General features: G+C 33.8%; 96 protein-coding genes (1 of these 96 running past the window's edge). 60 read left to right on the plus strand and 36 right to left on the minus strand.

The genetic code is table 11. From position 1 onward, the window contains the following. Window positions 1-171 precede the first annotated feature (171 nt). The gene (locus Q1A01_RS13945) at window positions 172-585 is read left to right on the plus strand and encodes a hypothetical protein (protein ID WP_299681969.1); all 414 of its coding nucleotides are present in this window, start codon (window positions 172-174) and stop codon (window positions 583-585) included. Window positions 586-792: 207 nt separating this feature from the next. Beyond that, on the plus strand, window positions 793-1,269 hold the full coding sequence (locus tag Q1A01_RS13950; protein WP_299681971.1) for a hypothetical protein: 477 nt from the start codon (window positions 793-795) through the stop codon (window positions 1,267-1,269). A gap of 63 nt (window positions 1,270-1,332) precedes the next feature. Here Q1A01_RS13950 and Q1A01_RS13955 read toward each other — a convergent pair whose 3' ends face one another. Next, complete coding sequence (locus Q1A01_RS13955) at window positions 1,333-1,488, minus strand: hypothetical protein (protein WP_299681973.1); 156 nt, start codon at window positions 1,486-1,488, stop codon at window positions 1,333-1,335. 69 nt (window positions 1,489-1,557) lie between these two features. Between Q1A01_RS13955 and Q1A01_RS13960 the strand changes: the two genes are divergently transcribed. Then, window positions 1,558-1,947 carry a group III truncated hemoglobin gene (locus Q1A01_RS13960; protein ID WP_299681975.1) on the plus strand — a complete coding sequence of 130 codons (390 nt, stop codon included), beginning with the start codon at window positions 1,558-1,560 and terminating at the stop codon, window positions 1,945-1,947. Between the two features lie 2 nt (window positions 1,948-1,949). On the opposite strand, the gene Q1A01_RS13965 is transcribed toward Q1A01_RS13960, so the two are convergent. Then, window positions 1,950-4,085 carry an ATP-binding protein gene (locus Q1A01_RS13965; RefSeq protein ID WP_299681977.1) on the minus strand — a complete coding sequence of 712 codons (2,136 nt, stop codon included), beginning with the start codon at window positions 4,083-4,085 and terminating at the stop codon, window positions 1,950-1,952. A 184-nt stretch (window positions 4,086-4,269) separates the two neighbouring features. Here Q1A01_RS13965 and Q1A01_RS13970 point away from each other — a divergent pair, with 184 nt between their 5' ends. Further along, complete coding sequence (locus Q1A01_RS13970; protein WP_299681979.1) at window positions 4,270-5,430, plus strand: aspartyl protease family protein; 1,161 nt, start codon at window positions 4,270-4,272, stop codon at window positions 5,428-5,430. Between the two features lie 124 nt (window positions 5,431-5,554). Here the strand turns inward: Q1A01_RS13970 and Q1A01_RS13975 are convergent, their stop codons facing one another. Beyond that, window positions 5,555-6,877, minus strand: coding sequence for an amidohydrolase family protein (locus Q1A01_RS13975; RefSeq protein ID WP_299681982.1), 1,323 nt, complete (start codon window positions 6,875-6,877; stop codon window positions 5,555-5,557). 369 nt (window positions 6,878-7,246) lie between these two features. After that, complete coding sequence (locus Q1A01_RS13980; RefSeq protein ID WP_299681985.1) at window positions 7,247-7,780, minus strand: hypothetical protein; 534 nt, start codon at window positions 7,778-7,780, stop codon at window positions 7,247-7,249. Between the two features lie 946 nt (window positions 7,781-8,726). Here Q1A01_RS13980 and Q1A01_RS13985 point away from each other — a divergent pair. The 9 genes from Q1A01_RS13985 (at window position 8,727) to Q1A01_RS14025 (ending at window position 24,545) form a co-directional block, all read left to right on the plus strand. Continuing rightward, a complete protein-coding gene (locus tag Q1A01_RS13985) occupies window positions 8,727-11,927 on the plus strand; it encodes an AsmA-like C-terminal region-containing protein (RefSeq protein WP_299681988.1) in 3,201 nt (1,066 codons plus the stop codon). A 495-nt stretch (window positions 11,928-12,422) separates the two neighbouring features. Next, window positions 12,423-13,241, plus strand: coding sequence for a Dam family site-specific DNA-(adenine-N6)-methyltransferase (locus Q1A01_RS13990; protein ID WP_299681991.1), 819 nt, complete (start codon window positions 12,423-12,425; stop codon window positions 13,239-13,241). A 3-nt stretch (window positions 13,242-13,244) separates the two neighbouring features. Further along, window positions 13,245-15,596, plus strand: coding sequence for a DGQHR domain-containing protein (locus Q1A01_RS13995; protein ID WP_299681994.1), 2,352 nt, complete (start codon window positions 13,245-13,247; stop codon window positions 15,594-15,596). A gap of 292 nt (window positions 15,597-15,888) precedes the next feature. Then, the gene (locus Q1A01_RS14000) at window positions 15,889-16,425 is read left to right on the plus strand and encodes an RNA polymerase sigma factor (protein ID WP_299681997.1); all 537 of its coding nucleotides are present in this window, start codon (window positions 15,889-15,891) and stop codon (window positions 16,423-16,425) included. Continuing rightward, window positions 16,422-17,048 carry a HEAT repeat domain-containing protein gene (locus Q1A01_RS14005; protein WP_299682000.1) on the plus strand — a complete coding sequence of 209 codons (627 nt, stop codon included), beginning with the start codon at window positions 16,422-16,424 and terminating at the stop codon, window positions 17,046-17,048. Before Q1A01_RS14000 ends, Q1A01_RS14005 begins: the two co-directional genes overlap by 4 nt. A 10-nt stretch (window positions 17,049-17,058) precedes the next feature. Next, the gene (locus Q1A01_RS14010) at window positions 17,059-17,985 is read left to right on the plus strand and encodes a DUF4097 family beta strand repeat-containing protein (protein ID WP_299682003.1); all 927 of its coding nucleotides are present in this window, start codon (window positions 17,059-17,061) and stop codon (window positions 17,983-17,985) included. 342 nt (window positions 17,986-18,327) lie between these two features. After that, entirely contained in the window at window positions 18,328-18,762 is a 435-nt protein-coding gene (locus Q1A01_RS14015; protein ID WP_299682005.1) for a hypothetical protein, read from the plus strand. Window positions 18,763-19,112: 350 nt separating this feature from the next. Next, entirely contained in the window at window positions 19,113-22,343 is a 3,231-nt protein-coding gene (locus Q1A01_RS14020; RefSeq protein WP_299682009.1) for a glycosyl hydrolase, read from the plus strand. Window positions 22,344-22,568: 225 nt separating this feature from the next. Next, window positions 22,569-24,545 carry a DUF4870 domain-containing protein gene (locus Q1A01_RS14025; RefSeq protein ID WP_299682012.1) on the plus strand — a complete coding sequence of 659 codons (1,977 nt, stop codon included), beginning with the start codon at window positions 22,569-22,571 and terminating at the stop codon, window positions 24,543-24,545. An 85-nt stretch (window positions 24,546-24,630) separates the two neighbouring features. On the opposite strand, the gene Q1A01_RS14030 is transcribed toward Q1A01_RS14025, so the two are convergent. Continuing rightward, a complete protein-coding gene (locus tag Q1A01_RS14030; protein WP_299682015.1) occupies window positions 24,631-24,984 on the minus strand; it encodes a 4Fe-4S dicluster domain-containing protein in 354 nt (117 codons plus the stop codon). A gap of 62 nt (window positions 24,985-25,046) precedes the next feature. Between Q1A01_RS14030 and Q1A01_RS14035 the strand changes: the two genes are divergently transcribed. The 10 genes from Q1A01_RS14035 (at window position 25,047) to Q1A01_RS14080 (ending at window position 34,176) form a co-directional block, all read left to right on the plus strand. Then, a complete protein-coding gene (locus tag Q1A01_RS14035; RefSeq protein ID WP_299682018.1) occupies window positions 25,047-26,159 on the plus strand; it encodes an acyl-CoA reductase in 1,113 nt (370 codons plus the stop codon). Between the two features lie 79 nt (window positions 26,160-26,238). Next, window positions 26,239-27,303: a 3-phosphoserine/phosphohydroxythreonine transaminase gene (gene serC, locus Q1A01_RS14040; RefSeq protein WP_299682021.1), complete on the plus strand. Its 1,065-nt coding sequence runs from the start codon at window positions 26,239-26,241 to the stop codon at window positions 27,301-27,303. Between the two features lie 76 nt (window positions 27,304-27,379). Further along, a complete protein-coding gene (locus Q1A01_RS14045; protein WP_299682024.1) occupies window positions 27,380-28,330 on the plus strand; it encodes a D-2-hydroxyacid dehydrogenase in 951 nt (316 codons plus the stop codon). Between the two features lie 346 nt (window positions 28,331-28,676). Next, the gene (locus Q1A01_RS14050; protein WP_299682027.1) at window positions 28,677-29,309 is read left to right on the plus strand and encodes a DUF937 domain-containing protein; all 633 of its coding nucleotides are present in this window, start codon (window positions 28,677-28,679) and stop codon (window positions 29,307-29,309) included. 113 nt (window positions 29,310-29,422) lie between these two features. Further along, window positions 29,423-29,602: a hypothetical protein gene (locus tag Q1A01_RS14055; protein WP_299682030.1), complete on the plus strand. Its 180-nt coding sequence runs from the start codon at window positions 29,423-29,425 to the stop codon at window positions 29,600-29,602. Window positions 29,603-29,854: 252 nt separating this feature from the next. Further along, window positions 29,855-30,262 (plus strand): DUF6146 family protein, encoded by a 408-nt coding sequence (locus Q1A01_RS14060; protein WP_299682033.1) that lies wholly within the window; start codon window positions 29,855-29,857, stop codon window positions 30,260-30,262. A 15-nt stretch (window positions 30,263-30,277) separates the two neighbouring features. Then, window positions 30,278-30,799: a DUF6787 family protein gene (locus Q1A01_RS14065; protein WP_299682036.1), complete on the plus strand. Its 522-nt coding sequence runs from the start codon at window positions 30,278-30,280 to the stop codon at window positions 30,797-30,799. 80 nt (window positions 30,800-30,879) lie between these two features. Next, complete coding sequence (locus Q1A01_RS14070) at window positions 30,880-31,134, plus strand: hypothetical protein (RefSeq protein WP_299682039.1); 255 nt, start codon at window positions 30,880-30,882, stop codon at window positions 31,132-31,134. Between the two features lie 42 nt (window positions 31,135-31,176). Continuing rightward, complete coding sequence (locus Q1A01_RS14075; RefSeq protein WP_299682042.1) at window positions 31,177-33,576, plus strand: TonB-dependent receptor; 2,400 nt, start codon at window positions 31,177-31,179, stop codon at window positions 33,574-33,576. A 33-nt stretch (window positions 33,577-33,609) separates the two neighbouring features. After that, complete coding sequence (locus tag Q1A01_RS14080; protein ID WP_299682045.1) at window positions 33,610-34,176, plus strand: type 1 periplasmic binding fold superfamily protein; 567 nt, start codon at window positions 33,610-33,612, stop codon at window positions 34,174-34,176. 337 nt (window positions 34,177-34,513) lie between these two features. Here the strand turns inward: Q1A01_RS14080 and Q1A01_RS14085 are convergent, their stop codons facing one another. The 3 genes from Q1A01_RS14085 to Q1A01_RS14095 form a co-directional block, all read right to left on the minus strand. Beyond that, entirely contained in the window at window positions 34,514-35,344 is an 831-nt protein-coding gene (locus Q1A01_RS14085; protein ID WP_299682048.1) for a peroxiredoxin family protein, read from the minus strand. Between the two features lie 42 nt (window positions 35,345-35,386). Then, complete coding sequence (locus Q1A01_RS14090; protein ID WP_299682051.1) at window positions 35,387-35,923, minus strand: DUF2199 domain-containing protein; 537 nt, start codon at window positions 35,921-35,923, stop codon at window positions 35,387-35,389. 65 nt (window positions 35,924-35,988) lie between these two features. After that, the gene (locus Q1A01_RS14095; protein ID WP_299682053.1) at window positions 35,989-37,533 is read right to left on the minus strand and encodes an NAD(P)H-hydrate dehydratase; all 1,545 of its coding nucleotides are present in this window, start codon (window positions 37,531-37,533) and stop codon (window positions 35,989-35,991) included. 359 nt (window positions 37,534-37,892) lie between these two features. Here Q1A01_RS14095 and Q1A01_RS14100 point away from each other — a divergent pair, with 359 nt between their 5' ends. The 8 genes from Q1A01_RS14100 to Q1A01_RS14135 all read left to right on the plus strand — a co-directional run bounded on the left by Q1A01_RS14100 (window position 37,893) and on the right by Q1A01_RS14135 (window position 46,495). Further along, entirely contained in the window at window positions 37,893-38,081 is a 189-nt protein-coding gene (locus Q1A01_RS14100) for a hypothetical protein (protein WP_299682056.1), read from the plus strand. A gap of 156 nt (window positions 38,082-38,237) precedes the next feature. After that, window positions 38,238-39,401 carry a hypothetical protein gene (locus Q1A01_RS14105; RefSeq protein ID WP_299682059.1) on the plus strand — a complete coding sequence of 388 codons (1,164 nt, stop codon included), beginning with the start codon at window positions 38,238-38,240 and terminating at the stop codon, window positions 39,399-39,401. Between the two features lie 299 nt (window positions 39,402-39,700). Next, complete coding sequence (locus Q1A01_RS14110; protein WP_366520101.1) at window positions 39,701-40,294, plus strand: RluA family pseudouridine synthase; 594 nt, start codon at window positions 39,701-39,703, stop codon at window positions 40,292-40,294. A gap of 346 nt (window positions 40,295-40,640) precedes the next feature. Then, entirely contained in the window at window positions 40,641-42,134 is a 1,494-nt protein-coding gene (locus Q1A01_RS14115; RefSeq protein WP_299682062.1) for a tyrosinase family protein, read from the plus strand. A 146-nt stretch (window positions 42,135-42,280) separates the two neighbouring features. Further along, window positions 42,281-42,754, plus strand: a complete 474-nt coding sequence (locus Q1A01_RS14120) for a hypothetical protein (protein ID WP_299682065.1) — start codon at window positions 42,281-42,283, stop codon at window positions 42,752-42,754. Next, the gene (locus Q1A01_RS14125) at window positions 42,751-43,512 is read left to right on the plus strand and encodes a DUF2182 domain-containing protein (protein WP_299682068.1); all 762 of its coding nucleotides are present in this window, start codon (window positions 42,751-42,753) and stop codon (window positions 43,510-43,512) included. The genes Q1A01_RS14120 and Q1A01_RS14125 overlap by 4 nt, the downstream gene beginning before the upstream one ends. A gap of 267 nt (window positions 43,513-43,779) precedes the next feature. Next, window positions 43,780-45,684 carry an FAD-dependent oxidoreductase gene (locus Q1A01_RS14130; protein ID WP_299682071.1) on the plus strand — a complete coding sequence of 635 codons (1,905 nt, stop codon included), beginning with the start codon at window positions 43,780-43,782 and terminating at the stop codon, window positions 45,682-45,684. Between the two features lie 175 nt (window positions 45,685-45,859). Then, window positions 45,860-46,495, plus strand: a complete 636-nt coding sequence (locus Q1A01_RS14135) for a CPBP family glutamic-type intramembrane protease (RefSeq protein ID WP_299682074.1) — start codon at window positions 45,860-45,862, stop codon at window positions 46,493-46,495. 122 nt (window positions 46,496-46,617) lie between these two features. Here Q1A01_RS14135 and Q1A01_RS14140 read toward each other — a convergent pair whose 3' ends face one another. Continuing rightward, window positions 46,618-47,292: a class I SAM-dependent methyltransferase gene (locus tag Q1A01_RS14140; protein WP_299682077.1), complete on the minus strand. Its 675-nt coding sequence runs from the start codon at window positions 47,290-47,292 to the stop codon at window positions 46,618-46,620. A 128-nt stretch (window positions 47,293-47,420) separates the two neighbouring features. On the opposite strand from Q1A01_RS14140, the gene Q1A01_RS14145 reads away from it, so the two are divergent. Together Q1A01_RS14145 and Q1A01_RS14150 are read left to right on the plus strand one after the other, a co-directional pair. After that, window positions 47,421-47,888: a DUF1572 domain-containing protein gene (locus tag Q1A01_RS14145; RefSeq protein ID WP_299682080.1), complete on the plus strand. Its 468-nt coding sequence runs from the start codon at window positions 47,421-47,423 to the stop codon at window positions 47,886-47,888. Window positions 47,889-47,949: 61 nt separating this feature from the next. Continuing rightward, window positions 47,950-48,297: a hypothetical protein gene (locus Q1A01_RS14150; RefSeq protein ID WP_299682083.1), complete on the plus strand. Its 348-nt coding sequence runs from the start codon at window positions 47,950-47,952 to the stop codon at window positions 48,295-48,297. Window positions 48,298-48,322: 25 nt separating this feature from the next. Here the strand turns inward: Q1A01_RS14150 and Q1A01_RS14155 are convergent, their stop codons facing one another. The 3 genes from Q1A01_RS14155 to smpB all read right to left on the minus strand — a co-directional run bounded on the left by Q1A01_RS14155 (window position 48,323) and on the right by smpB (window position 52,089). After that, window positions 48,323-50,818: a DUF5686 and carboxypeptidase regulatory-like domain-containing protein gene (locus tag Q1A01_RS14155; RefSeq protein WP_299682086.1), complete on the minus strand. Its 2,496-nt coding sequence runs from the start codon at window positions 50,816-50,818 to the stop codon at window positions 48,323-48,325. Between the two features lie 198 nt (window positions 50,819-51,016). Continuing rightward, complete coding sequence (locus tag Q1A01_RS14160) at window positions 51,017-51,604, minus strand: DUF1877 family protein (protein WP_299682089.1); 588 nt, start codon at window positions 51,602-51,604, stop codon at window positions 51,017-51,019. A 17-nt stretch (window positions 51,605-51,621) separates the two neighbouring features. Further along, window positions 51,622-52,089, minus strand: coding sequence for an SsrA-binding protein SmpB (gene smpB, locus Q1A01_RS14165; RefSeq protein WP_299682092.1), 468 nt, complete (start codon window positions 52,087-52,089; stop codon window positions 51,622-51,624). Window positions 52,090-52,179: 90 nt separating this feature from the next. On the opposite strand from smpB, the gene Q1A01_RS14170 reads away from it, so the two are divergent. Further along, a complete protein-coding gene (locus Q1A01_RS14170; RefSeq protein ID WP_299682095.1) occupies window positions 52,180-52,971 on the plus strand; it encodes a DUF6503 family protein in 792 nt (263 codons plus the stop codon). Window positions 52,972-53,017: 46 nt separating this feature from the next. Here the strand turns inward: Q1A01_RS14170 and Q1A01_RS14175 are convergent, their stop codons facing one another. The 8 genes from Q1A01_RS14175 to Q1A01_RS14210 form a co-directional block, all read right to left on the minus strand. After that, entirely contained in the window at window positions 53,018-53,554 is a 537-nt protein-coding gene (locus Q1A01_RS14175) for a phosphoglycerate mutase family protein (protein ID WP_299682098.1), read from the minus strand. 390 nt (window positions 53,555-53,944) lie between these two features. Then, the gene (locus Q1A01_RS14180; RefSeq protein WP_299682100.1) at window positions 53,945-54,079 is read right to left on the minus strand and encodes a hypothetical protein; all 135 of its coding nucleotides are present in this window, start codon (window positions 54,077-54,079) and stop codon (window positions 53,945-53,947) included. A gap of 150 nt (window positions 54,080-54,229) precedes the next feature. Beyond that, the gene (locus tag Q1A01_RS14185) at window positions 54,230-54,928 is read right to left on the minus strand and encodes a metallophosphoesterase family protein (RefSeq protein ID WP_299682102.1); all 699 of its coding nucleotides are present in this window, start codon (window positions 54,926-54,928) and stop codon (window positions 54,230-54,232) included. A 165-nt stretch (window positions 54,929-55,093) separates the two neighbouring features. Further along, complete coding sequence (locus Q1A01_RS14190) at window positions 55,094-55,807, minus strand: class I SAM-dependent methyltransferase (RefSeq protein ID WP_299682104.1); 714 nt, start codon at window positions 55,805-55,807, stop codon at window positions 55,094-55,096. Between the two features lie 76 nt (window positions 55,808-55,883). After that, window positions 55,884-56,519 (minus strand): DUF6796 family protein, encoded by a 636-nt coding sequence (locus tag Q1A01_RS14195; RefSeq protein WP_299682106.1) that lies wholly within the window; start codon window positions 56,517-56,519, stop codon window positions 55,884-55,886. Between the two features lie 162 nt (window positions 56,520-56,681). After that, entirely contained in the window at window positions 56,682-57,230 is a 549-nt protein-coding gene (locus Q1A01_RS14200; RefSeq protein WP_299682110.1) for a Crp/Fnr family transcriptional regulator, read from the minus strand. Between the two features lie 12 nt (window positions 57,231-57,242). Continuing rightward, on the minus strand, window positions 57,243-57,626 hold the full coding sequence (locus tag Q1A01_RS14205; RefSeq protein WP_299682113.1) for an acyl-CoA thioesterase: 384 nt from the start codon (window positions 57,624-57,626) through the stop codon (window positions 57,243-57,245). Between the two features lie 193 nt (window positions 57,627-57,819). After that, window positions 57,820-58,140: a hypothetical protein gene (locus Q1A01_RS14210; protein ID WP_299682116.1), complete on the minus strand. Its 321-nt coding sequence runs from the start codon at window positions 58,138-58,140 to the stop codon at window positions 57,820-57,822. A gap of 278 nt (window positions 58,141-58,418) precedes the next feature. Between Q1A01_RS14210 and Q1A01_RS14215 the strand changes: the two genes are divergently transcribed. The 3 genes from Q1A01_RS14215 (at window position 58,419) to Q1A01_RS14225 (ending at window position 60,286) form a co-directional block, all read left to right on the plus strand. Then, window positions 58,419-58,910, plus strand: a complete 492-nt coding sequence (locus Q1A01_RS14215; RefSeq protein WP_299682119.1) for a hypothetical protein — start codon at window positions 58,419-58,421, stop codon at window positions 58,908-58,910. 37 nt (window positions 58,911-58,947) lie between these two features. Continuing rightward, entirely contained in the window at window positions 58,948-59,658 is a 711-nt protein-coding gene (locus tag Q1A01_RS14220; RefSeq protein ID WP_299682122.1) for an ATP-grasp domain-containing protein, read from the plus strand. 103 nt (window positions 59,659-59,761) lie between these two features. After that, window positions 59,762-60,286 (plus strand): SRPBCC family protein, encoded by a 525-nt coding sequence (locus tag Q1A01_RS14225; protein ID WP_299682125.1) that lies wholly within the window; start codon window positions 59,762-59,764, stop codon window positions 60,284-60,286. A 62-nt stretch (window positions 60,287-60,348) separates the two neighbouring features. Here the strand turns inward: Q1A01_RS14225 and Q1A01_RS14230 are convergent, their stop codons facing one another. Then, complete coding sequence (locus Q1A01_RS14230) at window positions 60,349-60,930, minus strand: hypothetical protein (protein WP_299682127.1); 582 nt, start codon at window positions 60,928-60,930, stop codon at window positions 60,349-60,351. 96 nt (window positions 60,931-61,026) lie between these two features. Between Q1A01_RS14230 and recG the strand changes: the two genes are divergently transcribed. Beyond that, the gene (gene recG / locus Q1A01_RS14235) at window positions 61,027-63,129 is read left to right on the plus strand and encodes an ATP-dependent DNA helicase RecG (protein ID WP_299682130.1); all 2,103 of its coding nucleotides are present in this window, start codon (window positions 61,027-61,029) and stop codon (window positions 63,127-63,129) included. A 67-nt stretch (window positions 63,130-63,196) separates the two neighbouring features. Here recG and Q1A01_RS14240 read toward each other — a convergent pair whose 3' ends face one another. Further along, window positions 63,197-63,691 carry a hypothetical protein gene (locus Q1A01_RS14240; protein WP_299682133.1) on the minus strand — a complete coding sequence of 165 codons (495 nt, stop codon included), beginning with the start codon at window positions 63,689-63,691 and terminating at the stop codon, window positions 63,197-63,199. Between the two features lie 413 nt (window positions 63,692-64,104). On the opposite strand from Q1A01_RS14240, the gene Q1A01_RS14245 reads away from it, so the two are divergent. Further along, a complete protein-coding gene (locus Q1A01_RS14245) occupies window positions 64,105-64,671 on the plus strand; it encodes a DUF4377 domain-containing protein (protein ID WP_299682135.1) in 567 nt (188 codons plus the stop codon). Between the two features lie 10 nt (window positions 64,672-64,681). Here the strand turns inward: Q1A01_RS14245 and Q1A01_RS14250 are convergent, their stop codons facing one another. From Q1A01_RS14250 to Q1A01_RS14265, 4 genes are all read right to left on the minus strand, one after another. Further along, window positions 64,682-65,797, minus strand: coding sequence for a hypothetical protein (locus Q1A01_RS14250; protein ID WP_299682138.1), 1,116 nt, complete (start codon window positions 65,795-65,797; stop codon window positions 64,682-64,684). A gap of 228 nt (window positions 65,798-66,025) precedes the next feature. Beyond that, the gene (locus Q1A01_RS14255) at window positions 66,026-67,132 is read right to left on the minus strand and encodes a DUF2911 domain-containing protein (RefSeq protein ID WP_299682141.1); all 1,107 of its coding nucleotides are present in this window, start codon (window positions 67,130-67,132) and stop codon (window positions 66,026-66,028) included. Window positions 67,133-67,203: 71 nt separating this feature from the next. Next, window positions 67,204-68,421, minus strand: coding sequence for a TlpA disulfide reductase family protein (locus Q1A01_RS14260; protein ID WP_299682144.1), 1,218 nt, complete (start codon window positions 68,419-68,421; stop codon window positions 67,204-67,206). 155 nt (window positions 68,422-68,576) lie between these two features. Beyond that, on the minus strand, window positions 68,577-70,883 hold the full coding sequence (locus Q1A01_RS14265; RefSeq protein WP_299682146.1) for an endonuclease: 2,307 nt from the start codon (window positions 70,881-70,883) through the stop codon (window positions 68,577-68,579). 323 nt (window positions 70,884-71,206) lie between these two features. Here Q1A01_RS14265 and pheT point away from each other — a divergent pair, with 323 nt between their 5' ends. The 3 genes from pheT to Q1A01_RS14280 all read left to right on the plus strand — a co-directional run bounded on the left by pheT (window position 71,207) and on the right by Q1A01_RS14280 (window position 75,014). Then, complete coding sequence (gene pheT / locus Q1A01_RS14270) at window positions 71,207-73,633, plus strand: phenylalanine--tRNA ligase subunit beta (RefSeq protein ID WP_299682148.1); 2,427 nt, start codon at window positions 71,207-71,209, stop codon at window positions 73,631-73,633. A 142-nt stretch (window positions 73,634-73,775) separates the two neighbouring features. Next, a complete protein-coding gene (locus tag Q1A01_RS14275; protein WP_299682151.1) occupies window positions 73,776-74,498 on the plus strand; it encodes a hypothetical protein in 723 nt (240 codons plus the stop codon). Then, window positions 74,499-75,014: a DUF2007 domain-containing protein gene (locus tag Q1A01_RS14280; RefSeq protein ID WP_299682154.1), complete on the plus strand. Its 516-nt coding sequence runs from the start codon at window positions 74,499-74,501 to the stop codon at window positions 75,012-75,014. A 2-nt stretch (window positions 75,015-75,016) separates the two neighbouring features. Here Q1A01_RS14280 and Q1A01_RS14285 read toward each other — a convergent pair whose 3' ends face one another. Beyond that, complete coding sequence (locus Q1A01_RS14285; protein ID WP_299682157.1) at window positions 75,017-76,636, minus strand: ABC-F family ATP-binding cassette domain-containing protein; 1,620 nt, start codon at window positions 76,634-76,636, stop codon at window positions 75,017-75,019. 306 nt (window positions 76,637-76,942) lie between these two features. Between Q1A01_RS14285 and Q1A01_RS14290 the strand changes: the two genes are divergently transcribed. After that, window positions 76,943-78,316, plus strand: coding sequence for a thioredoxin-like domain-containing protein (locus Q1A01_RS14290; RefSeq protein WP_299682160.1), 1,374 nt, complete (start codon window positions 76,943-76,945; stop codon window positions 78,314-78,316). 76 nt (window positions 78,317-78,392) lie between these two features. On the opposite strand, the gene fsa is transcribed toward Q1A01_RS14290, so the two are convergent. From fsa to Q1A01_RS14315, 5 genes are all read right to left on the minus strand, one after another. Continuing rightward, window positions 78,393-79,049 (minus strand): fructose-6-phosphate aldolase, encoded by a 657-nt coding sequence (fsa, locus tag Q1A01_RS14295; protein WP_299682163.1) that lies wholly within the window; start codon window positions 79,047-79,049, stop codon window positions 78,393-78,395. Between the two features lie 97 nt (window positions 79,050-79,146). Continuing rightward, the gene (locus Q1A01_RS14300) at window positions 79,147-79,950 is read right to left on the minus strand and encodes an SDR family oxidoreductase (protein WP_299682167.1); all 804 of its coding nucleotides are present in this window, start codon (window positions 79,948-79,950) and stop codon (window positions 79,147-79,149) included. A 105-nt stretch (window positions 79,951-80,055) separates the two neighbouring features. Continuing rightward, the gene (locus Q1A01_RS14305; RefSeq protein WP_299682170.1) at window positions 80,056-80,502 is read right to left on the minus strand and encodes a thioredoxin family protein; all 447 of its coding nucleotides are present in this window, start codon (window positions 80,500-80,502) and stop codon (window positions 80,056-80,058) included. Window positions 80,503-80,627: 125 nt separating this feature from the next. Beyond that, the gene (locus Q1A01_RS14310; RefSeq protein ID WP_299682172.1) at window positions 80,628-81,260 is read right to left on the minus strand and encodes an NAD(P)H-dependent oxidoreductase; all 633 of its coding nucleotides are present in this window, start codon (window positions 81,258-81,260) and stop codon (window positions 80,628-80,630) included. A gap of 150 nt (window positions 81,261-81,410) precedes the next feature. Further along, a complete protein-coding gene (locus tag Q1A01_RS14315) occupies window positions 81,411-81,662 on the minus strand; it encodes a type B 50S ribosomal protein L31 (RefSeq protein ID WP_089372536.1) in 252 nt (83 codons plus the stop codon). A 178-nt stretch (window positions 81,663-81,840) separates the two neighbouring features. Between Q1A01_RS14315 and Q1A01_RS14320 the strand changes: the two genes are divergently transcribed. Both Q1A01_RS14320 and Q1A01_RS14325 read left to right on the plus strand, forming a co-directional pair. Further along, window positions 81,841-82,353: a DUF4199 domain-containing protein gene (locus Q1A01_RS14320; protein ID WP_299682179.1), complete on the plus strand. Its 513-nt coding sequence runs from the start codon at window positions 81,841-81,843 to the stop codon at window positions 82,351-82,353. 1 nt (window position 82,354) lies between these two features. Next, window positions 82,355-83,296, plus strand: coding sequence for a glycosyltransferase family 2 protein (locus Q1A01_RS14325; RefSeq protein WP_299682182.1), 942 nt, complete (start codon window positions 82,355-82,357; stop codon window positions 83,294-83,296). Between the two features lie 12 nt (window positions 83,297-83,308). On the opposite strand, the gene Q1A01_RS14330 is transcribed toward Q1A01_RS14325, so the two are convergent. Further along, the gene (locus tag Q1A01_RS14330) at window positions 83,309-85,969 is read right to left on the minus strand and encodes a T9SS type B sorting domain-containing protein (protein WP_299682185.1); all 2,661 of its coding nucleotides are present in this window, start codon (window positions 85,967-85,969) and stop codon (window positions 83,309-83,311) included. 136 nt (window positions 85,970-86,105) lie between these two features. Between Q1A01_RS14330 and Q1A01_RS14335 the strand changes: the two genes are divergently transcribed. The 5 genes from Q1A01_RS14335 (at window position 86,106) to Q1A01_RS14355 (ending at window position 91,588) form a co-directional block, all read left to right on the plus strand. Then, window positions 86,106-87,833: a phospho-sugar mutase gene (locus tag Q1A01_RS14335; protein ID WP_299682187.1), complete on the plus strand. Its 1,728-nt coding sequence runs from the start codon at window positions 86,106-86,108 to the stop codon at window positions 87,831-87,833. Window positions 87,834-87,888: 55 nt separating this feature from the next. After that, window positions 87,889-89,718 (plus strand): ABC transporter ATP-binding protein, encoded by a 1,830-nt coding sequence (locus tag Q1A01_RS14340; protein ID WP_299682190.1) that lies wholly within the window; start codon window positions 87,889-87,891, stop codon window positions 89,716-89,718. A gap of 325 nt (window positions 89,719-90,043) precedes the next feature. Beyond that, window positions 90,044-90,595, plus strand: a complete 552-nt coding sequence (locus Q1A01_RS14345) for an RNA polymerase sigma factor (RefSeq protein WP_299682193.1) — start codon at window positions 90,044-90,046, stop codon at window positions 90,593-90,595. 27 nt (window positions 90,596-90,622) lie between these two features. Beyond that, window positions 90,623-91,123, plus strand: coding sequence for a hypothetical protein (locus Q1A01_RS14350; RefSeq protein ID WP_299682196.1), 501 nt, complete (start codon window positions 90,623-90,625; stop codon window positions 91,121-91,123). Between the two features lie 6 nt (window positions 91,124-91,129). After that, window positions 91,130-91,588, plus strand: a complete 459-nt coding sequence (locus Q1A01_RS14355; RefSeq protein WP_299682199.1) for a sensor of ECF-type sigma factor — start codon at window positions 91,130-91,132, stop codon at window positions 91,586-91,588. On the opposite strand, the gene Q1A01_RS14360 is transcribed toward Q1A01_RS14355, so the two are convergent. Beyond that, on the minus strand, window positions 91,572-92,660 hold the full coding sequence (locus Q1A01_RS14360; protein ID WP_299682202.1) for an oxidoreductase: 1,089 nt from the start codon (window positions 92,658-92,660) through the stop codon (window positions 91,572-91,574). The two genes, Q1A01_RS14355 and Q1A01_RS14360, sit on opposite strands and share 17 nt — an antisense overlap. Before the next feature lie 68 nt (window positions 92,661-92,728). Here Q1A01_RS14360 and Q1A01_RS14365 point away from each other — a divergent pair, with 68 nt between their 5' ends. Together Q1A01_RS14365 and Q1A01_RS14370 are read left to right on the plus strand one after the other, a co-directional pair. Further along, window positions 92,729-93,940: a methyltransferase domain-containing protein gene (locus Q1A01_RS14365; RefSeq protein ID WP_299682205.1), complete on the plus strand. Its 1,212-nt coding sequence runs from the start codon at window positions 92,729-92,731 to the stop codon at window positions 93,938-93,940. Window positions 93,941-93,952: 12 nt separating this feature from the next. Further along, window positions 93,953-94,984, plus strand: a complete 1,032-nt coding sequence (locus Q1A01_RS14370; RefSeq protein WP_299682208.1) for an endonuclease — start codon at window positions 93,953-93,955, stop codon at window positions 94,982-94,984. Between the two features lie 65 nt (window positions 94,985-95,049). Here the strand turns inward: Q1A01_RS14370 and Q1A01_RS14375 are convergent, their stop codons facing one another. Together Q1A01_RS14375 and Q1A01_RS14380 are read right to left on the minus strand one after the other, a co-directional pair. Further along, a complete protein-coding gene (locus Q1A01_RS14375; protein ID WP_299682211.1) occupies window positions 95,050-97,980 on the minus strand; it encodes a GEVED domain-containing protein in 2,931 nt (976 codons plus the stop codon). A 166-nt stretch (window positions 97,981-98,146) separates the two neighbouring features. Further along, window positions 98,147-101,128 (minus strand): GEVED domain-containing protein, encoded by a 2,982-nt coding sequence (locus Q1A01_RS14380; RefSeq protein ID WP_299682214.1) that lies wholly within the window; start codon window positions 101,126-101,128, stop codon window positions 98,147-98,149. A gap of 226 nt (window positions 101,129-101,354) precedes the next feature. Here Q1A01_RS14380 and purL point away from each other — a divergent pair, with 226 nt between their 5' ends. The 8 genes from purL to Q1A01_RS14420 all read left to right on the plus strand — a co-directional run. After that, on the plus strand, window positions 101,355-105,020 hold the full coding sequence (gene purL, locus Q1A01_RS14385) for a phosphoribosylformylglycinamidine synthase (RefSeq protein WP_299682217.1): 3,666 nt from the start codon (window positions 101,355-101,357) through the stop codon (window positions 105,018-105,020). 77 nt (window positions 105,021-105,097) lie between these two features. Then, complete coding sequence (locus Q1A01_RS14390) at window positions 105,098-107,479, plus strand: M14 family zinc carboxypeptidase (RefSeq protein WP_299682220.1); 2,382 nt, start codon at window positions 105,098-105,100, stop codon at window positions 107,477-107,479. Between the two features lie 204 nt (window positions 107,480-107,683). After that, window positions 107,684-109,459 carry an AMP-dependent synthetase/ligase gene (locus tag Q1A01_RS14395; RefSeq protein WP_299682223.1) on the plus strand — a complete coding sequence of 592 codons (1,776 nt, stop codon included), beginning with the start codon at window positions 107,684-107,686 and terminating at the stop codon, window positions 109,457-109,459. 258 nt (window positions 109,460-109,717) lie between these two features. Further along, window positions 109,718-110,083 (plus strand): BlaI/MecI/CopY family transcriptional regulator, encoded by a 366-nt coding sequence (locus Q1A01_RS14400; RefSeq protein WP_299682226.1) that lies wholly within the window; start codon window positions 109,718-109,720, stop codon window positions 110,081-110,083. Window positions 110,084-110,124: 41 nt separating this feature from the next. Beyond that, window positions 110,125-112,704, plus strand: a complete 2,580-nt coding sequence (locus Q1A01_RS14405; protein WP_299682228.1) for a M56 family metallopeptidase — start codon at window positions 110,125-110,127, stop codon at window positions 112,702-112,704. A gap of 106 nt (window positions 112,705-112,810) precedes the next feature. After that, window positions 112,811-113,317, plus strand: a complete 507-nt coding sequence (locus tag Q1A01_RS14410) for a hypothetical protein (RefSeq protein ID WP_299682231.1) — start codon at window positions 112,811-112,813, stop codon at window positions 113,315-113,317. A gap of 516 nt (window positions 113,318-113,833) precedes the next feature. Next, window positions 113,834-113,962, plus strand: a complete 129-nt coding sequence (locus Q1A01_RS14415; protein ID WP_299682234.1) for a hypothetical protein — start codon at window positions 113,834-113,836, stop codon at window positions 113,960-113,962. Window positions 113,963-114,397: 435 nt separating this feature from the next. After that, window positions 114,398-115,343: the 5' portion of a hypothetical protein gene (locus Q1A01_RS14420; protein ID WP_299682237.1), read on the plus strand. It continues 239 nt past the right edge of the window; the window shows 946 of its 1,185 coding nt (coding positions 1-946); it begins with the start codon at window positions 114,398-114,400; its stop codon lies beyond the right edge, outside the window.

A 115,343-nucleotide genomic window follows, 5' to 3' on the forward strand; every position in this document is an offset into this window, starting at 1 on the left:
GCGTTTGACAATTCCTGTGTTTACTGATGTTTTCATTACACTAAAGTTTTAGTGTATCGATATTTCAGGACGAGACATAATTTTCATATAAAAGCAGTTAAAGAAACATTCTTCAACTGCTTTTTCTTTTAAATGTTTATCTTGAAAATGAATTAGTAACTCTAGACTTTGTTGAAAGCCATATTTTTTACTTTATTACTGACACTTTTTTTTAGTTGTCAATCAAGTGACACTAAGGAATTAAAATTCGTCACATTAGAGGCTTCAGGCAAATCAATTAATGCCAGTTATGACTTCTGTTCTGTTGTAGCAATAAAACATGAATACTCTTACAGAATAAACACATGGGAATTTATCGTTAATGATTCTATCAAAATAGCAGAAGGTCCTTATATAAATACATTAGTCACTATTGATGATCATGGTGGGTGTCCATATTCTTTTTTTACAGATTCAATTGCTATTGAGAAATGGTCATTTTGGGATTTAAAAGGACATCGTATTTCTCCTAATCAAAGGTTGAAAAACATAATTACATCTAAAGACACACTATGGACTATGATAGATCTAAGTGATTCGTTTTGAATAAAACTTTTCTGGGTACGCTTTCGCGAAAGCGAGCTTGCGAGATTCACGACCAAAAAGGGAGAGCGCAGCGTTAAAGCGTACTTAGGAGATTCACTATCAAAAGAGAGAGCGTAGCATTAAAGTATACCCAGAATTTATATACGTAAATAAATAGACTGCATGAGAACATCTAATTCCTGCTTCGTAAAGTAGTACATTTAACAGATGTATAAACTAGATACACTCAAAGAGCTAAGATTACTTATCCTTTTAATAACGACTACTTTTATATGTATGGGGTGTTCTAGCCAAGACTATACCTACATACTCACAAATAATTCATCTAAAAAATGGATTCTTAAAGAACAAGAAGGTCCTATCCAAAATAAAGAAATTGGTATTTGGGGTTTGAATAGAGCAATGATTGATCCTGATATCATTACCATTTTAGAATTCCAATCTGAAGATCAGATGATCAAACATTCTTTCTGTCCATCACTAGAAGATTATAATAAAAATACACGTTGTATTCATATTAATGGAAATTGGTTGATTGAAAAAGATCAAATTGAATTAACAGTAAAATTATTCGAAAATTATAAGTGGGTCATCTCTTCCATTAGTAAAAACGAACTTACAATAGAAATACTAGATAAAAACGACAACGTTTATATCAAAGAAACGTATAATAAAATGGACTAATCTTTTAATTTCACTTAACGATAGATGCTATCCTAATGAAGAAGTATTAGGAATACCTCCTCTTTATTCAGATACAGTAGCTATACTTGAATTTCCACCAAATGAGCTAATTTCCGGATCTACTCCTGAATAATTACCTCCTATTATTTGTTTTTGAATAAGAGTTTCTAACTGTTTTGTTGAACTAAGTGATTTTAATAATATATCTATCGTTTTCATAATGTCAATTGTTTTATATATATAACGCGCTATTGGTTATACTATTTTGTTTTACCTTGCTTTTTTGTTATGAAAAAAGAAATTACTTCCAGAGAAGATATTCATCTTCTTGTCACTACTTTTTACAGTCGCATTCGTAAAGACGTATACCTCGCTCCTATCTTTGAAAGGCATATTCAGGATTGGAATGAGCATATAGAACACCTCACTGATTTTTGGGAAGCACAGCTCTTTTTTAAAAAGAAATTTACAGGAAATCCATTACTAAAACATCAGCAAGTAGATGCTAAAGAAGCATATACTATTAACGAACAACATTTTGGTATCTGGATCAATCATTGGATACAAACCATCGATGATTTGTTTACAGGAGAAAAAGCAACAACGCTTACAAACAGAGCACGTAAAATTGGAACCTTCTTACACGTTGGTATGTTTAATGTAAGACCAAAACAATAGGTTTATAATGTTTCGGCTTTCTCTACAATTGTATCATAAATTTTTTCAATAAAATCTGAAGTAACAAAAGGTTTTAAAATATAACCATCCATCAATTGTCTATTGATTTTATCTTCTATTTCTTCAGTAGAGGTCGCTGTTAATGCAATAATAGGCGTTTGATCTCCATTTTTTCTAATGATTTTTGTAGTTTCATATCCATCTAATTCAGGCATATGAATATCCATTAAAATACAGTCAAATGAAGTTTCTTTAATAAGATTGATCGCTTTCTCTCCTGAGTCTACTGCCTGAGAAGTAATATCATACTGATCTAAAATCTTCTTAGTTACAAGCAAATTAATTTTATTATCATCTACCACCAACACCTTCTTATGTGCTAATCCTTTGGTTAAATCTTTAAGATCTTCATCTTTTATAATAGCTTTACTACTCTTAGATACTTTTAATTCAAAGCTAAAGGTTGCCCCTTTGCCTTCTGCACTATCTATCATTATCTCACTTTCCATAGCGTCTAACATTCTCTTTACTATAGAAAGTCCTAACCCAGTTCCTTTAAAAGATTTTTTTGTCTTAGAATGTTCTTGATAAAATTCTTCAAATATTTTTTTCTGACCTTCCTTAGAAATACCAATACCATCATCTTCTATAGCAAAATAAAGTGTCACCTCATCTCCTATGGTTTCTATCAATTTCACCCGAATTGTAATCGTACCATTACTTGTAAACTTAATAGAATTAGAAATAAGATTGATTAATATTTGCGAAAGCTTTAGAGAATCTCCTACTAAGACTTCTGGAATGGTTGCATCATATGCTAACTGTACTTTATTATGGCTATCACTAATTGCATACTCTAAACTTTCTATGATATCTAAAACCAAATTTTTAGGTCTAAATTCTAAAAACTCTAAGGTCATTTTTCCTGCTTCAACTTTATTCAACTGAAGGACATTATTGATAAGAGATAATAAGTGGTTTCCTGAAAAATTAAGAGATTCAAGATATTCTTTATGACTACTATTCACGTTCTCTTTTAGTAATAATCTAGAGAGTTCAATAACAGCATATAAAGGTGTGCGAAGTTCGTGACTAATTTCTGAGTAGAATTTACTTTTTACATTAGATAAATATTCTGCTTCTTCTTTTGCAATTTTGAGTTGCTTATTTTTATTAAATATGGCATACACTGCCAGTAAAAGTATACTACTAACGATAATAAATATAATATTAGAAACCCGTGTTTTTTTAAAGGCTATCGCTTGTTGTTCTTTTTCTTGGTTGGCTAAAAAAAGTTTTTCTTCATTATCCTTATTACGAAACTTAGTCTCTATTTCTTTAGCAATTTCTAATTCTCTAAATGTATAGATTGTATCTGCTACCTGAGTATATTCACGTAATGCAAGAAAAGCATCTTTATAGTTTTCTTTTTGAGAATAACGTTCGGATTGAGTTCTATACAAAGTAGCTAGAATTCCATAAAAATCATATTGCTTTGCGTAGGAAACACTCTCATTAAAATAGAAATTGTAATTGTTAATATCGTCTATTTCAAAATACACATCACTCAGTCTCATATACAAATACCCCAAAATAGATCTTCCTTTTACAAGGGTAGATTCTTTAGAGAGTTCATACGCTTCAGAATAATACACAAGAGCATTGTCATAGTCCTTTTCTACATTATGTAAGTGCCTTGCATAATTATAAAGTGGATATATGATTTCATCTTTATTCTGAGAAGTTCTTCCTAGACTTATTGCTTCTTTAAAATAAATATTTGATGTTGAGATACTATCCAACTCACGATATGTGACACCAATATCGCTAGTTACCTTTATAGCATTTCCAACATTACCAGATTTTAAAAAGTAATCTCTTGATTTAAATAGGTAATCAAAGCACAAACGAATATTACCCGTATTGTAATATGAGTTCCCAATTACATTATATGCCTTGGCTTTTAAATGATCGTTATTGGTTTTGGTCGCATAATCAATTACCTGATCAGAAATTTTAATGGCTTCTCCATAATCAAATTGATCAAACATGTTATAAGCACGCTCTACTTCTTTGTACATAGAGTCTATGATAACACTATCTTGGACTTGAGCATTCATAAAACTATAGAAGCTCATAAGAAAAGTACATAGTAAATACGTATATCTCATTAATTAAGTTGGTTGTAAGTCTCTGTAATTTAAGTAAGATTCATTAGAAACCTTTTTATCTTCCTTAAATTGTTTCATAATAAAATAGTGACGTTAACATTCGTTAACCATTTTTTATTGCATTCTTAGTTACTTTTGAAAAAACAGTTCCATGAGAAATTATCTTTTTTTACTTTTTTTAAGCATTACAACATTTGTAAGTAGCCAAGTCGCAAGTATCCCATTTGAAAAAGAAGGACTCGTTTATATACCTGTCAAAATTGGAGAAAAAGAAACGCCGTTAACTTTTGTATTTGACACGGGTGCTTCTACAGCTGTTATAGATAAGACCGTAGCCAAACGCATAGGGATCAAAGCAGACACAAAACAATATGCAACAGGAGCTTCTGGATCTCAGGAATATGAAATTGCTTTAAATAGGACACTCACTATTGCTAATTTAGATTTTAATCGATTAAATTTTGTACTGGTAGATCTTGAGGAGTTAAACAATCGTTCTAGTATGCAAATAGATGGTATTATAGGCTATGACGTTATTAAAGAATTTGTGACTGAATTTGATTTCGCTGAAAAGCAATTATATCTTTACAAGAAAGCAAAAGATATCAAAGATATTGCGGATTATACTGCGCATGATATTAAATTAGAAAACGCCATCCCAAGAGTAACACTAGAATGCACCTTTCTAGATGGATCAAAAATAACAGGTGATTTTCTATTTGATAGCGGAGCTAATCTAGGCATTCTTTTTAATACTCCTTTTTCTGAAAAACATCAACTAGAAGATAAATTTGATAAAAAAATAACCATTTCATCTAGAGGACTTACAGCAACTTCTACTTCTATAGTCGGGTTGACAAAAAGTGTTTCTTTGTTAGGAAATACCTTTACAGAAGTGCCTATTAGCCTTTCTCAATCTAAACGAGGTGTAAGCTCACAAAAAGGCTTTGCTGGTATCCTAGGTGCAGAGATTATTAATCGTTTTGATATGATTCTAGATTATAAGAAAAAGAAGCTTTACTTAAAACCAAATAGCTATTACAAAGATGCATTTGAAGTTCCATTGGTAGGTTTTACTATAAAAAAATCAGGAGAAAACATTGTAATAGGTGATGTTATTAAAGATACGGAAGCTGCTACTAAAGGAATTCAGAGTGGAGATCAATTACTTGCTATAAATGGAACAGCACATACAGATTTAAAAACGTATAGAAAACTTCTAAAAAAAGAAGGACAGACCATACGCATTCAACTTAAAAAGTCATCTGGAAAAGAAGATGAAATCGAATTAAAACTAGAGCGTTTATTATAAACCTATATAAAATTCAACGGCAACACCTTCTCCCTGAGAGAGAGAAGACTGGGATGAGGGTTTTATCTAGCCTATACTATTCCTTCAATATCTAAGAGAAGGCTGAAAATGAGGAAAATATAGCTTATTTATACTGCTTTCCGTGTTTAATCACAATATCCACATCTTGTAAAAGACTGATATGACGTAACACATCTCCTTTTACGGCTATAATATCAGCAAACTTACCTTCGGTTACAGTCCCTACCTCATCAGCAACACCCATCCATAAAGAAGGCCAATAAGTAGCACCTCGTATCGCATACATAGGATCGATACCAAACTCATTGACCCAAACGTCCAACTCGTTCCATGTAGACTGACTATGAAATTTCATAGGAATACCGCTATCAGTACCAATCATAAGTACAACACCCGCATCCAGCAATTGATTAATCTTAGTTTCTAAGGTAGGCTTACGCACAGGAGTTAATTGAAAATAAGGCAACCTATCTTTATGTGTAAAACTATTTTTAATATCAGCAACAATGGTGTCATGTAACCCACGATGCCAAGAATCATTATCCAAATGCTCGCCGTGATCACGTACATACTCGTAATTATATAACCCTTCTACGGTAGGACACCAAAACAAAGGTCCTAAATTCATTTGTGCAGTACGTGCTTTAATCGCATCCATTACATCATCTGGATATCTCGGCGCAGATGAAAGTCCCGTATGCTCAAAACAATCAGCTCCTGCTTTTAAACCTGCTATAATCTCCATAGGACGATGTCCATGCGCTACTACTTTTAATTGATGTTTATGAGCTTCATCTACCACTGCCTGAAGCTCGGCTGTAGTCATTTGATCTTGATCTATGAGTTTAACACAATCTACTCCTGCATCGGCGAGGCGTTTTACTTTTTTACGCGCATCATCAGGACCATTTACTCCCCATCGAAATGCCTCTGTTCCTGGATACGGTTTCTTCTGAATAAAAGGACCAGATACATATAAGGTAGCTCCAGGGATTTCTCCGTTATTAATACGGTCTCGTACTGAAATACTCTCTTCTAAAGGCGCTCCAAGATCACGTGCACTCGTAACACCTGCCATCAATAACTGCTCAGCAGAAGCTGGCATAATCGTATTCTCTAATAAGGGTAAATAGGTTTTATCCCAATACGCATAATCAGCATGTCCATTAATCATGGTATGCACATGCATATCCCATAAACCCGGAAGTACAGACATACCCTCGGTAGAAATCACTTCGGCGCCTTCAGGAATTTTTAATGTTGCAATAGTTCCCACTGCTTTTATTTTTTCCCCTTCTATAAGAATTACACTATTCTTTATAGGAGTAGATCCATATCCATCTATAAGCGTCCCTCCTACTAACGCTTTTACTTGCGCTTGAAGTGAAACAGATCCTAATAAAAGTGCAAAGAGTAATTTTTTCATGGCGGTTATTTTTTCTTAAATATAAAGAAATTAAGAGGACAATAACTAATACGTTTGTATTAGAGATTGCTTTGTTAGATTCAAAAACAACATGATACATACATTTCAAAACGTCATGATGTTAAGCGACCAAGATGTATAATTTGATAGATTATTTTTCTGGATATGATTTCGCGAAAGCGAACTAAAGAATATACTTCTTACAAGCCATTCAAGATTCTGGCGAACAAAGAGTAGTTCGTTTTGTAAAACAATAAATACTATTATTTTCTTTAAAAAGAACCTTACCATATATAAGCTCTTTTTAAGCATATATCAAAAAAGCCATCTCTCTTGAGATGGCTTTTGTATGATACATAAAGGATAAGCTTAGTCTATAAGACTTTCTAGCGTACCTCTATACGTAGCTGTAATAGCAGTATTTCCTGGACCTACTAAGTCTACTTCGATAAGTTGATTATTTCCTGTTCCAGAAACTGTCACAGTACCACCTATTGCGTCAAAGAAAATACCGTTATCTGTTTCTATGTTATAATTAAGTATTCCTTCTGCAGCTACCCATGTAAATGCTTCACGTGTTTCAGAAAATGTATATACTCCAGGAGTAAGACCTGTTGCACTATCTGAATTAAGATCTAAATAAATCGTAGCACCCACACCTGTAGCCGTTTGTGCATTAATATCTATCGTAAACCCATCAGACAATAAATCAACATCCCAATCAAAGCTTCCATTTCCATTATCCCCAAATGACGTTAAAAACCCTCTTTCTACAGTAAAGTTTTCTCCATCAATAGTCATTACATTTTCAGAACCATTATCATTATCATCATCACTTTTACAAGAAACGAATACAAGATTAAATGCTACAAAAGCAAGTACAAATAGTTTTAAGTTTTTCATTTAGTTTAATTTTTGATTTTAAAAGGCGCGAAAATAAATGTATACACTAAACGAGCATAGTACTTTAACACTCTTTTTTAGAAGTTCATAACAAAACCTATATCATTTTAGAAAGGTTTATTCTCTATACGCTGTATATAGTCATTTTGATACAATTTTCGCGAAAGCGAAAATCACTTAATCATTTTAGGTTTTTATTCATGATATGCGATGAACTGGCAATAGAACACTTAGATAAACCAACTTATCTTTCAATAAGAAGGTCTCGACTACGTCCTTACATAGAAATTTATACGAAGTACTTCGATAAACTCAGTATGACATCTGTTAATAAAAGCGTCATTCTGAATTTATTTCAGAATCCCATACCGTGATAACACACCAAAATTCAAAACAGAATAAGATGAGATTCCTTTTCTAATCTCCATATACTATTTTCTTTAAATACGCTTTCGCGAAAAGCAATACAGAAACGTATCCTGAACACTTCAATAAGTTCAGTGTAACATTTGTAAAAGAAAGCATCATTCTGAACTTGTTTCAGAATCCCATACCATAATGACACACTAAAATTCGAAATACATTAGTTTAGATACTCTTCTCATATTTGACCATTTCGATTCAATTTTCGCGAAAGCGAAAATCATTTAATCACCTTAACTATTCCATTTTCACTTCAAAATAGAGTAACACTCTAATGTAGAGTAGTACGCTATTTTAGTCTAATCTCTGTTAGCACACTACCTATCTAGTTCTCACCTCAAGCGCAGTCGAGAGTTTGAACAAGCCTAATCATCTTGTACTAAGAAGATTTAAACACTCTTTCCTATTCTCAATTCTTAAAACAGTTAATTAACAGATATTAGGAAAACAAAATCGTTAGTAACACAAGAATCTTTCATACGAATTCGTTACTTTTAAAGTTAACTAATTTTTCTAACGCCAAATGAAGATTAAAAAATTCTGGAAACGAATTTTACTAGCATTCATAGTAGTTCCTATACTTGTAGTAGGAGGGCTTATACTCTATATTCAAAGCAATCAATCTGAAATTATTAAAGGAGAGATCGCAAAGCTAAACCTAGAACACAAAGGGCTTATTAGTGTTGGAGAAAGTGAACTATCCCTTTTTGGTAACTTCCCGCACATCTCTATCAAAGTAAATGATGTACAAATTTTTGAAACCAAAGAAGACAATGCCCCCATCATCATGGACGTAAAAGACATCTATGTAGGCTTTAACCTATGGGATGTTGTCAATAAAAACTATGACATTCAATCAGTATTAATTGAAGATGGCATTTTTAACATTATCATTCACGAAAACAATACTACCAATATTCAAAACTCCTTAGCAAGCACTTCTGAAACAGAAAGTCCTTCTATGAATATTCATCTTAAAAAAATCAAATTTAAAAACCTAGATATCCATACGTTAGATGAAGCCACTAATACCGATGTCGAAAAATTCATATACGCAGGTACAGGTGGTTTTAGCCGAAAAGATAGTATCATCGCTGGGCATATAGACACCCATTTTGAATTGAATGTCATAAAAGATAGTGACACTACTTTTATTCGTCAAAAGCATTTTGAAATTAATACAGATCTTACTTTTAATGAACATACCGGTATTCTTGAGATACAACCATCAGGGATTTCAATGGAAAATGGCGACTTTGAATTAGAAGGCAGTATAGACACACAAAATGATGTAGACCTGGATCTGTCTATAAAAGGAACAAAGACCAATTTTGATATGCTGATTGCTTTTGCGCCAGCAGATGTAATTCCTGTACTAGAAAAATACAACAATGCAGGTAAAATTTATTTTAATGCCAGTATTAAAGGTCCTGCAAATAAAGGAAATAGACCAGCGATCAATGCCAGTTTTGGCGCAGGAAAAGCCTTCTTAGAAAACACAGAAAAAAATAAGAAGATAGATAACCTAGGCTTTAATGGTCATTTCACCAACGGAGAAAACAGAGATACCAATACCATGGAGTTTTCCCTAAACGATATCACTGCATCATTAGAAAAAGGAGAGTTTAAAGGCTCTATTTTTGTCAAAAACTTCGAATCTCCAGAAGTAGAAATGCAAGTAGATTCCAATTTCAATCTTGACTTTATCGTAGATTTTTTTGAACTAGACCAAGTACAAGATGCCTCTGGACAAGTTTCATTAAAAATGAATTTTCACGATATCATTGATATTGACAATCCCGAAAAAGCATTACAAAAACTAAATCAAGCCTATTTTGCAGAGCTCATCGTAAAAGATTTAAATGTTGTTTCCAAAGAACTCCCCGTTTCTTTAGACAGTTTGAATGTAAACTTAGTCATGAATGGCAAAGAAGCAACACTTAAAAAATTTGAACTCTTAATGGGAAAATCAGATCTATCCATTACTGGTTTTCTTTCAGACTTACCAGCGATTGTACATCATACCAGTATCCCTGTAAAAGCCCATTTAGACATTACTTCTACCCATTTGGATATTGCAGAACTTACCCGTTTTTCTGTACAAGATTCTACACAAACAGGTATTGACGAACAAATAAAAGACTTGAGTTTAGGGCTTTCTTTTAACGCTTCCGCGAAAGATTTTACAGAATCTGACTATTTACCAAAAGGGGAATTCTTTATTGATAGCCTGTATGCAGACTTAAAACATTACCCACATACACTACACGATTTTAATGCCGATGTATTTATAGACACCAAAGACTTAGAAATTATCGATTTCACAGGCTTTATAGATGATAGTGATTTTCACTTTAATGGACTCATACATGATTATGCCTTTTGGATGCAACCTGAACTGAATGGAGATGTCTATTTAGATATCAACCTCACATCAGATATGTTACGACTGGAAGACCTCTTCTCCTACAAAGGAGAAAACTATGTCCCAGAAGACTATAGACATGAAGAGTTAGATGACTTGGCATTGCATTTTTCATCGAGTATGCATTATAAAGACTCTGTATTACATTCCATCGATCTAGGTTTAGATAAGTTGAATGCCAAAATGAAAGTACATCCCCTACCCTTTGATAATTTTAGAGGGAATATCCATTACGAAGACGACCACATTGTCATTAAAGACTTTCATGGAGAAATAGGAACTACCAATTTTAATTTCGATCTCAACTATTACCTAGGAGAAGATCTACAAATCAAGAAAAGAGATAATTATCTCGCTGTAAAAGCAAATTATATTGACTTTGATGCACTATTCAATTTTGAACTAAGTCCACCAACAACACCAACAGAGGTCGTAAGCACTACAACCGATGATGTCAAAGAACATGCAGAAGCCTTCAATCTCTATGAACTGCCATTTACAGACATGCAATTCAAGGCAGATATCGGACATTTTATATACCACCGAATCGATCTTCAAAATATAAAAGCCGATATACGAACCACCCCTAACCATTACATCTATATAGATACACTAGATATGAATGCCGCTGGAGGAAACATCCGATTAAGTGGTTATTTTAATGGTAGTGATCCTAAGCATATCTATATGCAACCCGACTTGGTAATGACCAATGTAGATTTGGACAAACTACTCTTCAAGTTTGAAAACTTTGGACAAGACCATCTCGTTTCAGAAAATTTACAAGGTAAACTCACATCTCAAATCAAAGGCAAGATTAGAGTATACCCAGATATGACACCAGATCTGGATCAATCTACCATAGAAATGGACGTCAAAGTATTAAACGGGCGATTAAAAAATTACGACCCTATGCTCGCACTTTCGGATTATATGGGTGATAAAAACCTCCAAAACATCCGATTTGACACCCTACAAAACAACATAGACATACAGAAAGGAACCATCAATATTCCTATGATGACTATCGAATCTACCATAGGTCATATGGAATTATCAGGTACCCATGATAGCGATCAAAATATTGATTACTACCTACGTATTCCTTGGAAAGCCGCACGAAAAGCCGCTTGGCAAAAACTATTTAAAGGCAAAAGAGACACCCTTGTAAACCCAGAACAAGAAGATGCCATTGTAGCCATAGACACCACCAAAAAAATCAGGTACCTCAACCTAAAGATCAAAGGCAACATCGATGACTACAAAATCTCATTAGGCAAGAAAAAAGAAAAGGAGTAAATACATTATTTAACATCACCCTGAATTCATTTCAGGGTCTAACAAGCTTTTATCGTCATTCTGAACTCGTTTCAGAATCTCAAACACAATCACCTATAGACTCTCTTCTCTCTTCTCTCTTCTCTCTTCTCTATAATCTATATTCTCTTTTTAAAATTCGCTTTCGCGAAAAGATATAATGAAGCATAGGTTTATAATGAGCTTACCGAAGTATTAAAATAAACTTCGTCACTTGAGCAACAAGCAGTCATCTCGACTGCAGGAGAGATCACACATCATACTAAGATCCCACAGATAAAATATTCACTGTTATGCGATTTCCTGCCTGCGGCAGGCAAGCTCGTCGTTCATTCTTCACGCTATCGAAATGACGAAGACAAAAGAAACTTTCTGACTCATTTACGGGTTTCCGTAACGAAGGTTGTGGGGAATTGGGTAGGTTTAGAGTTTTACAAACGCTCTGTAACGTTTAAATAAAAATTAGAAGCAATCTAAATGCAACAAACAAAAAAAATAAAACCTTTTTTAAGATGGGCTGGTGGAAAAACATGGCTCCTTAAATACATTGATGACTTTCTTCCAGGTAATATTTATAATAATTACCACGAACCATTTTTGGGTGGAGGGGCAATTTTTTTTCACTTACAACCTAATACATCAATTCTTTCAGATCTAAATCCAGAATTAATTGAATCATACATTCAAGTAAGAGATAATGTTGAAGAATTGATTAAAATATTAGAATCTTATAAGAATGATAAGGATTTTTATTATAAACTTAGAAATTCCTCACCAAGGAAAGCAGCTACAAAGGCAGCTAGGTTTATATATCTAAATAAAACTTCATTTAATGGAATTTTCAGAGTCAACTTAAAAGGTGAATATAATGTTCCTTATGGTTATAAAAAAAATTACAACGTTGATCCTGAAAATATGAGAAACGTTTCTAAGATACTAAAAAATGCAAAAATCATAAATCAAGATTTTGAAAAATCATTAGACTCAATAAAACCAAAAGATTTGATTTTTTTAGACCCTCCTTACACAGTTACACATAATGATAATGGTTTTATAAAATATAATGCAAAGCTATTTAATGAAGAATCTCAATTACGTTTAGCAAAATATATTGACAAAATTGAAGAAATAGGAGCTTATTATATTTTGACTAATGCAGCACATAAATGGGTACACAAAGTTTTTAAGAGGGACAGTAATAAAATATACACTCTCAATAGAATTAGCATAATTGGAGGAATCAATGCTGTAAGAGGAAATTATGAAGAATATTTAATATCTAATATCAAGAATTAACCTATGGCATTCCTAAAGCAAATTGCAATAGATGAGATTAAATCAAAGCTAACAAACGATCTTTCTAAACTTGGAAAGATTTATAAAGCTAAAAAAGTAATTTATGATGAAATAAGTGTGACTCATAATTTAGTTGAAGATTATTTAGATGATGATTGGGAGGTTTTCAAAATTTTAAAAACTAAAACTAGACTAAGGAAACCTAAGTCTCATAACCGTCTGTTTGAGGATGATATTTGGTGTCAATTTTATGAATTAGGGTATCGGAATATGAATTTTGATGAATCGTTCCAATTACCTTATGGAAAAGAAGAGGAAGATAGTAAACAAATAGACGTAATAGCAATTGATGATGAATCAATAATAATAATTGAATGTAAATCAAGTGAGAAACCTCGAAAACCGAAATCTTTAAAAGATGAATTCACTGCCCTTGCTACTATGTTAATTGGATTTCAAAAAACATTGAAGCAGATGTTAGGAAATACTCTAAAAATAAAATTCATATACGCTACACGAAATATAAGAATTGATCATGAAAGTGTAGATATTGAGCGCTTAAAAAAAGTAGGAGGTTTTTATTATAATGATAATACTTATAATTATATAAATTCTCTTATTAGAAACTATAAAGATGCAGCAAAGTATCAATTACTTGGAATAATTTTTAAACATCAATTAATTTCAACTGAAAGAATAGAATTACCGGCATTAGAAGGTTTCATGGGTAAAGAAAAGTATTATATGTTTTCTATTGAACCGCATCTTCTACTTAAAATGGGCTTTATATTACATAGAACAAAAGCCAATGAATCTGAAATGCCCACCTACCAACGACTTCTAGTTCCTAGTCGATTAAAAGGAATAACTAAATTTCTTGAAGCAGGAGGCTATTTCCCAAATTCAATAATTGTTAATTTTAATAAAGGTAAACATAAACTTGAATTTCAAGCTAATTCAAGAGCTAGTGATTCTAGATCTCGGGCAGGTATCTTAAAAATACCTAATGCATATGCAATTGCTTATATAATAGATGGTCAACACAGAGTCTATGGATATGCTAATTCAGATTTCAAAGCTAGCAATACTATTCCTGTAGTCGCGTTTACTAATCTAAGTTCAGTAAAGCAACTTGAAATATTCATGGATATAAATCAAAATCAAAAAGCTGTGAGTCCTAGTTTAAGACTTACTCTTGAAGAAGATCTATATTGGGGTAGTGAGATAGCAGCATCTAGAATAAAAGCACTTAAATCATCTATTGTCAAAGATTTAGGGACTCTTCCACTTAGTCCTTTAAATGGTAAAATATCTATTGGAGAAGATCATTCAAATCTTACATTCAAACCATTTTATTCCGCATTAACTAAATCAAGTCTTTTACCCATAGCAATAGGTAATAAATATCAAGAAAATACTGTAAAATATTCTCTTTATAATATTGCCCAAGGTGATCACGATAAAGCGATGAAGAACGCAAAAAAAAGAATTATTTCGTTGTTAATTCGATCTTATGAATTTGTAGAATCTAATTACCCTAATGTATTTGATGACGAAAAATCATTAATTTTATCAAATAGAGGGACTTACGCTTTCATTACACTCATCGGAAGTTTACATAAATTTGTATCTGAAAATAATTTAATTAATAGATTAACAAATGCTGAAGACAGATTTAATTCAATAGAAAAATATATCAAATCTCTATTAGAATTTATCAAAAATATTTCTGAAGAAGATCATAATAAATACCTGGTAAACTTAGGGTCTGGAGCAGATATTAAATGGTTAAGATATTTTCAAAGTATCGTAAATGAAGCTCATCAAGAATATGAACCAATAGAACTAATTGACTGGAAAGAGAGAAAAGATGAATCATTACAACTTAAAGCTCATGATTTAATCTATGACATAGAAAAGTATACGAAAACTCATGTTTTAGATACGATTAAAATTCTTTTTGGAATAGATTGGGATTTAGAAATAAATGCAATTAAAAGAGAATGTCTTAAAAGGGCTGAAGAAGAGAACGAGAGATATTATAAAGAAGGTCTAAAGAAGAAAAAAACTAAATGGACCGAAATGTTTACAATAAATGACTATAAATCAATAATTACAAAATATTGGACTAAGGTTCCAATTAATGAAAATGATCAAAAAGATTTTATAACATTTGAAAATAGGTTTACTATAGATATTGGAGATGGAATAGGAAGTAAAGCTACTAGAGTTAAATGGATTTCATACTTTAATTCATATAGAAATCTATCAGCCCATGCAGGTTCAAAAGATAAAGGACTAAACAAAGAGGAAATAGAGTTCTTACAGAAAGTTAGAGAGCATTTTTATAAATAATTATGTATTCAAAAATAATATAGACTTATATTATTACGGATACAAATCGAGAGCTAGTCAAATAATTATTAACTTCATTGAAATTCCCCCACATCTCCCCAAACATTTCCATAACTTTAATCGGTACCCAAAACTTTTTTGCGACACTTTTAAAAAAGGTACGTTATTATAGTGTAAAGGCATTAAATCAAAACTCCCGCTGAAAAGCGGGATTAGTTTAACTTACACTATTGAGTGCGTCTTACAGACTTCTCAATACTGAGTTTCACTAACAACACATCAAAACCGATTTTTGGAACAATTAGAATTAATAGAAGCATGCAAAAACAATAACCTAAAAGCACAAATGCAAGTCTATCTTAATTATAAAGATATGCTGTACAACGTGAGTTTTAGAATTGTAAAAAGCAAACAAGATGCACAAGACACCGTGCACGATGCCTTTATCAAAGCGTTCCAAAATATTTCAAAACTTGAAGACAATCATAACCTAGGCGCCTGGTTAAAACGTATTGTCATCAACTGTTCTTTAGACTTCTTACGAAAGAAAAAGAAACTCGATGACTTACAAGACTCGGTAGCGCTTCAAGAAGAGGAAGAAGACACAGATACCTTTGAAGAGACGTCTTTAAAAGTAGCCGCAGTAAAAAAAGCAATACACGCATTAAAAGACAAATACCGAATCATTATCATATTGTACCTCATTGAAGACTATTCGCATAGAGAAATCGCCGAACAATTAGGTTTAAATGAAAGTACGGTACGTAATCAATACATACGAGGAAAACGTCTTTTAATACAGCAATTGCAAAACAACGTAGAAGTATGAATGTAGAAGATTTTATAAAGAAGCACAAAGATGCCTTTGACGATCAGCAAATGCCTGACAATGCAACGTTAGATTTTGAAACGAGACTAAAAAAAGAGTTGCATACATCAAAGCGTTCCAAAAGGATACAAATGATTCGATATGTGTCTATGGCAGCAAGTCTGGTACTCGTTATTGCATTGGGATACCTTTATAATGAAAACAAAAAAGAACAATTAGAAATTAGAGACAACCTGGTGCTTGCTTTAGGAGAAGATCAAACCAATAGTACACGTTTACAAGCCATCTATGATATAGAAGATCAGTATCAAAATCAAGAAGAAGATGAAAAAATACTGCATGCCTTTTTTAAAATTCTAAAAGAAGATTCCGATAGTAATTCTAAAATAGCTGTCATAGATGCTCTTTTAAAGTTTCCTAATAATCAAAGAGTACGCAACAACCTCATTGAAGCCTTGGAAACAGAAAAAGAACCCTTAGTACAGCTGAAACTTATCAAATCGGTTTCCATTTTAAGAGAGCAACGAGCCAAAGAACCACTTAAAAAAATTATAGAAAACAAAGAATCATTACCCTTAGTAAAAGGGAACGCATCTGCCTCATTGGCCATGTTAAATCAATAAAACGAACAAAATGAAACATATTATCACACTAGTCACTTTCCTTTTCATCATAGGAACAGGATACGCACAAAAAAATGAAAAACGCATCACGTTTACAAAAGGAACCTTAAAATTATGTTCCACAGCTAATATGACCATTAGCGGATATGATGGCGATGAAGTCATCATTAAAAGCCTCAATAATAACGCAAACTATGCCTATTACAACCGTTTTGGCGAGAAATTAAAAACGCTAAAATCAACAGATTCTGTGGTATTTGGATATACATCCTTCTTTAATGAAGAGGAGAATAAAGAACTGGAAGAAGGCCTGACTCCTTTAGGAAATAAATCAAACAATCCTGCTGACAATCTGTATTTAGACATTACAGAAAAACCAGGAGAATTAATTATCAAAGATTATAATGGTATATCTAATAATCCAGGCATCATAAACACTGTCAATTTTAATAACAAATATGAAATACTCATTCCTAACTCGGTAAAACTATTATGGAATACAGAAGGATGCAAGAAGACCAATTCAAATACCTTTTTTATTACCTCTAATTCGAATGCTTGGAAATTATCAGATTTTAAAGGAGAAGCCGAGATTGCTACTTCGTATCGTTCTATCAACTTAACCGATGTAAGTGGTCCCGTCATAGCAAATACGATAGGCGGAAATATAAAAGTAGTTTTTGATAAAGTATCGCCTACAAATTTATATTCTCTAATCAGTAATGATGGATACATTGATATGACATTACCTCAAAATGCCAATGTACAACTAGATGCCACTGGAAATCGCATTTTAAGTGATATTGATTTTAAGGTTTTAAATGAAGATCTTACCGAATTTGATGGAAAAAGAATGCGACTGGAACTAAATGGAGGGAAAACCAAAATGAAACTAGATGCTAGTCAAGGAAGCATTTATCTTAGAAAAAGCAAGTAAATCATATACGTCATTCTGAATTCATTTCAGAATCTCACAGGCAGCACTAGCAAGTAAAGTTTGACAAAAATAGAGTAACACTCTAAATTAGAGTGTTACTCTATTTTTATATAAGGCGTCTAGAAAAAATGTCACTGTATACGCTCCTGCCTGCCGGCGAGGCAGGTTCACGAAATGTCATACGAAGCCTATCAAAGTAGCCTATATAGCAAAGAATTCATTTATATTACTACATTAGATACCTATTATGAATAATAGCTAAAACCATAACAGGAATTAAAAGTGAAGAAAACAGATACATCCATACATAACATTTGTATAGCTGCAATAAAAAGAAGTACGATGAAACCATTTGACTATAAATGGTCTAGGTTTTATAAATCTAACACTAACTTTCCCTATGCTGGATTAGAATTGTATTTAAAAGAAAACGAATTAATCATTTGCTCAACAGTTATCGATGATGCTAATTATAGTATTTTAACGACTCAAAAATTGATAACAAAAGAGAATGGGGTTGAAACTATTGGGAATCTAATGAATGCAATTCAAAAAAACCCTGGAGACTTTAAAGGATATAGAGGAGACCCTTTCACTTTAGGTCTATTACAACTAGAAGATGGAAATGAATTAAAGTATTTTATAGAAACAGGAAAAGCCTCCATGATCATGATACATGGAATAAGAACTTTACTCCAAACGCAAAAAATGACTATTAAAAATGTTGAGAATGTAACTCGAGTTTGGAATAAAAAAAACAAACAAAATGAAAAATAGAGTTCTATAATGGATGCATTCTGTATACGCTTTCGCGAAAGCGTATAAAACAATAATTCATTTCTACTCATTATAGCAGGAACACTATTAAGTAAAACATATCCCATCCATCATTCACCAAATACCAAAACTTCGTTAAAATTCAACCTTATTAACAAAAGCCTTCAACCCATTTTTGTAATTTTAGGAGTTATGAGATTGTTTTTAAAAATCTTTACGACGTCATTCTGAATTCATTTCAGAATCTCACAGGTATGATTCACATAATGAGATCCTGAATCAAATTCAGGATGACAACCTTAAAAGTTTTAGATGATCTCATAGAATAATCACTAAAACCACACCAAAAAATGAAGATTGCTTTCAACTATCTCATGCTATTCCTATGCGCGGTTAGCATGACACTCCATGCGCAAGAAAAACCTAAAAATCCGTATAGCGGTTTAAAATTTAGAAACATTGGTCCGGCGATGACCTCTGGGCGTATTGCAGATATTGCGATTCATCCAGAAAATGAAAACGTATGGTACGTTGCCGTAGGATCTGGAGGTATCTGGAAAACAACGAATTCTGGAACGACTTGGAAATCGCTTTTTGATAATGAAAAAGTCTATTCTATGGGATGCATCACTATTGATCCTAATAATCCAAGTACCATTTGGGCAGGATCAGGTGAAAATGTAGGAGGACGCCATGCTGGATTTGGTGATGGAATTTATGTAAGCCATAATGATGGGAAATCGTGGAAGAATATGGGATTGAAAAATTCAGAACATCTTTCTAAAATCATAGTACATCCAGAAAATTCAGATATTATATGGGTCGCTTCCCAAGGGCCGCTTTGGAGTAAAGGTGGCGAACGTGGCGTATATAAAACCATAGATGGAGGAAACACTTGGAAGCGCACCTTAGGAGATGATGCATGGGTAGGCGCTACCGATCTACTTATAGACCCAAACAACTCAGATGTACTCTATGCGGCTACATGGCAAAGACATCGTACCGTGGCTGGTTATTTAGGTGGTGGTCCCGGATCTGGATTGCATAAAAGTACCGATGGTGGAGAAACTTGGAAATCTCTTAAAAGTGGGATTCCGAAATCCAATCTTGGTAAAATAGGACTCGCTATGTCACCTTTTAATTCTGACGTGATATATGCCGCTATCGAATTAGATAGAAGAAAAGGCGGTGTGTATATGACTGCAAATGGAGGGACTACCTGGACGAAGCAATCAGATGCGGTTTCTGGAGGAACAGGACCTCATTATTATCAGGAAATTATTGCTTCCCCACATTATGAAGGAACGCTATATATGATGAATAACTCGGCGTTGATCTCTACCGATCACGGGAAGACCTTCACCAATATGAAACGATCTAATCAGCATAGTGATAGTCATGCATTGGTATTTAAAAAATCAGACCCTAATTACTTACTCATCGGAACTGATGGAGGTTTGTATGAAAGCTTTGACCATACCAATAGCTGGAAGTATGTACGCAACTTACCGATTACCCAATACTTCAAAATTGCCGTAGACGATGCCCTCCCCTTTTATAATGTATATGGAGGAACGCAAGATAACGGATCACATTCAGGTCCTTCTAGAACCATTAGCTCTGATGGAATTGCAAGTGCCGATTGGTGGAAAACATTAGGCGCCGATGGTGCGCAAACTGCTACCGAACCGGGGAATCCTAATATTAGCTATGGAGAATTCCAACAAGGAGCTCTATGGAGAATTGATCATACGACTAGAGAAACAGTATTTATTCAACCGCAAGCGCGAGAAGGAGATCCTTTTGAACGTTTCAATTGGGACGCTCCTATTGTGGTGAGTTCGCATAATCCTAAAAGACTCTATTTTGCTTCACAACGTGTTTGGAAATCTGAAAACAGAGGTGATGGATGGGAACCTATCTCTGGAGATTTAACCTTAAATCAAGAACGTGTGACTTTCCCATATTATGACAAACCACAAAGTTGGGATAATGCGTGGGATGTATACGCCATGTCAAATTACAACACCATTACTTCGCTAGCCGAGTCGCCAAAACAAGAAGGATTGTTGTATGCAGGTACAGATGATGGTCTGATTCAAGTGACCGAAAATGGAGGAGCTAGTTGGAAGAAATTTACCCTAAATACTATCAAGGGAGTACCTACAACGCCTTTTGTAAATGATGTACGCGCCGATTTATTTGATGTCAATGTTGTATATGCTGCTCTAGACAATCATAAATATGGAGATTATAAACCCTATATCATCAAGAGTACAGATAAAGGAAAAAGCTGGAAACTCATCAACGGGGATTTACCAGAAAAATTATTGATCTGGCGATTGGTACAAGATCACGTAAAGAAAGATTTATTATTTGCAGCGACAGAGTTTGGTGTATACGTTACTACAAATGGAGGTACTAACTGGATGAAATTAAAAGATGGAATGCCAACCATTCCGATCAGAGATATTACCATTCAACGACGTGAAAACGATTTGGTTGCTGGTTCGTTTGGTAGAGGAATTTTTATACTGGATGATATTACTCCGTTACGAAATTTCGCGCCAAGCATGAATACTACAGAAGCGACCTTATTTCCTGTAAAAACGGCACATTGGTATAGACAACACAATCGCGTGGGAAGTCAAGGAGATGCTGAATGGATTGCAAAAAACCCACCTTTTGGAGCTAACATCACCTATTATATGCCTAACAAAATCAAGTCTATCAAAGATCTACGAAAAGAAAAGGAAAAGAAAGGGAATGCTCAATTTCCAGGATGGGATGCTTTAGAAGACGAAAACAGACAAGACAAGCCTGCAATCTTATTGGTGATTAAAGATGCGAATGGAAAGGTTATTAATACTGTAAAAGGAACCAATAAAAAAGGCTTTAACCGTGTAAACTGGAACCTATCCTATCCTAACAAAAGTGGAGAACGTTTGCGTGCTCCAAGAGGACGTCGTGGCTTTAGAGGGCCAGGTGTTATGGTAACTCCTGGTAGTTATACAGTAACTTTAGTAAAACAAATGAATGGCACACAAACCGTATTGCAAGGACCTGAAACATTTCAAGTGGCGCCACTAATGGAAAGTACATTACCTAGAAAGTCATATCAGGAAATAGATAATTTTAGAGAAGCTGCCTTTGCCTTCCAACAAGATTTAACTGCTACTAATATTGCTTTATCTAAAAGTCAGCAAACAGTAGATGCAATGCTACGCGCTTTAAATAAAGCATCATCACCATCTAATGATTTGTATATGCGTTTACACGATGCTAAAACGGCCTTACTTGATATCGATAAAGAACTACATGGAAATCCTGTAAAAGATGAGATTGGAGAACGATCAAATCCTACAGCAAGTGATGGAAATTCTTTAGGATGGAGAGCGCTAGGAAACACCTATGGTCCAACAGACGAGCATAAAGGACTTTTGCGTAGAGTACAAAGTCAACTTAAGAAAGTAAAAGCGAAGTTAGCTCCTATCGTAAATTCGACACTTCCAGCACTTGAAAATGATTTAAAAAATGCAGGTGCACCTTGGATAGAAGGACAAGGGTTAATTAGAAATTAGATCTTCTAAACATCTTTATAACAACTAAAAACACCTCCATCTGGAGGTGTTTTTTATATCAGTTAACATAGATTTTTCTATTTTTCAATATGGGAGAATTATTTTTAAAAATCCTCTTCACATTAAATAATCGCAGTGTTTACAGGTATATGACAGATAGATGACACACATATGACGCCTTAAAAACAGGCCAATCTCCATAACTTTGTGCCAAATAAAAAACATATGGAAAATCAATCCGTTGGAAAAAACGTACTATATCAAAGAAAACTAAAAGGATACACCCAAGCTACCCTATCTGAAAAATCAGAAGTAGCTATAAGAACAATTCAACGAATTGAAAAAAACGAAGTTACACCTCAACTTCAAACCATAAAATTACTAGCAAATGCTTTAGAGATAAAAGTCGATGACTTACTACTATTAGAAAATCCGAAAGAAGAAATAGTTCAAAAAAAATGGTTGTTATTTTTACATGGGTCCCCATTCTTAGGTTTTATATTTCCATTTTCTGTTTTATTTCCACTTTTCATATGGCTTCACAAAAAAGAAGACAACGTTATTTATAACAAACACGGTATCAAAGTCATCAACTTTCAGTTAAGTATAGCTATACTATATGTTCTTGCAGCTATTGCATTGATTACTGTTGAAAAATGGGGGTTTCTATTTTTTATAACAGTACTGCCTTTTAACTTCTTAGTCATCATATTCAATGTATTTAGAGTCGTTACCTCACAAAAATGTATCTATCCACTAGCGATTCCCTTTCTAAGACAAAAAAAGAAACGTAGTAACATCAGAAAAACAATGTCATTCATTCTTATCGTTTTTATATTATTTTCTAGTTGCACTGTACACCAAGAAAAGTCTAAATATGAACAACTCTTAGATTATGAAGGAACGTATGAATATATTCAAAATACTTCCCTTCAATTAAAAGCGTCAGAAATAGACACAACGCTATATGCAGTAATAGATCATGCAAAGTATCCTTTGCGATATATCTCTTTAGATAGTTTTGTTGACATGCAAGGAAGCGCTGTCGTATTTAAAAGAAATGAACGACAAGAAATAACGGGCTATACATCAGAAGGGTTATCATTTAATCTTATAAATACACGTATTCAAAAAATAGATATGTATCCTAGAAAAGCGTTTTTTAAAAACCCTGACAACTATCAATATCAAACTCCCACAGAAGTAAATGACGGTTTAAAAACAGGTACTATTTACGAAGAATTCAAAAATCCCAAACCTATTATTAACATGGTTAAAGAAACAATCAAGGGAGAATTTCCTGAAGTACATAGTATCTTAATATATAAGAATAACAAGGTTGTACTTGAAGAATATTTTTATGGATATGATAAAGACACACCACATCAATTAAGGTCTGCAACCAAATCATTTATTGGAAGTGTTGTTGGAATTGCTGTTGATAAAGGGTTTATAAAGAGTGAGAAAGACCGTATCCTCCCCTATTTTGCTTCAAGATATCCAGAAATTGCTAATCTGGATGATCAAAAAAAAGCACTTACTGTAGAAAATTTTCTTATGTATCGTCATGGATTAGATTGTGAAGATTCAAACTCAGAAAGTAAAGGAAATGAAATGGCAATGATGCAAAGTGACAATTGGGTGAAATTTACACTAGACTTACCTATGATCTCAGCTCCTGGAAAATCATCATCATATTGTACTGGCTGTGCATTAACTCTTGGAAGTCTTGTTGAAATAGCAACTCAAAATACGATTGAAAGTTTTGCAAAAAAGCATTTATTCCAACCCCTTGGAATCTCTAATTATGAATGGACTTTTGAACCAAATAAAGCGAGTATGACTAATTTTAGTCAATTGAAATTAACTCCTAGGGATTTAATAAAATTAGCAAAAGTGTATCAAGATGATGGGAAATGGCTAGGCAAACAAGTAATTTCAGAGGATTGGGTTCATAAGACATTCAATATGAATGAAGCAGATTATGGATATTTATGGTATGAAAAACATTTCACTATCGACGGAAAAAAGTACAGATCTTATCAAGCCTCAGGCAATGGTGGACAGAAAATTAATATCTGGCCAGAACTAGATATGATTACCGTATTTACAGGCGGAAACTACAATTCATATCTACTTTATGGAAAAAGTACGCCTCCAAATAGAATGATCCCTAATTATATATTAAAAGCAACTAAATAGTACTAACTATTTTTCAACAGAACATGCCTTAAACAAAAAAACACCTCCAAATGGAGGTGTTTTTTTGTGTATATTAAAATATTTTTTAGCCCTCAGGGTGCATAAACGCTTGTTTTCCGAGAAGTTCTTCTTCAGTTTCTACATGGTCATCATCAGGAACACAACAATCTACAGGACATACTGCCGCACATTGAGGTTCTTCGTGAAACCCTTTACACTCCGTACATTTATCGGGAATGATATAATAAATCTCATCGCTTACTGGCTCTTGTGCATCGTCTGCATTGACTGCCTTTCCATTAGGTAAGACAACATTTCCTCCTAAACTTGTTCCGTCAGAATAACGCCAGTCATCGGCTCCTTCATAAATCGCTGTGTTCGGGCATTCTGGTTCGCATGCTCCACAGTTTATACATTCGTCTGTGATGATAATTGCCATAGGTTCTTTTTTCAATAACTTTGCACAAAAATAATGCCTAGCCATAGATTAGACAAGCACATATGAAATTACTAGAAAGAATTAACGCTTTTGTTCAACTTGGAGATTTTTTATCTCAATTTTCTAGAACAGAAATATCTCAAAAAAAAGGAGTTGCGCACAATGATCTTTTCTTTGATGGCTTTCAACATCAAATCAAATTGGCTGGAGAGTATAACGGTTGGTTTACAAAAGAAAATATCTTGTATGCCATAGAAGGATGGGCGTCTTCACTTACGGAATCAAACCTTACACAATGGATGACTACGTATGAGTCCGCTTTCGCGAAATCGAGTTTAGGAGATTCACGACCAGAGGGAGAGCGCAGCGATAAAGCGTATACCTCCAAAACCATTGCCGTCATCATGGCAGGAAATATCCCGCTGGTGGGTTTTCATGATTTCTTATCGGTACTCATAGCAGGGCATCAAGTAATCGTTAAACAATCGAGCAATGACAAACACCTCCTCCCCTTTCTAGCAAAGTATTTGGAATATGCTGCACCAGGTTTTAAGGGAAAAATCACATTTACAGAAGATAAATTACCTGAATACGATGCAGTCATTGCGACAGGAAGTGATAATACGGCTCGTTATTTTGAATATTATTTTGGTAAAAAACCAAATATCATTCGTAAAAACCGAAACTCAATTGCAGTGCTTACAGGTAATGAAACACCTGCTCAATTAGAAGCACTGGCTGAAGATATATTTCGTTATTATGGATTAGGCTGTCGTAATGTGTCTAAACTATATGTGCCAAAAGACTATAACTTTGACGCCTTCTTTAATGCTATCTTTACATGGAAAGACATTATCAATCAGGCAAAGTATGCTAATAATTATGATTACAATAAAGCAGTATACTTAATGAGTCTTTTTGATGTATTAGAAAATGGATTTTTAATGCTTAAAGAAGATCCAAGTTTTGGATCTCCTATTGCCACGCTGTTTTATGAACGATATGAATCTTTAGAAACTTTATATAAGACACTAGAAGATCACAAAGACAATATACAGTGTATTGTAGGTGAAACGTTGGATATAGATACCATTGCATTTGGGCAGACACAAAAACCGCAATTGCATGACTATGCTGATGGTGTAGATACCATTGCATTTTTGTTAAAAAAATAGTTTATAAATTATCATATTATCAATGCCATTGTAGCGCATTTTAGGCATCTTTGCATTGTATTTAAAAAAAGAATACCCAATGAAAAAGCATAATTTTAGCGCAGGACCTTGTATTTTACCACAAGAGGTTTTCCAAGAAGCTTCTCAAGCTATTTTAGATTTTAATAACTCTGGATTATCCATTTTAGAAATTTCACACCGAAGCAAAGACTTTGTTGATGTGATGGATGAAGCTCGTAATCTTGCACTAGAGTTACTAGGTTTAGAAGGCTTAGGATATAAAGCATTATTCCTACAAGGAGGTGCAAGTACACAGTTTTTAATGACTGCATACAATTTACTCCAAACCAAAGCAGGATATTTAAATACAGGTACTTGGAGTGACAAATCAATTAAAGAAGCAAAACTTTTTGGAGAAGTAATCGAAGTAGCTTCTAGTAAAGATGCTAATTATAAATACATTCCTAAAGGGTTTGTGTTACCAGAAGGACTGGATTATTTACATCTTACAAGTAACAATACTATTTTTGGTACGCAAATTAAGCACTTTCCTGAAGTGGATTGTCCATTAATATGTGATATGAGTAGTGATATATTTTCGCGAAAGCTAGATTTTTCAAAATTTGATATGATCTATGCTGGAGCTCAGAAAAATATGGGTCCCGCTGGAACAACACTGGTTGTTATACGAGAAGATATTTTAGGAAAAGTAACACGAGCTATTCCTAGCATGCTTGATTATAAAACACATATTAGCAAAGGAAGTATGTTTAATACGCCTTCTGTATATGCGGTATACGTATCTATGTTAACGATGAGATGGCTTAAAGCGAAAGGTGGTATCGATGCTATAGAAGAAGTAAACGACCGCAAAGCAACGCTACTTTATTCTGAAATAGAATTGAATCCTTTATTTACTGGCTTTGCTGCCAAAGAAGATCGTTCTTCTATGAATGCAACCTTCTCATTAACTGATGGAGATCTTAAAGAGACTTTTGATGCGATGTGGAAAGAAGCGGGTATCAATGGCTTAAACGGTCACAGAAGTGTAGGTGGTTATAGAGCCTCTATGTACAATGCAATGTCACTAGAAAGTGTTGGAACATTGGTAGATGTAATGAGTGAACTAGAGCGTAAAGCATAAGCAAGATTAATATAAATTGATTAACAGATTCCCGTCTTCACGGGAATGTAAATTACCCGCTTATGCGGGCATTACTATGAAAGTATTAGCAAACGATGGTGTTTCTCAAACAGGAATTGATGCACTAGAAAAAGCCGGATTTGAAGTAATTACAACTAAAGTTGCACAAGAACAACTTGCTAACTATATCAACTCAGAACAGATTGATGTGGTATTAGTACGTAGTGCAACAACGGTTCGTAAAGAAGTGATTGATGCATGCCCAAGTCTTAAAATTATAGGACGTGGTGGTGTAGGAATGGATAATATAGATGTTGCTTATGCACGTGAAAAAGGATTACATGTAATTAATACGCCAGCTGCTTCATCTGCATCGGTAGCAGAATTAGTATTTGCGCATTTATACGGAAGTGTACGTTTCTTATATGCAGCAAATAGAGATATGCCACTAGATGGAGATTCAAAGTTTAAAGATCTTAAAAAAGCATACGCAAAAGGAACTGAACTTAGAGGTAAAACACTGGGTATTATAGGGTTTGGGCGTATTGGGCAAGAGGTCGCAAAAATTGCTATTGGATGTGGAATGAATGTCATTGCGAGTGATCCATTTATGGAAAAAGCAACGATTGATCTTTCTTTCTTTGATGGACAGTCACTATCATTTACAGTTGAAACAATTGCAAAAGAAGAAATTTTAAAGCAATCTGATTTTATTACACTTCATGTTCCTGCTCAAAAAGAGTATGTGATTGGAAAGGGTGAACTTGCACTTATGAAAAATGGTGCTGGTATTGTAAATGCAGCTAGAGGTGGTGTGATAGATGAAGTAGCACTTATTGATGCATTAGACAAAGGAAAGCTATCATTTGCAGCATTAGATGTATTTGAAAACGAACCAAAGCCAGCAATTCAGGTATTAATGAATCCTAGAGTATCATTGACTCCGCATATTGGTGCTGCTACACAACAAGCACAAGACCGTATTGGTACAGAGCTTGCAGATCAGATTATAAATATTCTAAAATAACAATACAGCTACGCATAAAAATAAAAAACCAGCATTTCTGCTGGTTTTTTTTATACATACATATTTAAATCATATCATAAAGAACTTATTTACCACAATTATTATCCTATAAAAACCACATCCTAATGTTAAAAACATGTATGACAAGCGTCAAACAATCACACTTATAAATAACTATATGTAAGGATGTTAAAATAAAAATCGATAAAATCTACTCAATTTCAAAAACAAAACATCGATAAAAAACACTTTTTTATCGATAAAATGCATTTTTAAACTTATAAACCTACTTTCCCTTAAATATTTCGTAAATTGAAATCATTAATAACTTAAAACAATATAAAGGATGTCAGGATTACTAGACTTATTAAATAGCCCAATGGGAAAGCAGATTATTAGTGGAGTGAGTGGGTCTACGGGTCAATCAGAAAGTGATACAGGTAATCTATTAAGTATGGCAATGCCAGTACTTATGGGTGCCATGAAAAAAAATGTACAAACGCAAGATGGAGCTGCAGGATTAATGGGAGCGTTATCAGGAAAGCATGATGGTAGTATATTAGACAATCTAGGAGGTCTTTTTCAAGGAGGTGTAGATGAGAGTGTTCAAAAAGATGGTGAAGGAATTTTAGGACACCTTTTAGGAGGAAATCGTCCTACTGTAGAAAATGCTTTAAGCCAGAAATCAGGAATGGATGCTGGATCTGTAAGTCAGATTCTTAAAGTAGCTGCTCCAATTTTAATGGGAGTATTAGGAAAGCAAACACGTCAGGCAGGTGTTAGTGATGCAAATGGAATGAATGCACTATTAGGCGGAATGTTAGGTGGACAACCAAAAGAAAACCAAAGCTTAATCTCCTCATTATTAGATGCAGATGGTGATGGAAGCATTTTAGATGATGTCGCTGGAATGGTATTTAACAGTGGAGGAAAACAAGGAGGAATCGGCGGATTATTAGGAGGTCTCTTCGGAAAATAAATCGTACTTAACCTAGTTCGGTATATGGAATCACATACTATTTCGGTAGTATGTGATTTTTTTTGTTTGAATAAGACTCATTGATTTACAGTTTTTTAAAAACAATCACTTCTATGCGCGAACAACCTGAGTTTACAGTATTTGATAGTGAGTATAAAAAAATAGGAGCAAAATTACTTTCTATAGATCCTCAGAATCCATATACAAACTATTATCAAACTAAGAATGTTATAGACAGTACTACATACTATTACAAAAGAATTGCTACTGCAGAGAACTTCTCTCCTTGCTGATATACCAATGAAGCAAAACAATGGCTCGAAAGCCAAAATTAAAATCAATATAATTACTCAAGATTTTTATTGCCATCTTGAGTGATTTTCTATACATATACCAATCTACTCATTGAAACGCCTCATTCCCTCATTTATCATTTTACGAATCACGTAAGTACTATAGTTTTGTTAACGACAAAAAGCAGCAATGATACTGCTTTTCATTAACACAAATTTTGAACTAAAATCAGTACATTTAAGATTATTATTATGAAAAAGATATTTTACACCTTATTACTCGCCACCTTTATTATAGGATGCGCTACCACCAATACAAAAAATGATATTGCAAATACTGCTGGAGATACTTCTGATACAGTACGTATTGCAAATGACAGTTTAGAATTTGAAATTCTTATCATAGAGCCAGGATTTAATAATTGGTTAGTAACACAACAACCCAGAGGATATTACGAGCAGAACTATTTAGAAAACAGAAACCTCATCCGTGTAATAGAGTATAATAATCGTGTACTTGAAAGTTCGCGTTTTGATCCTAACATTTACTTACAGCAAATAAATTATGAACGAGGTGTAGATTATGGATATGAAGTAAACTATTTATTACATAATTGGTTCATTTTTTTTGAAAGACGTTATGAGCAAAAGCTACGATAGTTGTATTTTTGTTCTGTGATACAGAATATCAAAAATCGTTGGGAAATAACTCAAAATTGGCAATTCATCCATATTATTCTTGGTTTGATTGCCACTTTTTTTTCTGCATACCTCATCTCAAAAGGTATTATAGCATCTATTTCTATTCAAAATGAAATCTACGTACTCGTTGCGATTAGTGTATGTACACTACTTATTGCTTTTATTTTATTAAAAATCACATTTTGGCTATTTAAAAAATTATATAAGCGTTGGAATGTCACACAACGATGGCAATTAATAGCGATGTTTCTAGTCTTTGCCGTTACAGGAACTACAGCAGGTAAAATTTCTGATCCGTTAATGGAATTAATAGGACTTACAAAAGAAACAACGAATGGATGGATTTACTGGCCTGTTAGAATTGTGTTAATTTTCCCAATATATCAAGTTTTATTAGTGATCTTTGGCTGGATATTTGGTCAATACAATTTTTTTAAGCAATTTGCGATCAAAATGGCCTCACGTATGGGGTTTAAATTTTTGTTTAGAAAGTAAGTTTGCATATATATCGTTCACATATTATCAAAAACGTATCGGCAATTGCCTTGATTCTTTTTTTGTTGCTACCTTCAGTAGTGAACTTTGTACATAGTGCAGAAAATCATGATCATAGTGATCAATGTAAAAACAAATCTAATACACATATACACGAAAAAGAGCTAGACTGCTGTCTCTGTGATGTTACACTCTTAAATAATGGAGTCTTTAACATTTCTAAAGAAATCGTGTTTATAAGCTATCAGGATGTCCCTGAACAAACTATTCATACACAAACGGTATATCTTTCTGTATATCGTACTACAGAATCACGAGGTCCTCCCGCTTGTTAATAATAAGTCATATTACGCTTTAAATTAACAAATTATTCACCCATGAAATTTTTCATTGTACTCTGTACATTTACGTACAGTAGTATAAGTATAGCACAAAACTGCACTTATACACTTACTGGTTATGTTATTGATTTACACGATCAAGAAACACTTACTGATGCAATACTCAGTATAGAAGAGCTAGGTAATACCATAAAAACAAATGCAAAAGGCAAGTATACTTTTGATGATTTGTGTAATGGCGCCACTTATACCATACGTGTATCACACCCCTTATGTAATACACAAACTATTAACGTAACCATTAATGGAGATACAGAACGTACCATAAATATGGAACACCACTTAGAAGAATTAGGGGAAATTTCAATCACTGGAGAAGCTCAAAAAAATGGCGGAAAAACGGCTATTGAATCTCAAGTATCCAATGAAGCTATCCAAGCTAATAGTGCGGGTTCGTTAGGAGATGCTTTAAACCAGTTAAGTGGTGTTTCTTCTTTAAATACTGGTAATACTGTGGTAAAACCTGTAATTCAAGGATTACACAGTAGTCGTGTCATATTAATTACAGAAGGTACACGATTGCAAGATCAAGAATGGGGTGTTGAACATGCTCCCAATGTAGATTTGAATAATGCAGGAAGCATTTCTGTAATAAAAGGAGCAGCCGGATTACAATATGGAGGTGATGCTGTAGGAGGAACAATTATTGTAAATCCTAGACGTATTCCAATATCAGACAGTTTATATGGAGAAACTCTTCTTACAGGAGTATCTAATGGTCGTGGCGGTAGTGTAACAACAACCCTTACCAAATCATACAATTCAGGATGGTATGGTAGCATTCAAGGAACCATAAAACGTTTTGGAGATTTTGAGGCGCCAGACTATATATTAAGTAATACAGGAGCTTTTGAACGTAATGCTGCTATACGTTTTGGAGTAAATAAATATTCTTATGGTGTTGAAGCCAGCTATTCTATTTACAATAATAGATTAGGAATTTTACGTTCATCACATGTAGGAAGTGCAGCCGACCTTGCCAATGCTATTAATAGTGATAGACCTTTATTTATAGAAGACTTCACGTATGATATCAATCCGCCGAGACAGGAAGTAAAACATCAAGTAGCAAGACTCAATGCCTATAAAAGTTTTGATAATATCGGAAAGTTTAGTTTTCAATATGATTATCAACAAAACAATAGACTTGAATTTGATATTAGACGTGACAGTGAAGATGTTCGGCCTGCGATAGATCTAGAATTAAGTACACACAGTGCCACACTAGATTTTGATTATACTGCAGATAATACCATTGATGCTAAGATTGGACTATTAGCACGCTTACAAACTAATTTTCCTGACCCTGCCACAGGGATACGCAGATTAATTCCTGATTATGATCGTTTTGATTTTGGCGTATACGCATTAGCCTCTAAAACATTAGAAGCCTTGACTATTGAAGGGGGGCTTCGCTATGATTATAACTTTATAGATGCACAAAAGTTTTACCGTACTTCCTTTTGGGAAGCGAGAGGATACGATGAGTTATTTCCAGAATTAGTCGTTGAAGATCTAGGCACGCAACTATTGACAAATCCTGAATTTACCTTTCATAACATATCAGCTACTGCAGGTGTTGGGTATGATTTTAATGATACTTATAACATTACAGCAAATTATGCGCTCTCAAGTAGAGCCCCTAACCCATCTGAATTATTTAGTGATGGGTTACATCAAAGTGCTGCTCGTATTGAACTAGGAGATATTCGTTTTGATCAAGAAACCTCTAATAAAATTTCTATTGCGCTTTCGCGAAAAAGTACCCAGTGGTCTTTTACTGTTGCACCGTTTGCCAATTACATTTCAGATTTTATCTTAATAGAACCTACAGGAAGTCAGCAATCATTACGTGGTAATTTTCAGGTTTGGGAATACCGTCAGACCGATGCACGATTGCTCGGGGTAGATATCGATAATGAATTTCGCGTAAGCGAGCATATTAGTATTAACAATCAACTATCTGTTGTTAAAGGACAGGATACCACTTTAGATCTACCACTCATTAATATTCCGCCTGTAAATACTACAAATCGCGTAACCTATACAAATAAGAAATGGCACAATTTAAAAATAACTGCAGAGAGCTATTACGCATTTAGACAAAATGAATTTCCAGACAATAATTTTGAAATTTTTATTGTCGAAACCGATAGCAATGTACTGGTAGATGTAAGTACACCTCCAGAGGCATATCATTTAATTAATCTAAGAGGACAACTTGACTTTGAAGTAAGTAACACATCTACTTTACAAGTAGCATTAGCCGTTACAAACTTATTTGATACTTCCTACCGTAACTACTTAAACAGACAACGCTTTTTTGCCGATGACCTTGGTAGAAATGTAAGTTTGCAATTGAAAATAAACTATTAAACCTATTAAACAATTAAATTAAAAACAATTATTATGAAAACTATTAAATCTATGAAGACCTTTATGATCGCATTAGCAGCAGGAATTATTGCAATTTCTTGTTCTAGTGATGATGATAATACCCCACCAGAAGTAATTAATGAAGAAGAAGTAATTACAACCCTAAGAGTACAATTAACAAATACTGCTGGAAATGTAACGTTGCAAAGTGTAGATAGTGATGGTGAAGATGGACCAAACCCTCCTGTAATTACAATTGTAGGAGACATTATGGCGAACACTACCTATAATGGTACTGTAGCATTCTTAAATGAAACTGAATCACCAGCCGAAGATATTACAGAAGAAGTAGAAGAAGAAGATGATGAGCATCAAGTTTTCTATACACCTGCTGCAGGTCTTAATATCACTACAGAGTATGGTAACTTTGATGGTGATGGTAACCCATTGGGAACTGTATTTACATTAACAACGGGAGATGCAAGTGATGGTAACTTCACCGTAACACTTCGTCACGAGCCTACAAAACCAAACACAGGTCTTGCTGATGCTGGTGGAGAAACCGATATCGAAGTTACATTTGCTGTAACTGTTCAATAAAGATAAATATTTTGATTAGTAAGGCGGTTACATTTTTGATTAGTAACCACACCGTAACCGCCTTCATTCAAAATAGAATATCTAGTATTAGTAAAAAAGACTAATACAGAAGTAATTTTCATTTAATTACTGTATTACATTTTTATATATTTTGATTAGCAAGGCGGTTACATTTTAATTAGGAACTATACCGTAATCGCCTTCATTCAAAATAGCATACTATTCTAATTTTAGCTGTAATCAATTATAAGCTTTCGCGAAAAATTATACTGAATCTTTCTTCTTTGATTCATTTTAAAGTGACAAGATAATAATTTATCTGTTAACTAATATCTAACTACACATACTCCAAAAAGAAATCTGGTTCAGGTCGTACTCGATAATTATCGGTTACATCAGCAAATTGAATCACCCCATCTTTATCTGTAATAATCACGGTAGGCAACACCGTATCACTATCATATCCTAACGCTTGAAATCCAAAAGGAATCCCATTTTTAGACGCAATCGCTAATTGTTTAGCTACTCTATTATTTACATCTGTTAGAAAGTGAAATTGTAGCCCATGTTTCTTTGCGAGTTTTTCCGAAAATCCATGCGGTTGCGGACTCACAAAAACCATATTCACTCCTTTTTCTTCAAGGGTTTTGTATTGAGCTACTAGCTCTTTGATTTGCGCCATACATAACGGACACCAATTCCCTCTATAAAACAAATAAATTGCTGGACTTCCTAAAAAAGAGGATGAAGAGACATGTGCTCTTTGAGAATTCTCAAGAGTAAACTCAGGAAGCCTATTCCCTACCCTAATTACTGATGTATCTCGATTACGAAATACAGAATACCAAAAAAGATACAAACACCATCCTAGTACGAGAATACTTAAAAAAATAAACTCTTTGATCTCTAAAGTCATATATCCAATAAGACTTAGTATAACTCCGATCAAAATTGTAATTGTATACGGGATTAAAAAGGTATTTGTTCTTGCTCTTGGTACTATAAACAATCCAAGAAAAAAAACAACAATTGGAATTGATGTAATCATGATTCCTAGAGATCCTAATTGTGTCTCATTCTGTATCATTTCCCAAGTATACTTTACCGTTATAAATAAGGCAAACACAGGAAAAACAGATACGAAAATAGATTTAAGTAAATTTTGCATAAAGATTCATTTGAAAACTAAGTAGTAAGATTTAGAAGTTCATTACATTATTTTCCCAAGCATTCTTTCTATTCTTTTTCCAGCCTCTACTTGTGAAATTCCATGGTAATAATCTCTAACAAATGGATGATCAAAACTTTCATGAGGAAAAATTTCAGGTCTTTGATTTCCACTTTTTGTGATAACATCACAAGGAATAGATAAGGTATTATCATATTCTGGAATGTGACTACACAACCAGCCGAAATATCCAGTCTCATGATTTTCATTCATAAAATTGGTTTTATAATCTAAGAAACTCTTTTCGCTTAACGATACCCAAAGTCCATAGTCCAAATCTTCACAAGTGTTATTTACTTTTTGGGTTAATGTCACTCTTATAAATCTATCTATCTGATCTTCAAGATGAATCTCGCAAAAGTCTGTCGTTAATTTTCCAATGATTTCTTTTTCTTCGGCAGTTAAATTGTGATACTTATAAGGTGATTTAAACCCTAAAGCTGGCCAGTCTGAATGCACCTGTCCACATTCAACACATTTAAATGCTGTCGATATATGTTTCTTTCGTTTCCAGAACATTAGATCTGTCGTTTTATTACAGAAAGTATACTTAAACCATGCTATATTATAATAAATACTTAATGTTACCCTTCCTGCTGTGGTTGTGGTTGTTCTGGTTTGGCAAATAGATCCATATAAGCTCTTCCTAAGAACTCAGTTACATCGCCAGCCATCAGTCCTTCAATACCGTATTGATTAATCGCAATATCGGCTGCTCTTCCATGAAAATACACTCCCATTAATGCGGCTTCCATAGGATGGTATCCTTGCGCCAGTAATCCCGTAATAACTCCTGTGAGTACATCACCGCTTCCTGCTGTTGCCAGCCCTGGGTTTCCGGAATCATTAATGTATAATTTCATATCATAGGTAGTAATGGTATGTGCTCCTTTCATAACAATAGCAATGTCATGCTTTTTAGCAAACTTGGCCGTTTTTTCTAATCTATCAAAATCATCTTCCCAAGGACCTATTAAACGAGCTAACTCTCCCATATGAGGAGTTAAAATAGATAAAGATGGCACATCTGCTAAAAGTGCTGGATGGGCAGCAATAATATTAATCGCATCAGCATCAATCACCATAGGATTTTTTTGTGCTTTTAAAAATGCTTCCATCGCTTTTACCGTTTTTGGATCAGTTCCCATACCTGGTCCTACTCCAATAGCATTGGCTTCTGTTTGGAAATCTATTTCTTCTAAAACTTTTCCATTAAAATTATCGGTCTCTGCCATTACTTCTGGTAATGCCGTTTGTAAAATAGGCACTCCTATTTGTGGCACATAAGCTGTAACCATACCACTTCCGGCACGCATTGCAGCTTTACTTGCGAGTACAATAGCACCCATTTTTCCATAGCTACCTCCTATTAATAAACTATGTCCAAACATTCCTTTGTGCGAAAACTGACTACGACTGCGATACATCTGAATCACTTCTTGTTTCCCAATAAGCTCTATATCTGTAGGTGTTTTTGCCAAATATTCTGGATCGAGTCCTATATCCAAAATATCCCAAGCCTGCATAATTGGAGCCGTTGCTTGTAAAAAGAATGGTAATTTTGGTGCTTGAAAACTTAAGGTAAAACGCGGTTGAATAATAACATCGCCTTCTTGCGGTGTCATATCCATATACATACCCGAAGGGATATCAATACTCAACACATATGCATTAGATGCATTAATTGCTGTAAAAAGAGCCTTGACCCAATATTGTACTGTTCTATTAAGACCTATCCCAAAAATGGCATCTACTACAATATCCTGCGCACCAATCGCAGGTAATTCATCTCCTTCATTAATTACTACAGGCCAATTTTTGGTAGCCGACTTTAAACGACTGTAAGCTTCTAGAAAATCAGGAACACGTTTTGTATTATAGTTTACAACATAAGTTGTCACATTGTAGTTATTTTCTATCAGGTAACGTGCCAGCACCATTCCATCGCCTCCATTATTACCAATACCACAGAAAACTTTGATAGGCACTTGCCCACCTTTTAAACGTTCATGTACCCACTCATAGATATAACCTCCTGCACGTTCCATCAAATTGATAGAAGGAAGGTTTTCTTTTTCTACAGTGACTTTATCGGCTTCGTATATCTGTGCTCTACTAAATATTTTCATGAAATCTTATCTCTATTTATAAGTTGTCGAGCCATCTTATGACTCCTGTCGTAAAAATACTACTTTTTTAGGGCTATTGAGAAGTTGTTTTTATACGCTTTCGCGAAAGCGTATACAGAAAGAATACCATTAAAACTTTTTAGAATATAATAACGCCTTATAAATAACAAAAAAGTGTGATAACATCTCTTTTCTATAGTTATATTTTCATATACCAAGCTCCTCAAAATAAAGTTAACATATTATTAAACAATTAGTTACATGATATTCGTATTTTTAAAGTAAACTCATTTATGAAGGGTTAAAAAAAAAGCCTTCATAAATGAGTTTACTTCACGAATCACTTAAAAAATACAATTATGAAAAAAAGTATCTTAACCATTAAAGGAGCGCGTATTCTCAACAATAGCGAATTAAAATCAATTTCAGGAGCTTCTAATTATTCTTGTCAAAGCGATGCAGAATGTCCTATATATTCTTCTTGTGATTGTGCTGGAAGGTGTATTAGCTGGACTGATGAAGATTATGGAGACGGTTTATGCTATTAATGAGTATGTAGTTTTAGTAATACCAATCTATACAAAACCTCTTAATAGAGGTTTTTTTATGCCGTATTTCCTCAAAAAATATAGTATCTTTTTACCCGTTACGTTGCATATAAAAAAGCATTGGACATTATAAAAAACGTAAAAAGACATTCCTTAATGACTAAACTATTTCTAGCGCTCATTCTTGTTTTTGGATGTATAGGTTGTCAACCACCTACTGAAACTATTGATTATCTAGGACAATCAGAACCTGATACAATTCCTGTGATTTTTGCGCCAGATCTCGTCTCTGTAAAAGGAAGATTAGAACACGGTATTTCTTTTACACCAGACACAAAAGAAGTAGCTTTTGGAATCCTAGACAAAGACGATTTTAGCGGAGATATATTTTATGCTAAAAAAGAAGATGGACAATGGACTGCACCCCATATTTTTGGCCCACTTAAAAGAGAAAGTGTATTTCTGCCCTATTTTTCTCCTGATGGAAGATCATTACTCTATGCCAAAAGCAAATCAGACTCTAGTAACTACACTACAGATATCTGGATATATAATAAGAATAATAACTACTGGAATTATACTGAAAAAGTGAATGGCGCTATTAATACATCTACCAGAGAAGCTTCTGCTTGTATGACATTAAATAATACTATTTATTTTTCATCAAACAGAGATGGCAATGGACTCGCCGATTTGTATGTTTCAACTCTTGATAATCGCCTCTATACAAATGCCAAACGCATACAAACTATTAGTTCTGGAGGTGATGAAGAGAGTATTTATGTTGCTCCTGATGAACGCTATATCATTTTTAGCAGGTATAGCACTCTAGAAAAAGGGCCTGATTTATGGATCAGTTATCAGGATGCAAAAAGCAATTGGACAACACCTAGATTATTGGATACCATCATCAATACTACACATTGGGAAAGAAGGCCCTTTGTTTCTAATGATAATAACTTCCTGTTTTATACGACACTCATGTTTAATGAGTCTTTGATGACAGAAGCAGATATTTATTGGGTAGGTACACAGAAGGTTTTTAAACCTTTTGTTTTTAATCCAATTATAGAAACAACTATTAAAGTGGGTAAAGAAACTACAGTAACACTACCTTCAGACTATTTTAAAGATATTGATAACGAGAAACTAACTATTCGTCTTAAAAATGAAACCCTAAGTTGGGCGACATTTGATGCTAAAAAAATGACATTAGCATTTCAACCTAAGGAAATCGGAGAATTTGAAGTAGTATTTACTGCCACCGATCCATTTTTAAACGAAACAGATGATCGCATAAAAATTATAGTAGAAAAGTAATCTACACGAATAACACTCATAAAGGTATCGGACTTACAGAAATTCATATTGCTACAAAACAAGTCACACCTATTAGGCTTCAAGAATATGGTGTAGGTATTTTTGATGCTATTGCAACAAAATCAGCTTTAAAAAAGGCGCTCAAAAAACAATATATTAAGGTAAATGACAGCATTGCAACCTCAGCAACTTTTATACATGGAGGAGAACGTATAACCTTAGTAATAGGAGAAAAAGTAACACCAAAAAAAGAACTCATCTTTCCACTGAAGGTACTATTTGAAGATGCTTATTTAGCAATAGTTCATAAACCTGCTGGTATTTTAGTGAGTGGTAATAGTTTTAAAACCATTGCCAATGCATTGCCTCAAAATATACAACCAAGTGACCTTCCTGATGCTACAACACCACAACCTGTACATCGTTTAGATTATGCAACTACTGGTATTTTATTAATTGGAAAAACCAGTAATAGTATTCGCGCACTCAATAAGCTCTTTGAAGATAGAAGCATACAAAAGAGATACTATGCAGTTACAATAGGCACCATGAAAGATAAAGGTAGCATCACTTCCTCAATAGATGGCAAGGAAGCGCAATCACAATATACGTGTTATACATCTGTTCCTTCTGAAAGGTTTGGTCAACTCAACCTTGTACATTTGAGTCCCTTAACAGGTAGAAGACACCAATTACGAAAACATCTTGCGAGTATAGGAAACCCCATTTTAGGAGATAAAGAATATGGTATTCCTTCTTTAATTCTAAAAGGAAAAGGATTGTATTTACATGCGCATTCTTTAAACTTTACACATCCATTTACAAAGGAAGTACTAACAATAGAAAATGAGCTTCCACAACGATTCTTAAAAATATTTAAAGGATTGGAATAAGCAATTGCATTATCATTACATGTTATCTTTAAATTCAAGCATAGCCTTAGTTACAGTTTCATTTTAGTAAACTACTTCGTAACAAGTCTCGGAGCATAAAAACCCTTTGAAGATATCCATACCTCTCACTCAGAAATCATATCTGATGTATCCCCTTTACAAGGTATATTTTAAAAATTCGTCAAAAAAATAATCACAATATACTCAATACCATACAATTATACATTATATTAGTTCCAACCAAAATAGACTTCTAACCATTTAAATAAAATACTTTACAAAGTATTTTGAGAATGCTACTCCTGCAGTATAGATGTCTGTAATTCTAAAAAACTATATAAAAATTATGGCTGATTATGTAAGAAAAAATGCTTGGGGTGACAATGGCACCTTTAATAATCCTGATTTATTATGGTATGCAAAAGGGGTTCGTGTAATGCAATCCCGTGCATTAAACGAAGAGAATAGTTGGTGGTTTTTTGCCGCTATTCACGGAGAATATTTAGACGGAGGAAGATTCCCTTGGGCTGAAATCCCTTCTCCTCCTCCTGTTCCAAGGTCTCCTCGACCCTCACAATCTGTTCAAGAGAAATACTGGAATCAATGTCAGCACCAAAGCTGGTATTTCCCACCTTGGCATCGTGGATATCTTATTGCTATAGAAACACATTTAAGAAAAGAAATTATAGCCCTTGGCGGCCCAACAGATTGGGCATTACCTTACTGGAATTATCTAGGACCAGGTAATCAAAATAGAATGCCACCAGCTTTTGCCGAGCATACCTTACCAGATGGCACTTCTAATCCTTTATTTGTAGAAGCTCGATATGGTCCTGATCAAGATAGGAATATCTATATCCCAGAAGGTGACATTACAAATAAATGTCAGGATGCAGAATTTTATACGGGAGACGGTATGGATGCTGGATATGGTGGTTTTGAAACAGGATTTTGGCACGGAGGCAAGTACAGCAGTGGAAAACTAGAAGCAAATCCGCATAATCTAGTTCATACGCTAGTAGGTGGTTCAAGAGGTGTAATGTCATATCCTGGATCTGCTGCACTCGATCCTATATTTTATTTACATCATTGTAATATAGATCGTATGTGGGCAGATTGGAATGCTGACGGAAATAAGAACCCTACAAAACTTAATTGGCTCAATGGTCCTGCGGCTGTTGGAGAACGAGAATTTGTTATGCCGAATCCAGATAAAAGCCCTTGGGTATTTACTCCAAGAGAAATGACTAACATGGCCGAATTAGATTATCGATATGATGAACGGGAAGCAACTTCTGTCGCCAAAGGATTTGATGCATTCACCTTACGAATGAATAAATTGGGCATCGCAGTTCCTGAAGGTGACTTGCCTACAATGCGTTCAAAAATTGAAAAAGCCTCAGAAGTCGTTGGTGTGTCTAAAGGTAAACATCAATTGGTTGGTAACAAACTAGCCGTTAGCGTAAAAATGGATACTACATCTTGGAAAAATGTCTCTAAAAGTCTACGAAGTGCTAGTTTAGCCAATATACCTGATCAAGTATTTCTAGAAATAGAGAATGTTAAAGGAACCGAAGATGGAAACATTCTTACTATTTCGGTTAATGGTAAATCTGCAGGAAAGATTTCATTATTTGGATTGCTTGATGCTTCTGAGAGAGATGGACATCACGGAGGAAGCGGCTTAACATTTGTAGTGAATATTACACATATCATTGATGATTTACATTTGAATAATAATCTTGATGTAAGCTCTCTAGATGTAGACATTACTCCTATGCGTGCAATCAATGAAGAACATACGATTAGTATTGGCAGAATGAGTATACATAGAGAATAATTATGACAAATATGGAGCGTATATTTTACGATTTAAGACGCCTCATTATTTTATGTAGTATCTTATGTGGTATTATGCTCTTGACACAATGTAATCATGTTACATCAGTAACAAATGATTCTCAGGACGTGACACAAAATAAACCCATGAAGAATACCACAATTACAGATTGTATTGGAATGAGTACAGGGCAACATGTATTAGATCTATCTGGGATACAAACCCAGATAGATTTAGCGCCTGATCATATAAAAGCATTACGCAAAAACTTTAATCAAGTATCTATAAAAAAGACAACTGATCAAAATGATCAAATCCTTTTAACCTTAGAGAATGTAAGAGGTACTGATGATGCTACTATTTTAAATGTATCGTTGAATAAAAAAGAGGTTGGACACTTCTCATTATATGGCCTTGATACTGCTTCTAGGGAAGAACAAGGTGGGAAAGGACTTTCTTTTACGATAGATGTAACAGATGTCATCAAAGAACTTTATCTCACAGATACTATAGATTCACAAACAGTAGTTGTTCATGTGTACCCACGAAGAACATTGTCAAAACCTCAAGATATAACTATAGAAAAAATTAACATCTATCGCGTACAACAGAAAATATGAAAATTTTTAAAAACCTTACAAACTCTATTAGCTTCGTAGTAATTACCGTTAGCTTTCTCTTCTGGATGATTCTTCTTTTTGATCCACTCAATATAATGGGTGGTCATAGCGGACATGGTAGCCATGGAGGTCACGAAGGTCATATGGAAATGACAAACACAACAAATACTGCTATTATTTCTGGGCTTATGATAGGTTGGATCATTATGGTTGTAGCTATGATGCTTCCAAAACTAATATCCCCCATTGAACATATCTATTTAAAAAGTTTAAAACGCAAACGCATCTCATCTATTATTTTGTTTATTACAGGATATGTATTCATCTGGACGATTGTTGGACTCTTTATGAATCTTATCATAGTTACACTTACTAACAAAATGCCAGGTTCATATATCCCTGCACTCATCATTGGTGGTATTGCAATAGTATGGCAATTTTCTCCTATCAAGCAACGATTTTTAAATCTAGGGCATGATCATCGAGCTATTAAAGCTTTTGGATGGTCTGCTAGTAAAGATGCCTGTCTCTTTGGTATGGAACATGGTATTTGGTGTTTTGGTTCGGGATGGGCGCTCATGTGGTTTCCCATGTTACTTCCACAAGGACATAATTTAGCAATGCTACTCGTTATGTTTATGATGGTGAGTGAGCATATGGAACAGCCACAATTACCTCGCTGGCGTTTTGACTTCAGAATGAAACTTTGGCGTATCCTTAAAGCGCAGACAAAACTAAAACTAAGTCAAACTTTATAGGTTCCTGTTCATACTAATACCCATTAGTAGTAACTCATGATTTAAAAACCTAAAAAGTAATTCATAATAGGATAAATATTGGACATCTTTTGATATACGCTTTCGCGAAATCGAGTTTACGAGACCTACCTGCCGACAGGCAGGTTCACGACCAAAAGGGAGAGCGTAGCGGTAAAGCGTATAAAAGCAATAAAAAAACACGTAAAAACCCTCGAAACACCTCGCTATCAAATATGTAAGTTTAGTGATCATTAAAACTCACATATCATGGCACAATATAAAAGTCGTAAAGATTTTTTACAAGACAACCCAAGAGCTACTGCTTTTGCAGCTTTAGCAGAGGCAACGAAACAACAAAACGAGATCACAGATAAAGCAATACCACTCAAACCAGGTCAGCTTAAAGGTAAAAAGGTCATCATTATCGGTGCAGGCGTAGGAGGACTCACAACCGCTTATGAAATACTAGCTCAAAAATCAGGTGCTGAAGTAACCATATTAGAAGCTCAGAATAGAACAGGCGGACGTTGTTTAAGTTTACGTACTGGTGATGTTTTGACAGAAGATGAAGACAGTAAACTATTTGATTCAAAACCAGGAGAATCTCAAGTAGTTCGTTTTAAAAGACCTACAGGTGATGCTGAACCCTATCTAAATGCAGGTCCTGGCCGTATTCCTAGTAGTCATAAACGACTCTTACATTACCTTAAAAAATTCTCTGTAGAAGTAGAGGTATATGTGATGAATTCTGAATCTAATCTTGTACAAAGAGACTCCAGCTTTGGAGGAGAAGCAATGGTTTATCGTCGCTTAGATCACAACACACGTGGTTGGTTAGCCCATATGGTATATGATAAGGCAGAAGAATTACTTTCTAATCCAGATTTAGGAATTAATCAAGATGAATTAGAAAATAGAGTTGAAGAATTACAAAGCTTGATGATTAGTTTTGGAGAATTAGATGTAGATGGAAAGTATGCTGCTACGGCTGGAACTCCTGGATTTGAAGATGGAAAAACTCGTGCAGGATATAAAGTATTACCGGGCGTTGCGGCAGGAATCGTTGCCGATGTATTGAGTTTTGACAACTTACTAGAATCTAAGTTTTGGGAAAAAACTCGATTTTATCAACCCGTAGACTTCTTATGGCAACCTACCTTATTTCAACCTGTAGGTGGTATGGATCAAGTACAACATGCCTTTGCTCAACAAGTTGCTGCTCTGGGTGGAGATATACATTTAAATAGCCCTGTTAAGAAAATAGATTGGTGCGAAGACAGCAAGAAGTTTAAAATCCATGTCAGCCAAGTGGGAACAGAAGAAGTGATTGAATATAAAGCTGATTATTGTGTGTGTAATCTCGCAATGCCATTCTTAAAAGGGATCTTATCAAAATCACTTATGGAAAAAGGAAACAGTGGTTTTGAAGGTCGATTTAAAGATGCTCTTCAAGCAGTGTATGTTGCACAATTTACACCTACCAAGGCACCTGGGTACAAACCTAGAAAAGATAAATATGTCCCACATTTCCTAGCAAATACAACCAAAGTAGGTTGGCAAGCTGATAGACACTTATGGCAAGGAAGTCCTATTAATCCTACTACTGGATCTGTAGAAGATTCAGAAGTTGGGGTGGTTCCTATTTTTGGAGGTATCTCTTGGACGGATAATGATATTCAACAAATTTGGTATCCATCTACGGCTTATCAAGACAAAAAAGGAGTGCTTACTGGAGCTTATAATTTTGACAAAATAGCTCACCGATGGGGAAAAATGCCAATAAAGAAAAGATTACATCATGCACGAGAAGATGCTAAAAAATTTGATAAAAAGTTTGGAAACGGACTAGAAGACGGACTCGCTATCGCTTGGCAAAATATGCCTTATATAAAAGGTGGATGGGCCTATTGGCAAGCTGTAGGAGAATCAACATATGCTGCAAAACAATATAATGCGATCTCTCAAGGGTCAGGAATCTATGATAAAGAAAGTGACACATATAGTATTCCTAATTTCTTTATAGTAGGAGATCAAATTTCATCCTTACCTGGTTGGCAAGAAGGCGCTATTGCTGCAGCTATCAAAGTAATAAGTCGTATGGCAAAACCAGAACTAGAAATTGCACCACTACAACGTTTACCAGATACACGACTAATGGTAGAAGGTATTTAATACTCAAAAGCATATATCGCGTAGAATATATCTAGACGAAAAACATAAAGCGATGATGTATACATGCATCATCGCTTTATTTATATCATCAAAATAGTAACATATCTTCTAAATCAAAGACCTATACCTCATTATAGAGCATAAAGCTATTTGCATTATTAATAGGTAGCAATAAATGATATCAAGAAAATTATTAGAAATTATAGCCGTCTTTCTAACAGCCATTGGAAAGTTTGTGTTTATGGATTATTTAGGATGGAGGTTTCCCTATGTCGCAGGGGCATCTCTTTTTTGGATTCTCTATATCATATACCGTTGGCGTGTCACTCCAAATATTTTTAAAAATTGGGGATTTAGAAAAGATAACTTTAAAGAGGTTTTAAAAATAGTATTGCCTTTTGGAGTTATTGGGATACTTTCTATGATTATTATTGGTAGTATCCAAGGAACTATAAACGTAACATGGCATATCATTCCTATTTTAATAAGCTATCCTATTTGGGGTACGATTCAACAATTTTTACTAATCGCACTTTTAGCAGGAAATTTAAGCGACTTAAACATTCCTAAGCTCAGTAAGCCAATTATCATTTTAATTGCAGCATTCATGCTTGCAGGAGTACATTATCCGTTTTGGTGGCTCATTATAGCGACGTTTATCCTTGCTATATTTTATGGATATGTCTATTTAAAAAAACGAAATGTATATGTCTTAGGTCTTTTTCACGGTTGGTTAGGTGGTCTCTTTTACTATACTGTAATGGATACTGATCCTTTTTTAGACACCTTCGGAAAACTCATTTATGGGTAATTTTTTTACTTTATCGTTTCATTCTCCCGATGGTCGTGAACCGGCAGACAGGTCTCACAAGTTTGATTTCATACTTCGATAAACTCAGTATAAACTTCTTCGTCATTTTACACCTTGAAAGCTTAAAAAAGAGTGTATAAGGTAGTTTTAATAACTCCTTTAGCATTCGGTAATACAATCGCTAGGAGTTCTTTTTCTTCTTTGATTTTGAAATGAAAAGGTGATCGTAATACGTCTACGCCACTTTGTTTCTTTAATCGAGTTCCTTGCCCTGAGATAATGTCTTTATTCGGTGTAAAATCTCCTTCAGGAAGATGTTCTGTAAGAATTATATAAGCAAAGTGTTTTAACTTTTCTAAAATAGCATGTATTTCAGTATTGGATAAGTGCTGAAATACCTGTCGTATGATAGCACAATCCCCTTTAGGTAATTTATCTGTAGCAATATCTAAACAATGAAATTCTAAATTTTCTGCTGTAAAGGTTTCTTTATTGTGTATTATAAGGTTTGGTACGATATCGACAGCAATATATTGCTGAGTATATGCAACCAGTTCTTTTCCTACATTAAAATCTCCACACCCTAAATCACATATTGTTAGTGGTTTTTTAAATGATTTTAAAAATGAAATAACCGTTTCTATATAGGGTCCTATAATGTCAGGATGATGTGACCCTTCACCTGAATAATACCCCTCTTCCCCGCCCCACAAATGTAGTTCATACACTTGTTTCATAGCCGCTTTTGTAGGCCAAGGCTTTTTTGTTTTTATGGATTTTGGCACTTCTTTTTTCATAAGTTATACAATGATACACATTAGGAAACTATGAATATGCATGTTCACCAACATATGAATACGAATTTGTCAACTTTAAATATAGCAGATGACTATTATTTGTATTTTTAAACATATAAAAACAACAAATGAGCACCAGCAAACATATCGCCAAACATCTAAGAGATGTTTATTTCTCTGGAAATTGGACCTCATCCAATCTTAAAGATCAGCTTGCTGATGTGACATGGCAAGAAGCCACTACACAAGTATATCAATGTAATACAATAGCTACACTAGCATATCATATTCATTATTATGTACATACAGTTACTCAAGTATTGGAAGGTGGCTCCTTAGATGGAAAAGACAAATTTAGCTTTGACCACCCTCCTATCCAGTCAAAAAAAGATTGGGATACTTTTTTAGAAAAAACCTATACAGCAGCAGATCATTTTGCATCGCTTATAGAACAACTCCCTGAAGCTAAAATTTGGAAAGATTTTATTGATCCCAAGTATGGTAATTACTATCGAAATATACAAGGTATTGTAGAACATACACACTATCATTTAGGGCAGATTGCGATACTTAAGAAGATTGTGAGAGCACAGTAAGCTGTTGTTGTATACGCTTTCGCGAAAGCGTATTTAGTCTTTAAAAAACAAGTCATGTTTTATGAAAAATATCAAAATCTTACCACCTCCGAAAAATGAAACAACGCCTATTATACTAAAAGATGGTATTTACAAAAACAACCCTCAGGACTTTGAATGTAAAATAGCCTTCTCTCTTGAATTAGAAGAAGGAGAAGACACACAATATCCTCTAGAAGATATACTAGACACGTACGGGTTATATGTTTCTGATTTCTTACCAAGTGACACTCCAAAAATCATGAATATCGTATTTGCTGGATCGCCAGAAGATATTCAAAAAGTAATTGCTATTGCAGGAAAAAGAGTATACAATAGCAATTATGTTGGCACGGATGGTAAGACCTATGTCAAGCTAGTTACAACTTAATGACCCGTATAACGATTATTACCTATTAAAAACTCACTCCAAATACAAAAGCTCCATCGTTAGCTCCAAGTCCTGAAGAGCGCACATAGTCTACGCGTAAAAAACGAAACTTACCCCATCCAATGTTATCCAATCCAATAGAATACTCAGTATACGGTCTATTATCTGCTGTACTCAATACGTGAGCACCTGCAACGAGATTAAAATTAAGTTTATTTAAGCCTGGTATTTTACCCAATACCCATCCTTTAAAGTTATGTTCTACATGTCCTTCAAAATACCCTTTGTTCGTACTACGTTCGTAATAGGGTAGCAGATTAAAACGATTTAAACCATTCCCGTCTAAATTGATTCGTGTTTGATTTCCATTAAAGTGTTGGTAATCTATAAAACTAGCGCCACTAGCTGAGTTTAAAAATGTTCCAGCATTTAATCTGTAGTTAAAACGTCCTTTATTCCCTACATTAAACCCTTGTCGTAAACTAGCACTTAATTGCGTAAAATTAAATCGATCTTCATCAGATCCAAGTCCGCCTTCATAGGTTAAAAATAAGGTAGGATATCGGTCATTAGGGATATTAAATTTTGCCGTTGGGTAATTATAATATTTTTGTCCAAAATTAATACGTGCACTCAATCTTGTTTTTACAATTGTGTGGTCTAGAACTCCTGTAGGATCAAAAAGGTTTTGAGGATCTCTTGGATTGTTACTCGTAAAAACAATATCATCTTTTGGGTAAAATGTCTGATCTGTAGTATTAGCAAGGCCTTTACGGTCTTCGTAACTTACACTTCCCCACAATCTGAGACCATTAAAGATTTCTTGCGAATAGGCCACATCAACAAAAGAGCGTTCGTATATCTTTAAATAATTCCGTTCAAAAAATAGTGATGCTACTGTATTTACAGAATTTGCTATTGGATTATTCTCATTAAACTGTTTGGTTTCTACACCTCCTATTACACTTAAAACGGCCCTCTTTTTCTGATCAAATTGCCTTGTGAAACCAGCTTTATATCGCAATCTATCATCTGAGAATCCATAGTTTACTTTCGCGAAAGCGTATAATGTCTTTGTATAATCATCGTCACTCCACGTAAAATAATTAAGTCCTGTCTCTCCATTCCATCCTTGTACGGTATTATAACTTACCCCATTAAAAAGACCATCATACCCGAAACGCCAACGTTTAAATGTGTTTGTATAGGTATATCCTGTAATAGGATCTAAGATTTTAAATGTATTAGTACGTCCATCTATAGAGTCTAGATATTTTCTAGATTTCCGAATTACCTGAATACTATCTTTTTTAAGATAATCTTCAGTCTCTACAGTGGTTAAAGGTACGGGGCGTTTTTCCTCCCAATACACACTATCTTTCTTATTGGCTTCATCTGCAAAAGAAAGCACCTCATTCGTAAAGGAGTTTTTTGTAAAATTCGGTTCAAAATTATAATCACTGTATCCAGCGGTAAAGCGACCATCACCTTTCAATCCAAAGAGACCAAAACTAAAATCTATTACTTGAGAGATTTTCACCCATTGTTTATAGGTTTCATCATACTTAAAATTTTGTTTAAAATTGAGGCTTTCTACAATAGGTACTTGAATAGCTTCTCCATTAGTTGCAAGATCTACACCATATAATTGCCACTCATCCTCTACAATATAGATAAGCCCGCTAAAGACACGATCTTTAGGACGACGTGGGGTAACTTCTATTTTATTGATAATTCTTCCATTTTCATAAAATGTACCCACAAGCTTATAGGTATAATAAGAAAATGCATTTATCCCAATAGGCGATATAAGTTGTGTATTAATCTCAATGGTATTTTCATAAAATGAAAAATTAGCATCAATAGCGGTATTAAAACTAAACCCGTTATCATCGCCGCTTACTTTACTAGCTATAATTTTTTCTGAAAAATTATTGGGTCGTTTATATGCAATTTCAGAAATAGTCTCGCTTAAATAGATAATTCCTGTACGTGTAGAATCAAGACCTCCTCCTAAATCGCCAACTTCTTGACCTAAAAACTTTTCTGGTGCATTTTTTACTTGCCACAACCCTCTTGAATAGAAACTAGCGGTATATTCACTCAGTTTATCTAAGTTGGCTTTTCGTTTGGCAATAGCAGCACGTACTACCCTATCGGCAGGATTTACACCGGCTTCAACAATCACCTCATCCAGTGATGTTGTTTCTGGCATCAAGACCACATCTAATGTGTATCTAGAATCTTTTGTTGTAATCTCTTTGCGTATGGTTGTATACCCTAAAAATTGGAATACCACAGTATACGTTTGTGCTGTTGCATTTCTTCCAGCGCCAGAACCTAGTACATCTAATTCATATTGGCCGTCTCCATTTGTGGTAGTTCCCTCTTGAGAATCTTCTAAATAAATATTTACAAAAGGGAGTGATTCTCCATTATCATCACGTACGGTTCCTACAATTTGAGCAGAAATTATAGAAACAAAAAAAGAAAAAAGAATGGTTAATGTAGTTTTAGTCATGATTGTTTTTTAGTTAGCGCTTCAAAGAAACTATACTTAGTAACGCTAACTTCTTAAAAAAATGTTAGTTGTGATTATTTTAGGAAGACGCGAAAAATATAAATTATTGACTAACAAACACATAAACTTAACATCTTATATACTTTTTAGATAAATTAAGAATGTAAATGATGTAATAAGTTAATTATTAAATGTTTTTTAAGTGCTAGATATAATTACAAATCCTCCCAATGCCTCTGCATGCTTCATAAATTCTTTTAGCTCCAAAAATAGAAACTTAATAGAATTCTTGTGCGCATGTATTTGGCTTATTTTATAAACACCTGAGGCTTCCATTTTTTTATAATTATACTGTTTTATGAGATCATCATATTGAATATTTTCTATCAATATACGCTTGTTCTTAAGTATTTCCTGATTCCAATATTTCAATAAAAAACCTTGTCCGCTTCTTAAATCACTTATTGGCAATCCATCATTAAAAAATGATATACTCTCATCATTTTTGTAATGTGCAATTAGATATTCCAAAACGCCAAAAACCCGTTTTAGATCCACATAATATTTACTTTCAAATGTTTGAGTTGGATAGTACTGAAGTAACTGCTGTAAATCTTGCTTAGAGTCTATCCAATCTGGATGACCAAAATCGTTAAAATCAGATTCAAAGGCATTAGGAAGACTAAACAAGGCGTCCCCATATTCAGAGTCTTGCCTATCATTAATTTTTTGAAATATAGCTGTAATTTGAATAGGCACGGCTATTAATGATATATCTATTGCCATGTTACAATTCGAAATTCTTAATTATTAAACGCTTTCTTAATACGACTTAAATCTCGTTTGTTATCACGGTCTTTAATAACCTCACGTTTATCATAATTTTTCTTACCTCTAGCCAACGCAATTTCTAGTTTTGCAAATCCTTTATCATTGGTAAATAATCGAAGCGGTACAATGGTCAATCCAGATTTTTTTATTTCTCGTTCCCATTTTTTGAGTTCGCGTTTATTTAATAAAAGTTTACGCTCACTCTTGGGTTTATGGTTAAAATAGGTCGCATGCGAATATTCTTGTATGGTCATATTGATCACAAAAAGCTCTTGGTGATCATTAAACTCACAAAAGCTTTCGGCAATAGATGCTTTTCCTTCTCGTATGGATTTAATCTCGGTACCAGCAAGTACAATACCTGCGGTGAGTCTATCTAAAATCTCATATTCAAAGCGTGCACGCTTATTTAATATATTTACTGTATTTGGTTTTGACATCAGGACAAATGTAATGAAAATGCTACTTTTGAGACTGAATACTATTTCCAAAATTAACTTGATATATATACGACTACATTTTATCTCATCATGATCTCAAAAAATAACGTTCAAAAGTTCTTTACAACACATAATTTAGTTAGCATTATTGCATTCATAGGTATCCTAATACTTGCCTCTTGTACTCCCAAAACCCCTAGTGTACAAGAAATTGTAGACAATGCAATTGTACAAAGTGGAGGAACGACAATCGCGAATGCAAGCATTCAATTTAAATTCAGAGATCAATATTACAGAGCTACCCGTGAGAATGGCGAGCGCACTTTTGAGCGTTGCATGGATAAGGAATGTATCTTACAACGTGATGTGTTAGATAATAAAGGAGATTTTACACGCTTTCGCGAAAGCGTACTCATACAAATACCCGATAGTATGAAACAGAAATATGCCAACAGTGTAAATTCTGTACATTACTTTTCGGTATTGCCATTTGGACTTAATGATCCTGCTGTTACCAAGAAACTGATTGATATACATGATGTAAAAGGACAATCTTACTACCGTGTAAAAGTGACATTTGCTGAAGAAGGCGGTGGAGAAGATTTTCAAGATCAATACATGTATTGGATTGCCACCGAAGATTTTACGGTAGATTATATAGCCTATAACTACCAAGTAGACGAAGGAGGCACTCGTTTTAGAGAAGCTTTCAATGAGCGCATTGTAAACGGAGTTCGCTTTGTAGATTATCGTAATTATAAGCCTAAAACGCAGTTCCCACCACTTACAGATCTAGATGCTCAGTTTGAAAACAAGGAATTGAAGTTATTATCTACTATAGAAACAGAAAACCCCGAAGTAACTCCTATTACTAATCACTAGGTAGTTGCAATACAGTTTATTTCAAAATTACTCAATCACCCAGTGATTAATTAATATGTAATAATTGTGCAGATTTTTCTGCACCTGTTAGCGTTACGATATAAAGATTCCCATTATTCGTATCATCAATTTGTTCAAATTGCTCTTCTTTTAAAATAGCATTTGCAAACATAGGTGTGGTATTACTATGCCCGACTACCAAAACTGTTTTACCTTCAGTTGCTTTTTGAAAATTCTCATCAAATAATGTTCTAGGGTCATACGATTGTACCTCAAGACCTTTTTGAGTCGCTGTAGGAGCTGCTGTTTCTTGAGTACGCGCATAGTTTGTGCTATAAATCATATCAAAAGAAACATCTTTAAATACCGTTGCCCAACGATTGGCTCTTTCTTGTCCTACTGCTATAAGTGACGGATTTCTATTTTCTGAATCACTACGATCTTTTTCTGCATGTCTTATTAAGTAATACGTTGTGGTTGTTACTTCTGGTATTATAGTTTCTGGAATAACAGGTACAGCCTCTTCTTTACAACTTGTAAAAGAAACTATAAAAAGTAATACATATATAGATAAATAGCGCATAGTGATAAAGTTTATAAGATATATGCTAAAATACAGTATTATATGAAACTCGGAACAGTAAACAGAAGATCTTCGGTGATTAAGCGAAGATCGTATTTCATTTTAATATGCGCTTAAAATGTACAATACATTGTTTGGTTGAATTGTAGTGGTGCTACGTTACTATCAAAAAGTATTTGATATGTATCTACAACTTTTTGTTGTACCGTATTCCGTTAGCTATTCCGAGTAATTTTTAAAAAAAATAAAAATTTTCAATTTTTCTGTAAGGATATAATATCCTACTCGACAGATAGGAAAAACAATTCATCATTTTTGATGTTTTAAAGACATTAAAAATCTGCTATGATGAAGAATGAAATCTGCGTACTCGTACGCAGATTTTGTATTTTATACCACTGTCATTAATTGAATCAGTGTATAGGCACTCACAAATGTAGTTGTTAAAATCACATAGATTCCTAATAAGGTGTTACGCCTATAATTCTTTGGGTTTCGAGTTTCTGTTGATGCTTCAGTTTTCATAAGATTTTGATTTATTGATTGATACTTAAAAGACGTTTAAAAAAAATATTTGTTACAAGATTTTTTAAAATGTCTCCTGAAGTGTAACTTTTAAAGACTGAACCGTCAAAAGATGAGACTGAATTTATGAACATATATTGAGCTCATTATTTAGTATTTACAATTTTCATCTATATTTTCTTGAAAATATAATTTTTGGTGTGTGATATCATAGGCACATAAATATCCTAAACCATTTTTCTTTTGTTGTGACATAAAAGCACCACAATCTATATTTAAAACCTGTGTCTTAGCTAAGTCTTTAAATTGAGTTTCTATTTCAAACTTTGTTAATGGAGTATGCCCATGAATGATTATTTTTCCTTTCAACCAATCATAATTGATGTTATCATACCAATTACGAATCCACATCAACTCCTCCAAATGATCTAAAGGATGATCATGTGTAAAATTCATTCCTGCATGCACAGCTATAAACTCATCATCTATATGATAATAAGGCAATGCATTACAAAAATCGATATACGATAACGGGAGTAGTTTGAGGTTTTTTAATCCGAAACTCTTTAAAAGTGCTTCATCTCCCATATCATGCCATCTCCATTTTGTTTCGGCAGTATGATCATTTATAAGCATTTGTTCATGATTCCCTCGTAATGCCACAACTTGATACTGTTGTTCTTGTAAGACATTAATATGGTCAATCACTCCTTTAGAATCTGGACCTCTATCTATATAATCTCCTAATAAGTATAACGTATCTTGTTTTGTAAACTGTAATTGTGCTAGCAATGCTTTAAATGTTGCTGCACATCCATGAATATCACTGATACATATTTTCCTATCCATAGTGTAAATATAGAAACTATTTTAAGGAAGCGTTATTGCTTAATTAACGTAAGGACAATACAAGAAATACTGTTGTTTGGTCTTTTACAAGTTTAGTAATGATGAGCCTCGCATTAAAAGCTCTCACCTTAATCCTCTCTCACTAGGAGAGGAAGCCTAAAGACGTTACTTCTTAATAGCTCGTATACACATAAACGCAGGAAACTCATTGAGTTCTTTAAAATGTTTTGGATCTAATTTCTCAAATGCAGCTACAGGTTTAGGCTCTAATAACGTATCGAGCATAAATCCATTCTTCAATAACGGATGAATACAGTCTTGAAGTGATCTCCTGTAACTGTGTACCTCAACGGGAAATCCAAAGCCATTCCAAGTACAAGAAACTGGCTCTACATCAAAGTAGTTTTTGGATTTAAAATAGGTATACTCAAAAAATGGATGTTCTATAGACATCACTAAGTGTCCGTTGGGTTTTAAGACACGATAAAACTCCTCTAACGTCTTATCCCAATTTTGAATGTAATGCATGGCTAAGGCACATACAACAGTGTCAAACGTATGCTCTTCTAATGATTCAAAAGGCTGTTCTAAATCATGTACAAAAAATGCCCCTTTATTTTGATTACGCTCTTTAGCATATTTGATCATCTCAGGACTTATATCAAAACCTACTACTTCTGCTCCTTTAGCCAATAACTCTTCTGCATATTTTCCTGGTCCACAAGCAGCATCTAATATTTTTTTGCCATTAGGGTTTTCTATCAATCCTAACGTATTGGGTCTATCATAGTAGGCATTATGTGGTTTATGGTCTATTAGTGCATTATAGCGTTCTGCTAAAACATCATATGTATGTTTAATCTTTTCTTTACTCATCATATATATTGTATGTAATGCTTTTTTTGAGATACAAAAAGAAGCAAGAAGTCTAAAAAGTTCTTTTTAGACCCAAAATTTAAACTTTTGATCGTGTAATTAAAATACCTGCGCTCAAAATCCATGCTGCAAGACTAAAAACGACAATTCTAAATCCTGCTAAACTAGTGAACACAAAACCTGTTAAGACACCTATAATTACAAAGATGATAAATAACAATCCAAAATACCCCATCCATTTAGGAAGTTTATGAGTACGTAATATGACTATAGCATATACTGCAATAGCTAAACAGAAAGCAACAATAAAAATATAATCTAAAGAGGTATTAATGGCAAAACTATAGTTTAATACAACATTTAACACTTCCCTATGCTCTTCTAACCGATCTGTGTATTTTCCTAAAAAATAAGGCACTGTTAATCCATTAACCAATGCTGCAAACATAGCGGCAACACAACCAAAGAGAATCATTAAAAATGCAAGTACCGATACCTTGCTTTCATCCATTAGCTTCATTGTTAACCCATAAAATCCAAATAAAATAAAAGGCAAACAAAAAATAGCCAAGGCATGCGTAACTATAATCAATGTTGTGATGTTAATAATGTGTTCTATACTACCACCTAAGGGGTGTAATACCATGGTGAGAATAACGAGTATTGACCCTGAAATAAGAGAAATACCTGTAACTTTATATCCTTGTTGTTTCATAAAATATAATGTTTAAATGTATGGTGTCAAATATCTAGCAGAAAACAGACACATACACTTGATTAAGATCAAGAACGTAATTCTAAATAGACATTAAATCTCTAAAACATTAAGATGAAACACTTTCTTAAAACATATATAGGAAAAAAAATTGCTTTACAATTATGACACTCTTTTACGAACACGACTTAGTGTTTCTGGAGTCATTTTAAGATAAGATGCTAAGATCATCTGAGGAAACTTTTGTAGTAATTCTGGTTTGTTGCTTAGAATATATGCATACTTCTCATCTGCTGTATAGTTACCATCAAAAAAGCGAAGCCTAGATGTTACCACTTCTAATAGTTTTCCCATTTGAAGAAATGATGGAGATAATGCAATAAGTTTATGAATAGATGTAATCGATAGTTCATAAAGTTCACTATCCTCATATACCTGTATTTGATATGTTGAAGGTTTTCGGGATGTAAAACTTTTATGATTTAACACCCAATCATTTGTCGTGTTTACATCAATTACGTGTAGGTTTCCGTCTTTATCTGTAGTGTGATGATAAACGGCACCTTCCTTAACAAAATAAACAGAAGAGCATACTTCTCCCTTTTTTAATAGACACGTATCTTTGGCACACATGTGCTGTTGCACTTCCTTTTCTAGAATGGCTATATCTTCTTCAGAAAATGTTCCTAATTTTTCAATAAAATCATTCATCACACGTATACATTACTTGATTTTTACGGGCTGTTTATTTTCATCTATCGCTACAAACGTAAATTCGCCAGACACTGCTTTTTCTCTAGAGGTCGTATACATTTCTTCTACAAAAATATCTACACGTATTTTTAAACTTGTAGTACCCAAGTACGATACCTTTCCTACCAATTCTACAATAGTACCTGCAGGAATTGGTTTTTTAAAATCAATTCGATCACTACTAACTGTCACCATTTGTTGTCTACTATAACGAGTCGCTGTGATAAAGGCCGTTTCGTCCATCAATTGCATAGCCGTCCCTCCAAACAAGGTATGATAGTGATTTGTGGTATTCGGGAATACAGCTTTAAAAATGGTAGTTTTTGATGCTTCTATACGTTCTTGATTCGTCATAAGATACCTCTGTTATTTCTATGCTAAGATCGTTTAAAAAAATGAGTATCGATATTACTTTTTCCGCTTTCGCGAAAATAAAAACAGCCTGTATTCATTTTCGCGAAAGCGAATCCATAATATATAATTAGTGTACGTAAAAAAGGGAGATTCCTTTACAAGAATCTCCCTTTTACAGTATTGTTTATGTATATTATCTGTAAGCTATCGCTACATTTACTGCTCTAAAAGAAGTTACATTTTGCCACACACAACTCCCAGAAAACACAACTGAATTCGTATTTGTAGCTAGAGTAAGTGTTCCCTCATAGTATATATCTGTAACTTTTTGAGATAACTGATCAATAAGATGATCAGGAGATAAATTATAGGTTGTTGTATTGACAACAGTTCCCTCTTTTACAAGACTAATTGTTACGCTTGCTGTTTTGCCTTGAAAGTCAGTTGAAAACTCTAATTGAGTCATTGCTGCTTCTGCTGTAGTTGAATAAATAGTGGATGTTACGATTCCCATGTTAATTGTTTTTAAAAGGTTATTATGATTTTGGAGTGTTGACAAGAAACTACGCGTCTATAAACGTATTTATATCAATTAGTTACACGTCAACACTTCAAATATCGAAACACATTTTAAGATATTTGGGTGAAATAGTATGAGTGCCAAAATCTTTATAACGAGAGCAGTTTTTTATAGTACAAGATTTTTAATAACTTACATTTACTATCATTATAAGATAACATAGAAGAAAATTTATTTATAATAGCTAAAACAAGAAACTTCCTTTCACAACAATGAGAAATACCTTTCTAATTCTATTACTACTCTTCAGTGTAGGAACCATACAGTCACAAACTCCTCATGAGAAGGAAGAAAAAATCAGATCTGAGATGAATGAGTTGTTTCAAAAACAACAAAAAAAATGTTATAATCAAGTAGATGCTATCACTGATATTCATGGGAAAACAGAATTTTGGAGTATCTGTACATTAGAAAATGGGTATCGAATTTTAAAAATAGCATCCTATAAAGGCGAAACCTATTACCAAGAAATCTATTTTGAGAAGGATCACTCTTTAATATATGCTAAAGAAACAGAGAACTACATTCCCAAAAATCACTTTTTACAAATACCATGGTATTGTCAGTTTTACGCAAAAGATGGAAAACTTCTTACTTATATTTCTCATGGACATGGAAAAACAGAAACAGATACCTGGAATCCCGAGGTTATTTTTGAGATGTATGACCAGCGTATTGCTGAATTAGAAAATATTAATAAGTAAATATGGTGATAGTGATTTCATATGTATCTTCATCACCATGAAAAACGAGCTATTATTAATTCCTGATAAAGCAGACATTGAACGCGATGCTATTGCCAATACATGGATTCATAATGGCGGAGAGGTGCTACGAGTTGATAAATTCTGGGAGCACCCAACAATTGATGCTAAAAGAGTGACCATATATGGTATTGATACATTTAGTCTTGTCTTAGCTCAGGTAATTGGTGTAACACTCATTGAGCCTAAAGATGAAGTCATAAGTAAGATCTCTCAGAAGTGGATCAAACGAAAAATAATGACACTACCAATAGCCACTATAGAAGAGTCACTATTTCCTACATTTATAAAGCCCGTAAAACCTAAAACATTCACATCCCAAGTATATAATACTTATACAGAATTCTTAAAAGAAACGAAAGGTATTGCTCCAGAAGAAGCCATTATTCTATCTGAAATTTTACAAATAGATGTAGAAGTCAGAGCCTTTATATTACAAAATAAAATACTTGATCTAGCTTTTTATGAAGGAAGTGCTGATCTTAAAGATGCTAAAAAATTCTTACACGATTTTTTAAGCAACCACACTGTTGAGTTACCTAACACCTATGTTATTGATGTAGGTTATAATACAAAAAATGGCTGGTTTATTATTGAGTTTAACGCTAGCTGGGGTGCTGGATTAAATGGATGTCATCCTGATAAAGTAATTTCAGGAATACGAGAAGCCACTACAAACCATTTTTAAGAAATTTAGTAACTTTAGTAACATCATTGTTATAATGAAAATCAATATATCTCTATAGATATAGTAAATCGTGATAAAAAACAACTAACCAAAATCACTCATTATGAAATACTTAAAATATTTACTCATCCTTATTCTCATACTAGGAATCGTATTTATAGCAAAAGGACTTTTAACGCCTTCTATATCCTATGAAAATGAAATTACTGTAAACGCATCTGCAAAAGAGTCTTGGTCTGTAATGAATAATGAGACCAATTTACCAAAATGGATTAAAGGTTTTAAAAAAATCGAACCCGTAAGTGGTACACCCAATACCGTAGGCGCTGTTTCTAAAGTATATATTGAAGAACAAGGAGAAGAAATGACTATGGAAGAAACCATTACCGCAGTAAAAGAAAATGAACTTATGGCAATGACCTTTACCATGGATTTTATGAACATGGATTATGAAATGTCTTTTAAAGAAAAAGATGGTCAAACAGTCATCTCTTCAAAATCAACAACCACAGGAAATGGTATCATGGCTAAATCAATGGTTTCTTTTATGAAAGGCGCTATGTCTGAGCAGGAAGATAAAAACTTAATGAATTTGAAAAATTTAATTGAAGGGAATTCATCTGAATAGTTAAGCTATAAGTTATACGCTTTCGCGAAAGCAAAAAAAGAAAGATAAAACCCTATGAATTCTTAATTCTGATGCTGTAAAGAAACTATTTTTGCAGTAATATTTTCATCCTCCAAAGGATTAGGTCCACAACCAAAGCCTTTGGCAAATCTTAAATTTATTGAATTTGTATTAGGCATAAGTTTACCATAAACACGAGAGCATATCTGCGAAGATCCAATAGACCAAAACCAAGCATTAAAAATGTGTTCTCCTTTTATTTTTAGAGAAAATGGTGCTCCAAAGTATTTAAATTTAATAGTAGATAACTTAGACTTCCCTTCTTCACTTAAGACTAATGTTTTTGTATTCCAATTGAAAGATTTAATATCAGAACCTAACAGAAATGGATCTTCTTGTAAATTACATTTTTTTAAATTTATATAATCAGGACAATATTCGACTGGAAATTCTTTAAAAGAATCGTAATCATTAAATAATTGATCTTGTTTTTCTTTAGGTAACTTATAAAACGAATTCGGATTATTACATATCTCTTTAAAAAGATATATTTCTACACCTCTAATAGCATTTAAATCCTCTTGCGTTTGACTATAAATGGGAAAACTAATGAAAATGGCTACTATAAAATAAAAAACATTCATTAACTCTAGACTTTATTTAAAATTAATCAATTTCTATGAAAATCATTTAGCCTCAATTTATAATAAAAATTTCATAATTTCATTAAATTAGCTTTAATGAATCCCACATTCCTTCAAACACCTATAGACTACTTAAAAGGCGTCGGTCCTAACAGGGCTGATCTGTTACGTGCGGAATTAGGAATTCATACCTATCAAGACCTCATCCATTTATTTCCCAATCGATATATAGATCGTACCCGGTATTATACCATTTCAGAATTAGAACGCAATAGCGCCGATGTACAAGTTGTAGGAAAAGTGACGAGCCTCAAAATGGTAGAAGGAAAAGGCAGACGCCTTGTGGCTACTTTCAAAGATGATGGCGGTGTAATGGAGCTTGTTTGGTTTAGAGGTCAAAAATGGATTCGCGAAAGTATCAAACTCAATACGACCTATGTTATTTTTGGAAAAACCAATTATTACAATGGGAAATTTTCGATGCCACATCCAGAAATGGAATTACTCGCAGATCATAAAAAAAGTTTACGTAGTGCGATGCAACCTGTGTATCCAAGTACTGAAAAATTAAGTAATAAAGGCATCACAAATAAGGTCGTAAATGCATTGATGCAAACGCTCTTTATGGAGGCTAAAAGTCACCTTTATGAAAGCCTCTCAAAACCCATTGTAGAAGGACTAAAATTAATGCCTAAAAGAGAAGCATTATTAAACATTCATTTTCCGCAATCGCAAGCCGATTTAGCTAGGGCACAATACCGTTTAAAATTTGAAGAATTTTTCTATATCCAACTCCAACTTGCCTTCAAAAATCGGATGCATAAAACCAAAATAAAAGGGTATCCGTTTGAAAAAATTGGAGACAATTTTAATAATTTCTATAACAACCATTTACCCTTCGAATTAACAGGCGCTCAAAAAAGAGTCCTTAAAGAAATCCGTCATGACTTAGGGTCCAATGCGCAAATGAGTCGGCTTTTACAAGGAGATGTGGGTTCTGGAAAGACGATTGTAGCACTTTTATCAATGTTAATAGCACTTGACAACGATTTTCAAGCCTGTTTAATGGCGCCAACTGAAATTTTGTCAGTCCAACACTATAATGGTTTACTAGAGCTATGCAAACCACTGAATACCAGAATTTCATTATTAACTGGGTCAACTAAGACTTCAAGTAGAAAAATCATTCACGAGCAACTCGAAAATGGTGAATTACAGATCCTTATCGGCACCCATGCGCTACTTGAAGATAAGGTAAAATTTAAAAACTTAGGGCTTGCTGTTATTGACGAACAACATCGTTTTGGTGTAAAACAACGCAGCAAATTATGGCACAAAAATGAATTCCCACCACACGTATTAGTGATGACCGCCACCCCTATTCCGCGTACTCTTGCCATGACCGTTTATGGAGACCTCGATGTATCGATTATTGACGAACTTCCACCGGGTCGAAAATCAATCAAAACAGTGCATCGATATGATGCCAATAGACTCAAAGTTTTCGCCTTTATTAGAGACGAAATTAAGAAGGGAAGACAGGTTTATATTGTGTACCCATTAATCCAAGAATCTGAGGCAATGGATTACAAAGATTTGATGGATGGATATGAGAGTATTTCGAGGGAGTTTCCCCTACCCGATTTTCAGATTTCTATCGTCCACGGAAAAATGAAACCCGCCGATAAGGATTATGAAATGCAACGTTTCATAAATGGCGAAACACAAATCATGGTCGCCACCACCGTGATCGAAGTGGGTGTAAATGTTCCGAATGCTTCGGTGATGATTATTGAAAGTGCCGAACGTTTTGGATTGAGTCAGCTGCATCAATTACGAGGTCGTGTGGGACGTGGTGCCGAGCAGAGTTATTGTATCCTTATGACGAGTTTTAAGCTCTCTAGCGACTCTAAAACTAGATTGGAGACCATGACACGCACCAACGATGGTTTTGAGATTGCAGAGGTCGATTTAAAGCTTAGAGGGCCTGGAGACATTACCGGTACGCAACAAAGTGGTGTGCTACATCTTAAAATAGGCGATATTATCAGAGATAATGATATTCTGAAAGTAGCTCGGAGTTATGCTTGGGGTGTGGTAAAGGATGACCCCGCTTTCGCGAAAGCGGAAAACCAAATCATACGGTTTATGTATGCGCAAATGGTCAAGTTTAAGAATATCTGGAGTTACATAAGCTAATCATTATATACAAAAACTGCCCAACATACATGTTTGAGCAGTTTTCAAAAAATATATTAAAATAAAATTACGAATCTGAACATGCTATAGCACATCCTATTGCACAAGCTACAATATTAGCTCCTGGCGCAAACCACCAGTATCCGACACAATCTCTAAATTCATCATAGTTCCAATGAAAAAATGATGTAGCATCTATGTCTCCATCCATATAGTCTTTTACATATATTGACGGTATAAGTTCTTCTACAGAAGAAATTAAATTACCATTTTTATCTATAGATAACATCAATATATCCTGTTCTTGCGATGATTCTCTTAATAGTTGTGCAACATTAAGTGCTCCAAGTTCAAATTGTTCTAAAAGTTCATTTGATTCTAACATTTCTGAATTATTTACTTCATAAGTCCCGTCTATATAAAACCTAGCAGAGAAGGTTCTTGAACTTTGCGCCCTCTCAAGTGTAAAGTCTGATGTTTCTGTTTCAATAGTTTCTTCTTTCTCACAACCAACTAACCCAACGGTTAAGATGATTAACATTACTGTCATTATTTTTTTCATAATTAAAAGTTTTAAAATAGTACCTACTAGTTCGCTGTTCGGCTTCTGCAACTTATTTTAAGTGTAAGTAACACTCCAATTTTGAAATTTCTAAAATTGTATTTGTTGTTCTGAACACTTCAAATATTGACTGTTTTAAAAAGAAACACAAGACCTACATATCGCAATTTTAAAATACCGAGTCTCTATTTTTAAATTGAGAGTGGTATTTAAAAAAAACTAAAACTCGCTTGATAAAATAAGATATAAGCATCAGGTAACGATAAGGTTATCATTTTGAAGGCACACTAATTTCATATATATATAAGTAGTAAAACAAAAACATTTGGAATACTATAAGGTCACTTAGTCTTTAATATAAAAACAAGAAGCAACCTTTTACAAATAGTTGCATCTTTAATAAAAGCAACGGCATGAAAACTAATTATATCAAATATCTATTCATAGTTCTTATAGCATCCATTTTTACAAATTGTTCTAATGATGATGCTAATGAAGAATTTGTCACTTTAAACATCAAACACTACACAACTACTGCTGTAGGTTTAGATTTACAATTCACCTTATTAGTTCAGGAAGGTGATGATCCTACGTTTGGTAGATTTTTTAATGGAATAGAAGGATTTGATTATGAATTAGGGTTTAATTATGAACTATTAGTCCGAAAATCAGATGTGGCTAATCCACCAGCAGATGGTAGTAGCATACGTTATGAGCTTATAAACATCGTTAACAAAACATCTGGATCTACCACAGAAACATTTGATGTATGGCTAGCTACTGGTTTTAGCAATAGCATGGAATCTTTTGTTACAGGTGATACTACCTTAGGCTTTGAACTCCTAAATACCATTCCTATTGATTGTAATAGCATTTGCGATGAACTTATGAGTGATCTAGAAGAAGGAGAAAGATTATTTGGAACCTTTACCAGAAATAACAACAATGAATATGTCCTTATTTCCACAAATATTCAATAAGATCATTGTTTTAATCTAACACTACAAGATTCCAAGGATGATCCGTTACTTCTAGATTTGCTAAAAGCTCGGCTTCACTAGAAAACTTAGCAATACCACCTAGCGTAGTACCAGAAGCATCTGTATACCGATAACCAATTAACCAACTATTTACTGAAGGAACATAATCAATAGTCGTTCTGATTAAATTCACCCATCCATTTTCACTAGCAAGTACTTCTAGTACTGGCGTTACATCTATAATAGTTTCTTCTTGCGTAGCGATATTGTATATGGCAGGTAACGGATCTGAAACAGCAGGTTCTGGAAAAGTGCGTACATAAAATATTTTAGAATCTTCAACGATTTCTCCTCCGTTTAACTGTACTTGCAAAGAAGAATCTCCACTATCTAATGCTGTAAATGATGTAAGATCAAAACGGGTATACGTACCATTATTATAAAACACAAACACATCATTAGATTCTCCAAAAACAGTTCCAATAATATTCGTGTTTTCAAATTGCTGAATCCCCAAAGATTCCATCGTATTTATATTTACAAACACGAGTTTTGCTTGAATATTTCCATTTACATCGAGTCCATTTTCATAAAAAACAAGATGATCTTGACTGAATACTGCTTCTACAGTTTGACCTATATTTCCTATAGGTATATTTGAGATCACGTTATTATTTAAATTGATAACACGTACTAAAAAATTATCAAAGTTGATAGAATCGTGATATCCTGAAAACACAACTGTTTCTGTATTTATCGTCCAATTACGAAATTCTGTATCGCCTTCAGAAAAGAAGTTCATTCCATTAATCACAGTTCCCGTACGCATATCTTTAAGCCATACTTGATTTCCTGCATACATCCCTGCAACATCTCCAAATTCATATACGCGCTCAATAGCAGGTTCTACTCCATCTAATGCAGTTATATCAGAAAAGAATCCCGTTTGTGTAAATGTGTCAAACTGAAACTGAAATACAGCACCTGGTGTAGAAAAATTTAGAAATGAAAAATTAGGAATATCGGTTGTGAGATCCTCTGGGGTTTCTTCCAAAGTATCGTCTGTATCTGAACAACTGCATAGCAAAACAGCGCTTAATACTAGAGTATATAGCAAATACCTCATCAGCTTTTTTTTTTTAGAAAGATACTTAAAAAGACGCTTAATGTAACCGTACATTACAAAAAAAGCGCATTTCGATGCGCTTTTTTGGAGTTTCTAAAATACTTTTTTAGTATCTGATTGAGTGCAATTAAACCCTATTATTAAAATTATTTAATCACAGTTTTCGACTGCGCTCGAAATGACATTTGATCTAGCGTCAAAGCCATTTTTTAGATTACAAATCCCAATCTAATTAATATCTTCTCCTTTTTTAAGTTTATCAATATTTGCTTGTACATTCCCTTTAGCACCTGCATTAGGCGCATTTGTCAATGCTTTTTCAAGATACTTGATAGCTGTTTTATAATCTCCTTTTGCAGAGTAATATCTTCCTAATCCATATTGTGTAGGCCACGCATTGTTATTTTGCTTTGCATTTTGCTTAAATGCTTTCTCAGCTTTTTCCAAGTTACCATTAGCAATTAACTGCCTTCCATATCCGTGCATTTCAAGAGCTGTTGCTTGATCTAATACACTTTCTATTTCTGCAATGGCTTCGTCTGGTTTTCCCATTTGATTTAAAATCGCTGACTTTATCTGTGCATTTGCAAATGTCTTTTGACTAAAGAACCATCCGCTTTGCGCACTATTAATCCATTCTAACGCTTTTTCTGTGTTTCCTGCTCTTAATGCATACTGTGCTGCATTCTCCCATGCTTGACGATTAAACCCTGTTTGATCTCTCAGTTTATTACTAATATCATCCATTACGATAGAAGTTACATCAAATCCAATAGTAAATGGAATCGCTTTCTTTTCCCATTGTAATGCTACCGTAGCTGAAGTTGCATCTACAGCAGTAAATTGATACGTAAGTAATTCTGTGTGTGGAATTTCAGTAGTTGTTACTTTTACACGTAGTGCATCTTCTTTTTCGTCATAAAAATAACTTCCCCAAGATGATGAATTATTAGAGAATACAACAGTCGCCGTATTATCTTCTGCAAGTGCTACATGCAGTCCATAAGTTCCTGCTTTGATAGGCTTTCCTCCTACAGTAGCATCATGTGTAAAAGTAATTACTGTATTCTCATCGGCGCCGGCACGCCAAGGTGCTGCTGTTGATGTTCCAAAGCCTAAATTTTGAAATCCATAATGAGCTAGTGGTGTTCCCCATATTTTACGACCGCGCACACTAGGTCTTGCATAGGTAATGGTTATATCAGAAATTCCTACCGTTTGGCTTACTGTTGCTTTCTGACTAGTTGCTGGTGTCTTGATTTGTGCCGTACCATCTATACTAAACACCAAAAAGCAGATCACCGACAAGGCGATCCATTGTTGTATCTTTTTCATTATAAGGTTGTTTTTTAGACCTTAAAAATACAAGACCTTCTCCTATGATAATGTTATGCTCTTGTTAAAACCTATTCAGCCAATAGTTTTTTAACATACTGATCAAAGTCTTCTTTAAAATCTATAAACTTCTGACCCGTTGCCGCACCATTAAAGCCAGTATGAATACGCTGTACTTCGCCTTTTTTGTCTATAAAAATTGAGGTAGGATATGAGATAATATGATTCAACATAGGCAATTTTTCTTGTGCCAGTTTCTTATCAGAATCTCCATATTGCGCTAGTAAAATAGGATATGAGATATCCAATCTGTCTTTTAAACGTTGTATACTTTTAAATGCCTTCTCCTGAGTAGGTGCATATTCAAAAGCCAATCCTATGATTTCAAAATCAGGATGTGGATTTTCTTTTATATATTCTACATAAAATTTTGATTCTTCTAAGCAATTAGGACACCAAGATCCCAATATCTGAACAAGTACCACTTTGTCTTTATAACGCTCATCACTTAAGGATACCATCGTACCGTCTGCTTCTGGAAATCTAAAAGCCAACCCATCATATCCTTCTTTGATATAGGTTAAATCTTTTGCATCGGGAAGCTCATAGCCATTATTACGTTTGGACGTAAAAGGCTCTTTCCAGTGATTTCCACTATAAAAATGACCTTCCAATGTACTATCTGTCACTGTGGCTGTAAATAGAAAAGCATGTGCGCCATCAAACGTAGAAAGCTGTAATTGGTCGCCATGTATCGTTCCTTCTAAAAATCGATAATCTCCAGTGGTAGTTCTAAAAGTACCCGTTACGGCATTCCCATTTTGTTTAAAAATTCCTTTAGCTATATAGGTTTCTTCAGGTCCATTTTCACTAAAAACAGTTTCCCAATCTCCTGTAATATCGGTAATAGGTTTTTTTACGCTTTCGCGAAAGCGTACCCCGTCACCATACACCATTTTAAAAGGGACTACTCTATTTAAACTGGGCTTTATAAAATCTCCGGTAATTTGTTTTCCGTCTTCGCTAAATGATCCTTGGAAGTACCCTTCAAATACAGGTGTTTGAATACGAATTTTATTTCCATCAATCTCAATTTCATCTACCGTGATGCGCTCTTCTGCATTTTGAATCACTAAGGTTCCGTTTTCTTTTACTTCAAAAATAAAGGGAAGTTCTTTCTGGTCTTTCACTTCTAAGGTAGTTCTCCAAAAACCAGTTTCTAGGCTAGGTGTTTTTGTTTCGCACGAAAGTGCAATAATACACAGCAATAATAGTGAGAGTTTCTTCATATGGAATACAAAAGTCTACAGAATGATTGTTTTCTTACAATATACGTAATCTAGTGTATAAAAAAATCGCTTAAAAACGAATCTTTAAGCGATTTTTAGTATTTCTAAATAAACTACCTCGGGGCATTAATCCCTTTGGCTATACCAATAAATGATTATTTCTTTATGAACTTCTTATGGATTGTTCGTTGTCCATCATTAATAGTAATGAAGTACACTCCTTTACGTAATCCTTCAATGGTAGTGGCATTGCGAAATGTGTTTTGAACTAGTTGTTGTCCTAACACATTATGTACTGTATAAGCTACAACTCTATCATCTGCCATTTGTAAACGCACCCCTTGGTCTTGCTGTGTCAATTGCACATCATAAATAACAGTTTCGATTGTTAGAATCCCATCTGTTTTGATGGTCGAAGTAGCATTTGCGTTTCTGTTTGCACTAATTGTTATATTATAATCTTCTACTTCTCCGTAAGAAAAGGTTTCGCATGGTGTAGGCACTCCATTCCATTTCATCGCCACACGCATTCTAGTTGTTCCCTCAACGGCATTGTTGGGTACTGTAAAATTATACGATAAATTCCCAGCATTTGAAGTAGATCCTGTAACTACTTTTTCTGAAGAATCAAAGGTTCCATTTTGATTGAAATCTATCCAAACACCCCAATTTTCGGTGTACGATTGTCCAGAAAAACCAATACTCAATACGATTGAATTTGATCCAAATCCGATCACACCTGTTTGATTTGTAAAGTCTGCATATCCTCCATTGGCTGCTGTTGCGTTAGAAATACCACCTACTCCTACAAAATCTATATATTCAAAATTTGTATTATTCCCTCTTGAATTACAATAATTTAAAACAATAGCATCTGTAGTAACACTAGCAGTATTACTTGCTGTAGAAACATTAGAAGCTGCATCTTTTGCGCGTATACTAAATGTATAATTTGTCGCTGGACTTAATCCAGATACAACATAACTTGTTGTAGTCGTTGTATTAATGACAGTATTTCCTTGATATACATCATACGCTGTAACGCCTACATTATCTGTACTAGCATTCCAAGCTAGTGTAAGTGATGTCTCTTCCACATTAGATGCTGTAAGGTTTGAAGGTGCCGTAGGCGCTTGTGTATCTACAGTTGGTTGTGTAGTCCCTTCTACTGTATGTGATCCAAGATCATCGGTTGTATTAGAAGGAAAACTATCCCACTCTGACGTTGTATAGGTTGTAGAAGGTGATACTACTGTTGCTTTTCTTCGTAAAGTTACATCTTTAGCAAAATTAGAACTACCTCCATTAAATGTTCCGATGATGTCAATCAGCACACCATTTTTAAATAATCCAACGGCATCATTTCCATTAAAAGTGATTGCAGAATTTGTAGTTGTAGTGTTTGCTACATTTAAAATGGCTGTATTTGCAGAGCTATGAGCCACAACATAAACAGTTTCATTACTTAAAGAACCACTCAATGAAAAGTCTGCGCTCCATCCTCCTGCTCCATTGGTTTGTTTTCTCAATGAATAATTAGATAATGACACTGTTGCTCCTGTAAAGTTTGCAACTTCTAACGCTTTGTTAAATGAAGACCCTTCTACATATTCAGAGAAGAATAATTCTGTTGTCGAAGTATCTCCTGGATCTGGACCTGGATTTCCTGAGCCATCACCAAATCTATCTTCTGCTTGTGGTCCTCCCCATATTTGTGTAGCAAATGCTGGATTATCAATAAATGGGTTTCTGTTTCCCTGTATGCCTGCTAATACACCATTACGTGTATCTTCAAAAGCACTTACAGGGTCCTCTACATTCCATTGTAGAAATAGATCGATCATATTAGCATCACTAGCGACTGCGTTTCCTACGCCTACATTAGAAGGCAAACAACGGTTATTATAACGGATATACATATATAACATCATACGGGCTACATCTCCTTTCCATTCGTCTCCAGGATAAAAATTTCCTTGTGCAGTTACACCAGCATTTCCAGAACCTGTAGCATACTTTCTATTACTACGTTGGGAATTCAATTGAATATCACTTGGACGAATGTGGTGTGCATCAGATCCTGGGCCTGTACTGCCTAAATTAGGGTTTCCTAGTGATCGTGGGTAGGCATGTTCTCTATTCCATTCCCCTGCGCTTCCGCCATTTAAATTTTTATCTCTAGATCTGTCTGTTAACGTATTACCATCAGTATCATCATATCCATATATAAGTAACACATTATTAGTATTAGTTGGATCTAGGTCTGCTGCTTGTAATGCTTCCCACACTCCTGGAGTGTAACTTAAAAAAGTAGTGTGCGTGTTTGTGACTTTGGTTGATAATTCACTTTGTAAAGATGACCCTTGTAAGGTTAAGTTTACATCATCATAATACGATGGTATTTGACTAAATGCGATGGTCGTAACACAAAAAAGTGCCACCATTAGTAATGATTTCTTCATAAAAATTTATGTTTGGTTAGTGTACTTCTGCAAAAATAAAGATTACAATCTAAGTTTCTTATTATTAAATTGTTACCCCTACATTTCATAACGAATCTACAAGAAAAAATACATCATTCCTATGCATGCATAACACTTGCGCGTTAGAATACTAACAATTAAATCATAGACAATTGAAAATTAACAAACTACATTACATTACATTGTTTATAATTCTTTCTGAAAAATTGTTGAAAATATCTACTAGATAGTCTCATGACTTCTTTGTCTACTTATGATCTTATTCTATCTTTGTCATCTTATTAAATTAGTATTTAGAATTCATGAAAATATCCTATAACTGGCTGAAGCAATTTATTAAGATAAATTGGGATGCAGAGAAGACTGGAGAACTCTTAACAGATTTAGGTCTTGAAGTAGAAGGTATCACCTCCTACCAAAGTGTAAAGGGAGGACTTGAAGGTGTTGTTATTGGTCACGTACTTACCTGTGAGCAGCATAGCAATGCAGATAAACTTAAAGTAACTACTGTTGATATAGGAGGCGATGCTCCTGTTCAAATAGTTTGTGGTGCTCCAAATGTTGCTAAAGGTCAAAAAGTACCTGTAGCTACTATAGGAACCACCTTATATACAGATGAAGGCGAAGCATGGAAGATTAAGAAAGGAAAGATAAGAGGCGAAGAATCTCATGGTATGATCTGTGCTGAAGATGAGCTAGGTCTTGGAAAAAGCCATGATGGTATTATGATCTTAGATCAAGATTTACTTCCTGGAACTCCAGCTGCCGATGTATTTGAAATAGAAAATGATCAGGTATTTGAAATTGGGTTGACTCCCAATCGCGCAGATGCAATGAGTCATTTTGGAACTGCTCGTGATTTACGCGCTGGTTTAATGCAACAGGATATTACTCCTGAACTCATCACACCTTCTAATTCTTCATTTAAGATTGAAAATAGGCTTAACAAAGTAGATGTTTCTATTATAGATGGGGAGCGTGCTCCTAGATATGCTGGGGTTGTGATAAGTGGCTTAAAAGTAGCCGAATCTCCAGCTTGGATCCAACACCGATTAAAAGCTATTGGATTAACACCTATCAATAATATAGTAGATGTTACTAATTATGTATTACATGAATTAGGGCAACCACTTCACGCTTTTGACCTTGCAAAAATCAAGGGGAATAAAATTGAAGTTAAGACCGTAGAAAAAGGAACAAAATTCACTACGCTTGATGGTGTAGAGCGCGAACTACATGAAGAAGACCTCATGATCTGTGACGAAGAAAAACCTATGTGTATTGCTGGTGTTTTTGGAGGTATAGATAGTGGTGTTACTGAAGGTACAACAGCTATTTTTCTAGAAAGCGCTTACTTTAACCCTATATCTATTCGAAAAACTGCAAAACGCCACGGCTTAAATACAGATGCATCTTTTCGTTTTGAAAGAGGTATTGATCCTAATATTACTGATTATGCACTCATGAGAGCTGCTGTTTTAATATTAGAAGTAGCTGGTGGAGAAATCACTAGTGAGATTGTAGACATCTATCCAAAAAAGATAGAAGATCAACAGGTTTTCTTGAGTTTTGAAAATGCAACAAAACTCATTGGAGAAGAAGTCCCAAGAGAAAAGATCAAAGCTATTTTATCTTCTTTAGATATTAAAATCAATAATGTTACTGAATCTGGCTTGGGAATGACTATCCCTGCTTATCGTAACGATGTAACTAGGGAAGCAGACGTTATAGAAGAAGTATTACGTGTATACGGTTATAACAATATTAATTTTGGGAATAAATTAAATGCAACTATAGCAAATTCTTCTAGGTTTGAAGATCATAAAGTACAAGACGTTGCTGCAAATCAACTTGTTGCACAGGGCTTCTACGAGATTTTAGCAAACAGTCTAACAACGCCTAGTTATGTAGATTTTTCGGAGTTACTAAAAGCTGAAAATAATGTAACAATGCTTAATCCTTTAGGGAAAGAGTTAAGTATTCTTAGAAGATCTATGCTTTTTTCTGGACTTGAGGCAATCTCCTATAACAATAATAGAAAACGTTCTGATCTCAAATTCTTTGAATATGGGAAGACATATCATAGTTATGATTCTGGGACTATCGAAAACAAACATCTTACTCTTTTTGTTACTGGGAATCGTCATCAAGAACATTGGAAACATACTTCTGAAACTTCAGATTTCTTCTACCTTAAAGGAGTTGTAAAATCCATCTTAGATCGATTAGGAATTACACGAGGAAGAACTACTACTGTAAAAAATGACATTTTTTCAGAAGCAGTGGGTATCCAACTTGGTAAAACAAAACTTGTAGAATATGGTCTTATCAAAAAATCTATTCTTAAAAAGTTTAATCTATCACAAGATGTTTATTATGCAGATTTCAATTGGGATAATATTCTAGAGATCGCAAAACGAAATAAAATCAAATTCCAACCCATACCGAAGTACCCATCAGTACGTAGAGATTTTGCATTATTACTAGACTCCTCTACTCGATTTGAAGAGATTCATACGATTGCAAAACAAACAGAGAAGCAACTACTTAAAGACATTCAACTATTTGATGTATATGAGGGTAAAAATTTACCTGAAGGCAAGAAAAGTTATGCCGTAAGTTTCTTATTACAAGATGAGCATAAAACACTTACAGATAAGCAGATTGACAAAGTAATGAATAAACTACAATTCCGTTTTGAAAAAGAACTAGGAGCTAGTTTACGATAATTACCTATCACATAATTATAAATGAAAGCCCTGTTTTAAATAAACAGGGCTTTTTTGTTTAATCCTTACTGAAGCCACTGCAACATATCTTTATGTATTGACATATATGCTAAAACTGCGTATCTTTAAAAGAAAAAGAAAAATGCTACTTCAAAGAACTAATATCCAAGAAAAATTACTCAAAGAACGCAGAAAAACTGGTACAGGAGATGATATATTAGCACAAGTACAACATATTTTTAAAGAAGACCGCTTACGCGAAAAAGGAATTATAGACACCTTAAAAGGAATCGATAAGAAGGATACCATCCCTTTTGATATTGACCTACTTGACAAGAATCGTATCTTTCACATTAAACAAATCAAAAAGATTTGCATCAACTATCGCTTACGTTTTTTAGATACTAAATATTTTAAAGGCAAATATCCCCAAAAAGCATTAGATGAAATTAAATACTTAGAAAATAAACATAATACATCCCTGCATAGTTTTAAGATTATAGCTCCTTCAAAAATGTTTGTTCTTGAAAAAGCAGATGATCCATTATTATTCGCTCCTATGGGAAATGGTTATTTTTACTTAATTCATAAGTGGGGAAATGACCTTCATCCATTACGCAAGCTATCTATGTGGCCCTATAAATCTTTTGAAAATTTAATCGTTTTTATTATACTATTAAGTATCATTGCAACAGGAATAATACCCGATGGCTTGTTTACAAAGGAACAAGATTTTTCTCAAGACATCATGGTATTCTTTTTTATGTTTAAATCTATTACTGCCGTTGTTTTATTTTATGGCTTTGCTTTAGGCAAAAACTTTAACACTGCTATTTGGAATAGCAAATATGACAAAACACAATAAATGAATATACTTCCAAAATCTCAATACGAACAGATTTTTTATGGTTCGCAAATTACTACGCAACATATCAAACTTGTATTAGAAGAAGCTGGCATATCCAGTGTAGTAAGAGATGATGGGGAGAGTGCCTTAAGAGGTGGTTATGGTGCAGCTCATACAGGTGATGTAAAATTATTTGTAGATAAAAAAGATGTGCTCAAAGCAAAGCATCTTGTTACTAGCACAATAGAAAAACTAGAGACCCAGAATATTTCTGATGAAGATCTAGAGAAACTTTCGCAACAAAAAGATCCTGTTATTCCTATTAGGAAGGCAACTACGCAAAAAAAAGAGACCTATCGTAGATCTCCTTTTAATTTATTTATAAATGTAGGACTTATTATCCTTTCTATCTGGAGGCTTTCTCCTCTGCTAAAAGGAGAAACACTTTCTACATTGCGTATCGTTGTAAGTACTGGTATCCTCTTGTTTTGTAGCTGGGCAGTTATCCAACATTTTACCCCAAAAAAAACATAATGCTATTGATACATACTAGCACGTAGTTCTTTTATTTTAGAATCACTCATATACTCATCAAAAGTCATATAGCGATCAATAACTCCTTTTGGAGTAAGTTCGATCACTCTATTACCTACAGTTTGTGCAAACTCATGGTCATGTGTTGTTAACATCACAGTGCCCTTAAAGTTTTTTAAGGCATTATTAAATGCTGTAATTGATTCAAGGTCTAAGTGATTTGTAGGCTCATCTACCATTAATATATTAGCACGTTTCATCATCATTTTACTGATCATACAACGTACTTTCTCTCCTCCAGAAAGGACATTAGATTTCTTTAATGCTTCCTCACCACTAAAAATCATTTTTCCTAAGAATCCACGTAAATGTACTTCTTCTCGTTCTTCTTCGGTCTGTGCATATTGACGTAACCAATCTACTAAATTAAGATCTGCCGACTGGAAATATTCAGAATTATCTAAAGGAAGGTAGGATTGTGTTGTTGTAATTCCCCAAGAAAATTCTCCACTATCTGCTTTTTCTTTTCCATTGATAACTTCATAAAACGCTGAAGTAGCTCTACTATCTCTAGAAAATAAGACTGCTTTATCACCTTTAGCTAAGTTAATATCTACATTCTTAAATAACACTTCTCCATCTATAGAAGCGGAGAGTCCATTTGCATTAAATATTTGATCTCCAGCTTCGCGATCACGATCAAAAATAATACCTGGATAACGTCTACTAGACGGTTTAATTTCTTCGATATTTAATTTATCAATCATCTTTTTACGAGAGGTCGCTTGTTTTGATTTTGCAACATTCGCACTAAAACGAGCAATAAACTCTTGTAATTCCTTTTTCTTTTCTTCTGCTTTTTTGTTTTGCTGAGCTCTTTGTCTAGCTGCTAATTGAGAAGATTCATACCAGAATGTATAATTACCACTGTAATGCGTAATCTTACTGTGATCTATATCTGATATATGCGTACATACAGCATCTAAAAAGTGTCTGTCGTGAGATACAACTATGACACAATTATCATAATTTGCTAAGAAATGCTCTAACCAATTGATAGTTTCATAATCCAAATCATTGGTAGGCTCATCCATAATAAGAACATCTGGATTTCCAAACAACGCTTGAGCAATCAATACACGTACACGTTGCTTTCCATCAAGATCTGCCATTAAGGTATAATGAAGTTCTTCTTTAATACCTAAGTTAGAAAGCATTGCTGCAGCATCACTATCTGCATTCCATCCATTCATCTCATCAAATTGCAATTGCAATTCACCTATACGATCTGCATTTTCATCAGAGTAATCTGCATATAAAGCATCAATCTCTTTTTTGATCTCATATAATGGTTTATTACCCATTACTACAGTTTCTAGAACATTATATTCATCATATGCATAATGATTTTGTTCTAATACAGACATACGCTTTCCTGATTCTAAGTGTACATGTCCAGAAGTCGCATCTTGCTTCCCTGAAAGTATTTTAAGAAATGTAGATTTTCCCGCGCCATTGGCACCTATAATACCATAACAATTACCAGAAACGAAAGATGTATTTACCTCATCGAATAAAACACGTTTCCCAAACTGTACCGATAAATTAGAAACTGAAAGCATAATTTATATCTATTTATGTTTTTAAGCGTGCAAAAATACCGATTATTAAAGAGATTGCGAAGTAGATTTGGAAGTATACGACTATATTCTTTGTTTTTATTCAATTAAATAAACTTCAAACTAGAAATATGTCATGTAAAGTGTAGATTTTAAGGTAAAATGATATGCGTTTTAACTTCTAATTAACAACACTTATACTCAGTAAAAGTTACATTTGAGAGTTAATATGTAAAATATATAGTTATCATTCATACACAACGCTATACAATTTTTAAAGGAATCGCCCCTATTCTCTTATCGCTATTTGTGTTAAGTGCTTGTGACGCTACAAAAGGGAAGAAATCTAATGCCACTTATCTTGGAGGTGAAATTATTAACCCTAAGAGGGATCACATATTACTTCAAAAAAATGATAAAATCATAGACACCATTCCTTTAGATGCTCATAACCGTTTTTTATATGAGTTTAAAGACTTTGAGCCTGGATTATATAGGTTCTGGCACAGAGAAAACCAATTGATACATATAGAGTCTGGTGATAGTATCATGATGCGTGTAAATACTGTTGAGTTTGATGAATCACTTAGTTTTTCTGGCAAAGGCTCTGAACGCAGTCGTTTTTTGATAGATTTATTTTTACAATGGGAAGAAGAGAATGAAGGGTTTATACATCACTACCAAAAAGAACCTAAAGACTTTGAAACTCTACTAGACTCCATACATCAAGTTCGTTTAAAAAAGTTAGCAAAGTTTTATGAAAAATATGATAATGTTTCAGAAAACTTTAAAGAGATCGCTGAGGCTTCTGTACATTATGATAATTACCAACGTAGAGAGAGTTATCCATTTTCTCATTACAAGAAAAATGATAAACTTACTTTTATTGAAGAATTACCGTCAGACTTTTATAGCTTTCGCGAAAGCATAAACTTAAACAACACCAATTTAAGAGATCTCTACCCGTACCAACGTTATTTAAATGCATTTTTAGACCATCAAGCTTATAAAGGATATTGTCAAGATCAGTCATATAACACAGTATCGTTTTTACATAACTATAATGAAATAAAGGTAATAGATAAGCATATAGAAAACCCAGAACTTAAAGATATGTTTCTATATCGAACTGGAAGAAGGTTTATTGAAAATAGTAATGACAAAGAGGGTGTAAGTGAAATTTTCAAATTAGTAACAGCTTCTATGACTTCGCAAAAAACGAAAAGCGAAATTCAACAATTATATACTTCGCATAAAAAAATGGAAACAGGAAATGTTATTCCTGATCTTATTCTTGTTGATTCAGAACAACGTATGGTAACGCTTTCTAGCAGGATTAGAAAACCTACTGCACTTTACTTTTGGTCATACAATAACCATATGCATCTAGAAGAATCGCATAAAAAAGCAAAAGACTTACAAGCAAAGTATCCTGAATTTAATTTTATAGGAATTAATGTAAACAACGAAACGGGAAAGTGGATCAAACATATCAAACAACATAAATTTAATCCTTCTATGGAGTATCGGTTTGATAATGCCCAAAATGCCAGAAAATCACTTGTTATAAATAATTTAAGTAAAACAATAGTACTTGATAAAAATGGTAAGATTTTAAATAGTCATGCCAATATACACAGCATAGATTTTGAAAGCGAATTACTTGCGTATTTGAATCAATAATAAAAAAATAAGATCTATAAAAAAGCCGATTCAAACTATTTTGAATCGGCTTTTCTTATGTATTTCAAAAAAGGTTTTAGCTATTACCTTTCTTATAATCTGCTAAAAACTTTGCGAGGCCAATATCTGTAAGTGGATGTTTTAATAATCCCTCTATAGATGACAAAGGCCCTGTCATTACATCTGCTCCAATTTTTGCACAGTCTATTACATGCATTGTATGACGTACAGATGCTGCTAAAATTTCTGTTTCAAAAGCATAGTTATCATATATATGACGAATTTCAGCAATAAGGTTAAGACCATCTGTCGAGATATCATCTAATCTTCCTATAAAAGGAGATACGTATGTTGCTCCTGCTTTAGCTGCAAGTATAGCTTGTCCTGCAGAAAATACAAGTGTGACATTAGTACGAATACCTTTATCACTAAAATATTTACATGCTTTTACACCATCTTTAATCATTGGTAGCTTTACTACAATTTGATCATGTAATGCTGCTAATTCTTCACCTTCTTTAACCATAGCATCGTACTCAGTTGCTATTACTTCTGCACTAACATCTCCATCTACGATGTTACAAATATCAACATAATGCTTTAAGATATTATCACGCCCTGTAATTCCCTCTTTTGCCATAAGCGAAGGATTTGTTGTTACACCATCTAGTACGCCAAGGTCTTGCGCTTCCTTAATTTGAGCAAGATTTGCTGTATCAATAAAAAATTTCATAGGATAGAATGTTATTGTATTGTTTTTACAAAAATAGGTAAAGAAACAATCTTAATATATAAGTAGTGTTTTAATTTATTTTACACTTATACACAATCTATAATTTGTAATGATTTAAAAGTAATTTTTCATACCAAGTATCTGGTAGTATTCGCTTGAGAGCAATGCTAAATTTTTGCATAAAAAAACCTACCCTATAATGTACTTTAGGGTTTTTAGAAAGCATGATACGGTATACCACTTTTGCCATGACTTGCGTATCCATTCCTGCATCTACATGCTCATCCATAAGTTGCAAAGTATTCCCATAATTTTCTTTGTAAGGAGAATTCTCTAGAATGGGAGCATGGTAACGTCCTGCTGCAATATTTGTTGCGAAATCTCCGGGAGCTACAGTGGTCATTTTTACATTAAACTCTTTAAGTTCCATTCGGTATGCCTCTGTCGTGATACCTAAAGCTCCTTTTGTAGCGCTATAAATACCTCTATAAGGTAATCCCATATAACCTGCTATAGAAGTAACATTAATAATCATACCGCTACGTTGTGCACGCATAGTAGGTAAAACTGCTTTTATAACCTCTAAAGCACCAAAGTAATTGGTTTCAAAAACACGTCTTATTTCATTGTCTGGAGTTTCTTCTAGTGGACCTGTTATCCCCATTCCAGCATTATTAATTAAATAATCAATTTGATTTTGCTCTTGAAGAATAGTTTGAATAGCCGCTGTTATAGAATCATGTACAGTAACATCTAAAGGAATCATGCGCACCTCTCCTTCTTTAACTGCTTTAGGATTACGACTTGTACCATATACAGTAAAACCTTTATCAGAAAGATAATGTGCTATTGTTTTCCCTATTCCAGAAGAAGCACCAGTTATTAAAACGACCTTAGACATGTATGTTGCATTTAGACGCAAATATCAAACTACACATATCAATATGCAAATTATATGTACAGGGATTCCAATAATAATGAAGTTTTGAATCTAATCGATGTATGGCTATCTAATGGCCCGTGCTTTATCTAGAAAAGCAAAATAGCCGCTGGTATCTCTTAACATGCTATATGCTGAAATACGTTCTTTTATTTTTCCATTAGCATCAAGCGCCAGCAATGTAGGAAAAGCACCATCTTTATTATACTTTTTCTGAAGTTCTTTATTCTTTTTAAACTGTTCTGGGGTAATAATATCTTCTCTAAAAGGAACATCTACTTCTAACAAGACAAAATCATTAGCCTGTTTTAAAAATTCTGAATGTTGCCAAAAATCTTTTTTCAACATCTTGCAAGGCCCACACCAATCGCTTCCTGTAAAATACATCAGTATAGGTTTTTTTTCCTTTTTAGCAACCCTTTTTGCCTTGTCAAAATCAGTGAGCCAAGTAGCCTCTTGTGCATTAGAGACAGCAGCTATAGTAATAAAAAGAATAAAAAATAAGCGTTTCATGAGACAAGACTATTACACTAACAAATTTAAAATTTTATACGAAATCAACAAACACGATATGTGCCTAGTTCATTTCACTCAATGAAAATAACAAGAATCTTGCCAAATTATTGTCAGTTTTACACTTAAATTTCAATCACTGCATCAGATAATGTCTTTCTGACCTTCTTAAAGTCTGCAAACATATCATCATCTGCACGATATCCAATAGGCATAACTAGCACAGCAGAGAGCCCTTTTTCAGAAAGTCCTAAAAGCTCATTATAACGATCAGAATTAAACCCTTCCATAGGACACGCATCTATTTTTTCTAAAGCACATATGGTAAGTAAATTACCCATTGCAAGATAAGCTTGCTTTGTAGCCCAATTCTCAATAGCCTCTGGAGACTCATTAGCAAAATGACCATACAAATAATCTCTGAAAGGTTTTAAAATCTCATCAGGAGTATTTCTCGTTTCTTTTACATTACTAAAATAAGCTTCTATATAAGATTGATCTATATTCTTTTCTATACAAAACACTAACACATGAGATGCGTCTGCAACTTGCTGTTGATTCATTGAAACAGGCACCAAATCATTCTGTAGATTTTGATCTTGAATAACAAGCAACTTTACAGGTTGTAATCCAAAGCTAGAAGCAGTAAGGTTAAATGCATTTTTTACAACAGTTATTTTAGATGCTGGCAACATACGAGTCGCATCAAATTTTTTAGTGGCATATCGCCATTCAAGTGCTTCTAAGAATTGTGACATAATTGTAATATTAATTGATGCAAAGATACTATCCAACTTGCGAAAAATATAATAACTAGCTATAGTAAAAACTAATAGCAGTATTAAAATAAGGGTACTAAAAAAGCCTCCCTAATAAGGAAGGCTTGTATATAATATATGCGTCTAAGTTTATTTTTTGAACTTAGCGTATTTGTTTTTGAATTTATCGATACGTCCAGCTGTATCTACTAACTTAGCTTTTCCAGTATAGTAAGGATGAGAAGTTCTAGAAATTTCTAATTTAATAAGTGGATACTCCGTTCCATCAACTTCAATCGTTTCTTTAGTGTCGGCTGCAGATTTTGTTAAAAACACTTCATCATTTGACATGTCTTTAAATGCAACTAATCTATAATTTTCTGGGTGTATACCTTGTTTCATTTCGTAACTCTATTATTAATGCTCGATTTTTCGAGGTGCAAATTTACATATAAATAAGTTATTTGCAAATATAAAAACATAAAAAAACACTTAAAAAATCGATTTTATTCATTTAATACCACAATGTAAGGTATCTTTGTACACAAATGCAACCATAACTAACATTTTTAAAAATAATATGGAAGGTGTAAAATTAAGTGTTCAAAAATATGCGCTAGGATTAGGATTACTAGCTGGAATTACTAGAATTTTTATAGATATTATTCCTAAAACACTCGATTTCTCTGCAATAGCTTGGTACTTTACATACGCAGTAGCATTTATTTTTGAAATTATTTTTATAGTGTATGCCCTTAAAAAGTATAAAAAAACTAATGGATCTTTAGACTTAGGAGAAGCCGCTAGAATAGGTGTCATTATTATGCTTATTTTAGGATTTCTCTTTACTAGTTTTGCATATATATATGACAATTTTATCGATCCAGAATTTACAATGAGTAAAACGCTTGAGCTAATGGAGAGTTTTAATCCAGAAGGTATTAAAGAAAAAGAAACTCAATTTGCCGATGCCAATGAAAACAAGGCTAAATCTTTATTAGGAATTTTAACTTATACACTGTATTTTGTGTTCCTAGGAGCTGTAATTTCATTAATTGCAGGAGCCGCATTGCGTACAAAAGAATCTGAATAATATGCAACTATCTGTTGTTATCCCCTTGCTTAATGAGCAAGAATCTCTTAAAGAATTACACCATTGGATTTCAGAAGTAATGGAAACCAACGGTTTTTCCTATGAGATTTTATTTATTGATGATGGAAGTACGGATCAATCGTGGAGTGAGATATATACGCTTTCGCGAAAGCATACCCAAGTAAAAGCTATTAGGTTTAGTAAAAACTATGGTAAATCTCAAGCCTTACACGCTGGCTTTGCTGCTGCACAAGGCGATGTAATCATTACCATGGATGCCGATTTACAAGATAATCCCGAAGAAATTCCTGAGTTATATAAAATGATTACAGAAGAAGGTTATGATCTAGTTTCTGGATGGAAAAAGAAACGATACGATTCTGTAATTGCTAAAAACCTCCCCAGCAAACTATTTAATGCTGCGGCACGTAAAACTAGTGGATTAAAGTTACATGATTTTAACTGCGGACTTAAAGCCTACAAAAAAGACGTTATCAAAACAGTAGATGTATATGGAGAAATGCATCGTTATATCCCTGTGCTAGCTAAAAATGCTGGTTTTCCTAATATTGGTGAAAAAGTAGTACAGCATCAAGCACGTAAATATGGTACTACAAAATTTGGTATGGAACGATTTATTAATGGTTTTCTAGACCTATTAACTATTTGGTTCTTATCAAAATTTGCTAAAAGCCCTATGCATCTTTTTGGAGCACTCGGCGTTTTTATGTTTTTTATTGGATTTTGTTTTTCACTTTATCTCGGTATAGATAAACTATTTATAAATCCTGAAGGACGTTTGATTACAGATAGGCCAGAATTTTATATTGCCCTCGTAGCTATGGTTATAGGAGTGCAACTATTTATTGCTGGATTTATTGGAGAGCTTTTACAAAGATCTTCTAAGGATAAAGAACGGTATCAAATTAAAGAGACTATATAAGATCTCTTTAAACTATCTGCGTATTAATGTAAAGTGCCCATAATACTCTGCTCCTTCATAATTGATACGATACCAATAGGCATTAGTAGGCATTAAGACACCTCCATACGTACCATCCCATCCCCTATCATTATGCCCCATTGCATATAGTAGTTTTCCAAATCTATCAAATATGGTTACTTCCAATCCTTGATAATTTACTGCTTCGTTTACATGCCAGAAATCGTGAGTACCATCATTATTTGGTGTAAAATAACGAGGAGCACCTCGTATTAAAATAATCTCATTATACGCATTACAACCTTCTAAATCTCTTACCAGAAGATTATAATATTTGGGAACTAGACCCGTAAAATTACCATTAGTTTGAGAAGTCACCCCTCCATCTATAGAGTACAATAAATCTATTGATGTATTACTAGGTGTCACTATAATAGAATTGTATTGCTGAAAATCTGAAACTTCAATACTAATATCAAATATCTCGGTTTCTGTAACATTAAACTGTATATTACCTGTACACCCTTCTAAACTTTCGACAGCTACATTATAGCTACCTGCTTCATCTACAATGATACTAGGTGTTGTTTCGCCAGTAGACCACTGATAAGATGCATATTCGTTATCTGTAACTAATGCCAATCCTCCATCTGAGGTACAAAAATTTACATCCTTATTCTCTTCTTCAACTCCTAATAAAATTTCGAAAGTCACCTCCCCTATTGCAAGACAATCTGCGCTATTTGATACTATATAATAAACGCTTAAAAAATCTAATGCAATTAAGGAATGTGGTACCGTACCCAACGTTAATTGATTCACTTGCACAACAACATCATCTAATGTCAAATAAAATTCTACTGTAGATCCATCAGAGAAGTTTTCGAGTATTACATCTCCTAAATTTTGCAAAGCAGCCCATACATCTTGTTTACTCAATAATATATCACACAACTCATATGTAAAATTAGTGCCAGCAGGATTAACCGAAACATCAAGTGTTACTTCTATGATATTATTACAAGACTGATCATCTCCAATTACTAAGTATACCACCTCTCCATTAAAATCATTTAGGTAGGTAGTAGGACTCACAATAGGATCCTGATCTAATTGAGCATCTTCTAAGGAGTTATAAAACCTATATAATAAATTATTTGTCTCAAATTCGGCATTTGCAAAGTCTACTAAGTTAAATACACTTCGCCCATCATCCATTCCATCTATATCACATTGAGTAAAAACAACAGCTTCTGGAAGATCTATTAAAGGAATGATTTGTACAAACTCTACAAAAGTTTTTGGAACGCGATCGGAAAATTCAAACGTCACAGTAACGGTATATAATCCAGCTTCTGTAAAACTATGTGTAGGGTTAATAGCCGTAGATGTATTATCTGCTCCACTTGCAGGGTCTCCAAAATCCCATAAAGCAGCCGTCACATTTGCATTAGGATCTACTGTAAAAACAGTTTCGTCATTCTCGCAAATATTATCTATCGTAATAAAAGATTCAAAAAAAGACTGTATATATTGTGGTAAACCAAATGAACTACTTCTAAATCCTAAACCTACCGAGTTTTCACTAAAATTTACCGAAGGACCTACTAATTTTGGATTATTAATTACGGATATATTTATACCTGGAAGTGCATGATAAATTTTTCGATTCATTGCAATTTGTAATCCCCCAGCAAGATCACTTAACAATCCATTTTCAAGATCTAGTACCGTATATCTTGAACCCACTATAGATGGTTCATTTAGATCATATTGCTCAATAATAATACGATCAGATTCTCCTTGGCTATTTACTGTTTTTCCGCTAAAATATAATTTAGAGGAATCTGATGAAAATTCAACTCCATAATATACAAGATCGTCACTGATCAATAATTGATTATCTACAACACCTGTGGCATTATCAAAATCATATAAATATGCAAGTCCTCCTAAACTAGGTTCAAACAAGCAATGTGATATAGCTAATCTAGATCCATTAGGAGCTATTTTCATAGCGCCTCTAAAATTTTCAAAATCATCAATATTTGGACCAATTGTAGAGATCATAGGAGATACTCCTGGTGTATTAACGACTCCTGTACTATCTAATAGATATGCATAAAATGTATCTTGAAAATGGGTAACTATCCAATAATTAATTCCATCATCAGTTTCTACAACAGAAATTTTCTCAGATCCTTCTACTAATAGGTTTGTGTTCTTCTCTATAACTTCGCCCAATCCTCCGTCTCCTAACATAGAAACAATAGAATAGTTGATCCCATTACCCATGCCTGTGTTTTGATAAGCTTGAACCTCATCTGTTGTAAAGACATAAAAAATAGAATCACTTCCAGGTAATGGAACAATAACAGCAGATTGTGTAGATGATAAACTACCTAGTAAATCAGTCCCATTTAGCATAACATCATTATTCCTATTCCAAATGGTAGTTCCTTCTGTATAAAAAAGAATTTCTCCTGTATCTTTATCTGAAATTGCAGAACATCCCTCTGTAGTATCTAACGCTCCATCATCTATAACTGCAGGAACACCAGAATTGAAATCTAATCCGGCAAAATTTCCAAAATACCAATTAGCTGCATCGCGTTGTGCTAAAGCATGGAAAGATATTAATATGAAAATTATAATAGCTACTAATTGTTTCAATGTTTTGGTTGGGTTTAAATATGATGGTTTAGTTCTATATAAATTCAAATATCTTCGATATTAAGTATAAAATAGTAATTACCGATAAAAATTAACACAAAAACGTATTTTTGTAGTATAATCTTTACGCTAAAAAATGATTTACCACAAACCTGAGATTCTCGACAAAGCAAATACTTGGTTAACTGACACATTTGACACAGAAACACAAGATGCTATAAAAAATAATATCGCACACAACCCAGAAGAACTTGAAGATAGTTTTTATAAAAACTTAGAGTTTGGTACAGGAGGTATGCGTGGAATCATGGGACCAGGCACCAATAGAATAAATAAATACACTTTAGGAAAGAACACACAAGGCCTTTCTAATTACCTTAAAAGAACATTTCCTGATACCGCTATAAAAGTAGCAATTGCCTATGATTGCAGGCATAACAGTAAGGAACTTGCTAAAGTCGTAGCCGATGTTTTTTCTGCAAATGGAATTAAAGTTTTCTTATTTTCAGACTTACGCCCTACCCCAGAACTTAGTTTTGCTGTTAAACATTTAGATTGCCAATGTGGTATTGTTCTTACAGCAAGTCATAATCCACCAGAATACAATGGATACAAAGTGTATTGGGTAGATGGAGGGCAATTAGTTCCACCTCAAGACAAAGAAATCATTCAGGAAATAGAAGGTCTAGATTTTAACGATATTCAGTTTCAAGAACAAACTGATCTTATTAGTTATATAGATAAAGAAGTAGATAAAGCATTTATAGATGCTAGTGTTGCTAATGTAACATCTGAAGTCACTGCTAGTCAAAAAGAAGACCTATCTATTGTCTTTACATCCTTACATGGGACATCTATTACACTTGTTCCTGACACACTACGACAAGCAGGTTTTACCAACCTTCATATTGTGGAAGAACAAGCCGTTCCCGACGGAAACTTCCCTACAGTAGCATCTCCAAACCCAGAAGAATCATCTGCTCTTCAAATGGCACTCACATTAGGTGAAGAAAAAAATGCAGATATCGTTATTGGGACAGATCCAGATTGTGATCGACTCGGGATTGCTGTACGAGATGATGACGGGAAACTTGCGATACTCAATGGTAATCAGACCATGATTTTAATGACGGATTATTTACTGGAACGCTTTCGCGAAAGCAAAAACCAGCAGCATAATCCTTTTGTAGGCTCTACGATTGTATCTACACCAATGATGAAGGTACTGGCGCAATCTTATAATGTGGAATGCAAAATAGGACTTACAGGCTTTAAATGGATTGCTAAAATGATTATTGATTACCCTGAGCAACATTTTATAGGAGGTGGTGAAGAGAGTTTTGGATACATGGTAGGAGATTTTGTACGTGATAAAGATGCAGTAACCTCTACATTACTTGCCTGTACCATTGCCGCTAGATCAAAAGCGCAAGGCAAAACATTATATCAAAAATTAAAAGACTTATATATAACACATGGTTATTATAAGGAATCTCTTATATCACTTGTCAAAAAAGGACAATCTGGCGCAGCTGAAATCAAGCAAATGTTACTTGACCTTCGTGAGCATCCGATGAAAGAAATTAATGGAAGTACTGTTGTTCGTGTAGAAGATTATCAATCACAAACCGCTACAAATATTACAACAGGAACTACAGAACCTATAGATATACCTGCTTCTAACGTATTAATTTACTATACAGAAGATGGAAGTAAAATTGCCGCTAGACCTAGTGGAACTGAACCTAAAGTGAAGTTTTATATCAGTGTTCAAACATCATTAGAGCGCTTATCTGATTATGACACAATTTCAGCACAACTTGATGAACGTATTGCTGGCATAAAAAATGCACTAGGCGTATAAATTAATTTTGCTTTCCTGCCTGCTGGCAGGCAGGCGCGAAAGTATATACATTCTTATGAATTACTTCAAGAAGATTCTGCGCTTTGCGCTTCCATACAAGAAATATGGAATTTTAAATATTATTTTTAATGCGCTATACGCACTTTTTGGTACACTTTCATTTATATCGCTGATACCAATGCTTACCGTGCTTTTAAAGCAAGTAGATCCTGTTAAGGTAAAACCTGTATACGAGACCGCTAAATCTACTAAAGCTTTTTTAGAGGATAGTCTTAACTATTTTATAAATACAAAAGTAGATGAGCATGGAGAGGTATATGTATTGGGGATCATGGTCGGGATCGTAATTATAGTATTTTTCCTTAAAAACCTCTTTGGCTATCTTGCTAATTTCTTTATCACCTATTTACGTAATGGTGTTTTGAAAGACATAAGAGATGTGATGTATAAACGTGTCTTGAATTTAAATTTGAGTTTCTATTCTGAAAAGCGTAAAGGAGATACAATTGCCAGAATTACGTCTGATGTTTTAGAAGTACAACATTCTTTCTTATCTATATTAGAGCTTTTTGTAAGAGAACCTCTCAATATTATTTTTGCGATAGGTAGTATGATTTTTATAAGTGCTAAGCTTACATTATTTGTATTTATTTTTATTCCAGTAGCAGGTTTTATTATCTCCCGTATAGGAAAAACATTAAAAAAGAAATCAAATCAAGTACAAACGGAGCAAGGATATTTTTTATCACTTGTAGAAGAAACGCTTGCTAATCTTAAAATAATAAAAGGCTTTAGCGCTGAAGATCGTTTGCAAGAAAAATTTGAAACCTCTACAGAACGTTTCAAGAACTACAGCAATTCTTTGACGCATAGGCAAAATCTAGCATCACCAGTAAGTGAGTTTTTAGGAATTACTGTTATTGGAACGTTACTTTGGTATGGAGGTAATATGGTATTAAATGTGGACTCTGGATTAAATGGCGCTACATTTATAGCATATATGGGGCTTGCTTACCAAATATTAACTCCAGCAAAAGCTATTGCAAAAGCAAGTTACTCTGTTAAGAAAGGAGATGCAGCTGCTGCAAGAATTCTAGAGATTGTAGAAACAGAAACAGAAATACAAGACGCCCCTAATGCTATAATAGCACCTCTATTTTCTAAAGAAATTTCTATTGAGAATATTTCTTTTAAATATGACCAAGAAACTATTTTAGATAATTTCTCACTAAAAATACCTAAAGGACAAACTGTAGCGCTAGTAGGACAGTCTGGATCTGGCAAAAGTACTATTGCAAACTTGGTAACGCGTTTTTATGATGTACATAATGGCGTAATAAAACTAGATGGTACTCCTATTAAAGAAGTGACTAAAAAGTCTCTTAGAGAACAAATGGGACTCGTAACACAAGATGCCATTCTTTTTAATGATAGCATTAAAAAGAATGTAAATCTTGGTAAGGAAGATGCTACAGATGAAGAAATTATAGAAGCCTTAAAAATTGCTAATGCATGGGAATTTGTAAAAGAATTACCTGAAGGTATTCATACAAATATTGGAGATAGTGGTGGAAAACTAAGTGGAGGACAAAAACAGCGTTTATCTATTGCCAGAGCTGTTTTAAAGAATCCTCCTATTATGATTCTGGACGAAGCAACTTCTGCCCTAGATACAGAAAGCGAACGCTTAGTTCAAAAAGCGTTAGAAAATATGATGCAAAATAGAACTTCTATTGTGATCGCGCATCGGTTATCTACAATTCAAAATGCAGACCAAATTATTGTGATGCAAAAAGGTGTGATTGTAGAACAAGGAAAACATCAAGAACTACTTGACAAAAAAGGAGTCTATAGTAATTTAGTTGCCATGCAATCTTTTGAATAAAAAAAAGCTACTTTAAAAAAGTAGCTTTTTTCAGGTTAAGTATAAGTCTTATTGATACCACATTTGGGGCTCGCAGTATCAAAAAACATATCAAAATAAAATCAACATATGAATTTGGGGTTTCAGTAGGTCGATCATCGTTCAATGATGGTTCAAATATAATGTGAGTTTTTTTAATAACAAAGAAAAAAATGCACTTTATCCTATTAAATATGCATTTTATCGATGTTTGAAAAACAATAAAACCTATAACTCGTTCATTATCAGTAAAAAATTAATATTTCTTTAAGATTAAACTTTTTCAAAAAAAAAGAGTCAAAGTATCGTGATACAGACCAAAATAACAGAAAGTCAACTTATAGAGGACTTAAAAAAGCAACCAAACCGTATTGCTTTTAATACTTTGGTACAAGAATACCAAGAACGTCTCTATTGGCATATTCGGCAAATGGTAAAAAATCATGAAGATACAGATGATGTCCTACAGAATGTGTTTATAAAAGTGCATCGTAGTATTCACTCTTTTAAAGGTGATAGTAAATTATATACTTGGTTATACAGAATTGCTACAAACGAAGCTATTACATTTTTAAACAAACGTGCAAAACAATATCAGATATCTAGTGAAGATTTACAAGAAAGACTTATAAATTCTTTAGAAAGTGATCCCTATTTTGAGGGAGATGAAATTCAAATTAAATTACAAAGAGCGATTCAAAGCCTTCCTGAAAAACAACAAGCAGTTTTCAGAATAAAATATTTTGAAGATGTAACTTATGAAGAACTTAGCGAACTGATGGACACTTCTGTAGGAGCCTTAAAGAGTTCGTATCACATAGCGACAAAGAAAATCACTGAGTATTTAAAAAATGATTAGTGTAAGAAAGATGAAACGATAGTAGAAATGAATACTAATAAAGACATATCAAAAAATAAAGACTATAAAGTCCCAGAAAACTATTTTATAGATTTTCAGGAACGATTACAAGTTCAACTTGAATTTGAGGAACTTATAGGCACAAAAAAAGATACAGGTTTTATAGTACCTAAAGAGTATTTTGAACGACTTCCAGAAAAGATTATTTCGGAGGTACAACAACCTACTAAAGTTGTATCATTATTTAAAACTAAATGGCTGTATGCTACTGCAAGTGTTGCCGCTATTATTATTTTGATCTTACTATTAAAATCACCAGCTACAATAACTCCATTTGAAGATATAGAAAGTGATACAATAGCATCCTACTTAGAAACAGATAATTATTTAATATCTGACTATGAGTTAGGTGAATTATTAACAGATGATGAATTAGATGATTTATCAAATGATATACAATTAGAAGATGTAGAGGTAATAGAATATCTCGATATAACAACAGATCCGTATGATCTAATGACTCAATAAAATACCATGAAAAGAATACTAATAATCGTACTACTAGCATTTACAACATTTGCAAATGCTCAAAGACCAAATAAGGAAAAAATAAAAGCTTTAAAAATAGCTCATATTACTGAACGCGTTGCTCTTTCTACAAAAGAAGCACAAGCATTTTGGCCTGTTTACAATACTTATGAAGATAATATGGAAAGTTTAAGACGTCAAGAACGTAAGCTATTAGGTAATCTTAAAAGTAATTTTGAACAGTTAACTGAAGCAGAAAGTGAAGCTGCGTTAAACAAACTATCTAAATTTTCAAAGGATAAACTCAATAAAAAGGAGCGTCTTATAACAGAACTTAAAGGCATTATATCATCTAAGAAAATTCTCACCTTATTAAAGGCCGAGGAAGATTTTAAAAGAGATCTTTTAAGAAAATTGAAAGAAAGAAGAAGGGATTTTGGAGGTCGACCTAACGGCGGAATGTAAGCCTAACAAGCTTATTTCTTCCACCTGCGTATGCAACACTATCATTTAAGAATCGAAAACTTAAAAGGGATTCTTTCGATATTTCTTTCCAGTGATCTCCGCCATCTTGAGAATATGAAATTCCTGTAAATCCTAATGCAATAAGTTCTTTACCCTTACTATTAGGCACATATTGAACACAACTTTTATATCCTTGATTTGCATTATCTGTAGTTGTTTTCCATGTTTTTCCTCCATCTACTGTTGTAATAACATTAGAAATTGCTGCTTCTGGTTTTGTATAATCTCCGCCGTAAATAATACCAGTAGAAGCATTATAAAAATCCATGGTATAACCACCTGAAGTTTCCGATCCTTGTTGTATGGGAGTATCAAATAACTGCCATGTTTTACCTTTATCTCCACTATACAATACGCGAGACTTTAAGCCACCTGTGACAATCCAAGTATGATCATTTACGACTTTAATATTGGTATCGCTTGCCGCGAAAGCAGCCTCACCTGCAGCTGTAGTTGGTAGCGTACTACAATCTTTCTTCTGCCAACTTGCTCCTCCATCCCTTGTAATAATAATAGACAAACACCCATCTACAGGATCTCCCATTGCAATCCCTTCTTGATCATTCCAAAAAGTCATTGCATCATAAAAAACACCTTCTACTTGTTCTATATACACTAGGTCTATCTTTCCAGTAGTTTTATGTATCCTATATAACAACGCTGGATTATCAATACTTAGCATAAAAAAAGCGTCTGTTGTATTAGCAAGTGATCTAAAAGCTGGTTTCTTATCTAAGAAATCTATAACACCACTATTTTTTGATTTAAAATACGCAGGTATAATAGTTGAATCTTTTGAAGCAGTATCTGAATTAATTTCAAAATGACCATATTTCCCATTACTACCTGCAAATAAAACTTCTTTATTAGAAACTTCTACAGCTCTTATACTTGTAGAGTCTGTATAAATCTCTTCAATAGTTACATCTGTTATAGGAGAAAAAACGATAGCCTCTTCTTTTTTAGCACAAGAGTAACAACAGATAATGAATATAAAAATGATGAATCGCATGGTTTAAATTTTGTCAAAAATAGGACTATTAATAGAAGAAGCAATACCTTTGCATCATAATAGAAATTATGAAATTACATCGCAATCTTGTTTTTGCTGCTGTAGATGCTTTAAATCTCATATTCAATGAGGAGAAGCAAGCTGACAAAGTATTAAAACAAGTACTTAAATTCGATAAACGCTGGGGTGCTCGTGATAGAGGTTTTATTGCTGAAACCGTATACGATATTGTACGTTGGAAACGCCTCTATTCTGAAATTGCTGAAGTGAAAGCTCCGTATTCTAGAGCTAATCTTTTTAGGCTTTTTGCTGTATGGGCAACGTTAAGAGGAATAACTATTCCAGATTGGAAGCAAATAGAGCCTGTACCTACAAGACGTATCAAAGGAAAGTTTGACGAATTATCTAAAATTAGAAAGTTCAGAGAGTCTATTCCTGATTGGATGGATACTATGGGAGAAGAAGCCATAGGAAAACAATGGGACAAAGAACTTGCTGCTCTTAATAAACAAGCACCAGTTGTTTTGAGAGCTAATAGTCTTAAAACAACTCCAAAAGAACTACGCAATATCTTAGCCGATCAAGATATAGACACCACCCTAGTAGATGCATATCCTGATGCCGTTCAATTAGTAGAACGTAAAAATGTATTTACATCAGAAGCATTTAAAAACGGTTTTTTTGAAGTGCAAGACGCCTCTTCTCAACGTGTTGCTCGTTACCTAGATGTTACGCCAGGTATGCGCGTAGTAGATACGTGTGCAGGTGCTGGAGGAAAAACACTTCATTTAGCAGCTCTCATGGAAAACAAAGGGCAGGTAATTGCAATGGATATCTATGAAGGCAAGCTTAAAGAATTGAAAAGACGTGCTAAACGTGCAGGCGCCCATAATATAGAGACACGTGTGATAGATTCTACAAAAGTTTTCAAAAAATTATATGGCAAAGCAGATAGAGTTTTAATCGATGCTCCATGTACAGGTTTAGGAACTATTAAAAGAAGTCCTGACCTTAAATGGAAGCTTCAGCCTGACTTTATTCAAAAAGTAGTAGATCGTCAAGCATCTCTTCTAGAGTCTTATAGTAAAATAGTAAAACCTGGAGGTAAAATGGTGTATGCAACCTGTTCTATATTACCGAAAGAAAATCAAGAACAAATCAAATCATTTTTAGCTACCGAAGAAGGGGCTAATTTCAAACTAGATAAAGACGAAAACATAAGTCCTGCTAAAACTGGGTATGATGGATTTTATATGGCTTTGCTTTCGCGAAAAGCGTAAAAAAAATAAAAAATGAAAAGAATAGTACTATTATTTATAACAAGCTGTGCCATACAATTACATGCACAACAACCCTATTATGACGATGTGGATCTTACACTTACTGGATCAGATTTATATTGGGAATTACAATTAAAACTATCTGTTTTTAATGAAGATTATACGTACGGTGATGTGAGAGATTCTTTTTTAATCACTGATGCAGACCCTACTAATAGTAATGATGTCCTTCTTGTATATGGCTTTAACGATTCTGATGGAGATTGCACAACAGACAGAACAAGAGATAATGATAATTTTGGAGGCGATCCATGTGAATATAATCGAGAGCACGTATTTCCAAGAAGTAGGTCTATGCCTCCCATGGGTGATGCTGTAAATAGTGCTACGGGAATCGTGGCTGATCCTCACAACTTACGTCCTAGTGATGTACAACGTAATGGGAATAGAGGATCTAAAAAATTTGATGATGGGTCAGGAAATTCTGGAGATGTAAATGCGGGCAATTGGTATCCTGGAGATGAGTGGAAAGGAGATGTAGCTCGTATTATTATGTATATGTATGTAAGGTATGGAGAACAATGTCTCCCTGAATTTACAGGTATAGGCCCTACAGAAGGAGACACAGATATGCTACAAGTCTTTCTCAATTGGAATGTAGAAGATCCTGTTTCTGAAGTTGAAAATCAACGTAACCCACAATTAGAAATTGAATACGGAAGCCGTAATCCATTTATAGACAATCCAAGTTTTGCTACATTAATTTGGGGAGGACCGCCAGCAGAAGATCCTTTTGATCTTTTAAATACAGAAGATTTTACAGCACCAACTATAGAAATGTATCCAAACCCTGCTAGTAATTATGTTTCTATAACTACTACTCAACCATTACAAGTTATTTCTATTTATGATATTACTGGAAAATTAGTGCTAAAAACTACAACAGATAGCACTATGTCTACCACGATAAATACTTCTAATTTTAAAACAGGTTTTTACTTCGTACAAACACAAGGAAGTACTCAGAAACTAGTTATTAGATAATAACTAGTTTCTATGTAAAACAAAAAAGCGGGCCATGGCCCGCTTTTCTTTTATATAAGATTAAATTATTTTACAATAATTTTAGCTGTCTTAAACGTACTTGGGTTTTCACTTCCTAAACGGATAATGTAAACTCCCGAAGCCATAGCACTCATGTCTAATGTCATACCAAAACCGCTGTTTCTTTTTGCAACAGGTTTATATGTTAATTGCTGACCAAGTGTATTAAATACTGCAATAAATAAACGTCCATCATAATTTGTAGTAAAATCAATATCAAAACGGTTATTATCTAAAGTACTCACAACAAGTCCTCCATTATCAATTGCTTGCTCTTCAGCACTTAATGTACCAGTGATATTTGCTGTGTAATCATTTGTTCTACCAAATTGTAAGTCATCACAAGGATCTAATACATCTCCTGCTGTACTTTCATCTTCACCTCTAAGTCTCATTCTGTGCTCTCCTGGTGTTACTGCTGGAACATTTTCAAAATCTACAGTAAATGCAAAATCACTATTTGCAGTAGCTACAAAATCATTAGCAACTAATTCTTCTGTTTCAAAAACACCATTATCATTAAAGTCGATCCATAATGCAAACACAGAGTCATTAAAGCCCATCTGTAACACACCTTCAAAAGGATTATCTCCTAAAGGAAAGTTGAATACTATATCTGAATCATCGCTATAACCTGCTGGAGAATCACCACAGTTTGTTATTATATCTTGATCTGCTAATGCAATCTGCGTTACACCATCATCAAATCCTGCACAGTCAGATGTAGGCTGACAAATATTATTTTGTATTGTTACACAAGTTGTATCGTTTGAAGCATCTGCATCATCAGGTAGATTTGTTGATGCACAAAGATTATACTCTTGAAAAGCAGATAAATCTACTGTTTGCGAAAATGTATAATCAACTGTTTCTCCAGAAGTAATTGTTCCTGTAAACATTTCTGTTGTTACTGCTCCATCTAAATCAAAAGACACTTCAAAATTTGATTGATCGGCAGATCCAAAATTCTCAATAGTAATAGTTACAGGTTCTGCATCAGAAAGGTTTTCTCCAGATTCAGGAGCAGTAATTGCTATAACTCCTAAATCATTTTCAAATAAATGCTTCACTAATTCTGTGGTACAGTTATTACCTTCAAATTGATCTCCATCTACATTAGTACAAGCTGTAACATCATATGTTTGGCCTTCTGTAGATAAATCTATTGTTTGCACAAACGTATAATTTACAGACTCTCCTGGTGCAATTGTACCTGTAAATGTTTCATTAGCTACTTCTACTCCATCAACACTTAGTACAACAGGAATATTAGATAGTTCTTCTGATCCAAAGTTTCTAATTTGTACTTCTATAGTTTCTGCATTTGTTAAAGTTCCATCAACTGGAGAAATAATATTACTTATTCCTGCATCAACTTCAAATCCTCCAGAAATTCTAAAAGCAGCAATACGAGTAGTCCAAAAGTTATTGGATGTAAAATACTCTGCTATATGCCAAAATGTAAAATTATCTGGATCCATTGATAATTGTGAGTAATCACCAAATCTATTAGTAGTTGTCTGTACTCCTACTCCTTCTACAATAGTCTCTTCTGGAATTGTCATCATTCCTAATTCATCATCTACAAATCTTCCTGTATATGCTATACCTACTGGCGTATCTGGTCCACCTACATTAAATGCTAAACCTATATTACCTTGAGCGTCTATTGCTCCACTACCCATAAAACGACTATTCCCATCGTCTGGTGCGTATGTTCCTTCTTGATAAACAGTCCAATCATCAGTATCATTATCGCGTAATTCAATCCAACGAACTCCTGCAACTGAATTATCCCCTTCAACATCTACATTAAAGGTTACTAACCAAGAATTATGATCTGCAAAAGGTCTGTAATGGGCAGCGTAAGAAATAACACCTGTAATCATATCAATACGTTGTCCTGTTCCTGGTTGTTGTAATTCTCCAGAACCAAAAGGCGCTAAAAATGAATCAAAAGGTGCTACAGGAATTTCAAGTGGATCTGATACTGTTGAGTTTCCAGGAGTATCAAAATCAATATCAAGTTCCCATACTTTTAAATGGTCAAAAGCTGCTCCCCAGCCATCATCCTGTAAATATGTAATATATCCTGGCGTTGACTCATCAAACTCAGTTCCTAAAAGGTATGCTGGTTCAGGACTAAAAACTGTATTTGGATTAGCAATTACACCTGGTAATGTAAATCCTAAAATTTGAGGGTCTGCGCCCCCAGCAAGCATTACATCTCTTTCAAGAGCAAATACATTCTGACCTCCTTTATTGGCAGTCAAATAGTATGCATCATGCCATACGGAATAATGAGGATAATCAGGAAAAGAATCTAATGAGAATTCGTATAAGAAATATGCTCCAGTTGGGTCTGGTGTTTCAGATATAGCGATTGCTAATCCATTTGTTCCTACATTAAATTGACTTACAAACCAACGATCTTCTAATTGATCATACATAATAATTGGATCTCCACTATTTTGGCCATCTCCTATAAAGTTACCTAAACTAGTAGGGCCTGCTAATGTGTTTCCATCTTTATCAAAAACCTCTATTGCAAGATTTACACCACTTACATAGTGATTTGGTCCTACAGCTCCAGAAGGGTCTGGTGGTGTTGCTTGTCCTTCACTTGCATTTGGTCCATCAAAATTAACTTCTAAAGTACGATTTTGAGTTGCAAAATTTAAGGCAGATTGCCTGATAGGATCTCCATCTAGAGGAAGTGCGTTTTCAGTAACATACCCATTTACAGGGAAATTATTAGGTACAATTCTGTATTCTGATTTACCTTCAGGAGCCCCTGTCATAAGAGGGAAGTCTCTTAAAGGTATCGTTTTACCAAGGTAAGTACCTTGTCCAATTGACTCTGGTGCCGTAGCATCTTGAGCAAATAAGCTAAGCGAGGCAAATAATGCCAACGCAAATAAAATAGTTTTTTTCATAAAGTGTAGTTTTCTATATTTAAGAACAACTAAGATATTGATTTTCCTACTATATAAGCTATATATTAATTCAATTACTCTTAGAAAACATAAATAACTATAAAAAAGACACTTACATAAACAAAAAAAGCGGGCATTGCCCGCTTTTTTAATAGTATACTACTATTTATTTCACTAATATCTTCTTAGTTTTAAAACGACTAGATCCAGTTGTCATCATTTTAACAAAGTAAACACCTGAAGATACATTAGACATATCTAATGCTACATTAAAAGTATTTCCTTCCCTAAGTACTTGTTTGTACTTTAACTGCTGTCCTAGTGAGTTATAAACTCCTATGAAAATATTTCCTTCTAATGTTGAAGTTAATTGAACATCAAAGTTTTCGTTATCTAAAGTTGAAACTGTGAATTCTGAATTTGCAAATGCAATATCATCTACTCCTAATGTATCATCAATGATTACTGTGTAATCTTGAACTTCACCAAAAGCAAAATTAGAACAAGCTTCATTGATATCTCCTGCTGCAGAAGTATCTATTGCTTTTGCTCTCAAAATATGACTTCCAATTGTAGAACCTACTGGTATTACTAAACTAAAGTCTTCAAGGACTCCTACTTCTTGGAAAAATTCGCCAGCTATTAATTGTTCTGAATCTTCAAAATCTCCGTTATCATTAAAATCAATCCAAACTGATAATGCTTCAACTCCTGGTCCACCAGCCCAATTCTGCTGTGCTTGTAACACATACTCATTTTGTCCAGCTACATTACTTAATGTTGTAGATAGATCTGTTCTGTTAGCATATCCTTGAGGACTACTATCTGGTTCAGTATTACAACCGTTACCTCCATCGTCTACATTAATGGTATTTAACACAAATTGCTTTATTCCATCTACATTACATCCATTAGTAGACTCAGGCATACATATATTTAATAATTCAATACTTGATTCATCATTAGATGGATCTTGGTCTCCTGTTAAATTTGTTCTAGACACAATAGTATGTGTTCCAGCTACAGAGATATCAGCCTGTGTAGTAAATGTATAGCTTACTGTTGAGTTAGCAGGAACATTCCCCGTAAATGTTTCTACTACTGGAGCTTCAGAATCTAAAATATATTGAACCTCAAAGTTAGATTGTGCAACACCTCCAAAGTTTGTGATATTTATTGTTACATCTTCTACTCCTAACATTCCTGATACAGGAGAAGTAATTGCAGTTACTCCTATATCATCTGCAAGTAAGTGTGTTACTTCGGTAGATGAATCATCATTTACAGTTTGTTGATCACCATCTAATAATGTACTTGCAGAAACTACATAAGTCTGACCTTCTACATTTAAATCTAATGTTGCTGTAAACGTATAATTTACAGATTCTCCAGCTGCTATCGTCCCTGTAAATGTCTCATTAGCAATAAGAGCACCATCTAATCGTAATTCTAATGGAATATTAGACTGATCTTCTGTTCCAAAATTTCGTATCATTACTTCTACAGTTTCTGTATCTGTCAGATCTCCTGTTACTGGAGAAACAAAACCATTTACACCTACATCTGTAGCAAAACCTCCTGAAAGACTAAAAGAAGCTATTCTTGTTGCCCATACATTATTTGATGAAAAATATTGCGTTGTATGCCAAAAAGTAAAATCATTTGGATCTAATGTCATATGTGCATAATCTCCAAAACGGTTTGAATTTGTTTGAACACCAGGTCCATCAAATATTACATTTTCTTCTACTGTCATTTGTCCTAAAGGATCACTAGCAAAGCGACCTGTATGACGAATTCCTACAGGCATATCAGCACCACCTATGTTATATGCTAATCCTATATTACCTTGAGCATCCATAGCTGCACTACTCATAAAACGACTATTTCCATCGTCTGGTGCATACGTACCTTCTTGGAATAATGTCCATGTATTATCTGCATCTGTATTACGAAGTTCTATCCATCTAATTCCTGATGTATCATTTCCATCCACATCCACATTAAAGGTAATTAACCAAGAGTTATGATCTTCAAAAACTCTAAAATTTGCCATATAAGATATAATACCTCCTTGACCAGCTAACTCTTGTCCAGTACCAGGCTGATCTATTTCACCAACTCCAAAAGCTGCAAATAGAGAATCAAATGCATCAACTGGAATTTCTTGAGGCGTAGCAGAAATTGTAGAGTTTCCAATATCGTCCCAATCAATAACAGCTTCCCAAATTAATAATTGATCTGTATCTATTGTTCCGTTCCAAGAATCATCCTGTAAATAGATGAAGTAACCTGGTGAATTTTCTGGTAAAGCAAAACCTGTTAAGTTTGCAGATGCTGCACTAAAAATTGTAGTAGGGTTTGCAAACTGCCCTGTAAGATTAAGACCTACAAGTTGTGCATCAGGATCTCCTGCTAACATAGCATCACGTTCTAACACAAAAACTTCTCTAGGATTAAATCCACCACCACCACCAGCTCCATTGGTAGTAAGGTAATAACCATCTGGCCATACAGAATAATGAGGATAATCTTCAAATTGACCATTAAGTATTTCATAAAGATTATAAGCTCCTGCTGGATCAGATGTTTCTGAAATTGCTACTAGTAAGGATTGTGCTCCTTGTCCAAATTCACTTACTAACCATCTATCTGCTAGTTGATCATATAAAATAATTGGATCTCCACTATTAGAAGGATTCCCTAAGAAGGTTCCTAATGCAACAGGTCCAACTTCTAAATCACCATCTTTCGAAAAAATAGCAATTGATGAGTTAACTGCCTGTACATAATGGTTAGGTCCAACTGCACCAGTAGGATCAGGTGGAAGAAATCCTGTAGCTCCTATTCCTGTAAAATTAGCTTCAATAGCATCAGGAGCTAAAAGTGGCCCCATTTCTCTTTGTATCGTAGCTTCAGGATCAGACTGACCTTCTACTAAATTATCAAAAGAACCTTCATAGCGGTTAGGAACTATAATAAGTTCATCAACTCCAAAATTTCCAGGCTCTTGAGTTTGTAGATCTCTAAGCGGTTGTGTCTTTCCTTTAAACACTGCTTGTGCCGTCTGACTAGGACCGTTAGTTTCTTGTGCAAAAACCCCTAAACCTAAAAAGAGGATTGCAATAAATAATAATTGTTTTTTCATATAATTGGTATCTTTCTTATAATAACAACCTAAAGATACAATTTCCTACCTAGAATTATACATTCTTTATAACACATCTACTTATTTGTAAAATGAATACCTACATATTAACATATCTATCATAAAGCTGTTTATAATATCTATGAAGCAATACCATATTCATCGTGTTTATTTTACTTAAAAAATGTAAATTTGCGCCTTAAAATAACAACACATACTTACCTGTATGATTTACTTCTTCGGAAATCCAAAAGAAACTGTATTTACAGTTCAAAGCAATCAAGATTTAACACAAGAAGATAGCCTAAAGCTAGTATGGCTTTTTGGCAATCAACCTAAGATAGAAGCGTCCATTATAGACGCTTTTTTTATTGGTCCAAGAGCAACAATGATAACACCTTGGAGCACAAATGCTGTTGAAATCACTCAAAACATGGGGATTAAAAATATCATTCGTATAGAGAAGTTTTCTTCCTCAACAGAAGATGATATTTCTTTTGATCCTATGATTTCTCAAAAGTATACAGCACTTAGCCAAGATATTTTCACTTTTGATATAGCGCCAGAATCTATCTTAGAACTTGATGATATAAGAGCCTATAATGAACAAGAAGGGCTTGCTTTAAGTGAAGAAGAAGTTATCTATTTAGAAGAGGTTTCTAAAAAAATAGGACGGAAGCTTACGGATTCAGAAGTTTTTGGGTTTAGCCAAGTAAACTCTGAACATTGTCGACACAAGATATTTAATGGAACTTTTGTGATAGATGGTGAAGAAATGCCTTCTTCTTTATTTAAACTCATCAAAAAGACATCTGCTGAAAATCCTAACACTATTGTATCTGCCTATAAGGATAATGTAGCATTTACTGAAGGTCCTCGTGTTACGCAATTTGCACCAAAAACTGCTGACAAACCAGATTTCTATCAAGAAACAGAATTTGATAGTGTTATTTCGCTTAAAGCAGAAACTCATAATTTCCCTACTACGGTTGAGCCTTTTAATGGTGCTGCTACAGGATCTGGTGGTGAAATTAGAGATCGACTTGCAGGAGGAAAAGGGTCTTTACCACTTGCAGGTACAGCCGTATATATGACGCCATATTCAAGACTTTTGGAAGATAGACCTTGGGAACAAAATATGCCGGCTAGAAACTGGTTATATCAAAATCCAATAAACTTATTAATTAAGGCCTCTAATGGAGCATCAGATTTTGGAAATAAATTTGGACAACCTTTAATTACAGGATCTGTACTGACTTTTGAACATGAAGAAGAAGGACGCAGGTTAGGATACGATAAAGTGATCATGCAAGCAGGCGGTATAGGATATGGGAAAAAAGACCAAGCCCTTAAAGACACTCCTAATAATGGAGACAAAATAGTTATCCTTGGAGGAGAAAACTATCGTATTGGTATGGGTGGAGCTGCTGTATCATCTGCAGATACAGGTGCTTTTAGCTCTGGTATAGAATTAAATGCTATACAGCGTTCTAATCCAGAAATGCAAAAACGTGCCGCAAATGCAATTCGTGGTCTTGTAGAAAGTGAAGAAAATCCTATCGTATCTATACATGATCATGGAGCTGGAGGTCACTTAAATTGCCTTTCTGAGTTAGTAGAAGAAACAGGAGGTCATATAGATTTAGATAAGCTTCCGGTAGGAGATAAAACACTATCTGCAAAAGAAATTATAGGAAACGAGTCTCAAGAACGTATGGGACTTGTGATCGGAGAAAAAGATATGGAGACACTTAAACGTATTTCAGAACGTGAACGTTCTCCAATGTACGAGGTGGGAGAAGTCACCAATGATCACCGTTTTGCATTTGTTAGCAAAACTACTGGAGAATCTCCAATGAATCTCGCTTTAGATGATATGTTTGGGAGCTCTCCTAAAACAGTAATGACAGATACAACGATTCATCGTACATATAAAAACCCAAGTTACCAGTTAGAAAACTTTCATGACTACTTAGAGCAAGTATTACAATTAGAAGCAGTTGCCTGTAAAGATTGGCTTACTAATAAAGTAGATCGTTGTGTAGGAGGTCGTGTTGCCAAACAACAGTGTGTCGGTCCATTACAACTCCCTCTTAATAATGTAGGCGTGATGGCCTTAGATTACAAAAGCACAGAAGGTATTGCTACCTCTATAGGGCATTCACCAGTAAGTGGTCTTATTGATCCTGTTGCTGGAAGTAAAAACAGTATTGCTGAAGCCTTGACAAATATTGTATGGGCACCTCTTACAGATAATTTAAAATCTGTAAGTTTATCTGCAAACTGGATGTGGCCATGTAAAAATGAAGGAGAAGATGCTCGTTTATACAAAGCGGTACAAGCTATTTCTGACTTTGCCATAAACTTAGGAATTAATGTCCCTACAGGAAAGGATAGTCTTTCTATGAAGCAAAAATATCCAGATGGAGATGTGATTGCTCCTGGTACGGTTGTTATTTCTGCTGCTGGAAGTTGTAATGATATCAATAAAATAGTTGAACCAGTATTCAAAAAAGGAGGAGGAAACATTTACTACATTAATATGTCTCAAGACACCTATAAGTTAGGAGGGTCAAGTTTTGCGCAAGTATGCAAAACAATAGGTAGTGAAGCACCTTCTGTTGTAGATGATTCCGCTTTCGCGAAAGCGTTTAATACAATACAACATCTTATAAAAAGTGATTTGATTTTAGCAGGACATGACGTGGCTAGTGGCGGATTGATTACTACGCTATTAGAAATGTGCTTTGCAGACACTGAATTAGGGGCAACTATAGACCTTTCTAATCTAGGAGAACAAGATCTTATCAAAGTACTGTTTGCAGAGAACGCAGGTATCGTATTTCAAGCAAAAGATGCTTCTGTAGAAACGATCCTATCAGAACAAGGAATTCCATTTTCAAACATTGGAACAGTCACACAATCAGATACATTAGAAATAAAAAATCATGGTGTAGAACTTGGTCTTACCATCTCTTCTCTAAGAGATACTTGGTATACAACATCTTATTTATTAGATAGTAAACAAACAGCAAATAATCTCGCTAAAGAGCGTTTTGACAATTATAAGCTACAACCACTACGATATATACTTCCTGGCCATTTTACAGGAAAACTTCCACAAATAGATGCTAGCAAACCTCGACCAAAGGCTGCTATCTTAAGAGAAAAAGGAAGTAACTCTGAAAGAGAAATGGCAAATGCTATGTATTTAGCTGGTTTTGATGTAAAAGATGTTCACATGACCGATTTAATATCTGGAAGAGAAACATTGGAAGATATTCAGTTTATAGGGGCTGTTGGTGGTTTTTCTAATAGCGATGTACTAGGATCTGCAAAAGGATGGGCAGGAGCTTTCTTATATAATGAGAAAGCTAATAAGGCTTTAAAAAACTTTTTTGCTAGAGAAAATACTATGTCTATCGGGATTTGTAATGGATGCCAATTATTCTTAGAACTAGACCTCATTAATCCTGAGCATGAAAAATTAGCTAAAATGACCTATAATGATTCCAAAAAACACGAAAGTAGTTTTACAAGTGTCACCATTGGAAATACAAATAGTATCATGATGTCTACTTTAATAGGTACTACATTAGGTGTATGGATAAGTCACGGAGAAGGTAAATTTAACCTTCCTATGGAAGAGTGGCATTATAAAATAGTAGCAAAATATGAGTATGCAAATTATCCAGCAAACCCTAATGGCTCTGATTATCACACTGCAATGCTTTGTGATGTAACAGGAAGACATTTAGTGACAATGCCTCATATAGAACGCTCTATATTTCCTTGGAATTGGGCACATTATATAGATGGAAGACGTGACCAAGTATCTCCATGGCTAGAAGCATTTGTAAATGCTCGTGAATGGATTGAACAAAATAGTTAAAAAATGTAATTTACAGGTAGGAAATCCTACTACTAAATTGTTTTTATACTATACTATAATTAAATCTCCCTGAATTAATGAAAAAAATCTACTTGATTGTATTCTTACTTTCTTTTTTTGCTTTAACAGCTCAAGAGAAATTAGAAACATACCAGCGTGCTAAAATATCTTTTAATCAAGATAGTGACCTATTCAGGTTACAACAACTTGATATCCCTGCTGACCATGGAATTAAGAAAAAAGACCACTTTATTATTTCAGATTTTTCTATTAGTGAATTAGAACGTGCTCGTGTAAACGGATTTCAAGTTGAAGTACTTATAGAAGACATGAGAGCGCACGCCGCTGAACAAAATAGATTAAATACTCCTTTACAAAGAAATGCAACTTGTAGTGAAGATACAGGAGCAACCTACCCTACTCCTGAAAATTTTAATTTAGGTTCTTTAGGAGGATATATGACGTATCAAGAGTTTCTTGATGAGTTAGATGATATGCATGATTTATATCCTAATCTAATTACTGCTAGAGATGGAATAAGTGATTTTTTAACAGAAGGACAAACAGATACTTCTGTAACACCATCTATAGGAGGTAATCAAATTGAATGGGTGAAAATTAGTGATAATCCAAATGAATCCAATGAAGGTGAAGCACAGATACTATATACAGGTATACATCATGCTCGTGAATTTGCAACACTTTCTGAGTTAATCTTCTACATGTGGTATCTGTTAGAAAATTATGAAACTGATACTGAAATACAAAGCATCGTAAACAATACTGAACTTTATTTTGTTCCAGTAGTAAATCCTGATGGATATTTATACAACCAAGTATTAGACCCTGTAAATGGTCAAGGCTTCTGGCGTAAGAATAGAAAAAATGGGAATGGAGTTGATAATAACCGTAACTATGATTACCATATTAATGGAGATCCTAATAACGGATCTTGGGGAGGACCAGGCGCTTCTGGAAACCCTAACTCTGATGTTTATCATGGGCCATCTGCATTTTCTGAAGTAGAGAACCAAGCGATTAAGTGGTTTGTAGAACAACACAACTTTGTAATTGCATTAAATAACCATTCATTTGGAAGGTTATTGTATTATCCATTTGGGTATGCAGATGTTGCAACACCAGATGATGCATTGTATCAAGGAATAGGAGCCGAATTAACTTCTCAAAACGGTTATAATCCATTAAGAGATTCGCCATTTTCTGGAGATAGTGATGACTTTATGTATGGTACTGTAGGAACACATGATAAAATATTTGCATTTACTCCAGAAATAAACAACTCTTTTTATCCAGCTTCAAACCAAATTGAAGATATTGCTAGGGAGATGATGTTTACCAATCTTACAGCTGCAAAAATGACCAATAATTTTGCAACATTATCAGATACTTCTGCACTATTTATTGATTCTACAACACCAGACGCATCTTTTAACATTAGAAGATTAGGCATTAATGGATCTGGAAACTTTACAGTAAGTATCAATCCTGTATCTACTAATATCACTACTGTAGATAGCCCAGTGACTTTTTCCGGACTTGCTACTTTAGAAGATCAAGATGGCACTATAGGGTTTACATTATCAAATACTATAACAGCTGGTGATACTGTAGACTATGAACTGGTTGTAAATAACGGTTCTTTTGATACCTCTATTTTTATTTCTAAGATTTTTGGAGAATCAGAACAAGTGTTCTTTGATGATGGGAGTAGTTCTACAACAAACTTTGAGACAAATGATTGGGGAATAACAGACGATTTCTTTGAGTCGGCACCAACTTCTATCACTGATTCTCCAAATGGAAATTATAGTAACGACGAGAATTCTTCTATCGTAATAAACACTCCTGTAGACTTAACAGATGCATTGTCTGCTTCTGTTTCTTTTTATGCGAGATGGGATATTGAAAACACTTGGGATTATGTTCAATTTGAAATCTCAACAGATAATGGTACTACTTGGATTCCTCAGTGTGGTAACTTCACCTCTGCAGGTACAAATATTCAACCAGCTGGAGAACCATTATATGATGGAACACAATCTGATTTTGTATTAGAAGAAATTTCCCTGTCTGATTATCTTGGTGAAGAAATTATTGCAAGATTTCAGTTAGTTTCTGATGATCAAGTACGAAGAGATGGGTTTTACTTTGATGATCTAGAATTTCTAGTAGTAAACGAAGAGGCTTTATCTGTAGGAGAAAGTATCCTTGAAGGTTTTACTGTTTTTCCAAATCCAGTAAAAGATATTTTAACAGTGCAAGCACCACAAGGACCATATACAACTACCATATATAACATTCAAGGACAACGTGTATCTGAGACAACAGAACATACAGGAAGTGCACAGCTAGATTACAGTAAGTATGCAAATGGAATTTACTTTGTAAAAATAGCTTCTGATAACGCTCTTAAAACTATTAAGGTTATTAAAGAATAATTTATCATATATCATTTAAAAAAGGGTCTACGTATTGTTAGACCCTTTTTAGTATTGTTTATTATTCTATTGCTTTAGCTACAAGTATATTATAATCCCTATTGTTAAATAATGTATTATTCTCAAAAATATCCTGCATGATTTTAACATAATCAATAAATAAACCATCATTTTTTCATATTTTGCATTGATAAATTATAGTACATGGAAATTACGAGACTTTTTGATTTCCCATATTACCAATTAGAGAAAAAAAATATCTCTGATTCACTTTGTACAAAGAAAGATGGTGTTTGGGAAGCTACTTCAACTCAAGAATATATAGATAAAGCAAATGCGATAAGTAGAGGGTTATTACGCTTAGGTGTAAAACCTAATGATAAAATTGCTTTAATCTCAATGACCAATAGAACAGAATGGAATATTTGTGATATTGGAATATTACAACTAGGGGCACAAAATGTCCCTATATATCCTACCATATCTATGGAGGATTATGCCTATGTTTTAAATCATTCTGAGTCAAAATATTGTTTTGTTTCATGTGCTGAGGTACATGGCAAAATTGCTGCAATTATGGATCAGGTACCTTCTTTAAAAGGTGTTTATTCATATGATGAGTTAGGTAGCTGTGATAATTGGACAAAAGTATTAGAACTTGGTGCTGATGATAGTAATCAAGATGAGGTTGAAAAACTAAAAAATAATGTAAAAACAGATGATCTAGCAACGCTTATATATACATCTGGTACTACAGGTAAGCCAAAAGGAGTAATGTTATCTCATAAAAATATTGTGAGCAATGCTCTTGCTAGTTCTTATAGACTTCCTATACCTGAAAACGATGTGAGAGCATTAAGTTTTCTTCCGGTGTGTCATATCTATGAGCGCATGCTTATGTATTTATATCAATACATGGGAGTATCTATATACTTTGCTGAGTCACTTGAAACTATAAGTGATAACCTTAAAGAAGTAAAGCCAGTAGTGATGACTGCTGTACCAAGACTCTTAGAAAAAGTATATGATAAAATTATTGCCAAAGGCGCTGACCTTTCTGGAATTAAAAAATCACTTTTCTTCTGGGCTGTAAAAATAGGATTACAATACAAACCATATGGACAAAACGGATGGTGGTATGAGAAAAAACTAGGACTTGCCCGCAAGCTTATTTTTTCTAAATGGAAAGAAGGCTTAGGAGGTAACTTAAAACTCATAGCTTCTGGAAGTGCTGCTTTACAACCTAGGTTAGCTCGTATTTTTAATGCTGCAGAAATGGGCATTATGGAAGGCTATGGACTTACAGAAACATCACCAGTATGTTCTGTAAATGATATGCGTGAAGGAGGTTTTAAAGTAGGTACCGTTGGCAAACTACTACCTGGAGTTGAAGTAAAAATTGCTGAAGACGGAGAAATACTTGTGAAAGGCCCTAATGTTATGATGGGCTATTATAAAGATCAAGAAAAAACAGATGAAGTGATTAAAAATGGATATTTCCATACAGGAGATATTGGAGAAATTGATGACGAAGGGTTCTTAAAAATTACGGATCGTAAAAAAGAAATGTTTAAAACATCAGGAGGAAAATACGTTGCTCCTCAGCTTTTAGAAAACAGATTCAAGCAATCATTATTTATAGAGCAAATTATGGTGGTAGGTGATGGAGAAAAAATGCCTGCAGCCTTAATACAACCTAATTACGAGTTTTTAACAGATTGGGCTGATAAAAAAGGTATAACATATACAAGCCATGCCGATCTTATTGCAAAAGAACGTGTTGTAAAACGTTATCAAAAAGAGGTAGATGAAGCAAATGAAACATTTGCAAAATGGGAAAAAGTAAAACAATTCCGTTTAACACCAGATATTTGGTCTGTAGAAGAAGGTCACCTCACTCCTACCATGAAGCTTAAGCGTAAAGTTATAAAAGAGAAGTACAAGCCTTTATACAATGATATTTATGGCCATACAGAATAATCTCTAAAACACCATATAGCACAACTCCATTGTTTAATTACAATGGAGTTTTTTATTTCTTATAGATATACTTTATACGCTTTCGCAAAAGCGGAAACACAATAAACAACTAAAATCATAGTTATATAACTACAAAAATAGTTGTTTAACTAAAAAAATCGTTATACATTTGAACTATCAATGAATCTTATTAAAAATAGGAGACATCATCAATCAAATTAAGAATCTTTAAAAATTACTGTTTTACGGTGAATACTTATGGAAAAATTAACGAACAAAGAAGAAGAGATCATGCATGCCTTATGGCAGTTACAAAAAGCTTTTGTAAAAGAAGTCATAGCTAGATTACCAGAAGGAAATCATTACAATACGGTATCTACGATTATACGAAATCTTGAAGAGAAAGGATATGTAGCGCATACAGCATTTGGAAAAACACACCAATACTACCCTATTGTTACAATAGAAGCCTATCGTAAACAATTTATGCAAACAGCTACACAAAAGTTTTTTGATAGTTCTTATAAAGAGGTCGTTTCATTTTTTGCAAAAGAAGAAAAGATTTCTGCTTCAGAACTAAGAGAGATTTTAGCAATTATAGAAGACAAAGAAGATAAAGCGTAGTTATCTAGATCGTATTTTCTAACGAGAGAAAATTAACACTTATGGAAACATTCACTTACATTATAAAGAGTATCACCATCCTCTCTATTTTTTATATAATTTACCGTATTGTACTACAAAAAGACACCTTTTTTACAGCAAATAGGCATTACCTATTGACTGGTATTATAGCTGCAATGTTATTTCCTTTTCTAGAGTACACAAAGACAATCTATAAAGATGTCCCTGTAATAGACACACCTATTATTGATGACGTTTCATTTGTAGCAGTTACAGAAAGTATTGTCCAACAAGAATCACAGGCTTTCGTTATAAATTGGTGGCAAGTAGCATTAGTCATATATGGTATAGGCTTTTGTATTATGATGATTCGATTGGGTATACAACTCTTTTCATTAAACAAACTTATCTCATTATATCCTAAGACATATAAGGATGGATATACATACGTACAAATTACAGATAGAACTATTACTCCTTTTTCTTTCTTCAAAACGATTTGTTACAACCCCAATTTACATAGCTCAAAAGAACTCCATATGATCTTAGCACATGAGAAAATTCATGTACGTCAAAGACATACTATAGACGTTTTACTTACACAATGTATACTCGCAATACAATGGCTTAATCCATTAGCCTGGCTTTACAAGAAAAGCTTAGAGCAAAACTTAGAGTTTATAGCTGATAATGGAGCTATACAAGAAGTTACATCATCTAAAGAATATCAACGCACACTGGTTAAAGTCTCATCAACTATAGTACAACCAGCACTTACTAATAATTTTTATCATTCATTAATCAAAAAACGAATCGTTATGCTAAACAAACAAACATCGCGCAAACGCAATTTATGGAAATTAGGCCTTGTCCTACCAGCACTTGCTTTATTTATGTATTCTTTCAATATAAAAGAAGTTATAGAATATCGTGAAGTATCTAGTACTCCAGAAAACGCTATAGAGTCTTCTAGTGAATCTATATCTATACTAGGAGAAAATGTATCACTTATTAAAAATAATAAAAATGCAAATGGCGCTGTAGTTAATAATAAGGCAGTGTCAACTTCAAATGAGCAAAAACAGTTTACAATTACAAATACTACTACTGATGTTTATTTAAAGTCTATAGAAACTTATTTTGCAAAAACTTTCAAGAGTACTTTAATTCGATTTACAAAAGTAAATCACATAGATGACCAACTTGTCAGTTTTGAGTTTCAAACAAAAATGGAAAATGACACTCGTTTCTTTACTCGTTTTTCAATTGATAATACCGAAAGTTTTAATCCTTTTAATTTAATTCCTGTCGCTGAGCACGAAATTCTGATGGCAGATGTAGAAGGAACTCAAATAAAATTTACCCCAGAACAATCAGTTTCAAGATTTACTGAGCAAGAATCAACTACAAGTCAGGAATCAATGGGAGAAAACCCTATATTAGTTATAAATGGAAAAATCATTCCTAAAAATAAGGAGATCTCATATTCATATGGAACGGATCAAGGAATAACAGCACTATTACCTTCTAAAGCAATGTCTTTATATGGAAACAAAGCAAAAGATGGAGCGATTATTATAAATGATCCAAACTATACCACTAAGGTAAATGGGAAGTATATAAATACAGCTAAAACAAATGCAACTGCAAATAAAACAATAGTTGCTACAGCCTTTAAAGTACGTATTACTAAAAATACTACAAACGCAGAATTAGAAACGATCCAAAAAAATCTTAAAGAAAATCATAGTGTCGAAATTGACTACTCTGTGACACGCAATAATAACAATGAGATTACAGGTCTGAAAATAAAATATAAGACTGCAAAAAATAATACTGGGAATTATGCTGTTAGCGGAGATTCACCTATTGCTGACGTATATATATTTGAAGATGAAGATGGCTCTACGGGTATAGGAAATGCAGGTTCTTCTGCAGAGATTATTGAGCAAATGGAAGAGAGACAAGCTTTATTACAAGAACGTTATGAGCAAATGGAGGAGCTACATAAAGAACGTCAAGAAGAAATGGAAGTCATACAAGAAGAGCATAGAGAACGTCGTAGAGAACTTGAAGAAAGAGTTGAGAAACAAGAAGAAAAATATAAAGAGCGTTTAGAGATTCAGGAAAAGAAAATGGAAGAACGTCAAAAAGCAATAGAAGAACGAAGAGCTATTTTGCTAGAGAAAAGAGAAAAAATGAGTGAAGTGCGCCAAAAAGCATTAAAAGAAAAAAGAAAATTACTAGAAGAGAAAAGAAAAGAAATGCATAAAAAGCATATAAAAAATACTCAAGTCGCACAAGGATACAATAATAATAGTCAAAGACTATTCATTACTTCCAGCCCTAATGGAGCGACTCTAAGTACAAACGATGGAGGTGGTTATATTACTTTAATAAAAAGTACGATGACTAATAATGCTATTAAAGATATAGGCGATCATTTCAAAAAGAATAATATTAAATATTCTTATAGTAACCTAAAACGTAACGCAAAAGGAGAGATTACAAGAATAAATGTTCAATTAAAAGCAGCTAATGGTAATAAAACTAAAGCTAGTTTTGGAGATGGAAAAAAAGCAATTCCTATAATATCGTTAGGATTTGTTGAAAAGAAATAAATAAAATTATTGTGTATCAAACGTTAGAACATCAAATAAATATTTATAGTAAATAATAATACTTGGCATTACCTTTGATATAGTATAATAAAACTATAACTCAGATATGATGATACGCAAAATTTTACCACTACTCCTTTTTTCATTTATTTTATTCTCATGTGCTAATGACGATGACGTTATTAATACAGATACTATTGGACAAACATTTGAAATAAGTAATGTAGACTTTATTACAACAGATGGATTTCAAGGAATTGTAAATGTAGTAGTACCTAACAATATTACTGTTTTTCAATCTGATGTTCCATTAGTTTTTGTTCTAGATCCTGTAGCAACTGCTGCAAATGGTGTAGATGTCTTTGAACCACTTCCAAGAAGTTTCTTTTTTAATAACGGCGGATTTGCTCAATACAGATTTAATTTCATTTTTGATGATGCCACAGGTATTTTTGATTTAGACCTTGTTTTAGAAAGTGATGACTTTGATGCTCTAGGAAATGATTTTACTCAAAATCAAATATTCAGAATCGTTATCGTACCATCTGAATTTGCAGAAACACACAACACTGATAATTTAAATACAGTACTATCAGAACTGAATTTAGATTAAAGAAATATAAATTCATTTAAAAACCGCTTTGAAATATTCAAAGCGGTTTTTTTATATTCTGTGCGCACCTCAATTTTTATATTTCTAAAAAATGAGTCAACACTAAAAAAGTATAACCTCTTCTTAAAAAAGACATTTTGATATTAAAAACTATCAAAAAAGTACATTTTTAGCACTTAATTTTTTACAATTTCTACAGGTAAAAAATAATTTCAAAAAGATGAAACTACTGTTTTTAGTGGTTTTTATGACAAAAGTTCCCTAGAGATTTTAAAAACCTTCAAAACACCCCCTTCAATTATTACACATTTTTACAATATATCATTTTTTAAGTTTAAAATAAAAACTTCACCCTAGAGTCAATTAAAAATATTGAAACCTTTTCTATTTTTTTAGTTACAAATCAGTATGCAAACGCATAAAATCTATTGAAAATATTTTGCAGCTTCAAACAAACGCCACTTCTTTGCTATATCAATCAAAAACAACTATTAAAAACTTTTAAAATTATTAATTATGGAAACGCAAGAAATGACAACTAGAAAACATGTAAAAACAAACAAAGTATTAGGAATTTATACCGTATTTATGGTTTCACTATCCATAAGTTACATTATTACTACTTGGGTACAATATGCTGGGTAGCCTAAACATATAAGCATCAAAAATATTTATTAATCACTTAAAACTCACTCACACTCATGGTACAAATTATTATTACCGCTTTAGAAGTTATCTTTGGATAACAACCTGACCACTTCCGTCCAAGACTGATGCATACCTAGGACGTTTCTCACTCACTCGATGATTCTTATGGTTACGCTTTCGCGAAAGCGTATACCTCCTCATCGTACTCATTTAACTAAATTATAGAATACAGCCACATTTGCGACTACATACGCAGAGGAAACTACGTCCTATTTTGAATATAGAACTGACTAGTTTATTGCGTTTTCAAGACTAGTCAATACAAACCTCCTTGCTCTTGATCAGAAATAGGAGGTTTTCTATGTAATATCTTTAGTACTTTTGAAATCAATTTGGCATCAAAATTGAAACTTGATAAAAAAGTCAATGATTATGAAGTACTTCTACACCATACTATGTATATTATTTTTAGTAACTAGTTGCTCATCTGTAAAGAAATCTACCTCTTCAATTCTTAGTGGGAATTATGATCAAGCTATCAGTACTTCCGTACAAAAGCTACGTAAAAATCCAACAAAGAAAAATAAAGAATCACACATCTTACTCTTAGAAGAAGCTTTTGCAAAAGCTGCGCAAAGAGATACAGATCGTATCTCCTATTTACAAAAAGAGGATAATCCGAATACAATAGAAGAAATCTATCAACTATATAAAACACTACATAGAAGACAAGAAATCGTTAAGCCATTATTACCATTACAGTTACAAGAACAAGCTAGAGATGCTGTATTTGATATAAAAAACTATGATAGTGAACTTATCGCATCAAAAAGACAACTTACTGACTTATTATATAATCAAGCAGTGACAGCTTTCTCAACTGCCAATTCTAAAGTAGATTATAGAAGAGTACATAATGATCTAGAATACCTGGATGATTTAACTCCTAACCACAAAGACGTTCATCAACTATTAGAAGAAGCCCATTATAAAGGAACCGATTATATTGAAGTAGCGCTTTATAATGATTCTGATATCTTACTACCTAGACGATTACAAGACGATCTTTTAGACTTCTCTACATATGACCTAAATGACTTTTGGAAAGTATATCATAGTACACCCCAACAAGGAGTTACATATGATTATCTTATGGATGTTTCTTTAAGAGAAATTAATATATCGCCAGAGCGTTTTAGAGAAAGAGAGCTACAAAAAGAAAAAAGTATTAAAGACGGTACAGAATACCTTTTAGACGATGATGGAAACTTTGTAATAGACGAAGATGGAGAAAAGGTGAAAGTAGATAAAATGATTACTGTTCGCTGTTCATATTATGAAGTATTACAAACGAAAGCTGTTAACATTATAGGACAAG

The sequence above is a fragment of the uncultured Dokdonia sp. genome (assembly GCF_947492815.1).
In the GTDB taxonomy this organism is placed as follows: Bacteria; Bacteroidota; Bacteroidia; order Flavobacteriales; family Flavobacteriaceae; genus Dokdonia.

Coding starts and splice junctions, on each gene's coding strand:
- Q1A01_RS14125 (WP_299682068.1), top strand. CDS start 42,751: ATGAAAATTTTTAAAAACCTTACAAACTCTATTAGCTTCGTAGTAATT.
- Q1A01_RS14170 (WP_299682095.1), top strand. CDS start 52,180: ATGATCTCAAAAAATAACGTTCAAAAGTTCTTTACAACACATAATTTA.
- Q1A01_RS14030 (WP_299682015.1), bottom strand. CDS start 24,984: ATGGCAATTATCATCACAGACGAATGTATAAACTGTGGAGCATGCGAA.
- Q1A01_RS14060 (WP_299682033.1), top strand. CDS start 29,855: ATGAAAAAGATATTTTACACCTTATTACTCGCCACCTTTATTATAGGA.
- Q1A01_RS14320 (WP_299682179.1), top strand. CDS start 81,841: ATGGAAGGTGTAAAATTAAGTGTTCAAAAATATGCGCTAGGATTAGGA.
- Q1A01_RS14075 (WP_299682042.1), top strand. CDS start 31,177: ATGAAATTTTTCATTGTACTCTGTACATTTACGTACAGTAGTATAAGT.
- Q1A01_RS13970 (WP_299681979.1), top strand. CDS start 4,270: ATGAGAAATTATCTTTTTTTACTTTTTTTAAGCATTACAACATTTGTA.
- fsa (WP_299682163.1), bottom strand. CDS start 79,049: ATGAAATTTTTTATTGATACAGCAAATCTTGCTCAAATTAAGGAAGCG.
- Q1A01_RS14105 (WP_299682059.1), top strand. CDS start 38,238: ATGACTAAACTATTTCTAGCGCTCATTCTTGTTTTTGGATGTATAGGT.
- Q1A01_RS13975 (WP_299681982.1), bottom strand. CDS start 6,877: ATGAAAAAATTACTCTTTGCACTTTTATTAGGATCTGTTTCACTTCAA.
- purL (WP_299682217.1), top strand. CDS start 101,355: ATGATTTACTTCTTCGGAAATCCAAAAGAAACTGTATTTACAGTTCAA.
- Q1A01_RS14355 (WP_299682199.1), top strand. CDS start 91,130: ATGAAAAGAATACTAATAATCGTACTACTAGCATTTACAACATTTGCA.
- Q1A01_RS14350 (WP_299682196.1), top strand. CDS start 90,623: ATGAATACTAATAAAGACATATCAAAAAATAAAGACTATAAAGTCCCA.
- Q1A01_RS13960 (WP_299681975.1), top strand. CDS start 1,558: ATGAAAAAAGAAATTACTTCCAGAGAAGATATTCATCTTCTTGTCACT.
- Q1A01_RS14245 (WP_299682135.1), top strand. CDS start 64,105: ATGAAAACTAATTATATCAAATATCTATTCATAGTTCTTATAGCATCC.
- pheT (WP_299682148.1), top strand. CDS start 71,207: ATGAAAATATCCTATAACTGGCTGAAGCAATTTATTAAGATAAATTGG.
- Q1A01_RS14035 (WP_299682018.1), top strand. CDS start 25,047: ATGAAATTACTAGAAAGAATTAACGCTTTTGTTCAACTTGGAGATTTT.
- Q1A01_RS14225 (WP_299682125.1), top strand. CDS start 59,762: ATGAAATACTTAAAATATTTACTCATCCTTATTCTCATACTAGGAATC.
- Q1A01_RS13995 (WP_299681994.1), top strand. CDS start 13,245: ATGGCATTCCTAAAGCAAATTGCAATAGATGAGATTAAATCAAAGCTA.
- Q1A01_RS14365 (WP_299682205.1), top strand. CDS start 92,729: ATGAAATTACATCGCAATCTTGTTTTTGCTGCTGTAGATGCTTTAAAT.
- Q1A01_RS14370 (WP_299682208.1), top strand. CDS start 93,953: ATGAAAAGAATAGTACTATTATTTATAACAAGCTGTGCCATACAATTA.
- Q1A01_RS14220 (WP_299682122.1), top strand. CDS start 58,948: ATGAAAAACGAGCTATTATTAATTCCTGATAAAGCAGACATTGAACGC.
- Q1A01_RS14200 (WP_299682110.1), bottom strand. CDS start 57,230: ATGAATGATTTTATTGAAAAATTAGGAACATTTTCTGAAGAAGATATA.
- Q1A01_RS14380 (WP_299682214.1), bottom strand. CDS start 101,128: ATGAAAAAACAATTATTATTTATTGCAATCCTCTTTTTAGGTTTAGGG.
- Q1A01_RS14010 (WP_299682003.1), top strand. CDS start 17,059: ATGAAACATATTATCACACTAGTCACTTTCCTTTTCATCATAGGAACA.
- Q1A01_RS14190 (WP_299682104.1), bottom strand. CDS start 55,807: ATGATGAGTAAAGAAAAGATTAAACATACATATGATGTTTTAGCAGAA.
- Q1A01_RS14400 (WP_299682226.1), top strand. CDS start 109,718: ATGGAAAAATTAACGAACAAAGAAGAAGAGATCATGCATGCCTTATGG.
- Q1A01_RS13965 (WP_299681977.1), bottom strand. CDS start 4,085: ATGAGCTTCTATAGTTTTATGAATGCTCAAGTCCAAGATAGTGTTATC.
- Q1A01_RS14150 (WP_299682083.1), top strand. CDS start 47,950: ATGAAAAATATCAAAATCTTACCACCTCCGAAAAATGAAACAACGCCT.
- Q1A01_RS14020 (WP_299682009.1), top strand. CDS start 19,113: ATGAAGATTGCTTTCAACTATCTCATGCTATTCCTATGCGCGGTTAGC.
- Q1A01_RS14390 (WP_299682220.1), top strand. CDS start 105,098: ATGAAAAAAATCTACTTGATTGTATTCTTACTTTCTTTTTTTGCTTTA.
- Q1A01_RS14300 (WP_299682167.1), bottom strand. CDS start 79,950: ATGTCTAAGGTCGTTTTAATAACTGGTGCTTCTTCTGGAATAGGGAAA.
- Q1A01_RS14095 (WP_299682053.1), bottom strand. CDS start 37,533: ATGAAAATATTTAGTAGAGCACAGATATACGAAGCCGATAAAGTCACT.
- Q1A01_RS14100 (WP_299682056.1), top strand. CDS start 37,893: ATGAAAAAAAGTATCTTAACCATTAAAGGAGCGCGTATTCTCAACAAT.
- Q1A01_RS14340 (WP_299682190.1), top strand. CDS start 87,889: ATGAATTACTTCAAGAAGATTCTGCGCTTTGCGCTTCCATACAAGAAA.
- Q1A01_RS14055 (WP_299682030.1), top strand. CDS start 29,423: ATGCGCGAACAACCTGAGTTTACAGTATTTGATAGTGAGTATAAAAAA.
- Q1A01_RS14085 (WP_299682048.1), bottom strand. CDS start 35,344: ATGCAAAATTTACTTAAATCTATTTTCGTATCTGTTTTTCCTGTGTTT.
- Q1A01_RS14325 (WP_299682182.1), top strand. CDS start 82,355: ATGCAACTATCTGTTGTTATCCCCTTGCTTAATGAGCAAGAATCTCTT.
- Q1A01_RS14175 (WP_299682098.1), bottom strand. CDS start 53,554: ATGCGCTATTTATCTATATATGTATTACTTTTTATAGTTTCTTTTACA.
- Q1A01_RS13950 (WP_299681971.1), top strand. CDS start 793: ATGTATAAACTAGATACACTCAAAGAGCTAAGATTACTTATCCTTTTA.
- Q1A01_RS14120 (WP_299682065.1), top strand. CDS start 42,281: ATGAAGAATACCACAATTACAGATTGTATTGGAATGAGTACAGGGCAA.
- Q1A01_RS14305 (WP_299682170.1), bottom strand. CDS start 80,502: ATGAAACGCTTATTTTTTATTCTTTTTATTACTATAGCTGCTGTCTCT.
- Q1A01_RS13990 (WP_299681991.1), top strand. CDS start 12,423: ATGCAACAAACAAAAAAAATAAAACCTTTTTTAAGATGGGCTGGTGGA.
- Q1A01_RS14140 (WP_299682077.1), bottom strand. CDS start 47,292: ATGAAAAAAGAAGTGCCAAAATCCATAAAAACAAAAAAGCCTTGGCCT.
- Q1A01_RS14115 (WP_299682062.1), top strand. CDS start 40,641: ATGGCTGATTATGTAAGAAAAAATGCTTGGGGTGACAATGGCACCTTT.
- Q1A01_RS14080 (WP_299682045.1), top strand. CDS start 33,610: ATGAAAACTATTAAATCTATGAAGACCTTTATGATCGCATTAGCAGCA.
- Q1A01_RS14130 (WP_299682071.1), top strand. CDS start 43,780: ATGGCACAATATAAAAGTCGTAAAGATTTTTTACAAGACAACCCAAGA.
- Q1A01_RS14135 (WP_299682074.1), top strand. CDS start 45,860: ATGATATCAAGAAAATTATTAGAAATTATAGCCGTCTTTCTAACAGCC.
- Q1A01_RS14265 (WP_299682146.1), bottom strand. CDS start 70,883: ATGAAGAAATCATTACTAATGGTGGCACTTTTTTGTGTTACGACCATC.
- Q1A01_RS14280 (WP_299682154.1), top strand. CDS start 74,499: ATGAATATACTTCCAAAATCTCAATACGAACAGATTTTTTATGGTTCG.
- Q1A01_RS14255 (WP_299682141.1), bottom strand. CDS start 67,132: ATGAAAAAGATACAACAATGGATCGCCTTGTCGGTGATCTGCTTTTTG.
- Q1A01_RS14285 (WP_299682157.1), bottom strand. CDS start 76,636: ATGCTTTCAGTTTCTAATTTATCGGTACAGTTTGGGAAACGTGTTTTA.
- Q1A01_RS14025 (WP_299682012.1), top strand. CDS start 22,569: ATGGAAAATCAATCCGTTGGAAAAAACGTACTATATCAAAGAAAACTA.
- Q1A01_RS13985 (WP_299681988.1), top strand. CDS start 8,727: ATGAAGATTAAAAAATTCTGGAAACGAATTTTACTAGCATTCATAGTA.
- Q1A01_RS14415 (WP_299682234.1), top strand. CDS start 113,834: ATGGAAACGCAAGAAATGACAACTAGAAAACATGTAAAAACAAACAAA.
- Q1A01_RS14005 (WP_299682000.1), top strand. CDS start 16,422: ATGAATGTAGAAGATTTTATAAAGAAGCACAAAGATGCCTTTGACGAT.
- Q1A01_RS14090 (WP_299682051.1), bottom strand. CDS start 35,923: ATGTTCTGGAAACGAAAGAAACATATATCGACAGCATTTAAATGTGTT.
- Q1A01_RS14405 (WP_299682228.1), top strand. CDS start 110,125: ATGGAAACATTCACTTACATTATAAAGAGTATCACCATCCTCTCTATT.
- Q1A01_RS13955 (WP_299681973.1), bottom strand. CDS start 1,488: ATGAAAACGATAGATATATTATTAAAATCACTTAGTTCAACAAAACAG.
- Q1A01_RS14335 (WP_299682187.1), top strand. CDS start 86,106: ATGATTTACCACAAACCTGAGATTCTCGACAAAGCAAATACTTGGTTA.
- Q1A01_RS14180 (WP_299682100.1), bottom strand. CDS start 54,079: ATGAAAACTGAAGCATCAACAGAAACTCGAAACCCAAAGAATTATAGG.
- Q1A01_RS14230 (WP_299682127.1), bottom strand. CDS start 60,930: ATGAATGTTTTTTATTTTATAGTAGCCATTTTCATTAGTTTTCCCATT.
- Q1A01_RS14160 (WP_299682089.1), bottom strand. CDS start 51,604: ATGGCAATAGATATATCATTAATAGCCGTGCCTATTCAAATTACAGCT.
- Q1A01_RS14395 (WP_299682223.1), top strand. CDS start 107,684: ATGGAAATTACGAGACTTTTTGATTTCCCATATTACCAATTAGAGAAA.
- recG (WP_299682130.1), top strand. CDS start 61,027: ATGAATCCCACATTCCTTCAAACACCTATAGACTACTTAAAAGGCGTC.
- Q1A01_RS14185 (WP_299682102.1), bottom strand. CDS start 54,928: ATGGATAGGAAAATATGTATCAGTGATATTCATGGATGTGCAGCAACA.
- Q1A01_RS14315 (WP_089372536.1), bottom strand. CDS start 81,662: ATGAAACAAGGTATACACCCAGAAAATTATAGATTAGTTGCATTTAAA.
- Q1A01_RS14050 (WP_299682027.1), top strand. CDS start 28,677: ATGTCAGGATTACTAGACTTATTAAATAGCCCAATGGGAAAGCAGATT.
- Q1A01_RS14215 (WP_299682119.1), top strand. CDS start 58,419: ATGAGAAATACCTTTCTAATTCTATTACTACTCTTCAGTGTAGGAACC.
- Q1A01_RS14410 (WP_299682231.1), top strand. CDS start 112,811: ATGATGATACGCAAAATTTTACCACTACTCCTTTTTTCATTTATTTTA.
- Q1A01_RS14310 (WP_299682172.1), bottom strand. CDS start 81,260: ATGTCACAATTCTTAGAAGCACTTGAATGGCGATATGCCACTAAAAAA.
- Q1A01_RS14210 (WP_299682116.1), bottom strand. CDS start 58,140: ATGGGAATCGTAACATCCACTATTTATTCAACTACAGCAGAAGCAGCA.
- Q1A01_RS14145 (WP_299682080.1), top strand. CDS start 47,421: ATGAGCACCAGCAAACATATCGCCAAACATCTAAGAGATGTTTATTTC.
- Q1A01_RS14360 (WP_299682202.1), bottom strand. CDS start 92,660: ATGCGATTCATCATTTTTATATTCATTATCTGTTGTTACTCTTGTGCT.
- Q1A01_RS14240 (WP_299682133.1), bottom strand. CDS start 63,691: ATGAAAAAAATAATGACAGTAATGTTAATCATCTTAACCGTTGGGTTA.
- Q1A01_RS14250 (WP_299682138.1), bottom strand. CDS start 65,797: ATGAGGTATTTGCTATATACTCTAGTATTAAGCGCTGTTTTGCTATGC.
- Q1A01_RS14205 (WP_299682113.1), bottom strand. CDS start 57,626: ATGACGAATCAAGAACGTATAGAAGCATCAAAAACTACCATTTTTAAA.
- Q1A01_RS14155 (WP_299682086.1), bottom strand. CDS start 50,818: ATGACTAAAACTACATTAACCATTCTTTTTTCTTTTTTTGTTTCTATA.
- Q1A01_RS14375 (WP_299682211.1), bottom strand. CDS start 97,980: ATGAAAAAAACTATTTTATTTGCGTTGGCATTATTTGCCTCGCTTAGC.
- smpB (WP_299682092.1), bottom strand. CDS start 52,089: ATGTCAAAACCAAATACAGTAAATATATTAAATAAGCGTGCACGCTTT.
- Q1A01_RS14015 (WP_299682005.1), top strand. CDS start 18,328: ATGAAACCATTTGACTATAAATGGTCTAGGTTTTATAAATCTAACACT.
- Q1A01_RS13980 (WP_299681985.1), bottom strand. CDS start 7,780: ATGAAAAACTTAAAACTATTTGTACTTGCTTTTGTAGCATTTAATCTT.
- Q1A01_RS14195 (WP_299682106.1), bottom strand. CDS start 56,519: ATGAAACAACAAGGATATAAAGTTACAGGTATTTCTCTTATTTCAGGG.
- Q1A01_RS14260 (WP_299682144.1), bottom strand. CDS start 68,421: ATGAAGAAACTCTCACTATTATTGCTGTGTATTATTGCACTTTCGTGC.
- Q1A01_RS14045 (WP_299682024.1), top strand. CDS start 27,380: ATGAAAGTATTAGCAAACGATGGTGTTTCTCAAACAGGAATTGATGCA.
- serC (WP_299682021.1), top strand. CDS start 26,239: ATGAAAAAGCATAATTTTAGCGCAGGACCTTGTATTTTACCACAAGAG.
- Q1A01_RS14275 (WP_299682151.1), top strand. CDS start 73,776: ATGCTACTTCAAAGAACTAATATCCAAGAAAAATTACTCAAAGAACGC.